This window comes from Dokdonia pacifica, from assembly GCF_900188275.1.
Taxonomy (GTDB): domain Bacteria; phylum Bacteroidota; class Bacteroidia; order Flavobacteriales; family Flavobacteriaceae; genus Dokdonia; species Dokdonia pacifica.
In genome coordinates this window covers 230,686-316,627 of the sequence record NZ_FZNY01000007.1, presented here as the reverse complement: position 1 = coordinate 316,627, position 85,942 = coordinate 230,686, and the positions used below count along the sequence as shown (strand labels likewise).

Annotated in this window: 86 protein-coding genes and 1 pseudogene; 63 read left to right on the top strand and 24 right to left on the bottom strand. The window is 33.3% G+C overall.

Annotation, left to right across the window (positions count from 1 at the left end):
• The 4 genes from CHB80_RS20020 to CHB80_RS20005 all read right to left on the bottom strand — a co-directional run.
• On the bottom strand, window positions 1-1,763 hold a 1,763-nt coding region (locus CHB80_RS20020), incomplete at its 3' end, for a DUF6443 domain-containing protein (protein WP_244905576.1).
• A gap of 17 nt (window positions 1,764-1,780) precedes the next feature.
• Complete coding sequence (locus CHB80_RS20015) at window positions 1,781-5,053, bottom strand: RHS repeat protein (RefSeq protein ID WP_089373292.1); 3,273 nt, start codon at window positions 5,051-5,053, stop codon at window positions 1,781-1,783.
• Between the two features lie 537 nt (window positions 5,054-5,590).
• Window positions 5,591-6,463 (bottom strand): hypothetical protein, encoded by an 873-nt coding sequence (locus CHB80_RS20010; RefSeq protein WP_089373291.1) that lies wholly within the window; start codon window positions 6,461-6,463, stop codon window positions 5,591-5,593.
• 52 nt (window positions 6,464-6,515) lie between these two features.
• The gene (locus CHB80_RS20005; protein WP_089373290.1) at window positions 6,516-6,974 is read right to left on the bottom strand and encodes a hypothetical protein; all 459 of its coding nucleotides are present in this window, start codon (window positions 6,972-6,974) and stop codon (window positions 6,516-6,518) included.
• Window positions 6,975-7,103: 129 nt separating this feature from the next.
• On the opposite strand from CHB80_RS20005, the gene CHB80_RS20000 reads away from it, so the two are divergent.
• Entirely contained in the window at window positions 7,104-7,355 is a 252-nt protein-coding gene (locus tag CHB80_RS20000; RefSeq protein ID WP_089373289.1) for a hypothetical protein, read from the top strand.
• An 83-nt stretch (window positions 7,356-7,438) separates the two neighbouring features.
• On the opposite strand, the gene CHB80_RS19995 is transcribed toward CHB80_RS20000, so the two are convergent.
• The 3 genes from CHB80_RS19995 to CHB80_RS19985 form a co-directional block, all read right to left on the bottom strand.
• Window positions 7,439-8,170 carry a response regulator transcription factor gene (locus CHB80_RS19995; RefSeq protein ID WP_089373288.1) on the bottom strand — a complete coding sequence of 244 codons (732 nt, stop codon included), beginning with the start codon at window positions 8,168-8,170 and terminating at the stop codon, window positions 7,439-7,441.
• 12 nt (window positions 8,171-8,182) lie between these two features.
• On the bottom strand, window positions 8,183-10,138 hold the full coding sequence (locus CHB80_RS19990; RefSeq protein ID WP_089373287.1) for a tetratricopeptide repeat protein: 1,956 nt from the start codon (window positions 10,136-10,138) through the stop codon (window positions 8,183-8,185).
• Window positions 10,139-10,260: 122 nt separating this feature from the next.
• Entirely contained in the window at window positions 10,261-10,479 is a 219-nt protein-coding gene (locus tag CHB80_RS19985; protein WP_143337196.1) for a hypothetical protein, read from the bottom strand.
• Window positions 10,480-10,845: 366 nt separating this feature from the next.
• Here CHB80_RS19985 and CHB80_RS19980 point away from each other — a divergent pair, with 366 nt between their 5' ends.
• The 4 genes from CHB80_RS19980 to CHB80_RS19965 all read left to right on the top strand — a co-directional run bounded on the left by CHB80_RS19980 (window position 10,846) and on the right by CHB80_RS19965 (window position 14,583).
• A complete protein-coding gene (locus CHB80_RS19980; RefSeq protein ID WP_089373285.1) occupies window positions 10,846-11,229 on the top strand; it encodes a hypothetical protein in 384 nt (127 codons plus the stop codon).
• Window positions 11,229-12,797: a pentapeptide repeat-containing protein gene (locus tag CHB80_RS19975; RefSeq protein WP_089373284.1), complete on the top strand. Its 1,569-nt coding sequence runs from the start codon at window positions 11,229-11,231 to the stop codon at window positions 12,795-12,797. Before CHB80_RS19980 ends, CHB80_RS19975 begins: the two co-directional genes overlap by 1 nt.
• Before the next feature lie 137 nt (window positions 12,798-12,934).
• Window positions 12,935-13,852 carry a fatty acid desaturase gene (locus CHB80_RS19970; RefSeq protein ID WP_179218226.1) on the top strand — a complete coding sequence of 306 codons (918 nt, stop codon included), beginning with the start codon at window positions 12,935-12,937 and terminating at the stop codon, window positions 13,850-13,852.
• 11 nt (window positions 13,853-13,863) lie between these two features.
• Window positions 13,864-14,583, top strand: coding sequence for a B3/B4 domain-containing protein (locus CHB80_RS19965; RefSeq protein ID WP_089373282.1), 720 nt, complete (start codon window positions 13,864-13,866; stop codon window positions 14,581-14,583).
• A gap of 143 nt (window positions 14,584-14,726) precedes the next feature.
• Here CHB80_RS19965 and CHB80_RS19960 read toward each other — a convergent pair whose 3' ends face one another.
• The gene (locus tag CHB80_RS19960; RefSeq protein ID WP_089373281.1) at window positions 14,727-15,221 is read right to left on the bottom strand and encodes a hypothetical protein; all 495 of its coding nucleotides are present in this window, start codon (window positions 15,219-15,221) and stop codon (window positions 14,727-14,729) included.
• A 546-nt stretch (window positions 15,222-15,767) separates the two neighbouring features.
• Between CHB80_RS19960 and CHB80_RS19955 the strand changes: the two genes are divergently transcribed.
• From CHB80_RS19955 to CHB80_RS19925, 7 genes are all read left to right on the top strand, one after another.
• Complete coding sequence (locus CHB80_RS19955; protein WP_089373280.1) at window positions 15,768-17,252, top strand: hypothetical protein; 1,485 nt, start codon at window positions 15,768-15,770, stop codon at window positions 17,250-17,252.
• A 232-nt stretch (window positions 17,253-17,484) separates the two neighbouring features.
• On the top strand, window positions 17,485-18,153 hold the full coding sequence (locus CHB80_RS19950; protein ID WP_089373279.1) for a queuosine precursor transporter: 669 nt from the start codon (window positions 17,485-17,487) through the stop codon (window positions 18,151-18,153).
• Window position 18,154: 1 nt separating this feature from the next.
• Entirely contained in the window at window positions 18,155-18,841 is a 687-nt protein-coding gene (locus CHB80_RS19945) for a hypothetical protein (RefSeq protein ID WP_089373278.1), read from the top strand.
• Window positions 18,828-19,349, top strand: a complete 522-nt coding sequence (gene folE, locus CHB80_RS19940) for a GTP cyclohydrolase I (RefSeq protein ID WP_089373277.1) — start codon at window positions 18,828-18,830, stop codon at window positions 19,347-19,349. The genes CHB80_RS19945 and folE overlap by 14 nt, the downstream gene beginning before the upstream one ends.
• Window positions 19,349-20,740, top strand: a complete 1,392-nt coding sequence (locus tag CHB80_RS19935; protein WP_089373276.1) for a hypothetical protein — start codon at window positions 19,349-19,351, stop codon at window positions 20,738-20,740. The genes folE and CHB80_RS19935 overlap by 1 nt, the downstream gene beginning before the upstream one ends.
• A gap of 481 nt (window positions 20,741-21,221) precedes the next feature.
• Complete coding sequence (locus tag CHB80_RS19930; RefSeq protein WP_143337195.1) at window positions 21,222-21,599, top strand: hypothetical protein; 378 nt, start codon at window positions 21,222-21,224, stop codon at window positions 21,597-21,599.
• 63 nt (window positions 21,600-21,662) lie between these two features.
• The gene (locus CHB80_RS19925) at window positions 21,663-22,073 is read left to right on the top strand and encodes a LytTR family transcriptional regulator DNA-binding domain-containing protein (protein WP_089373274.1); all 411 of its coding nucleotides are present in this window, start codon (window positions 21,663-21,665) and stop codon (window positions 22,071-22,073) included.
• A gap of 306 nt (window positions 22,074-22,379) precedes the next feature.
• Here CHB80_RS19925 and CHB80_RS19920 read toward each other — a convergent pair whose 3' ends face one another.
• Entirely contained in the window at window positions 22,380-23,402 is a 1,023-nt protein-coding gene (locus CHB80_RS19920) for a hypothetical protein (RefSeq protein WP_089373273.1), read from the bottom strand.
• A gap of 91 nt (window positions 23,403-23,493) precedes the next feature.
• Window positions 23,494-23,922, bottom strand: coding sequence for a helix-turn-helix domain-containing protein (locus CHB80_RS19915; protein WP_089373272.1), 429 nt, complete (start codon window positions 23,920-23,922; stop codon window positions 23,494-23,496).
• A 2-nt stretch (window positions 23,923-23,924) separates the two neighbouring features.
• On the opposite strand from CHB80_RS19915, the pseudogene CHB80_RS19910 reads away from it, so the two are divergent.
• The 7 genes and pseudogenes from CHB80_RS19910 to CHB80_RS19880 all read left to right on the top strand — a co-directional run.
• Window positions 23,925-24,386: pseudogene (locus CHB80_RS19910) on the top strand (JAB domain-containing protein); the annotation flags it as partial.
• Between the two features lie 85 nt (window positions 24,387-24,471).
• Entirely contained in the window at window positions 24,472-25,686 is a 1,215-nt protein-coding gene (locus CHB80_RS19905) for a polysaccharide deacetylase family protein (protein ID WP_229746913.1), read from the top strand.
• The gene (locus CHB80_RS19900; RefSeq protein ID WP_089373269.1) at window positions 25,679-26,365 is read left to right on the top strand and encodes a YjjG family noncanonical pyrimidine nucleotidase; all 687 of its coding nucleotides are present in this window, start codon (window positions 25,679-25,681) and stop codon (window positions 26,363-26,365) included. The genes CHB80_RS19905 and CHB80_RS19900 overlap by 8 nt, the downstream gene beginning before the upstream one ends.
• 54 nt (window positions 26,366-26,419) lie before the next feature.
• Entirely contained in the window at window positions 26,420-26,980 is a 561-nt protein-coding gene (locus CHB80_RS19895) for a hypothetical protein (RefSeq protein WP_089373268.1), read from the top strand.
• Window positions 26,981-27,008: 28 nt separating this feature from the next.
• On the top strand, window positions 27,009-28,385 hold the full coding sequence (locus tag CHB80_RS19890) for a DUF5723 family protein (protein WP_143337194.1): 1,377 nt from the start codon (window positions 27,009-27,011) through the stop codon (window positions 28,383-28,385).
• A 3-nt stretch (window positions 28,386-28,388) separates the two neighbouring features.
• A complete protein-coding gene (locus CHB80_RS19885) occupies window positions 28,389-29,216 on the top strand; it encodes a hypothetical protein (RefSeq protein ID WP_089373266.1) in 828 nt (275 codons plus the stop codon).
• The gene (locus tag CHB80_RS19880) at window positions 29,216-32,563 is read left to right on the top strand and encodes a VCBS repeat-containing protein (RefSeq protein WP_089373265.1); all 3,348 of its coding nucleotides are present in this window, start codon (window positions 29,216-29,218) and stop codon (window positions 32,561-32,563) included. Before CHB80_RS19885 ends, CHB80_RS19880 begins: the two co-directional genes overlap by 1 nt.
• Before the next feature lie 2 nt (window positions 32,564-32,565).
• Here CHB80_RS19880 and CHB80_RS19875 read toward each other — a convergent pair whose 3' ends face one another.
• Window positions 32,566-33,843, bottom strand: a complete 1,278-nt coding sequence (locus CHB80_RS19875; protein WP_089373264.1) for a replication-associated recombination protein A — start codon at window positions 33,841-33,843, stop codon at window positions 32,566-32,568.
• 86 nt (window positions 33,844-33,929) lie between these two features.
• Here CHB80_RS19875 and CHB80_RS19870 point away from each other — a divergent pair, with 86 nt between their 5' ends.
• On the top strand, window positions 33,930-34,694 hold the full coding sequence (locus CHB80_RS19870; RefSeq protein WP_089373263.1) for a rhomboid family intramembrane serine protease: 765 nt from the start codon (window positions 33,930-33,932) through the stop codon (window positions 34,692-34,694).
• Here the strand turns inward: CHB80_RS19870 and rlmB are convergent.
• From rlmB to CHB80_RS19830, 8 genes are all read right to left on the bottom strand, one after another.
• On the bottom strand, window positions 34,691-35,425 hold the full coding sequence (gene rlmB, locus CHB80_RS19865) for a 23S rRNA (guanosine(2251)-2'-O)-methyltransferase RlmB (protein ID WP_089373298.1): 735 nt from the start codon (window positions 35,423-35,425) through the stop codon (window positions 34,691-34,693). The genes CHB80_RS19870 and rlmB overlap by 4 nt on opposite strands.
• Window positions 35,426-35,616: 191 nt before the next feature.
• Window positions 35,617-36,609 (bottom strand): DcrB/PsbP domain-containing protein, encoded by a 993-nt coding sequence (locus tag CHB80_RS19860; protein WP_089373262.1) that lies wholly within the window; start codon window positions 36,607-36,609, stop codon window positions 35,617-35,619.
• Between the two features lie 25 nt (window positions 36,610-36,634).
• On the bottom strand, window positions 36,635-38,299 hold the full coding sequence (locus tag CHB80_RS19855; protein ID WP_089373261.1) for a SusD/RagB family nutrient-binding outer membrane lipoprotein: 1,665 nt from the start codon (window positions 38,297-38,299) through the stop codon (window positions 36,635-36,637).
• 24 nt (window positions 38,300-38,323) lie between these two features.
• Complete coding sequence (locus CHB80_RS19850) at window positions 38,324-41,569, bottom strand: SusC/RagA family TonB-linked outer membrane protein (RefSeq protein WP_089373260.1); 3,246 nt, start codon at window positions 41,567-41,569, stop codon at window positions 38,324-38,326.
• A 462-nt stretch (window positions 41,570-42,031) separates the two neighbouring features.
• Window positions 42,032-42,880, bottom strand: a complete 849-nt coding sequence (locus CHB80_RS19845; protein ID WP_089373259.1) for a hypothetical protein — start codon at window positions 42,878-42,880, stop codon at window positions 42,032-42,034.
• Window positions 42,881-42,892: 12 nt separating this feature from the next.
• Window positions 42,893-44,371 carry a RagB/SusD family nutrient uptake outer membrane protein gene (locus CHB80_RS19840; protein WP_089373258.1) on the bottom strand — a complete coding sequence of 493 codons (1,479 nt, stop codon included), beginning with the start codon at window positions 44,369-44,371 and terminating at the stop codon, window positions 42,893-42,895.
• Between the two features lie 13 nt (window positions 44,372-44,384).
• Entirely contained in the window at window positions 44,385-47,402 is a 3,018-nt protein-coding gene (locus CHB80_RS19835; RefSeq protein ID WP_229746914.1) for a SusC/RagA family TonB-linked outer membrane protein, read from the bottom strand.
• A 436-nt stretch (window positions 47,403-47,838) separates the two neighbouring features.
• A complete protein-coding gene (locus CHB80_RS19830; RefSeq protein WP_089373256.1) occupies window positions 47,839-49,536 on the bottom strand; it encodes a BamA/TamA family outer membrane protein in 1,698 nt (565 codons plus the stop codon).
• 188 nt (window positions 49,537-49,724) lie between these two features.
• Here CHB80_RS19830 and rpsL point away from each other — a divergent pair, with 188 nt between their 5' ends.
• The 38 genes from rpsL (at window position 49,725) to CHB80_RS19640 (ending at window position 74,251) form a co-directional block, all read left to right on the top strand.
• Complete coding sequence (rpsL, locus tag CHB80_RS19825) at window positions 49,725-50,099, top strand: 30S ribosomal protein S12 (RefSeq protein ID WP_089373255.1); 375 nt, start codon at window positions 49,725-49,727, stop codon at window positions 50,097-50,099.
• A gap of 26 nt (window positions 50,100-50,125) precedes the next feature.
• Window positions 50,126-50,602, top strand: a complete 477-nt coding sequence (gene rpsG / locus CHB80_RS19820; RefSeq protein WP_089373254.1) for a 30S ribosomal protein S7 — start codon at window positions 50,126-50,128, stop codon at window positions 50,600-50,602.
• Window positions 50,603-50,605: 3 nt separating this feature from the next.
• Window positions 50,606-52,729, top strand: coding sequence for an elongation factor G (gene fusA / locus CHB80_RS19815; protein WP_089373253.1), 2,124 nt, complete (start codon window positions 50,606-50,608; stop codon window positions 52,727-52,729).
• A 12-nt stretch (window positions 52,730-52,741) separates the two neighbouring features.
• The gene (rpsJ, locus tag CHB80_RS19810) at window positions 52,742-53,047 is read left to right on the top strand and encodes a 30S ribosomal protein S10 (protein ID WP_013073266.1); all 306 of its coding nucleotides are present in this window, start codon (window positions 52,742-52,744) and stop codon (window positions 53,045-53,047) included.
• 150 nt (window positions 53,048-53,197) lie between these two features.
• A complete protein-coding gene (gene rplC, locus CHB80_RS19805; protein ID WP_089373252.1) occupies window positions 53,198-53,809 on the top strand; it encodes a 50S ribosomal protein L3 in 612 nt (203 codons plus the stop codon).
• On the top strand, window positions 53,809-54,438 hold the full coding sequence (rplD, locus tag CHB80_RS19800; RefSeq protein WP_089373251.1) for a 50S ribosomal protein L4: 630 nt from the start codon (window positions 53,809-53,811) through the stop codon (window positions 54,436-54,438). The genes rplC and rplD overlap by 1 nt, the downstream gene beginning before the upstream one ends.
• A 6-nt stretch (window positions 54,439-54,444) precedes the next feature.
• Window positions 54,445-54,735 carry a 50S ribosomal protein L23 gene (gene rplW / locus CHB80_RS19795; RefSeq protein WP_089373250.1) on the top strand — a complete coding sequence of 97 codons (291 nt, stop codon included), beginning with the start codon at window positions 54,445-54,447 and terminating at the stop codon, window positions 54,733-54,735.
• 9 nt (window positions 54,736-54,744) lie between these two features.
• Entirely contained in the window at window positions 54,745-55,569 is an 825-nt protein-coding gene (gene rplB / locus CHB80_RS19790; RefSeq protein WP_089373249.1) for a 50S ribosomal protein L2, read from the top strand.
• Window positions 55,570-55,575: 6 nt separating this feature from the next.
• A complete protein-coding gene (rpsS, locus tag CHB80_RS19785; protein ID WP_089373248.1) occupies window positions 55,576-55,854 on the top strand; it encodes a 30S ribosomal protein S19 in 279 nt (92 codons plus the stop codon).
• 8 nt (window positions 55,855-55,862) lie between these two features.
• Window positions 55,863-56,273: a 50S ribosomal protein L22 gene (gene rplV, locus CHB80_RS19780; protein WP_089373247.1), complete on the top strand. Its 411-nt coding sequence runs from the start codon at window positions 55,863-55,865 to the stop codon at window positions 56,271-56,273.
• A 5-nt stretch (window positions 56,274-56,278) separates the two neighbouring features.
• On the top strand, window positions 56,279-56,995 hold the full coding sequence (rpsC, locus tag CHB80_RS19775) for a 30S ribosomal protein S3 (RefSeq protein WP_089373246.1): 717 nt from the start codon (window positions 56,279-56,281) through the stop codon (window positions 56,993-56,995).
• A 20-nt stretch (window positions 56,996-57,015) separates the two neighbouring features.
• Window positions 57,016-57,438 (top strand): 50S ribosomal protein L16, encoded by a 423-nt coding sequence (gene rplP / locus CHB80_RS19770; RefSeq protein WP_089373245.1) that lies wholly within the window; start codon window positions 57,016-57,018, stop codon window positions 57,436-57,438.
• An 11-nt stretch (window positions 57,439-57,449) separates the two neighbouring features.
• Entirely contained in the window at window positions 57,450-57,638 is a 189-nt protein-coding gene (rpmC, locus tag CHB80_RS19765; protein WP_089373244.1) for a 50S ribosomal protein L29, read from the top strand.
• Between the two features lie 11 nt (window positions 57,639-57,649).
• The gene (gene rpsQ / locus CHB80_RS19760; RefSeq protein ID WP_089373243.1) at window positions 57,650-57,907 is read left to right on the top strand and encodes a 30S ribosomal protein S17; all 258 of its coding nucleotides are present in this window, start codon (window positions 57,650-57,652) and stop codon (window positions 57,905-57,907) included.
• Window positions 57,907-58,275, top strand: a complete 369-nt coding sequence (gene rplN, locus CHB80_RS19755; RefSeq protein WP_089373242.1) for a 50S ribosomal protein L14 — start codon at window positions 57,907-57,909, stop codon at window positions 58,273-58,275. The genes rpsQ and rplN overlap by 1 nt, the downstream gene beginning before the upstream one ends.
• Window positions 58,276-58,287: 12 nt before the next feature.
• On the top strand, window positions 58,288-58,599 hold the full coding sequence (gene rplX, locus CHB80_RS19750) for a 50S ribosomal protein L24 (protein ID WP_089373241.1): 312 nt from the start codon (window positions 58,288-58,290) through the stop codon (window positions 58,597-58,599).
• A 2-nt stretch (window positions 58,600-58,601) separates the two neighbouring features.
• Window positions 58,602-59,153, top strand: a complete 552-nt coding sequence (gene rplE / locus CHB80_RS19745; protein ID WP_089373240.1) for a 50S ribosomal protein L5 — start codon at window positions 58,602-58,604, stop codon at window positions 59,151-59,153.
• Window positions 59,154-59,155: 2 nt separating this feature from the next.
• Window positions 59,156-59,425 (top strand): 30S ribosomal protein S14, encoded by a 270-nt coding sequence (gene rpsN, locus CHB80_RS19740; RefSeq protein WP_089373239.1) that lies wholly within the window; start codon window positions 59,156-59,158, stop codon window positions 59,423-59,425.
• A gap of 77 nt (window positions 59,426-59,502) precedes the next feature.
• Window positions 59,503-59,901: a 30S ribosomal protein S8 gene (gene rpsH, locus CHB80_RS19735; protein WP_089373238.1), complete on the top strand. Its 399-nt coding sequence runs from the start codon at window positions 59,503-59,505 to the stop codon at window positions 59,899-59,901.
• Window positions 59,902-59,922: 21 nt separating this feature from the next.
• The gene (gene rplF / locus CHB80_RS19730) at window positions 59,923-60,465 is read left to right on the top strand and encodes a 50S ribosomal protein L6 (protein WP_089373237.1); all 543 of its coding nucleotides are present in this window, start codon (window positions 59,923-59,925) and stop codon (window positions 60,463-60,465) included.
• A 10-nt stretch (window positions 60,466-60,475) separates the two neighbouring features.
• On the top strand, window positions 60,476-60,829 hold the full coding sequence (gene rplR, locus CHB80_RS19725) for a 50S ribosomal protein L18 (RefSeq protein ID WP_089373236.1): 354 nt from the start codon (window positions 60,476-60,478) through the stop codon (window positions 60,827-60,829).
• A gap of 7 nt (window positions 60,830-60,836) precedes the next feature.
• A complete protein-coding gene (gene rpsE / locus CHB80_RS19720) occupies window positions 60,837-61,361 on the top strand; it encodes a 30S ribosomal protein S5 (protein ID WP_089373235.1) in 525 nt (174 codons plus the stop codon).
• 11 nt (window positions 61,362-61,372) lie between these two features.
• The gene (gene rpmD / locus CHB80_RS19715; RefSeq protein ID WP_089373234.1) at window positions 61,373-61,552 is read left to right on the top strand and encodes a 50S ribosomal protein L30; all 180 of its coding nucleotides are present in this window, start codon (window positions 61,373-61,375) and stop codon (window positions 61,550-61,552) included.
• 12 nt (window positions 61,553-61,564) lie between these two features.
• The gene (rplO, locus tag CHB80_RS19710; RefSeq protein ID WP_089373233.1) at window positions 61,565-62,017 is read left to right on the top strand and encodes a 50S ribosomal protein L15; all 453 of its coding nucleotides are present in this window, start codon (window positions 61,565-61,567) and stop codon (window positions 62,015-62,017) included.
• A gap of 13 nt (window positions 62,018-62,030) precedes the next feature.
• Window positions 62,031-63,398, top strand: a complete 1,368-nt coding sequence (gene secY, locus CHB80_RS19705) for a preprotein translocase subunit SecY (protein ID WP_089373232.1) — start codon at window positions 62,031-62,033, stop codon at window positions 63,396-63,398.
• Window positions 63,398-63,613, top strand: a complete 216-nt coding sequence (infA, locus tag CHB80_RS19700; protein ID WP_013751343.1) for a translation initiation factor IF-1 — start codon at window positions 63,398-63,400, stop codon at window positions 63,611-63,613. The genes secY and infA overlap by 1 nt, the downstream gene beginning before the upstream one ends.
• Before the next feature lie 18 nt (window positions 63,614-63,631).
• Window positions 63,632-63,748: a type B 50S ribosomal protein L36 gene (gene ykgO / locus CHB80_RS19695; protein ID WP_010519235.1), complete on the top strand. Its 117-nt coding sequence runs from the start codon at window positions 63,632-63,634 to the stop codon at window positions 63,746-63,748.
• Window positions 63,749-63,753: 5 nt separating this feature from the next.
• Window positions 63,754-64,128: a 30S ribosomal protein S13 gene (gene rpsM / locus CHB80_RS19690; protein ID WP_089373231.1), complete on the top strand. Its 375-nt coding sequence runs from the start codon at window positions 63,754-63,756 to the stop codon at window positions 64,126-64,128.
• Between the two features lie 12 nt (window positions 64,129-64,140).
• Entirely contained in the window at window positions 64,141-64,524 is a 384-nt protein-coding gene (gene rpsK / locus CHB80_RS19685; protein WP_089373230.1) for a 30S ribosomal protein S11, read from the top strand.
• 80 nt (window positions 64,525-64,604) lie between these two features.
• Window positions 64,605-65,210 (top strand): 30S ribosomal protein S4, encoded by a 606-nt coding sequence (rpsD, locus tag CHB80_RS19680; protein WP_089373229.1) that lies wholly within the window; start codon window positions 64,605-64,607, stop codon window positions 65,208-65,210.
• A gap of 26 nt (window positions 65,211-65,236) precedes the next feature.
• On the top strand, window positions 65,237-66,229 hold the full coding sequence (locus CHB80_RS19675) for a DNA-directed RNA polymerase subunit alpha (RefSeq protein WP_089373228.1): 993 nt from the start codon (window positions 65,237-65,239) through the stop codon (window positions 66,227-66,229).
• A gap of 45 nt (window positions 66,230-66,274) precedes the next feature.
• Window positions 66,275-66,742, top strand: a complete 468-nt coding sequence (gene rplQ, locus CHB80_RS19670; protein ID WP_089373227.1) for a 50S ribosomal protein L17 — start codon at window positions 66,275-66,277, stop codon at window positions 66,740-66,742.
• A gap of 140 nt (window positions 66,743-66,882) precedes the next feature.
• Entirely contained in the window at window positions 66,883-67,587 is a 705-nt protein-coding gene (locus CHB80_RS19665) for a hypothetical protein (RefSeq protein WP_143337193.1), read from the top strand.
• A 28-nt stretch (window positions 67,588-67,615) separates the two neighbouring features.
• Entirely contained in the window at window positions 67,616-68,317 is a 702-nt protein-coding gene (locus CHB80_RS19660) for a hypothetical protein (RefSeq protein ID WP_143337192.1), read from the top strand.
• A 98-nt stretch (window positions 68,318-68,415) separates the two neighbouring features.
• Window positions 68,416-69,528, top strand: a complete 1,113-nt coding sequence (gene carA / locus CHB80_RS19655; RefSeq protein WP_089373224.1) for a glutamine-hydrolyzing carbamoyl-phosphate synthase small subunit — start codon at window positions 68,416-68,418, stop codon at window positions 69,526-69,528.
• Window positions 69,529-69,651: 123 nt separating this feature from the next.
• Window positions 69,652-70,941 (top strand): phosphopyruvate hydratase, encoded by a 1,290-nt coding sequence (gene eno, locus CHB80_RS19650; RefSeq protein ID WP_089373223.1) that lies wholly within the window; start codon window positions 69,652-69,654, stop codon window positions 70,939-70,941.
• A gap of 900 nt (window positions 70,942-71,841) precedes the next feature.
• Window positions 71,842-73,128 carry a citrate synthase gene (locus CHB80_RS19645; RefSeq protein ID WP_089373222.1) on the top strand — a complete coding sequence of 429 codons (1,287 nt, stop codon included), beginning with the start codon at window positions 71,842-71,844 and terminating at the stop codon, window positions 73,126-73,128.
• Between the two features lie 208 nt (window positions 73,129-73,336).
• Window positions 73,337-74,251 carry a dimethylarginine dimethylaminohydrolase family protein gene (locus CHB80_RS19640; protein WP_089373221.1) on the top strand — a complete coding sequence of 305 codons (915 nt, stop codon included), beginning with the start codon at window positions 73,337-73,339 and terminating at the stop codon, window positions 74,249-74,251.
• Here the strand turns inward: CHB80_RS19640 and CHB80_RS19635 are convergent.
• Window positions 74,248-74,982 carry a carboxypeptidase-like regulatory domain-containing protein gene (locus CHB80_RS19635; protein WP_089373220.1) on the bottom strand — a complete coding sequence of 245 codons (735 nt, stop codon included), beginning with the start codon at window positions 74,980-74,982 and terminating at the stop codon, window positions 74,248-74,250. The genes CHB80_RS19640 and CHB80_RS19635 overlap by 4 nt on opposite strands.
• Window positions 74,983-75,055: 73 nt before the next feature.
• Entirely contained in the window at window positions 75,056-76,246 is a 1,191-nt protein-coding gene (gene purT / locus CHB80_RS19630; protein ID WP_371874989.1) for a formate-dependent phosphoribosylglycinamide formyltransferase, read from the bottom strand.
• A 10-nt stretch (window positions 76,247-76,256) separates the two neighbouring features.
• Here purT and CHB80_RS19625 point away from each other — a divergent pair, with 10 nt between their 5' ends.
• On the top strand, window positions 76,257-78,020 hold the full coding sequence (locus tag CHB80_RS19625; protein ID WP_089373218.1) for a T9SS type A sorting domain-containing protein: 1,764 nt from the start codon (window positions 76,257-76,259) through the stop codon (window positions 78,018-78,020).
• 37 nt (window positions 78,021-78,057) lie between these two features.
• Here the strand turns inward: CHB80_RS19625 and CHB80_RS19620 are convergent, their stop codons facing one another.
• From CHB80_RS19620 to CHB80_RS19610, 3 genes are all read right to left on the bottom strand, one after another.
• A complete protein-coding gene (locus CHB80_RS19620) occupies window positions 78,058-79,842 on the bottom strand; it encodes a DUF885 domain-containing protein (protein ID WP_089373217.1) in 1,785 nt (594 codons plus the stop codon).
• Window positions 79,843-80,007: 165 nt separating this feature from the next.
• Window positions 80,008-81,192 carry a pyridoxal phosphate-dependent aminotransferase gene (locus tag CHB80_RS19615; RefSeq protein ID WP_089373216.1) on the bottom strand — a complete coding sequence of 395 codons (1,185 nt, stop codon included), beginning with the start codon at window positions 81,190-81,192 and terminating at the stop codon, window positions 80,008-80,010.
• 43 nt (window positions 81,193-81,235) lie between these two features.
• Window positions 81,236-82,336: a fatty acid desaturase family protein gene (locus tag CHB80_RS19610; protein WP_089373215.1), complete on the bottom strand. Its 1,101-nt coding sequence runs from the start codon at window positions 82,334-82,336 to the stop codon at window positions 81,236-81,238.
• 192 nt (window positions 82,337-82,528) lie between these two features.
• Between CHB80_RS19610 and rsmG the strand changes: the two genes are divergently transcribed.
• The 4 genes from rsmG to CHB80_RS19590 all read left to right on the top strand — a co-directional run bounded on the left by rsmG (window position 82,529) and on the right by CHB80_RS19590 (window position 85,836).
• Complete coding sequence (gene rsmG, locus CHB80_RS19605; RefSeq protein WP_089373214.1) at window positions 82,529-83,158, top strand: 16S rRNA (guanine(527)-N(7))-methyltransferase RsmG; 630 nt, start codon at window positions 82,529-82,531, stop codon at window positions 83,156-83,158.
• Between the two features lie 162 nt (window positions 83,159-83,320).
• Complete coding sequence (locus tag CHB80_RS19600; protein WP_089373213.1) at window positions 83,321-83,881, top strand: RNA polymerase sigma factor; 561 nt, start codon at window positions 83,321-83,323, stop codon at window positions 83,879-83,881.
• Window positions 83,868-84,716, top strand: a complete 849-nt coding sequence (locus CHB80_RS19595) for a hypothetical protein (RefSeq protein ID WP_089373212.1) — start codon at window positions 83,868-83,870, stop codon at window positions 84,714-84,716. Before CHB80_RS19600 ends, CHB80_RS19595 begins: the two co-directional genes overlap by 14 nt.
• Window positions 84,717-84,792: 76 nt before the next feature.
• Window positions 84,793-85,836 carry a hypothetical protein gene (locus CHB80_RS19590; RefSeq protein ID WP_089373211.1) on the top strand — a complete coding sequence of 348 codons (1,044 nt, stop codon included), beginning with the start codon at window positions 84,793-84,795 and terminating at the stop codon, window positions 85,834-85,836.
• Window positions 85,837-85,942: the final 106 nt, after the last annotated feature.

Genomic DNA, 85,942 nt, shown 5'->3' with positions numbered 1-85,942 from the left:
TTATAAGAAGCACCTCCATCAATTTTCGTAATAATTCCATCTTCTGATATCTCAATACGTCCTGCTGTGATATCTGTATATCCCGATTCAAAGAGTTGCCCTCCCACACGTTTAGATTCTAACTGTCCTAATTCATCATAGGTATTATTTGCTATCAATTGTATAGGTTCTTGATCGATCTGTTGTAAATGATTCACAAGTCTATTTTGATGATCATAGCTAAAGAAATCCTTGGTCACCACTTCTTGATGCCCAGACTTTTGATGAGAAGTTCTACTCTCTAGTACTTTTCCTGTGAAGTCTAAAAGAGATTCTGAAGTATCCTGGGTGTTTAGATATGAATTTAATGTAGCACTAAAAATAGGACGTGCCTTTTCATCATATCCAGTTACTGTGGTAATCCAATGATCTGTTCCTAAGACACGTACTTTTGATACAGTGGGCATTCCTTTTGTATTTGTCGTTACCGCTTGTCCATATACTGTAGTTGGTAAACTATAATTACCTATATCTGCATAGCTGTCATAATAATTTACCGTCAAGATTTCATCTAAAGTTGAGTCAAAAGCAGATGGTATTGCATCAGAGCTGTAATAAATTCCTGTATCAACATTAGCAGTGGTAGACACTTGCTCATATTGCTCCAAATTAGCAGGATCATTTGCTATTATTTGAAAAGTAGCTCTTGAGATATTTGCTCTTTTAATTCCTGTATAAGCTACTCTTCCAAAGGCATCATATTTGATAAAAAGCCATTCAGCCGTTGGGGTTTGTGCTCGTTGATTTGCATCTTGAGTAAGGATCGGCTGATCTAATCTATTGTAAACAATATATTCCCATCCTTTGGCAGGAATTTTCTTTTCAATAAGGCGATCACGATAATCATATTTATATTGGTATCCTAACTTATCTAATACTTCCTGATAGTTGCTAGTTAAATTATTACCACTTACTATTTGCTCACTCGCCTCAGGAGAAAGTACATAGATGAGGTTTCCAAAATCATCATAGATGTAATAGGTGTCGTGTGCTAAATCATCATTATAGGTGCGTTTTAAAACCACTTGCCCACGCTTATTAGTAAACTCTTCCACTGTATGATTTTTTCCAGAGTTTGGAGTCCAATTTTCATCTTTAGTAATGTTTTTATAGAGCTGTCCTGCAGTATAGTACCCTGATAAAGTTAATTGCGGATTTTCAGAATTTCCCCCAGTAAATACTACACTAAAGAAAAGCACTTCATCAGTTGTATTCATTTGATAGTCCAGCTTAATGGTGTGAGTGTCACCTGTAGCATTCATATCCCATGAATTTCCAGGAGCACTTTTCTCTATAGGTCTGTTCAAAAGAGATGTTTCTATTCGAGTTTCTGAATAAGGATTTAAAGTATATTCATATTTCTCAGTATAATAAAAACTCCCAATTTGTGTTTTAAGCGCGTGAGGAGCTGTAATTGTCATTGGATTTGCAATATTTGGTGCTGTAGCATAAGGGAGATACTGCTTCGTTGACCTCCCCAAAGCATCATATTCTCTATGTATTACAATAGTTTGTTTATCTCCTCCTGCTTCTACAGCAATAGATTGTTTAGGTCTTCCAAGACCATCATGGTAGGTAATTGTCTCTATTTTATTTATATCTGCTACAACTCCTGTTTGTGTTGGTACTTGATAGGTGGTTGTTTTAATATAGTTCTCTGTATCTGTTTGCCCGATAAGAAGTATCGGAAGTAATAATGCGATGGCAATTATAAATTTTCTCATTTAGATTTCCGATTTTTTTAGTTATTGATATTATAGTGATATTCATTTTTACTGTAGATATTTCCGTCTTGATCTTTGACCAGTTTTAATCTATTAAGATCATCATACTCGTAATAGGTAGTATACCCATTAGGATCTGTCTGACTTGTAAGTCCAAGTAAAGGATCATAAGTAAATGTTGTAACTAAAGTATTGGGTAGTGATCTTATTGCATTTTCTTGAATGGCAGTAAGTCCTTCGGCACTTAAGTTCACACCACCAACAGCACCTGATACTTCTAAAAAACTAGGAGCATTTTGAATTTGAGCTAAAAGATAGTTTTTAGAGATATCCCATAAAAAAACTGTTTTAGAACTATTCTCCCGTTGAATCTCTACAGCTTTACCTACATGGACATCGTAAGTTGTAAAAAGATCATAGTTTGAAGGTATATGTCCAGCCGATCCTGAATTACTTCCTAATCCTTTATTATATCTATAAGTTGCAATAACATTGCCATTATTATCAAAGTCAAAGAACTGTCCTTTAGTAAGTGTATTATTATTAGTTACTGTTCTACTCACAATAGCACCAAGGCAATGTTTATTCATTAGAGTATTCATGATAGGATCCTCTCCTAAATGATCATTTACATAGGTATAATTAATAAGTGCATGTTCACCATCAGCATCAAAGTTTAAATTATTTGTTTCAATATCAGTTAAGTTTGTTGCATAATATCTTCCTTCAACTTCCTGAGATTGTATTTGAAGATTATCATTATATGTTGAATTAACTATCTGAATACTTGTAGAAAGATTATTCTGATCATCGTAGAAATAGTTTATCTCTTTATTTTGAGCTATAACATTTTTCTTGTTAAAAAAATATGTTGCAGAGTTAGGATTCCCATAGCCTAAAAAAGCTCCTGCGCCATTTCCAGTAGGGGCGTTAGAATTAAAACAAAAATCTCTATCTCCAAGTGTATAAAATTGAACTGTATTTTGAGTGATATTCTCATACGTAACATCTACCGTTCTTACTAATAGGTCCTCTTCTGATGGAGTGTCGGATGGCTTATAATACTCACTACGAATAAGTTGTGCATCTCGTGAATTTTTCATGAACTTCTCTTGGAAGTATTCAATAGATTTCAGAGTTTCATTATCTCCAATACGTTCTGTTGTCACCTTATCATAATAATGCCCATATCGAATAAGTAATGGATTTAATGAAACATTATCAGAGGAAAAAACAGTACGCTCTCCATTATTATATCCTTTAATATTTCCACCAAAAGTGAAACCGTGTAAGCCTTCATAACTATATTTGCTTTGAGTAAGAGTATTTCCATCAGTATCTTTATTTAAGATTTCTTTTACACGTAGCCCTCCACGATAGGCTAGTACTTCGTCCTCATAGGTTACTGGAAAAGTTACATTAATTCCAATGTTAGGGACTGGATAGATTGTATTACCAGTTACTGGATCAACTAAATTTGATGTTTTCACTCTAAGTTCTACAAAATACCAACCTGATTCAAGATTAGGAACGCCTCCTGAAGGTCCTATATATCGATCAGGATCCCAAAATGGTTCTGCATTAATCAAAACAACACCATCGCCAGCCGCAGGATATATATTAAATGATGAACACTCAAAATTGACACTGTTTGGATCAGATGTGTCACAAATATCTGAATATGAACTATAATTCAAACTAGACCCTTCAATCATAAAAAACCTTCTAAAAACAGTATAAATTCCATCTGTATTTTGTGAATCAAAAGATACAGGGGATACAGAAACAGAACTTGTGCCATCAACAGTTGCTATAACAGGTACAGCATTAGGTTCAAGAATAAACTCAGTACTTCCTCCTGTTGGATACTTAATATTTTTAAGTACTCCTCTTTTAAGATAGGATTCATTAAGGCTTCTATCAGCTAAGCTACTCTCATAAGAACTTCCTAAGATGTTTATTATTTCTTGGGCATATGGGATAAGAGTAGAATTGCTTTGCCCATTATAATAGCCATAGATGTCTTTTCCTTTATTTCCAATCTCTGGAAGATTACCAGATTCATATGTAAATTTATAAGGGGGTTTAGTAGATCCATCAAAGCCTATCTCTTGAACTTCATCTAATCGTAATCTTGCATTTCCACTAAAGGAACTGTAAGTAAAGTTAAATGATTTTGTTTTGTTAGTAATTTTATCTTTTATATCTATAGAATTTAACTTCATTTGCCAATCAGCCAAAGAAGTATCTTCTTGATAGTTGAATGTTACCAATACATTATCAGATTCTATTTGGGATATAAGTTTATTCACAGCACTATAACTGATATTAGTGATAGAAGTGGTAGTTTCAAAACCACTACCAGATCCTTGACATCCACATGTAGGGTCTGTTCCTAAAGGACAAAGACGTGCACGAACAATGTTATGTGCAGCTCCATTAATACTGTAATCAACTAAATACTGCTGATAGCTGAAATTAATTTGCTTGTTGTTTTTGGTCACAATACGATCAAGCATCCATCCTGTTAGATTACCCTCAAAACTGTGACTAATATTTGCAGGACCACCAGAGAGAATATTTTTACTATTATATTCTCTCTTATCATTCTCTCCAAAGAAGAACGTATTTCCAGTATCATCAGATATTTTGAAATTAAAAGTATTACCAACACCAGTGGTTGTTTCAATTAATGCCCTTGTTTGATATTCTTCTAGTATAGAACCATCAGTATTAAAGATAAAATTTCCATTTCCTCCAGGAAAGTTGTAATTAAAATCATCAGGGTAATAATCATGAGTATCATCTGATATTGCAATTGTATTTTGAGTATTTACCTCACTTAATGGGTTTTGAGCTACCCAGTCAGGGTCAATATATCCTCTTAAATTAGGATCAAGCCAACCTACTTCATCTTGTTTATCTTTTACTTCTCTAAAGATTCCTCCTCCAGCGCTGAGTGTCCATTTAAGACCTACTACACTAGCTAAATCATCTACTTTCACACCAGAAGCATGGTAAGAAAGTGAAATTGGAATACTTACGCCATCGTCTACAAGATTAAATAGAGGGATATTGATTTGAGGGATACCGGTCGCTGTATTAACAGGTGTATCTCCATAGATAGTAAACGATGCTGCATTAGGTGTGGGAGGTATTGAATTTGCATGATAATCCAGATACTCTGGTGAAAATGCGTTTTCTCCTCCAGGATCATTTTGCGCATGTAATGGGTTGAAAGTTGCTAGAAACAATAGCAAACATACTTGCATAAAAAATCTACGATTCATAAAAATGATGATTAGAAAATTAGAAAAATGGGTGTTTTGATTCAAACCTAACTGATTATCTATTTTGTAAAAAAGATGAATTAGGCTGTGATGCTTTATAATGCGTAAACAAGACGTTTACTTGAGTAAAAGATTGAAGATAATTCCACATACGTATCATAATGTTACTAGTTAGTTTAAGATACGAACATAACTATTCCATATACTAAACATACATAGATTACGAACAGACGTATCTGTTAATTCAATAAAAGGAGTGTGTGGTGCTTAGATATAAAAATGAAATACGATTGGTTAGAAGCGTGATTTCAGTTTTATAACTTTAAATGTATAGAATTAGTACTTACAATTAACATTTTGTTACTGAAAACTAACACAATACACTTGTCAATTTTTCTTAAATCATTGGAATTTAACATGTTTTGTTAAGTTAAATTTTTCTTAATAGAAATATAAAGCTCTTTATACAAATGTTTCTCAAGTAAAATTTTCATTATAACAAAGTGGGTTTAGGTATTGATAAGATATATTTAAATATTAATTACTACAGTCCCCATTTAAGATATCATTTTCAGATGGATTAAAAGCATTGCCTGAAACAATATACATACCACTAATTCCTTGTGAAGTATTTGGGTCACTATCAGCTTCTATCAAAGCGGTAATACCACATAAATCATTCAGCATTGGATTACTACTGATAACCATGTCATCATCATTAGGCAGAGATGCAGAGTTAGGCGCAACTCCTTCATCTATATGGATAAGATTACTGAGACCATCTACATTCTGCAGATTACTGTTATCTATAATACGAACACCTCCGAAAGCTTGAGTAAAAGAGTCCAAGCCATCAATACTCGTTAAGCCATCGTTATTTGCAATATCTAAACCATTAATGACCAATTCCAGTGAATTAAGCCCTTCCAAATTGGTCAGGTTATCATTATCAAAAATTTGAATATTTCCTGTCACTTCTATTAATGAACTCAGTGCATTGATATTCTCTAGTGCTGTGTTTTCACGAATGATTAAAATATCTATTTCAGTAATATTCTGTAGGCCGTTAAGATTAGTCAGGTTAGTAGTATTGCCAATCGCTAATACGCCTACGTCAGTTAAACTACTTAGCGCGCTAATGTCATTAATGTTAGAGTTAGTATTGTTAAGGTCACCGATAAGTAGACTTGGTACAAAATTACATCCAAGATTACCAAAGGCGATAACATCATCTTGTGTTATTAAAATATTACCTGTACTACAACTGAATGTGTTTTGTTGGTCATCATCATTATTAGGGTTTGTGTCTTCCATAGGGTTCTCTCCCATAGGTGTTTCTTCTGAGTCGTCACTGCTACAAGCGATAGTAAAAAGAAAAATGAAGCTAAAGATGTATAATATTTTTTTCATAATAAATTGATTTAAGTTAGAGTGTTCGTATATGTATGGGGATGAAAGGCAATTATAATTTTGTTACAGAACTTGCTATGAATACTATGATTTCAGCACCATTGATATAGTATTTTTTGACGCGTGTCCCTCCCCTCAATTGAATCTTGTCACCACGTTGTAAATCAAATATGAGGTCGCTTTGTTCTTTAGGCAGAAATACATAGTCGCCAACTTGCCCGCCACCAAAGGGAGCATTCTTTGCAGAACCACCTACGGGTATTACTTGAAAGACAACATTACCTTTTGGTACTTTGGTTAAGTCATTGTTGGCTTTACCTGCGCTATAAAATTCAACTTGGGTGATAATATCTGCATCAATGTAATCTTTAGCGTAGGCAGGATTAATGACTTTAGAGTAATTGACTTCTGTGCCAGCAGGAATGGTTGCAGTAGCATTCATTGTACGTGTAGTAATGCAGCTTGTAAGGAATAAGGGAAGAAAGGCAAAAAGGTAGAGTGATTTTTTCATTAGATGTTCATTTTAAGGTTACTAATAAAGCAAACATACTAAAAATTTCATAAATACTGTTTTTTTTATACAGTTACATAGAAATAACAAGCAAGCGTCCTTTGTATTAACTATAAATGACTGTTAATTATGACAAAAAAAGATAAACCTAAAAAACCACTTGACTCACGGATACAGAAGATTGCTGATAAAATCAAACAGCTAAGAAAAGACAGTGGCTATACTGCTGCTGAAACATTTAGTTATGATAAAAAAATTGACAGGATTCTCTATTGGCGAATGGAAAAAGGAACAAACTTTACTATTACAAGCCTGTTACGCATTCTTGATGCACATGAAATGACTTTAGAAGACTTCTTTACTGATTTTACAGATATATAAGAATCTCGGAGAAATGATCTCTAATTATTAGCTTCATGATCTATATTGATCTTGAGAATTACTATATATCATTAAAAATGATGTTATAGTTTTTTGATCAAATTTTCAAAAATTACCTGATAAGCTTTACTTACTGTAATCATATTGTTATAACCATATAATTTAACCGACATTTTTTCTATGAACTCAATCTTATCTATATTAATAGCATAACTTCTATTTACTCTTTGAATTTTAGAGTTGTTAATTCTGTCTAATAGTGTTTGTATACCTTTTGTTATTGTGACCTTTTTTAATTTGTCATTTATAATCAACATTATATCTGAATAAGTATTATCGGCTTTTATATAACTGACTTGGTCTATAGAATATTTCTCATAAACTCCTTGATTATTTTTAATAAAGAAATGATCATTATAATAATTACTATTCTTCACAGCCTTAGGAGAATCAATTACTTGATCTATTACATCTAATAATTGATATTTATTAAAGGGCTTTGAAATAAAGAATTTTGGAAAAGTTGCTTTTGCTCTTTTAAAGGTTATCTTATCTCTCAGTGATGTTAAATAAATGATATACGAACCATATTTCTCAGAAATTATTTTAGCTGTTTCAATTCCATCTAATTTTCCATTTAAATCAATATCCATTATAACGACATCTGCATAGAGCTCTTTATATAAATCTATTGCTTCTTCTCCAGAAGCAGAACTGCCTATTACATTATATCCAATATCCTCTAATATATCTTTAAGATATTCAGATTCCTGATAGTCATCTTCAACAATTAGTATACTAGCAGCAGACTCCATATTTATACACGTTTATTTATACTGTAGACTCAATATTGTTTTTCCAGTTTTGTCATCATATCTAATATTCAATTTGCTATCTATTTTATCAGCTAACGATGATATTATCTTTAAACCACTCCCATTATTAATCAATATTTCAGGAGTCCATTTTACTCCAGAAGTTTCTAGTATAAGTAAAACTTTATATCTAGTTTCTTTTTTAAGATAGGTAGTGAAGGTGTTATTTTTTTTTTCAGAGAATGCATACTTATAGGCATTAGTCATATACTCATTACATATAAGACCAATAATAGAAGCTCTTTCTGCTTCGATTTTAAAAGTATCCATTTGATAATTTATATCCAAATTAATATCTTGATGTTGCCCAATTATAGCCCTAAATAATTCTTGAAGGTAATCTTTTAAATCAACATGAAAAGAGTCTGCTTGTTTTTCCAAAATAGAGTATATTAATAGCTGTGATTGAGTTATTCCCTCGACATCATTCAATATTTCAGAGCTTCCGCTATGTTTCTTTTTTGTTCTATAAATAGAGTGAATAATATTCTTGAGATTATTCCTAGTTCTGTGATTAAATTCTTTGTAAAGTTTTTCTTTTGTTCTTGATGATCTTCTAAGAAGAAATATCGTAAAAAGAACAAGGATTACTACAATAACTAAGAGTATATTAAGTGTGGTTTTTTCTTTAATTTTACGTTGTTGTATTTTTGCTTTTTTTATAGCCTTATTAATCTCTTCCTCTTTAGTATCAGACTCATATCGTATAAGAGCAAAATGATCAGATACATTATTTTTTTCTAACTCTAAACTATCAGCTAATTTATAATATGCTTTTATGAAAGGAGTTTGATCTATAGTTGATGATAGTGATAGAAACTTTAATGAGTTGAGAATGTCTCTGTAATTACCCTGTCGTTTAGAAAGTTCCCTAGCTTTAATTGCATATTCATTTGCAATATTTTCTTGTCCTACTACCTTATAATAATCAGCAATATTTAGAAGACTAACTATCAAACCTGAGATGTCTTTTTCTTTTTCTCTTATAAATAACGCTTCTTCAAGTTTCCTAAGAATCTTGAGATCTTTATCACCTTGTAATAATCTGGCATGTGATAGATTATCTATTATTCGAGCTTTGTCTCTCTGATTATCAATAAAAGTGTCTTCATTGTAGGTTAAGGTGTCTAATGTTTTAATAGCTTTAGCATAGTTTCCCGCCCTCTTATATACTACAGAGATATTATTAAGCGATTGTATGATCAGAATGTTGTCTTTTAATTCTTTTCTAATATTATAGGCTTCATTATGATAAGATAAAGCTTTATTATATTTCATTAATTCATTACTAATAATTCCTATATTATTATAGACAGAAGCTAAATATCTTCGATTAGTAGTATTTGACAGATATGAGAGAGCTTCAGCGCAAACGGATTCACTACCGACGTAATCTCCTCTGTTTTTTTGTATGATTGCCATATTAGCAAGCATTTTTCCAGTAGAAAAAGAATCTCTTAAATGTTTATAAAATTTCGAACCGTTATAAAAGTGATGATATGCACTATCCATGTCATCATTTCTCAAATAAAAATATGCAACATAATTATGCGTAGATGCTCGTAAAGCTGTATCGTTTTTAATCTTTGAAAATGATATTGACTTAGGATAGTATTTAAAAAAAATAGATCTATCACCATACTTATACGACGTCTTGAGTATCTGTTTTAATGACTTTCTAGTTAATGTATCAATATTTACTTTAGTAGATAGTAAATATGCCTTTTCAGCACTTAATACACGTCTTTTTAATTCTAAACTATCAATTTTCGATTGACCTAAATAGTAACTAATGCTATCTGTATGAATTACCGTTGTTGATTTTTGCGTTCTAGTTGTATTATCTCTATAATTAAAACAACTACATATTGTAAATATTAAAAGAATAATTTTTAAATATACTTTCATAAGTTAACAAAGCTACCATATTTTCATTGAATATTTAATAAAACAGAAAGCCTGACAGAATATAAACACCAGACTTTCCATTATTTAGGTTCCTTAATCCTAGTTAATAATTATTATTTTTCTTATTTGTCATCTCCATCCTCTGCATTACCATGATCATCTGCCTGATCTCCTGTCCTCTTAGGTTGTAATTCCTTTTCACAATCCTGTTCAGGTTTTTCCTGGTCTTCTTGATCATCTATTTGATAATTCGTTTCATAAAGTTCTATATTTATTTCATTTGAATCTAAATCATCAGCCTCACAAGAAGTAATTCCTAATACACATAATGTTATCAGCAATATATATACATTTTTTTTCATTTTTTTAGTATTTAAAAACTGGACAAACTGATCCCTGTTCGGAATATGTCCGAATTGAATTATTGATTATGTTTTGAAATACTGAGAGGCTATTTCAACCTGAGAGTGGTATTGAAAAAAGAGTAAAAGCAAAGTTTTGTTTCTGCTCTCAGACAGATACTCTGCCTTACTTTCCCTCTTCTTTTTTGAAGCTTCTAATCTCTATTGCAAATCGAGATTGAACGTTCTTGAAATATTTCTTCTACAAAGAAAAAGATTACGTTTTCTAGAGCTCTGACAGAATTCAGAAAAGTTTTTCGGAGTTTTGTCATACTTTTAGTATATTGATTATCAAACAAATGAATTATGAATAAAGAGAAATTATTTCAAGTCGCATTTGAAAAAGCACAAAACCAAAGTGGATCAGAAAAACCTAATGGTATTGTGAAGTATTTATCAAACAAACTATTGGAGTTAGGTATGAACGGTTATGGAGCTAGCGACAGAACTTTATTGAGATGTTTCAATAAATATATTGATGGAAAAAAAGAACCTGTTAGTCCTAAGACAGAATTATTAAATGCTGTTAGTCAATACATAGGTTTCGATAGTTATGAAGATTTTGTAATTAAAAACAATGTTCAAATAAATGATGATAGTACTATGGAAATGGTAACGAGAATAGTTAATCAAAATGGAGAAAAAAGTATTTATTTAGAAAATAATTCTGCACCTATAAATATCTCATAATGTGCAATTACACTATTCCTGTTAATAATTACAAACCAAATGACTTAATTAAATTTTGCAATTATTATGAATTAATAAACTCTAATACAGAAAAATCGCTAGATATTTTAGATAGCGATGGAAAGTGTATATTTCATAGTAATCACATAAAATGGAAAAGAGAAAACGATTTCTACAGATTCCTCTTTATTCTTATTGAGATTTATCTAATAAAGAAAGAAGAAGTAGATTTAAATGGAGTATGTTTTATTTCAAAAACAGAAAACACTTCAATAAGTTATCTGCAAGATCTTTTTCCTTGTAATCTACACGGTGCTGTTTTTTGGGAAGATATTGATATGCATAATCAAATCATTAGTTATGAAGTAAATCTTGAATATTGTAACTTTAAATCGGATGTTTTTTTTGAGAATTGTACGTTTGAATCTCGTGTTATTTTTTCAAATATAGATTTCCGATGCGAAACTTCTGGCACATTCGAATTCAAAGGTTGTAAATTCAATGCCTCTGTTGATTTTTGTAATAATAGAATACAAGGATCTTTGTCTATTCAAGATTGTCATTTCTTAGAGCAGTTTATATTTTTAGATAATCGATTATTAGATGATGGTTTATTTGAAGTTACTTCTACATTTGAAGACTATACTATATTTGGAAATCTAGATATTACATCTACATTGGTTAATTTCTGTGATTGTCATTTTAATGGTGAAACAGTATTTAGTAATAATAAAATACAACCTGAACAACAGTTCATATTAGGTCCATTAACGGTAAAAAGAACTTTATTATTCTCTGGGAAAGACAACAATAGAATTTTTCACGGCTATACAAGATTTCAAATAGATTTAGAAAGAATTGAAGGTAAAATCACATTTCAAAATGTAAACCTTTCTAATATTGATGAAAAAGATAGACGGGAAATAATACAATTACAATCAACTGGAAAGATAATAATAGAAAGAGGCTGTATAAAGTATCGATTACAAACTCCAGAAAAAAAAATAGATATTAAGGAAAATAACCAAGCTTTAATAGATGAAATCACAAGGACATATTCTAACTTTTTTACGGTACATACTGGTTGGAATTTAGGAGTTGAAGTTGTAGAAAGGAATTCTAATATATTTACTTTTTTTTATTTTTCTGATGAAAATATTTCGGAAGACTTTTTTTTCGACTTGTTAACATCCACAAGTAAAGAATTATTGAGCGGGTTTATAAACTTTGAGAATTATCTAAATAAGTCTAAAGGAAAAAGCTACTTCATTAATGGTTTAAATGGGATTATATCATTGATGACAATTTCATTTAGAGCTTCAATGTTAATAGCCATAGGAGAATGGAAGCAGAAAGATACTAATGCCTTGATCAATTCTATTAATCCGATTGGAAATAGTCTATCTACTGAAGATTTTCATCAAAAATTATCTGAAATCAATGTTCAGCAAAATATTCAAAAATTAATTACTAACAACAAATTAAACTTCATTAATATTCATCAAGTTAATCAAAATGGGGATAAGAGTATTTATATTGAAAAAAATATAAATACTTCAGACACTTAGTAATTATCTTTAGCTTACTCAAAATACATTTGCATTAAAAACTAATTCTTTCACAAAAAGAATTACTTAGCTCGCAAAAATCACGATCTAACTTCACACATTATTAAGTTCATTTATATAATTAAATGGATTTAGTTATGAATAAGCATAGAGATTTAAAGAATAAGGTAAAAGCTATTTATGGTGTTCCGTCTACTTATAAAGGAATAGTTTCTTTAATGAGTAATTGGATAGTTTTAATAACACTAATGATTATAATAGTTTATAGCTCACGTTTAATATTCCCCTTCAATGTATTGTGTTATTTTTTCCTTTCATTCTTAGTTGGATGCGCATTAAGAGGTCTTGATAATTTAACTCATGATGCATCTCATTACAATCTTTTCTCTTCTAAAAAATTACATAACAATTTAGAATGTATTATATGTTTTCCTGTTATGAAAACACTAGAGGGGTATAGAGTATCTCATATGAAACATCATAGAAATTATAGGAAAAACTTAGATGATGATCCTGACACGTTACAATTAAGACGGTGGGGGCTAGAAAATTTTGAAAATAAAAAAAAGAAGCATAAAATATTTAAATTTTATTTTTTGAGACAGGTTACTCTTTTTTATTTTATTGATAATCTAAAACATAGCTTTATCCCTCATTTTTTTAGTAAAAAGTCAATAAAGTCAAGATTAATATTTTGGTTTTTACTTTTTTCAATTATAACTATTTCTTCATCTTGGTATTCTTTTTTACTGGGATATTTAATTCCTTATTTTTTCTGGTTGCCATATATACGTTTTATAGCAGAATCAGCAGAACATACAAATGTTGAACTATCAAAAGAATATTCAAATAGCAGAAATAATATAGGAATATTTCATAGATTTTTTTTACATCCTCATAACGACGGATATCATCAACTACATCATTTAATAGCATCAATACCAGGGTATAATTTAAAAAACGCTCACAATTATTTAATTAAGCATGCTAATATACAGAATGACCTTATTGAGTCAAAATCGCCTATTGAAACGGCGAATCAAATATTTAACTAAATTAAACATATATGAACACTATAAAATTAAAAATAGATAATAAAATTCTTGAGAAATATCCAGATGTTAAAATCGGATATATACTAGTTAGTAATCTTAAAAAGATTAATAATTCACTTTCTTTAAAATCACTAGAAAGTCTTCCAATTCAGGGAATAAATAGATATAATTTAGAGTTGCAAAATTTACCAGACTTTTCTACAATTAGTAAATGGAGAGAAGTATATAGGGATTGCGATGTAAAACCTAAAACATATAAAAGTTCTATTGAATCCTTATTAAGGAGATTTATTCAAGGAAAGTATAATCCCATAATCCCATCAGTAGACTTTTATAATTATATATCTGCAAGATATATATTGTCAGCAGGAGGTTATGACTATACAAAGATCGAAAATTCTTTGACTCTTAGATATGCAAAATCTTCTGATAAGTTTATTCCATTAGGAAATTCAAAAAACATTGAGATTCAAACTTCTCACATAGTCTATGCTGATGAAAATGATAATGATCCTATAGTATGTTGGTTATGGAATCACAAGGATTCTAAAAGAACAATGTTAACTGAAACAGTAGATAAGGCTTTATTTATATTTGATTCTATAGATTTTGAAGGGAATAAACGTTTATTAGATATGATAGATTTCTTCTGTAATTCTATTCAAAAATCAGATGTGAAAATAGAAGCAAAAGGTATCATTGAAAAAAATAAATCTGAGGCTATATTATAATAATTTCTTCTTAACATAAATACAAAAGACCTGATGGTAACATGGCCTCAGGTCTTTTATGTTGATTAACAAAGAATTACTTTGTTTTTGTGTATCTAGTCTAAATATTTCACTTCAGTGTAATCATTTTAATATATTCTTGTTTACTTAGCACAAAATTTATGATTATAAGAATTCTTATAATCATAAATTTGATTACAGATTATACATACTAGAGATTCTTTACCATCTCCATCTTCTGGATTACCATAATCATCTGCCTGATCACCTGTTCGCTTAGGATTAGGTGTATTACTATAGTTTCCCTCAGAATCTAAACTTTGATTACAGACTTTACATATTAAAAGTACTTTATTATCTCCATCTTCTGGATTACCATGATCATCTGCCTGATCACCTGTTCGCTTAGGGTTATGTGTATCACTACTGAATTCATTAATACTATATCCCTCACTACAAGTTTTACACACAGAGAACCCTTCATAGTCATTGCCCTCTGTATTACTTAAATAATCTGATTCAGACCTTATGTTATATGTTTTTTGTTGTTCTTCATAAGAGTTTATTTCTTCAGTTTCACATGAGAAAAATCCAATTATAAGGCTTAATATGAGTATTCTATTTTTAATTTTTTCCATTTTTTTTATTTTAGGAATTGGGCAAACCTTCCCCTTACGGGATTTACCCGAATTGAATTATTATTTGATGTTCTTTGAAAAAGCTTAAGAAGCCATTTCAGTTTGAGAGGAGTTTTTGAAAGAAATAAAAGCAAGGTTTAATCATTCCTCTCACAGATATACATCTTACTTTTATTCTTTCTTTTTGAAGCTTCAAATAATCTCTGGAGATAAAATTGAACGTCCTTAATAAATTTCATAAACAGCGATTATGGCATAAAAATATGTATGCATATTTGCTATAAAAATAGAACGTGACGTAAAGAACCTTAACGAGGATAAGCAGAATATTATAGAGGATAACTACTTTAAAAAATACTCTAACTAATTAGCTTTTTTGATCTTTTTATTTGAATGTTATCAGTCAGAATAGTAGAGTACACTTAAAAAAACAATCTAATCACAAAGTTTTATAGTAAAGAGAATAACAATCTTCATTTATTTACTTATTCACATTTAATAAGCAGTAAGTGAAATTCATTTTAGATAATTTATTTTAAAAAAATTATGGAGAAAGATTGTACAAACGCACTAAATCAAATATCACAAAAAGTAGAAACACTCACGAGATTTGATATAGAAGTATTAAAAGTTGTTAGCTGTAGAAAAAGAAACTCTTTAGGAGAAGTAAATTGGAGTTTTAGACCTATAATATCCATTGAGAAAAAATCTGGTAAAGGAAAAATACCTTACACAGCAATTCCAAAAAATGATTTGGAGGATTTAAATAGTCAGACTACTAAAGATTATGAAAAAGCATTAGAGGATTTACCACAAAAATTAATTAAATGGGATGAATTAAATAAAACAAATGATAAAGAACTAACCCCGCACGATTGTTTTAAAGGTCCTATCACATACGGATATCATTTTCAATGTAGAGATTGTGGTGGTCAGGGTTGGAATCAATGTGGAAATTGTAGGGGTAAAGGCTCAAATACTTGTGACAAATGTAATACTAAAGGTTATATACAATGTTCAAAGTGTATAAATATATGGGGCAATAATACTGGAAAAATAAAAGGGGAAACTTGTCCAACTTGTCAAGGAAGAAAAACTATTACTTGTAATAAATGTCAGGGTCAAGGAAATTTACGATGTAAACGATGTAATGGATCAGGAACAATAAGCTGTCGAAGCTGTGGTAATACAGGTTTTTTTCACGAATTAATGATTTTAACTTGTGTGGTAAACACAGTTTACAAATACATCCCAAATCCAAAAGAGAAAAATAAACAAATCATTCAAGAACTTAACAGACGTAATCTTAAAGATTTACAAAAAATATCCAAAGTACATAGGATAGAATCAAAAATTCACAATAAATCAATCACAAGAAATTATAATTCTAATTGCAGTATAACTGAATTAATAATCAAGATATTAGATAAAAAACTTATTTTCATTGGTTATGGAGAAAATGAAATAATATTTAACTATAATAATATCGTCTCGATATTACTTGAGGCAGATTTAATAGTACTCGAGAGAACTCTCAATCTTTCAAAATATAAGTTATGGGGTACACTAATAGAACTCTCAGATAATGTAGGGCGAGTGCTAGAGTCAGAAATTAATACGATGGCAACAAAATCTTCTCTAATCCAAGATGGAATAATTAATAAAAATTATGCTGATCGTATTAAAACTGCCTTATCTAAATCTTTAAAAAAAATTATTTTTTGCAAACTAGGAACTCCATTATTAACATTATGTCTTTTGTGTCTGTTTATTTTTGCAATTGACTATTTTGTAGATATAAATTTAATATTAGGAATGTGGAAATATACTCTATATATTCTAATTCCTACTTTCACATGGTTTCTTTTTGAAGCAAATGTCAGAAAAAAAGTTAGTAATGAAATAAATGAATCATCTTGTAAGGATATCGACGTGACATATTTATTCAAAAGATATAACACTATGTCTAATTATAGGATAATAGCTTTAATTCCAATAGTTATGCTACTTGTTATTATTCTTTTGCTCTAACAATTTGCTCCTGAAATTCTAAAAATGGTTTTTATTTTAGAAAACTAACTAAAAGAGTTTCTCAATAAAAATAATAAAGTTCACAATTAATATTTATCTCTTCACAATAATTAATTTATAAAGTGAAGTTAATCTTCATTTATTTGGATCAATGATTTCTAATTTGATTTCTAACTTATTCTAACTAAGCAAAATAGTTTTTTGAGGTGTTATTTGCATAAAACAATAAAAAATGAAAAATTATAAATTTTATTCGATTATTACAGGTGTATTTGTTGCCTCATTATTAATTTCAAATATTTTAGATACAAAAGTTTTTATTTTATTTGGTCTAACATTACCCGCTGGAATTATTCTTTTTCCAATAGTTTATTTATTTGGAGATATTTTTACTGAAGTGTATGGATATCATGCATCGAGAAAAGCTATTTGGACAGCCTTTTTCTCTCTTATATTAGCAGTGGTGTTCTTTAAACTTGGAGAAATAATTGAGCCTGCTCCATTTTGGGAGAATCAACAAGCATTTAAAGATATACTAGGCAAAGTTCCTAGAATAGCGCTTGCTTCAATTGTTGCCTTTTTTCTTGGAGAGTTCACTAATTCGTATGTTTTATCTAAAATGAAATTAAAATCTAAAGGTAAATCAATGCCGATACGCTTTATTATATCTACAATATTTGGACAAGCAGTAGACACAAGTGTTTTTATTTTTATAGCATTATTTGGGTTAATGTCTTTTGGTGATTTAATTGAAGTATTTATATCAGCCTGGGCATTTAAAGTTGTTTGGGAAATAATAGCTCTACCAATAACAATACCTGTAGTTAAATGGCTAAAGAAGAAAGAGAATGAAGATCATTTTGACAAAAATGTAGATTATAACCCATTTAAAATATCATAGAATGGAAAGAATAATCCTAAATAAAGACGTGGCAGTTTTTAAAAAAAAATGGTGTAATGAAAATGAAGTTATCATAAACATAATTAATAAAGAATTACGTAACTTTTTTGTTCCTCCAGTATTAGATGTAGGTTACGGTATGGGAGATATTGCTTATTTATGTCTTTCTGATATACCAGTAACAGGAATTGATATTAATTATGCGACTCCTAAAAAGTTTCCATTAGCAGATAAACATTTGAGACTTAAAAAAGATTTCTTTGATTTTACAACACAGAAACAGTACAATACTCTTTTATTATCTCATGTCTTACAATATATAGATAATGACTTAAATAAACTCGAAAGAAAAATTGAAGAAATAAAGGCTCAGACCATAATAATTATAGCTAATAAAAATGATGGAATAATGGGAGAATTAGTTAAATGGGTTACAAAAGTATTCCCAGAGCCTAATCCAGAGGTACGGATATTAAACTTCCCTAAAAAATACTATTTAAAAAAATCTAAATCTTTTTCAGCTCAGTTACAATGCAAAACATTTGAACAACTAGCAGAGCAAGTATCATATTTAATGATAATAGATATTTCAAAAAAATTGAAAGACACAGTGTTTTTTCTAAAAAATCATTTAGAAAAACCAGAATTTACAATAAATCAAGACATTCTAATCTATGAAAGAAAATAATTTAGACAAACTTTTTAGTTTTATAGAAGATCCAATAGTAAGAGAAAAGTTAATTCAATCAGAAGATCGTATTAGAAGGTCATATAACGAACTTTTTTCTGGATACTCATTAACAGCTGACAATGTTTTAAATGATGTTTTAAGAGTAAAGAATTACACAGGTATTATAGAGATTAAAAATATCAACTTTTATAGTTTTTGCGAACATCATTTTGCTCCTTTTTTTGGCACCTGCGACGTCTATTATCAACCTAATGAGATTATCACTGGACTTGGTAAAATTGTCCGACTTGTTAGAGATGTTCATGCTAAGCGCCTTCAAATTCAGGAAATATTTAACAAAGATATTGCAGATGATATCATGCGAGTATTAAACGCAAAAGGAGTTTATGTAGAATCAACTGCAAAGCATTTATGTGTGTGTTCAAGAGGTCCTAGTGATGACACCGCAGAAACAAAGGTTACATATAGTCTTGGTAGTCTAAAAGATTGGTATAAAAATAAATAATGAATAGTTTTGAGGAAATAAATGATTATGATTACTATTTACTTCCTAGAGAAGTTAATACTATGCCATCTGATTATCAAAATGTAATTAATAAGCATTTTGATTTTAAAAAAGACAAGGATGGTAATATTAACAATAAAGATTTAATATTATGCCTCATTGAGACAGTAACATTAAATGATAGTAATGCTATTGGAAAAACATTAGTTAGAGCACAGTTTCAAGGAAGAAGCATAATTGATTATATAGATAAGTATAAGGAAATTGTAAAAAAAATAAAGAAAACACCTGGTTTGGTTGAAGGTATTTCTAAATATAATGAGTGGTATAACCGTAATTCTTATATATTCTTACATGAAAATAAGGATCATAATCATAGTGATAAACGTCCTTCAGATTGGCGAACACCTCCAGAAATAGAAGTGAAAAAAAATGAGGAAAGAAAATTATATGCAGATTTAGAAGAGAAATTAACAGAAGAAGATATACTAAAGTATCTAAATTATTATTCAAAAGTTTTATTGGAAGAACTTGATTTTAGAAATTACCCTAATGTCTGTTTTATTGTAAAACCAATTGCAGTAACAGATGGAGTTGATCATATAGCATTAGGTAATCTTTATATGCATTTTGCTACTAATACTCCAAAATCTAAATATTTTTATACTAGGATTATAAATGATTATATGAGGGTTTGGTATAAAGTTAATGGATTTGAAGTAATAACTGAAATATCAGATTACAACCTTAATTCTATGAAACTTGAGGTTCTTAAATCACAGGTAAATAATAATTTTATACCAGATTTTAAAAATTTAAAAGGTTCAGATAGATTATCAAAACCACTTTCAAAAATCAATTCAAAAACAATAATCGATTTCTATAATGAACTCTATTTAAATATTAAAATTAAAGTTGCTTTTGAAAAAGAGTTATTTGATAAATGTCAAAAAGTAATTACTTTTCTAATTAAACATCAAGATGATTTTATTAAAGATGAAAATGTAAGATGTTTTGATTTAAAAAAAATATCTCCAAAATGTTCTGTAAAAGGCTTAAGAAGTGCAAATCAGAATTTAAAATATTTTGCAGATTTATTAATCTTTAGAGAAATTTATAAGATAGGAATTCTATTATTTAATTTAGAACCTAAAAAATTCCAAAGAGCTCTTAAAGACGGGATTTACTCTATGGTCAATGATAAATATGGCAATTCAGAATATGCTTATTTATGGACTGAAAGGTTCATACCTTTTATACAGAATAGTAATTACGAAAAAAACAAGCATAATATTAAAAATTTAATAGAAGACAGTTTATGTGAAATTGAAAAAGCATATTTGAAAAAATATATGAAAATGAAAAAAAAATCTAAGTTGGAATCTAATTAAATTTTATAATTGTTTCTACAAAAAAACAATCGCATATTTTATAAAAGTTAGGATAAGATATTAAAAGATACATCCTACAGTATATTTAACCCAATGTTTATTCGTAAGCATTGGGTTCTTTGATTTACTGATATTTCGTACCTCTCTATACCGAAAGGACGACAGCCTCTCTGATCTTTAATTCCAAGGCTGCGCTGAGTGAAACAACACTCAAAACATAGGAATTAAAAAACCCAATATCTATTCTCACAGATATTGGGTGAAATTAAAAGGTGTGTGTTTCCTGATTTTCAACCTCCGGAGACACCAATTAATTTTATAAAGATATTCAAAAAAAGAAAATCCAAAGAACATATTACAGTAAATATGGTTTTTTGCAAGTTTCTAAACGATACTTTGTATGATTAGTTGTCACATCTTTTTCGGAAAAATTAACTAAAACTTTTAGAAGAAGATGAAAAAAAGATTCTTTCTCGTAGTTATGGTCTTGATAAGACGGTACTACAAATTGATTTTTAAATCTCCTGTAGTTAATGCTATAAAGAGATTAAGTTTAGGATATGTTAATGGAAATGGAGCATTTCATGTATCTCATGATATGCTTGATCTCAATATTTCTAAATACCTATTAGTAGTTTATTTCATTCTTATGTTAATGACTACGTTCAATATTATTTTTCCTAAAGCCTGTAAGAGTGAACATCATAGTATGTTTAAATATATAAGATGGTGTAATATCGCTATTATAGTTGTTTTAGCTATTACTGATTGTATAGAACAGTGCGCTTTTGTAGAATCATCAATAGTAGAAGTAATATTGGAAATAGCTATTGAAATAGCACATCCAGCCTTTGTTTAAATTAAAACTAATCGATTAAACCTACTATTGTAAATAGGAGGTTTTTATATAAAAAATCATAAAATGAAAAAAATCAACCAGAAAAAAGGGGTTTTCGTATATATAAATTACCTCTTAACAAATGCAAAAAATAAGACAATTGAATATTTAAAAGAAAATCCAAAAGAAACAAGAATACACTTTAAAGATGTACTCTGGATAAGTACTGAAAATATGGCAAAAAATTGGATTAAAATAAAAGCTATAAAGCATGAGAAGCTTTTATATGAAAATCGCAGTATGGTAAACTTTATAAGAATTGCTGGAAAGCAAGAATTTTGTAAAATAGCCAAAAATCTAACGGTGAACCTTTTTCATATAAAAAGGAAATCTAACCTTGCGATCATTGAACTTACAAACGGTGATACATTTAAAGTAAATAGATCATACCGTAGTGAATTAAGAAGTAGGTTGTTAATGATTTGGGAAGAATAAACACTTAACTACAAATACGATGCAGGTTAAAGCAATAATAATTATTATTGCTTTAACCTGCATTTTTTTTGGAATATAAAAAAGCGTTGTGTCGTATTTCAATTTCATATTATAAATGTAACTGAAATACAATCTGATTTTGGTTAGATTAAGTTAGAAAGCTATTGTTTCATGCTTTAATTCTATAATTCCTTTGTATAACAGTCTCTAATCTATTGTTAGCACAAAGTATAATTACTAAAAGGAGGAATATTGTTTTTTTTGGTAGAGTCTTAAATCACTTCCGTTTATAATTTTTAAAAGGATTTAATTTAAGTTTTTCTCTTGAAAGTTTATTTCCCTTTTACTATTTATAATCACTAACGGAGGATCAGTATGTAGTGATGATTCTATTAAATCTTTTGCTCCTTCTATACTATAAGGAAGTCCAAAGGCAACAACTTGTGGTGTTATTTGAGTTTTAACATCATAAATTTTAGACTTTATTGTAGCTAATGATTGCATTGCTGCCTGAATAGTAGTTTCATTAATTCTATCTGGAATTGGAACTGCTGGAGAGATGTTTTCTCCACTTATTCCTAAAGTTTGAATCACTAAAGTACCATTTAATTGATCTTTAGATGCTGCTATCGCAAGCCCATAAAGACTTCCTAAATTTAAACTTAGCGAATCTTTTACTACTGTAACAGAGGCTTGTATTCTTAAACCAACTCCTACATAAACTGGTATTTTGACTTTGTGACTGAAAGACTTTTTTTTAGTATCTACTATGAATCTATATTCTCTTTTTTGAGTACTAACAACTCCATGATTTGTTCTTAATTCTGTTTGCCTATTAATTATTTTCTTACCAATTAAAGTAGTATCTAATTTTGTAAATAATTCCTTCTTAGGATTTGCCTCACCATTATATATTTTCAACCAATCTCTCTTTAAACTATTAGTAGCATAATCATCAATTTGATATTCTTCGTTGTATTCAGCAGGTATAGAAGTTGTAATGTATTTTATATAATCTACAATTACGGTATAACTTTCTCCTGCTTTTGCAACATTAAATGGACCAAAAGCAATTGACCCATTTTGATTAATTTTTCCAATTGCTATTCGAGTAGCCTCATTAGGTAATTGATTAATGATTTGATTCATACTAATTGAATCATTTTGTGTTTTAACAAGAATTTTAATAGGATCTATTGGTTGGTAACCTTTCATAGCTAAGGTTACATCGTTTGCTCTATTATTAATATTATTTACTGTTTGATCTTCTTTAAAAACTCCACATGAACTAAAAAATAAAATCAATAAATAGTATATCCCTTTTTCCATAATAAATTACTTTACCAGAATAATAAATTCAAAATCTGCATAGATTAAAATAATCTAATAGTTTTTAGTTTTAGTACGGTTTCCCGTAATCTTACCGATTTTCTATTAACTCTTTTATCTTTTTATAATAACTAGGATTTACGTCTTCATTCTTTTCTATTTTAGTAATTGAAGAGCTATCGATTTTAAGAGTGTCTGAAATATTTTTCTGTGTAAGCCCATGTATACTTCTATAAATGTAAAGTCTTCCCCAAAGCGTATTTTCATCAACACCAAGCGGTGGCACATACCCCAGCCAGTTAATGATTTTCTTTCGCATCCTAGGAATTAAGTGTTTATGATGATTCTCCCATGTTCCAATAGTAAGTGGATTTACATCTAGTATTTTAGCTAGTTCTACTTTAGATAATCCTCTATCTATACGACGCGCTTTTATATGGTCATAAATAGTATCAAGTGATGTTGGATAGCCTGCTGGATGAGGAATTGTAGTATGTAAGTCTATAGAACAAATGGGCAACGAAACCCATTGGAGAAGCCAAAGCAGTGACTATTGTAGCGGCATTAGAACTTGGAAGACGGAGAAATGATGGGAGTACGCTTTCGCGAAAGCGTATCACCTCTTCTTCTTCGGTTTTTGAAGTATTACAACCTATTATAGGAGACTTATCACACGAAGAGTTTTGGGTAATATACCTTAATAACTCCAATCGAATCCTAGAAAAACAACAATTAAGTAAAGGGGGTATTACAGGTACATTAGTAGATGTGCGATTAGTGCTTAAAACTGCATTGGCATTAAATGCGGTGGGGATTATTTTGGCTCATAATCATCCTTCAGGAACCTTAAAACCCAGTAAATCGGATAAGCAGCTTACTCAAAAATTAAAGGTAGCTGCAGCGAGCTTGGATGTAAAGGTGTTGGATCATATTATTGTAACCGAAAAGGCGTATTTTAGCTTTGCCGATGATGGCTTGCTTTAAATTTCTTTCTTAAATGCTACTGGTCTATACGCATAAAATTACACCTAGAGTCACCTATATATTTAAGCATATATGTACTAGGACTATGGGGATTGCTGTGTCTTTTACCTCTAAGGTGGAAGATTTTGTAGCACACGATGGACCCAAATTATCATATACACATAAGCAGTTAGGTAATGAATTACATATAAGTGCTATTGATCTTCTTTTTGAACAAGGAGTGATGGATGTAGACATCCAATTACAAGATTGGGATGGAGTTCCTTGCTTTTTTGCATCAAAGACTTCTGAAGCAATGCTTCCGTACGATATATTTGGAGCTGCTTTTTATATGTTGAGTAGGTATGAAGAATATTTGCCTCATGTAAAAGATGGATTAGGACGTTTTCCTGCTAGTGAAAGTATTGCCCATAAACATGGATTTTTAGATCGTCCTGTTGTAGATGAGTGGATCTTGCGGTTCAAAAAAATAATCACTGCATCTTTTCCTTCATATGTACTCAAAGAATTGAAATTTGAAACCCACGTTATTGTAGATGTACCGCAAGCATTTGAATTTAGAAAGATCGGTTTTTTAAGGACAGTAGGCGGTTATGGGCGAGATTTTGTAAACTTTCGCTTAAAGCGAAATTTTATACGTACTCAAGTATTACTGGGATTGCGAAAAGACCCATTTGATATATTTAGTTGGTTGGTAAATGTTCAAAAACAATCTTCCTCTCGATTTAAAGTGTTTTTTGAATTAGGAGATTATACAGAGGATAGTAAGAATATCAAATACAGTAAACGAAGTTTTCAATCGCTTATAAAAATGGTGGGAGATTATTCTTGTGTGGGATTATTAATCTCTAAAAGCGCTTCTAAATCTACGGTAGTACTCAAGGAAGAAAAAAAACGGATAGAGCATATCACAAACAGACCTTTAAAACAAACGAGGATTACAGATTATAAAATAACAGTACCCACCAGTTATAGAAATCTTTTAGATCAAGAAGTGCTCGAAGATTATACAATGGGATATCCAGACACTCCTGGTTTTAGAGCAAGTACAAGTATTCCATTTTTGTTTTATGATTTAGATTATGAAATACAAACCCCTCTAGTAATATATCCTTTTTGTATTCATATAAATGCCATTATAGATAAACACAAACAAACCGTAGATAGTGTAAGTTTGAATAAGATTAAAAATGCTGTAAAAAATGTAAATGGGTTATTTATAATAGCATTCTCAAATTCAGATTTTACAAATATATATAGTAAGAAAGTATTCAGAACATTATTAACAGCAGATGAATAAAGAAATAAAAGATGTTTTTTTTGATCTCGATCATACCTTATGGGATTTTGATCGTAATTCCGGATTGGCATTTTCCAAAATATTTGAAAAGAATAGTATAAATATAAATTTAGAAGCATTTTTAGAAGTGTATTCACCTATTAATTTTCAATATTGGAAATGGTATAGAGAAGAACGCGTCACTAAGGCGCAGTTGCGTTATGGGAGATTTAAAAAAACCTTTGACGCGCTTCGTATCAAAGTGACAGATGATACTATTGATAAACTATCTGAAGATTATATCATACATCTCCCCGATCATAATTATTTGTTTGATGGGACCATAGAACTTTTAGATTATTTAAAACAACACTATAAGCTACATATCATTACAAATGGTTTTGAAGAAGTACAATTAAAAAAACTAAAGAACTCAAATATTGACATGTATTTTGATACGGTCACTACGAGTGAAGCAGTGGGGGTTAAAAAACCTAATCCGCGTATTTTTAAAGTAGCCTTACAAGGAGCGAACGCAATTCCAGAAGAAAGTATGATGATAGGCGATACGTATGAGGCAGATATTTTAGGTGCCGAAGGAATGAATATGAAAACAATTTGTTATAATTATCACGATTTAAAAATGCCTGATAAACAAGTGGTTGTGAATCATTTGTTGGAGATACGTAACTATTTGTAGCAATATACTCAGTAATTAAGCGTTTTTGTTTAATACAGTCAACCCCTCCAAATTATGAAATACTTCCTGCGATATGTAAGTGTAGTAACACTTATCACTTCTGTTTTACTATATACGTCTTGTGTAGACGATGTAGATTTTGATCAAACACAAGATATTGTTCTTAGTCCTACGGTAGATGCTTCTTTAATTTTCTTTACGATAGATACATCAGATTTTGAAAGTGTAGATACGCAAGATGCAATAATCACGGTAAGAGATACCACACGTTTAGAATTTCTGAATGATGATTTTATAAGAGAAAATTTAATAGAAGTAACATTAGATTTTCAGGTAGATAATACCTTTGGGCAATCCCTTGTAAATCGTGCTGCTTTTATAAATAATGCTGGAGAAGAACAACTCGTAGTGTTTTTTGATATTATTTCTTCTCCTGATGGCTCTGTACAAAGAACCGAATTTACTCAAGTATTAAGTGAAGAAGATATTCAAGCAATAAGTAATGCAAATCAACTGGCTAATGAAGTGATTCTTACAACAAATGGGGCTTCTATAAATGGAGAGCTGTCACTTCAAAGTAAAGCAATTTATAAACTAGAATTTTCTGATTTATAATAGTATGCGAGCAGTAATTATTATATACATGAGTTTTGTAGTTACACAGGTGTGTGCTCAAAATAAACAGTTACTCTATAATGTAGACGATTTGCCACAAACATTACTTAGTAACCCAGGAGCTTCAATTGCTTTTGAAAAACATATCGGAATCCCATTTTTATCAGGTTTTTCGGTAAGTGCAGGGTCTAGTGGAGTCAGTACATATGATATTTTCCAAGAAGGAGGAGATATCAATACGCGTATACGAGATGCTATTTTTAGGTTAGATAATAAAGATTCATTTGTTGTAAATCAACAATTAGAACTCGTCTCTTTTGGATGGAAAAGTAAATTTACAGAGAATTATTACTCAGCAGGATTGTATCAGGAAACAGATGTAATTGCATATTTTCCTAAAGATATTGCAATTCTTGCGTATGAAGGAAATGCAAATTTTATAGATGTTCCTTTCCAATTTTCAGATATATCTGTTGCTGCAGAAGTTATTTCAGTCTATCACTTTGGAGTTAATAAGGAGATTTCTAAAAAACTTAGAGTGGGAGGTAGGGCAAAACTATATATGAGTATTGTAAATATCAATAGTACAGACAACGAAGGTGTTTTCATAACTAGAAGTACACCCAACGGTCCTAATTTTTTACAACATCAGGTGCAAGGTGCAAATGTAACGGCTAATACTTCAGGATTGCGCTCATTTGTAGATGATAATGCAGGGGCTGGTAAAGCAGTAGGAAGAGCGATACTTAGTAATAACCTTGGAGTAGGATTTGATATAGGGGCAACCTATACAATTGACGATCATTGGACAGCAACAGGAAGTATCATTGATGTAGGAGCTATATTTCATACTAAAGATTTAAAAAATTATAGATTATCTGGAAGTTATGAAACTGATGGAATAGAACTACAATTTCCTGATGTTTTAAATGGAGAAGATTTAACCGATTACTGGCAAAATCTACAAGATGAATTTGAGGAAAATCTTCCTTATGAAGATTCTTTGCAAGCTTCCTATACAACTTGGCGACCCACAAAGTTTAATGCTTCTATAAATAGAGGTTTTGGTACAAATCTTAATGGTGATTGTGATTGTACAAATAGCGGCGTAGACCGATATGCAACCAATGTGGGTGCTCAATTATATGCTATAAAACGTCCAAGAGGATTTCAAGGAGCTGCTACACTGTATGTTGATAGAACCTGGAATCGGTTTTTAAGAACGAAAATGACCTATACCTATGATGCGTTTTCTAATAGAAATATAGGGCTGTTACTTTCCACAAAAATTAACAAATTTAATGTTTATCTTGCAGCAGATAATATATTAGATTATACCAATCTGGCAAAGGCTCAAAGCGCTTCAGTACAGTTTGGTTTTCAGTTAATTTTTGATCCTGAATAAACAATGAAACACCTAGTAATTGCACTACTTTTACTGATACAATTTTCTTCATTTTCACAAAACGTAAATGACTATCAATATGTCATTATACCTGAGAAATATGACTTTGCAAAAAGTATAGACGAATATCAATTAAATTCACTCACACAATTCTTATTTAATAAGTACGGATTTGACTCTTATAGAGCTAGAGATGAAAAGCCATTAGGACTTAAAAATGGAAGTTGTAGTGCATTGTATGCAGATGTAGAAAGCGATTCTAACTTTATTGTTGCTAGATTAAAAGTGATCTTAAAAGATTGTGATGGAAAAGTAATCTTTATCACTGAACAAGGGAAAAGTAAAGATAAAGATTTTAAAAGAGCGTATCATGAAGCTTTACGTAAAGCATTTATTTCTTTAGAAGAATTAAAATATGTATACAATGGTACAACGCATGATAATACAACTACTCAGGTAGAAGAAACTCCTGAAATTAAGGAAGTAACAGAGGTAGAAATAGAAGAAGTAATTCCTCCAAAAGAAGCGACTACTTCGCAAATGGAGGAAGTTGAAAAGGTAGTGGAAGAGGAGATCGTAGAGAAGATGACGAGTCTGGACGGAACTTATCAAAGTGCAGATGGTACTTATAAAATGATTGTCTCTCAGGAAAACTTCATTATCTATGAAGGCTCAAAAAAGATTGGTACTGCTATTACAAATGATAACCTCAACTATGAGGTTCTTACTACTCAATTTAATGGAAAAGGTCGCTTTGAGAATAACAACTTTGTTATAGATCGTATTGTAAAAGGAATAGGTGTTGTACAAATGATTTTTTCTAAAAGCTAATGAAATACTTTTTAACCATAAGTTTAGCACTTCTTTTTTTAGGCTGTGGTCAAGAACAAAAGACTACTACTACAACTACCGTATCAGAAGAAAAAGTAGATAAAACCCAAAACCTATTTGAGCGTATTTCTAGTGCAGAAAGTGGGATTACATTTTCAAATGCACTTAAAGAAAATGTGGGATCTATAGAAAACCTATTTGACTTTGATTATTTCTATAATGGAGCAGGAGTAGGTATTGCCGATATTAATAATGATGGACTACAAGATATCTTTTTTGCAGGTAATCAAGTAGAAAACAAATTATACCTAAATAAAGGAAATCTCCAGTTTGAAGATATTTCTGAACAAGCTGGAATTAATACAGGTAAACAATGGGCAAATGGAGTCACTTTTGCCGATGTAAATAATGATGGATGGTTAGATATATACGTCTCACAAGGAGGCCCTAAGCAAGCAGAAGATCGTAAAAACCTACTGTACATTAATTTAAAAGATAACCGCTTTCGCGAAAGCGCACAAGACTATAATCTCGCAGATTCAGGGATCAGTACACAATCTGTGTTTTTTGATTACGATAATGACGGCGACCTAGATTGTGTGGTTTCTAATGAAAACGAATTTTATGGATTAGATCCACAACGTTTTTTTGCTACAATGAAATTAGGAAATAACCTAGAGAAAAGTAGTGTGCAACTTTATGAAAATACGGGAACATCGTATCGTAAAGTCACAAAGAAAGCAGGATTACTTAAAGCAGCATTTGGATTAGGGATTACGGTAAGTGATATCAATAATGATGGATGGTTGGATATCTATATTGCAAATGATTATTATGTGCCAGATGCAATGTATATCAATAATAAAAACGGAACCTTTACAGATCGTATTAAAGAATACACTAAGCAAGTGTCTTTCTTTGGAATGGGAGTAGATATTGCCGATATCAATAATGATAAACTTCAAGATATTTTTGTGCTAGATATGGCAGCTAGTGACCATGTGCGTTCAAAGACTTTAATGGCAAGTATGGATGTAGATAGATTTTCCATGCTTGTAGATGATTTTGGATTCCAACACCAGTATATGTTTAATTCATTGCAATTAAATATGGGTGGAAATCACTTTAATAATGCTGTACATCAAGCAAAAATGGCAAAAACCGATTGGAGTTGGGCAGGCCTTATCGCCGATTTAGATAACGATTCTCATCGTGATGTATATGTAACCAATGGCTATAGACGATATGCTTTAGATAATGATATTCAGAATCAAGTGCGAGACACTCAAAAAGCTTTTGGAGGTCAAGTACCTATAGACGTAAAGCAAAAGTTGTATGATGCAATGCCTACTGAAAAGCTAAGTAATATCATGTTTCATAACGACGGAAATCTTCATTTTAAAAATAAAGGCTATCAATGGGGGCTAGCTGTAGCTTCTTACTCAAACGGTGGTGCTTATGCCGATTTAGATAACGATGGTGATTTAGAGCTTGTCGTAAATAATATTGATGATGAAGCATTCCTATTTAAAAATACCAGTGTAGAAAAAGAGACAGGAAATTATGTACGCGTTTCTTTGAAAGGGAAAACTTCAGAGACATTTGCTAAAGTTACTATTGCTTATGGAAATCAATCTCAAGTGTATGAATCTAAAAGAGCCAAAGGATATCTTTCTGCTACAGAAAATAGTGCGCATTTTGGATTAGGGGATATCGATGTGATAGACAAGGTGACTGTACAATGGCTTTCTGGTAAAAGTGAAGAACGTACCAATGTAAAAGTAAATACAGCACTCGTGTTTTCTGAAGAAGATGCAACTATTTCAACAGCGCCAGTTTTTATAGTTGATGGTAATGCTGAGTACGCTTTCGCGAAAGCGGAAACAACTTACGGACTCGATTTTACTCATAAAGAGAATAGTTATGATGATTTTGCTAAAGAAGTCTTATTGCCGTATAAGCAATCTACTTTAGGTCCTCATATGACAAAAGGTGATGTGAATGGTGACGGCCTTGAAGATGTTTATATAGGCGGTGCTTCAGGACAGGCAGGACAATTATATTTCCAAACTTCGAGTGGTTTTTCAAAATCTAATCAACCTGCTTTTACTGCTGATGCTATACATGAGGATATGGAATCTATTCTTTTTGATGCCGATGGTGATCAGGACCTAGATCTTATTGTTGTAAGTGGCGGAAACGAATTTGCTTCTAATGCTTCGCAATATAAGAATAGGTATTATCAAAATGATGGAAAAGGAATGTTTACGCAAGCCTCTTTTGATACCGATGACTCAACTGGGTTTATGTCAAGTAAGTCTATTGCTATTATTGATTATGATGCCGATGGGGACTCAGATGTTATTGTGGGGAATAGGATTGAACCTCAACATTTTCCAACGAGCGCGCCTTCTCAGATTTATCAAAATAATGATGGTTCTTTTACTAATGTAACTGCTCAAGTCGCTCCAGGGCTGTTAGACTTTGGTATTGTAAATAAAGTAATTACTACAGATTATGACGCCGATGGTGATGCCGATTTTATGGTAGTAGGCGAGTGGTCTCATATAGGTGTTTTTAAAAATAATGAAGGCCTATTTACAGATGTTTCTGAAGAGGTAGGTCTTGAAAAAGAAAAAGGTTGGTGGTTTACAATCACTGAAACTGATGTAAATAAAGATGGTTTTCCAGATTATATTGTTGGGAATATAGGAGATAATATAAAGTATAAAGCAAGTGTAAAAACACCTTTTAAAGTTTTTGCTTCCGATTTTGATGATAATGGAACGTTTGATTTAGTACTAAGTAATAACTATAACGGAAATTATGTGCCTGCTAGAGGTAAGGAATGTTCCACACAACAAATGCCTTTTATCTCAGAAAAATTTGAAACATACAATGCATTTGCAAATGCTACTTTACAAGACATTTATGGAGAAAAATTAGAAACTGCTTATCAAAAAGAAGTAACTACATTTTCTTCTAAATTATTAATTAATAAAGGAGATGGTACTTTTGTAATTTCAGAATTACCAGCTATAGCTCAAGCTGCACCCGTATTGAGTGTTATATCTAAAGATATTAATGGAGATGGCTTTGATGATGCTATAGTGATAGGTAATATTTATGAAACCGAAGTTGAGACGCCACGTTACGATGCTGGAAATGGAGTGGTGTTATTATCAAATCAAAAAGATGGATATACGGCACTATCTGCTGTACAATCAGGATTGTATGTTGATGGTAATGCTAAGACTCTCCTGAAGGTGACTCATGAAGCGTTAGCTAAAGAAATACTATTGATAGGTGTAAATGATAGCGCCCTTAAAGTATTAACCTTCAAATAAGCTTAATATTCGTATTTGTCATTCCATCGTACTTTAAGAAAATCTCGTAATGCTTTTTCTCTTGATGAAGTACCTGGGTCATATAACTTCGTATTTGTGATTTCTTCGGGTAAAAATTCTTGGTTTACAAAATTACCAGGATAATCATGAGCGTATTTATAATTATCTCCATAGCCTAAATCTTGCATAAGCTTTGTTGGTGCATTGCGTAAATGCAACGGAATACTGAGATCTCCTGTTTCTCTAACGAGTTGTTGCGCTTTTTTTATAGCCATGTAAGAAGCATTGCTTTTGGGAGAGCTTGCAAGATAAGTTACGCATTGGCTTAATATGATTCTTGCTTCTGGATATCCTATTGTATTTACAGCTTGAAAACAATTGGTCGCTACCACCAAAGCGGTTGGATTTGCATTCCCTATATCTTCAGAGGCAGCAATAATGAGTCTACGCGCAATAAACTTCACATCTTCTCCTCCTTCAATCATTCTCGCAAGCCAGTATACAGCTGCATTGGGATCACTCCCTCTTATTGATTTTATAAAAGCAGAAATGATGTCATAGTGCTGTTCACCTGTTTTATCGTATAAAACGGTGTTTTTTTGAATCTTAGACATTACAAGATCATTTGTTACAATCACCTGATCTGCTGTTTCTGTTGTCACGACAAGTTCAAATATGTTTAGTAATTTTCGCGCATCACCACCACTCAGTCTTAATAATGCTTCCGTTTCTTTGAGGGATATTTTTTTCTTTTGAATAATGCTATCTTCTTCTATAGCACGTTTTAGTAGTGCTTCTAGATCTTCTTTGCCAAATGGTTTAAGAATATAAACTTGGCAACGCGACAAAAGGGCAGGAATAACTTCAAAACTTGGGTTTTCGGTTGTAGCTCCTATAAGTGTTACCCATCCTTTTTCGACAGCGCCTAATAAAGAATCTTGTTGCGATTTACTAAAACGGTGTATCTCATCTATAAAGAGAATCGGATTTTTTTGAGTAAATAAACCACCGCTTTGTTTTGCTTTGTCAATGACCTCTCTTACATCTTTTACACCACTATTAATAGCACTTAGCGTATAAAACGGTCGTTTTGATTCATTAGATATAATAGTTGCTAATGTTGTTTTCCCTATTCCAGGAGGTCCCCAAAGAATTAGAGATGGTATCACACCTACATTAAGGGCTTGACGTAATGATCCCTGTTCTCCAACAAGATGTAATTGACTCAAGTAATCTTCCAGTTTTTTGGGTCGTAAACGCTCTGCAAGTGGTGTATTCATATCATAAAAATAGGTATTTTATGAGTCATAGAATGACAATATTACTGGAATGTTATATTTGGCTAATTGTTTGCTTTTAGTAATGTATGCGTTCAAAACCTTCTTCTTTTCAATTTTATAACGGGGTCATATTATACCCAGTTGGTTTTGTGCTACTTATTTGGGTAGTGTATTGGATTGAAATACGTTTTGGTATAAATTTTACTCCGTATGGAGTGAAGCCACAAACAATGCTGGGATTGCGAGGTGTTTTGTTTTCTCCTTTTATACATGGGAGTCTAGCTCATTTATGGCATAACACGGTACCTTTATTTGTATTAAGTACAGCGCTCTTTTATTTTTATCACAAGATAGCTTGGCGTGTATTTTTCTTAATTATCCTTCTAAGTGGTGTTGGTACTTGGCTTATTGGCCGTTCTGCATATCATATAGGGATGAGTGGTGTGATTTATGGACTTGTCTCTTTCTTATTCTTTAAAGGAATAAGAGCAAAACATTTTAGATTAATTGCACTTTCTTTATTGGTTGTCTTTTTATATGGCAGTTTGGTGTGGGGAACGTTACCAATGGATGAAAAGATTTCTTGGGAAGGGCATTTAGCAGGATTTATAGCAGGAGCAATATTAGGTTTTTGCTTTCGCGAAAGCGTGGCTAAGCCGCCAAAATATGAATGGGAATCCATAGATTATAACGAAGAAGATGATCCATTTATGAAGCAATTTGACGAAAATGGAAATTTTATTGAGATAATAGAAGAGATACCTGAGGAAGAAACTATAGATGCTCCGACTATAAATTATATATACAAAGAAGAGAATTCTACATCAGATTCTAATACTAAGGCAGATTAAAGCCTTTGTCTTACAACTTCATATAAAAAAGCACCACAAGCTACAGATACATTTAAAGAAGCAATAGAACCCATTAATGGGAGTTTTGCTTTTTCATCTACAATTTTAAGAACTCCAGATGAAACACCACTATCTTCTCTACCCATGACAATAGCGGTAGGTTGTTTAAAATCTATGTTGTATAATGTGTTTTCTGTTTTTTCTGTGGCTGCAACAACTTTTATATCCGAACCTTGTAGGTAATAAATTGCATCTTTAAGATGATCTACTTTTGCAATAGGAATATTAAAAGCAGCACCAGCAGATGTTTTGATAGCAACAGCATTAAGTGGGGCGCCCCCTTTTTTTGGAATAATAATACCATGAGCTCCTGTACATTCTGCGGTACGTATAATCGCGCCAAAATTTCGAACATCAGAAAGCTGATCTAATAGAATGAATAGTGGGGTAACACCAGATGCTATAGTTTGATTAACGAGCTCTTCAAAATCTTGAAATTTTATAACAGAGATATTGGCTATAGCTCCTTGGTGATTTTGTTGTGTAAGCTTATTTAATTTCTGTATAGGAACGTAGGAGGTTTGTATTCCTTTCTTTTTAATAAGTGTATTTAATTCACTGGTTAGATTATTTGTAAGTCCAGTTTGTAAATATACCTTATCTATTTCCTTTCCGGATTCAATAGCTTCTATTATTGCTCTTGTTCCAAATATTTGAAGATCTTTTTTCATAGAGTTTGTAAAAGTACAAGTTTCTGAGAAATTTACTCTTTTAAAAATAAAAGATGTAGTAATTATTTTTTGATACTCTTTATTAGAATCATGTTTAACTATTACTATATGTTTAAAAAAAAAGATCGCCTGAAATATTATTTCAGGCGATCTCAAATATATCTATAAGATATAAGAGTTATTATGTTCTCTTATTGTCTTGTAAATCTAATAGTTGAAACGTATGGTGCAGAAGGACAAGTTCCTGCTCCTGGATCATCAGTAGTGATAATAAAGCTTAAGTCTATTACACTGTCATCTGCAGCGTCATAAACTCCAAACTGAGTTCCGAAAGAACCAGCAGCCATTGCGCCTCCACAACCTACACCGCCTCCTGGGAATTGGTTAGGGAATATAGTGGCACCACAAACTAGATTAAATACTAAATCTCCAACGAAACCAGCTCCACCATTAAATTCTGGTAAGAATACTACGTCTTCGATAATTCTTTCAGTATCTCCATTTCCAGCTACCATGTTATATGTAGTTTCACTCCAATCAATAGTAGCTCCGAAATCTGGGAATACTCCTTCTTGAATTGATAATGCATAAGTTCCAACAGCAAATGCTGAATCTACTGGACAAGTTACTGTCGCAGTATATTGGAATGGAGAATTAAAGAATCCAGCAGTAATAATACCCCCAGCGTTATTTACAGAAAATACACGTCCATCAGTTAAATTTAAAGAAAGACGAATTGTAAATGTATCCCCTCCAAAAAGTTGATCTCCAGTTACACCTGCACCAGCGTTTAATTCATCAGATGAAATAGCTAGTGTGTGTCTTGGTAAACCAAAAGGAGATGGATCTGTAAATTCAGAAGCATCAATAGTTCTTATAGAGAACTCATTGAAGTTTGCTCCAGTCGTATCTCCATCATCTGGAGAGTTGTCTGAGAATGTAGCAAATACATCAACACTTTGTAATAAAGCTCCTTCTTCTCCATCTTGCTCCTCTATTTGAACAGAGAAACCAGCGTCTAATCCGATAGGAAGTTCATTTGAAATTATTTGGATTGTACGAAGTACAGCTCCAGTTTCAACAGTATCTTGAACAACCACTGTTACATTTTCTTCATCGTCATCACAAGAACCTAGCGTTAATGCTAAGATTCCTATGAAGAAATATTTATATAAGTTTTTCATGTTTAATTTTTCTTTAAATTAAATTTTAGTTTGCTGCAGGGAATCCACCACTAGGTGAAGACGGAGGGTTAGTATCCCAGAATACTTGAACACTCTGATCTGCTTTTTGACTAATATTTGGATTTGCTACAACTTCAGACGTAGCATAAGGGAATGACCTTACAAATCCTCCTGGATTTGGCTCTAAGTTTGGAGGAAGCGTTGTTGGGAAACCTGTTCTTCTGTAGAAGTTATAAGCTTCAGCTCCAGCTCCAAATTGAGAGATCCAGAATTGCTCAGCAAGCAAGTTCATACGATCAGTATCATTAGTAGCATTATCAAATGCCATTACTTGAGCGTCAACAAAAGCAGTGATGTCTCCAGCAGTAGCTTCGAATGATGCATCTCTAGAAGCATCTAAAGCTCCAAATGAAACTACTTTGTTTACAGACTTAGTAATACCATTCTCAATGTGCATAGAAGCAGCACCAGGGTTATTCTGAGCCATAGCAACTTCAGCACGCATGAAATCAACTTGAGATGCAAGTAAGAATGGCTCTATACCTGCTCCTCCTCCTCCTAGACCTAAGCCTACGTTAGAGAAACGATCATCATCAAATAATCCACCTGCAGGGTATACACCAGCAGCAGTTCTGAAGAAGTTATCTGGTGGAGCACCTCCATCATCTCCAGGGTAACGACCCCAGTATCCATTTTCTACGAAACAGAAGATATCACCAAATCCAGCTGCAGCAACGTGTGCAGGTGGTTGTTGAAGAGAACATTGTAATGTTTCTCCATTACCAGCTGGATTACAGCTAGCTCCTGGTGTACAATCAGTTTGTCTGAAATAATAGTAACGAATTCTTGGATCATTTGAGTTTAACATATAATCCATAGTCCAGTTAGACTTGTAGAAACCAGCTCCAGAAGGAGTGTAATCTGCAATAAAATCAGGATGACGTTCATCTGGATTTACTTCATTAGTTCCAAATGTAAATTGGAAATCTTGATCATTAGATTCGATGAAGTTACCTCCAGCAATAATTTGATCAAAAGTAGTATAATCTTGAACAGTCACAGCTGCCTTTAAACGAATCGTATTGATAGCTCTAATCCATAAAGCAGAATCTCCTCCGTAAAATAAATCAGCACCAGTTGTACCAGCTAATAAACCTTCAGCTTCGTCAAGCATAGCTAAAGCAGCAGTATATACTGATTGACCTGAATCTACATTAGGTGCAGGGAATTCATCTGGCTGAACAGCTTCAGATAAAGGGACATCTCCAATAAAATCTACTAATAACATTAAACTATGAGCTAACATTACTTTAGAAGTTCCTTCTTGGAAATTAAGAGAACCATCACCAGCTGCTGCATTTAATTCAGAAATAGTATTAATATTTGGAATCATAGCAGTAGAATAGATTCTATTCCAGTTTGCATTTAATGCATTACCAGTTACTCCAGCAAAATAATCTCTAGAGTTGAATGCATTAATTCTAACTAATCCTGCAGCATTTCCATTGTAGCTAGACATATTAGCTAAGTACCCTATTTGTATAGTGTTAGCCAATAAGTTTGGATCAGCTTGACTAGGGTTAAGTCCATTGGGGTTTTCAGTTTGCTCAAGTTCTATTGTCTCACAAGAGTAAAACATAGCAGAACTAGCAACTGCAACCGCCATTATGAATTTAATTATTTTTTTCATAATTATAATTTTATAAATTTTTAATTAAAATGATGCTTTAACACTTACACCGTAACGCTTAGATGATGGTCCGTTAAGGAAATCAAATCCACGTCCGTTACCTACACCTACACCCGCTACGTTTGGATCAAAGTTTGCTCCGTCTGGTGTGTTGTATGCATCATACCAAAGGTTGAATCCGCTAGCCGTAATGCTGAAAGAACCGAATGGTGTTTTTTCTAAATATTTCTTAGGAACATTATATCCAAAAGAAATTTCTTGAAGTCTAACTACAGATCCATCATATACTTGTAATTCAGATGGTCCGAACAGTATGTTTGAGAAGTAATACTGAGAGTTGTTAATCTGTGTTTGGTTAGGAGTTGAATTTCCAGCAGCATCAACATTTACACCTGGAAGGATGAACGTGTTTTCTCTGTCTTCAGTTTCAACAATTAATCCACGACCAAGAAGTACAGAAATAGTTGATGCATAAATGTCACCTCCTTTAGTGTGGTTAATTTGGAATCCTAAGTTAAAGTTCTTGTATGATAATGTGTTGATAAAGTTCATTACATAATCTGGCTGTGGGTTACCAATGATTGGTTGAATGTTACGACCATCATCTAAAGTAATGTTAGGCTCAGATACATAGTTACCAGCACCGTTTACTACAAAGTTACCGTTAGCATCTCTTAAGATACGATCTCCAACGATTACCCCTAATTGCTCACCTTGAATAGCAGCATTTCCTAAGTTACCGAATCCAGCATATACAATGATATCTTCAGCTTGCTCAGTTACGATTTGCTCAGATTGAGTAAAGTTAATTCTTGAATTCCAGTTGAATCCATTGTTATCACTTTTAAAGATGTCAACACCTAAGTCAACTTCCCATCCATCTCCTTCTACTTTACCAATGTTATCTTGTGTAGCGGTAAATCCAGTTGAAGGTGCTAAGTTTCTATTTACAATTAAGTCTTCAGTTTGACGATCAAAATAAGATACATCTAAACTAACTCTATTTTTCCATAGACGAGCATCGAAACCTACTTCAAATTCGCTAATAAGCTCAGGCTGTAAGTCTGGATTTGCTCTAAAGCTACTAAGTGCATTTGTTGTTAAACCAACTTGTTGCTGGTTAATTCCTTGGTTTACAATTTGAGATACTGGGAATCCTTGAGGGAATCCTGCAGATGTTCCTAAACCAGCTCTTACTTTTAAGTAATTTAATGCATCACTCTTTAAGCCATCAAATGCAGCTGTTGGTAAGAAAGAGATACTAGCACTTGGGTAGAACTGAGAGTTGTTCTCAGTTGGAAGGTTAGAAACCCAGTCATTACGAGCAGAAAGTGTAATGAAAGCAAAGTTGTCATAATCAAAATCAGCTTGAGCTAACACCCCTACAATATTTCTAAAAGTAGTGAATTGTCTTGCAACTTGTTGTCTAAAGTTAAAGTGTCTTTGAACACCAAATACGATCTGATCAGTACTATTTACACCTTGTGCGTCTACTTCTCTAGATCTAGAAGTTGCACCGGCGATAAATGTTAAACCAATTTTTTCACTTAAATCATAATCTCCGCTTATAGCAGCATAGTGATCCCAGATTCTAGTGTTAATATCAAATGTGTTGTACTCTCCACGAATATCATCACGAGCAGCACCTAATACACCACCTCTGTTAATGTAACTTTCGTTTCTTTGGTTGAAGAAATCAACCCCAGCTCTATACTGAAGGCTTAAGTTATCTGATAATTGGTAAGATAAAGTTGAAGTACCAAATACACGGTTTGTTAATTGAGAATCTTGTGCATTTTGAACAATCCAATTTGGGTTGTTAATGTCATTTCCATCACGGTAGTATATACTTCCTCCTGTTTCAGGAATTTCAAATGGAAGGTTTACTAAATCTACGTTACGTGGTGTAAAGAATACATTTGCAAATACAGAGAATCCTGTTGTTCCGTTTCCTAAAGAAGCAGCAACTGGAGGAATAGCGAAATTTGTTCTAGCATAGTTTAAAGATCCAGAGATCGTAAACTTGTTAGATAATTGAGCTCTACCACCAATAGATAAGTTATTTCTTCTTAATCTGTTTCCAGGGATAAATCCTTGATCATCTAAATGACCGTAGTTTACATTATAAGATACTTTTCCATCTTCAGAACTTCCATTTATATTAATAGAAGTGTTAGAAACAGCTCCTGTTCTAAAAAATGCATCTACGTTATTATATGGTCTCCACTCATAACGCTGATCTTGGAATTCATCTTCAAGGATGTTGTTACCTCCTAAGAATCCATCTAAGAAAGCTGAAGAAGAATATGGATGCTCTACAGTTCCATCAGCAGCAATTAATTGCGCTGGGTCATTTAAATATCCATCAACTCCATCAGGGTTGAAAGCAGGACCCCAGTTAGAGAAGAACCATCCAAATGATTGGTCAAATCCTCCACCGTAGGTGTTTTGATAATCTGGTAATGAAGCAATTTCATTAGCAAAATAAGATTGGTTAATTGTAATTTCTGTTTTCTTTGGACCTTGTCCACGAGAAGTTGCAGATTTTGTAGTAATTACAATTACACCATTACGTCCAGCTGTACCATAAAGAGTAGCTGCTGCTAAACCTTTAAGTACGTTAACGCTTTCAATATTGTTTGGATCAAGATCTAAGAAACGAGAAGATCCATTGTTACCGTTTGCAAAGTTTCCATCGGTATTTGTGTCACTACTGAAAGGAACACCATCTACGATGAAAAGTGCTTGGTTACTACCGTTAATAGAGTTGTAACCACGAATTACAACGTTAGTTGCAGATCCTGATGCACCACTCTGAGATGTAATAGCAACCCCAGACGCTTTACCTGAAAGTATACGTCCAACATCACCTTCTGTACGGTTTTCTATTTCTTCAGAAGAAACCTCACTTACAGCATATCCTAACGCTTTCTTCTCACGCTTTATACCCTGAGCTGTTACGATTACTTCATCAAGTTGATTGTCTGAAGCAAGAGTAACATTAATTGTAGTTTGATTACCTACAGTAACCTCTTGAGTTGCGTAACCTACATAGCTAAAAACAAGTACATCATTAGGACTTGCTTGAATAGTATAGTTACCATCAAAATCGGTTTGAGCTCCAGTCTGAGTTCCTTTAACGAGGACACTTGCTCCAGGCAATGGTCCGTTTTCTTCAGAAACTGTTCCGGAAACTGTTGTTTGTGCAAATGAAACTTGCACGACAAACGCTAACAAAAGCGTTAAAATTCCACTAAACTTTGTTTTCATTTTTATAAATTATTTGAATTAGCCAATGTCAAAAATCACAATAAAAAGTTAATTACACAACTATTTACTCCTAAAATTTAGAATTTTTAAATATATCTGAATAATAGGTGAGATGTATTTAAAATTAGAGTTCTAGCTATATGGGAAGCTTTGATCTTTTTATGTTTTAATGATTAAAGTATATAATATGACAGATTTCATTTATTAAATTTTTAACAATAAGTATCGCTTATGGTGTCTTGCCTTGCCTGTTAATTTAGTGTTAATGATTTATTTTACTGACTCTTATGTGTTTTTCATTATTTGTTAGAGATAGGTTATATGGGGGTTGTAGTTTCTTTAATAGATGTTCTTTAAGCTATCATTTATTTGTTATTGTTTTTGTTTCTTGATGGTGTTTTATAAAATTGAAAAAGGCTTTTCTGAACAGAAAAGCCTTTTTATTAAATAATAAAATAATTTTTATTGTTTTGTTAATTCAAATACGACTCTATATGGATCTAGATTACAACCTCCAGCATTGTCTACATTGTCTTGGAATATAATTTGAAACACACTGTCGTCTTCTAAATCAATTGTGGCTTGATCTTCAGGGAAAGATCGAGCTAATAATGCTGCTCCACAACCTACTCCTCCTCCTGGGGCTTGGAGTGGCACCTCAATTTGATCGCCATTAATTGAAAAGTCAAATGGACCGCAAAAGCTTCCTAGTGAAGGCAGGTAACATAAGTCTGTTATTCTGCGATCTTCTAGTGAGAGGAATTCGATATCAATTACTCTTCCTGTTTCGTATGAGCCAGTTGCTCCGAAACCAGGAAAAACGCCTTCCAATACATCTAATTTATACGAACCTGAAAAGGGACCTAATATACCAGATCTTATTGTAAGAGATGATAGTATCTCTGAAGTTGTGTAATTAGGAGAATCTTCAATATCTAAAATTAAATTTTCAGCTAATGCAGGAAAACCTGTAGGATCTGTTATCGTAACAATGAAAGAACCAGAAAACTCATTCGCAGGTATAACTACATTTGTGGTAGATATGCTATAAGAATCAGGATTTAGTGTTGATGCATCATTAATTAGTAGATTAATAGTTCTTGGAGTATCTGATAATTTAGATGCGTTTACAGAAAACATCATCTCTCTAGTTTCTCCGACTTCAATTGATAAATTAGCACTAGATTGACTTAGACTAATTATGGAAGGATCTGAATCTTGGATTCCTGATCCGAATTCAGAGTCATCATCACATGATGTAAATGCGATAATGCTTATTGTTATTAATAGTATATATTTAATTTTTTTCATTTTTCATTTTTTTTAGTACCCAGTATTTTGAGTGTAGTTAGGATTTGCATTTATTTCAGCTATAGGAATAGGAAATTGAAATCTAAAATCACCACTAGGTATTGTTTGTGTTTCTGCAGGTGTTCCTGAACCATCTCTTAAATCCCCAAATGAAGATCGTTGAATAGCCTCTCCTCGTCTTTTTAAGTCAAAAAATCGATGTCCTTCAAATGCTAGTTCTACTCTTCGTTCAAATTGAATAGCATCCTCTAGAGCTTGTCCGGTTTCAGTCCCTGGTGTAAATGGAGTGTATCTCTGAGCTCTTAGTAAGTCTAGTGTAGTTAGAGCAGATCCTTCAAGGCCTAACTCGAATTCAGCTTCAGCTTTGTTTAGTAAAACTTCTGCAGCTCTCATGACTTTTATATCTAGACGTCCATTTACTTGTCCTGCTTCTCCCAGAAACTTGCGGATTCCATTGTGCTCTGCATCTCCATTAGCACTATCAAATTGAATTACATTTTTTCTTGCGTCGTCATCACTAATGCTGTTTAAGAATTCAAAGTCTACAGCATATTCAGATATTGTATTCGTGATTTCTCCAGCTTCTATGCTTCCTTGACTATAAATAACACCTACATTATTGAAGTTTGCTTCTGGTCCTGCTGTATTAACAGAGAGTTCTATAACGATACCATCGTTAGAAGCATCTATATAGATGTTTTCTAAATCATCTTGAGTAGCAAGCGCAGTGGTTACTTCATTTGCGGCATCAATAGCATTTTGATATTGTCCTAAGTATAAATATACTCTAGATAATAACGCAAATACCCCATTACGAGTTAGTCTCCCTTCTGAGTTTGATTCTGAAATCAAAGTGCTAGCAGTAATAAGGTCTTCTAAAATTTCTTCATAATTAGAGCCTATAGACTCTCGTTCTGGAAAAATAGGAGCAGGTTCTTCAAAATTTACATCTCCATCTTCTACCTTAATATACGAAACACCTAGCGCATTAATAGCATCACTCGATTGTGTTGGTATAGGTCCATATATACGAGCTAGATCAAAATGAGCCCAAGCTCTTCCTGCTAATGCTTGTCCTAAAATATTGTCTCTTGTTTCACTAGCTTCTAGTCTGTCTATTTGAGAAACAACAATGTTAGAAATATTTATGGCATTGTAAGCTTGACTAAAGTATAGATTTATTGCACCTCCGGTTGCTGCTGTGTATTCGTAGTCAAAGTATGCTTCATTAGATCTTCGACCAGTAGTTACTAAAATAGCATTATCAGATAAAATATCTGGAATACCTTGTAACGCTGATCCTGGTGCTGAGTAATATCCAAAAAGTTGATTGTACATTCCGTCTACCGCTGTTTGAAATTCTGTAGTACCTTGTAGGAAATCTATAGGATTAACAGAAGTAAATGGTTCTAAATTGTCTATTTCATCACTACAAGAGTATGTCATACTCAATATTAGTGCTGATACTATTGTTAATTTTATTTTTTTCATTTTGTTTTTTTTATTAAAATCCTACTTCTACGCCAAACGTATAAGAACGAGTTTGTGGGTAACTAAATAAATTGAATGCTCCAGCTACAAAACCAGCATTACCAGGTGCAGATGTTTCTGCAGATCCAATACCTACTTCTGGATCTCCTTCAAAACCAGTGACTGTAAGTATGTTTTGTCCGGTTCCGTATATTCTTAATGAGCTTATAAATAGCTTTTCAGTAAATGAGCTAGGCAGGCTATAGGCTACAGTTAATGATCTAAGACGTAAGAAATCGCCTTTTTCAAGGAATCTTGTTGAAGTTTGATCAGCAGTAGCTTGAAACAATGGGCTAGGGAGTACATCTGTGTCGCCAGGTTGTCTCCAGAAATTTAATGCTTCTGTTCTAAGATTGGCATCTATGTTGCCTATAGCAACACCTGCTTGTCGCTGGAAGTTGAGAATATAATTTCCAGTTTGGAATGCCCAATCTGAACGTACACTAAACCCTTTCCAACTAAAATCTGTATAAAAACCTCCTTGAATATCTGGAGCAGGTGATTTGCCTTCTAGTAATGTTTGGAAGTCAGCACTGAAATTGTCAGTGATAGCGTCATTTTGATCAAGGTATAAAGGTGCTCCATTAGCAGGGTTTACGCCAGCATATCTTGGTAAAAAGAATGTGTTTAATTCTTCACCTTCTCTTAGTATGGTATTCCCGTTGATAATATCTGCTCCATCTAATAATGAAACTACTTCATTATTTAGCTGGAATGAAATATTACCACCTACAGAAAATCTGATATTACTATTTCTTACAACATCATAGTTTAAAGAAACTTCTAATCCTTGATTCTCAATTTCTCCTACATTTGTAACTACAGAGTTATCAAGGTCTCCTTGAGTTGAAGAAAGTGGTCTAGGTAATAATAATTCGTCTGAGTTTCTTTGGAAAAAATCTACAACCCCATTTAGACGATTTTTGAAAAGCCCCCATTCTACACCTATATCAAGTGTTCTTTGTGCTTCCCATTGAATGTTAGGATTTCCTAATCCGAAAGGAATTAATGCGGGATTTCCATTAAATGTGCTAAACCCAGCAAGGTTTAAAAATTGGAAATCACCAATAGCTTGATTACCAGCCGTTCCTAAAGAACCTCTTAACTTTAAATTGCTAATAGTAGAATTGTTGGCTAGAAAGTCTTCATTGGTTAAGTTCCATGCTAAACTACCACTCCAAAAGTACCCTTCTTGATTATTTGGCCCAAATCGAGTTGATGTATCACGACGTATACTAGCTGAGGCAACATATTTTCTATTATAATCATATGTTAGAAATAATCCTTGAGAGAATAATCTATTTCTTATTTCATTTGAACCAGCTGTTTGTGCTTCAGTTGCAACATCTTGAAATGGAATATCAGGTGAAGGGAATCCTCTACTTGTAGAAAACTGACTTGTAAAAATACGCTCAACATAATCTAAAAGAAAGTCAGCTTGAAGGTTATGTACTTCATTAAAGGTGTCCTTATAGCTCAATGTATTTGTTACATTGTAGCGTAAATCGATAGATGCATTATCTGTTTGAGTTCCTGGAAAATTCGCATCTCCTACAAACCCTTGAAGAACTCCTCCAGGAAGTGATCTATTGGTTCTATTAAATCTATTAGACGTTGCTCCAACTAAGAAGTTGTTAGAAAATTTGTCAGATAATTTGATGTTAGCACCTAAACTACCTATAATTAAGAAATTTCTATTGTCTTCTGGTTCTGTTTCAAGAGCTCTGGCAATTGGAAAACCTGTTGAAGTTGGATTGAATACATTATCCCCATTTTCATCTGTTTGAATGTTTCCATCTGCATCTCTTAGAAATAATGGTTCATAAGGATTGTAGTCATATAAAGCCCTAAATGGGTTTTGAACATTGTTTCTGTCTCTTGGGAGGTCAGATGTATTACGTGATAAAGATATTTTTGTGTCTACACGTAACCATTCTTTGGCTTGGTACGATGTGTTTAGACGTAATGAGGTTCTTTCAAAACCATCAATACGATCAATAATACCAGTGTTTTTACTATATGCCAAGGATAAGAAATAGTTTAGTTTATCATCTCCTCCAGATATAGAAAGGGAGTTGTTTTGTATAAACCCTTGTCGAAGAAGTTCGTTTTCCCAATCTGTATCTAAGTCAATAAGAGCGGCAAGCTCTTCTGGTGTAGAAGTGGCTCCAGGTAAACTTTGGGCAGCTGCAACACCAAGCTCGGCAAATTGTCTTTCGATATCTAATTTACCTCTTGCGTCTAAAAGATCAAAAGGGTCTGGAATACGTTGGGAAAATCCTATGGAAGAATTGAAATTGATTCTTGCTTCTCCACTTTTTCCTTTCTTAGTTGTAATAAGAACAACCCCATTTGCTCCACGTGAACCATATAAACTTACTGTAGCTGCATCTTTTAAGATAGAGAAACTTTCTATGTCATTTGGATTGATGTTGTTTACGTCATTGGCGTCTATAGGAACCCCATCTACAACATATAATGGAGTGGTAGATGCACTTAATGACCCAATTCCACGTATTTGTACAAATGCAGTTTGACCAGGTCTACCATTAGCTCCAACAACTTGCACACCAGCGGCTTTACCTTGTAGAGCGTTATCTAAACTAGTAGACGGTACTAAGTTTTCTATATCTTTACCAGTAACGGTAGATATAGCAGAGGTAGATAGTTCTTTCGTTCTACTACCAAACCCTACAATAACTACTTCCTCAAGCGTATTATCGGGTTCTAGTGTTACAGTAATTGAAGTTTGATTGCCTACTGGAACTTCTACATTTTTAAATCCTACATAACTTATGACAAGAATGTCTGTGGAATTTACATTGGATAAGGTAAACTTACCATCAAAATCTGTTTGTGTACCATTGGATGTACCCTTTACTAAAACATTTGCGCCTGGTAAAGGGCCTTCAGTTTCTAGGACTGTTCCTGATACTGTTTTTTCTTGTGCAGACGCAGTCTGCACTGCCAACACTAGAAATAGTGTCAGCATTAAGCATAACTTTTTTTTCATTTTCTTTTAAATTACAATTTTTGATAAAAATCACAATAAAAAGTTATTTACACAACTATTTATTGCTAAATATTGAAATTATATGCATTTTAAGTGAATTATCTTTAAAGAAATTGATTTTTTCTTTTTGATAGGTTGTATGCTTAATTGTTGAATTACTGCTTGTTCAGTGGCTGAAAAGCATAAGGAGGTTTAAAAGTGTAGTGTAATTCTTTTTAAGCAGAATTTGCAATTCTTTTTAAAATGCATATCAGGTCAATATTCTTGTTCACGTTGAACATAAAATAGTAAGGAGGTGCTTCCTGATATTTTTCTATTTCATTATCAAGATTGCTATTTAATGGCGGTTTTTAGATAACACCGATAAAGCTTTACTTTTATGTTAATTTTAACATAAAAAAATATAGCTCCTTAATTAAAAGCGTATTGCTAGTTGGAAATGTAGTTTCGTGTTAGAAAAACGAAATGTTTGATTTTCAGCTTTTCCATTGGCGAGATTAATCTTGAAGATACCTGCTTTAGTTCTTAATCCGGCTCCAAGTCCAAAACTTACGAGTTTTTCTTTTTGATCAGTAATTTCATTTTCAAAATATGCTAGATCAATAATACTGTGTACATATATGCTAGAATTTAAAACATATCTGTATTCTGTGTTTAATGTGCTTACGAGATTTGCAAAAATGCTATTTTCTTCAAATCCCCTGATACTAGTGATTCCGCCAAACCTGTATAATTCATTAGTTAAGTATGAGTCAGATAGAAGCACTTGTGTTTTGTTTCGGAGGTAAATCTGATTGGTTTCGTTGAGCTGAAATATATGACTTGTGGTAGCATCAAAATTAACTTGCTCTTCTTTAATTGCGGTAGATGATCTGTTTCCTATTTCACCCTCTAGAATAAATTGTGTCTTGATCGGAAAGAAAAAATCGGATTGTAATTTTGAAAATGTGAAACCTCCAAGTATTCTTTGTTGTGTATAATCTTCTATGATCTCATTATCTGTATTCGTAGATTCAATAAGATCTTCAGATTGTTTTGACTTGTATCCTAATGAAATGGTGCTATTCGCATTTATTTGATAGAATAAGCTAACTTCTTGACTGTTTTCAGAAAATGTACTGTCTTTTCTGAATAATGATAATTGTGTTTCAAGCCCAAGCGGACTTCTGAATAGATATGGTAATGTGGCTTTTACATTTAATTGTGTTTGATCATCACCATCGCTCTTGTAGTTTAAGAGTAATGTTTCGCCATAATTAAGATTATTTGTTAGTATGAGGTCTATGTAACCATCTAATTGTAATCTATTAGTTTCTTCGTTTGTTGCAAAACCAAGAAAACCATCAAAACGATTGTTGACTTTTCTTTCTAGGTAAAAATATAATGTAGTGCTATCTTTTGTAAATAAAACCTGAGGATCTTTTTTTGAGGTGATAAAACTTAGATTGTTTAATCGCTCGTTTTGTTCGAGTAATTCTTTTTGATTAAATACGTTGCCTTCTTTTATTCTTGCATAATGTCTTATGTATCCTTTCGGAACTTTCTTGTAACCATTTATAATGATGCGATCAGCATAGCGATTTACATCCTGTTCTATAGATAGATTTCCGTTAAGTGTATTTGAGTTGTCTTTGGTGATGGATGTTATTTGAAAGCTGGTAAATGGATTTCCGCTATTTGCAACAATGGAGGTTAAATTTTCTAAAACCGCTTTCGCGAAAGCGGTCTCAATAAGAATACTATCGTTTTTTATAGTGAGATTTCCTTTTTTGAGATATGCTTTAATAACCGACTCGCTACCTGTGTATATTCTTATATATTTATAATGCTTGCCTAAACTCATTCTGGATGTATAGGAAGAATCGCTGTCTTTATTTCTTTTTTCTATAATATCTATATACCCTAATTGGGAGAGGTCATTTTTAAGGCTGTCTATGGTTTTGAAAAGGGGTGTGAGTTCTTTGAATGTTTTTTGGTATCCTATACTGTCAATTAATTTTGTTTCAGTAGGAGATTCTCCTTTGATGGTAAGAATTAGCTTTCCTTCTTGAGACAGGCAGTAAGAAGTGTTGTATATATACAAAAGGAAAAAAATATAGATAATGCGTCTCAAATTGAATTTGATTTTTTAATGTAAAACTAACGGTTTTTGTAGGTAAAAAGTGTTTTTAATTTTATTTAATGGAAAAGCAAATTAAAATAAGTGAGTTATTATTTGATTAATCTTAAAATAATTGTACTTTTGCAAGCCCTTAGAAAAGGGTTAGTTAATTTTTAACAAAATTTAGGTAGAAAGAAATTATGCCAACAATTTCACAATTAGTACGAAAAGGAAGAGCCAAAATAACCAAGAAGAGTAAATCGGCTGCTTTAGATTCGTGCCCACAACGTCGCGGCGTATGTACTCGTGTTTACACGACTACACCTAAGAAACCAAACTCGGCTATGCGTAAAGTTGCGCGTGTTCGTTTAACAAATGGTAAAGAGGTGAATGCATACATCGGAGGTGAAGGACACAATCTTCAGGAGCACTCGATAGTATTGGTTAGAGGTGGAAGGGTAAAAGATTTGCCAGGAGTTAGATATCACATTGTACGTGGAGCTTTGGATACCGCAGGTGTTCAGGGAAGACTACAGTCGAGATCTAAATATGGTGCAAAACGCCCTAAAAAGTAAATCATCAACACTTTTAAAGAGAAGAAATGAGAAAAAGACAGGCCAAGAAGAGACCACTTTTACCAGATCCACGCTTTAACGATCAGTTAGTGACTAGATTCGTTAACATGATGATGTGGGATGGAAAAAAATCGGTAGCTTTTAAAGTTTTTTACGATGCAATTGATATCGTAGAAGAGAAGAAAACAGACGAAGAGAAAACAGCATTAGAAATGTGGAAAGATGCATTATCTAATGTGATGCCTCACGTAGAAGTACGTAGTCGTCGAGTAGGAGGGGCAACTTTCCAAATTCCAATGCAAATCCGTCCAGATCGTAAGATCTCAACTGCTATGAAGTGGTTAATTGGATATGCAAGAAAAAGAAATGAAAAATCTATGGCTTCTAAGCTTGCTGCAGAAATATTAGCTGCTGCAAAAGAGGAAGGTGCTGCTGTAAAGAAACGTGTTGATACACACAAGATGGCAGAAGCAAATAAAGCATTCTCACACTTTAGATTCTAAGAAATGGCAAGAAATTTAAAATTCACTAGAAATATTGGTATTGCTGCACACATTGATGCTGGTAAAACTACTACTACTGAGCGTATTCTTTATTATACAGGTGTAAGTCACAAAATTGGAGAGGTGCATGATGGTGCTGCTACAATGGACTGGATGGAGCAAGAGCAAGAGCGTGGTATCACGATTACTTCTGCTGCTACTACTTGTGAGTGGAAATTCCCACTTGAAAATGGACAGTCTACTCCTGAAACTAAAGGATATCATTTTAATATAATTGATACTCCAGGTCACGTTGATTTTACGGTTGAAGTAAACCGTTCATTACGTGTTCTTGATGGGTTAGTATTCTTATTTAGTGCTGTTGATGGTGTTGAGCCACAATCTGAAACTAACTGGAGACTAGCTGATAATTACAAAGTGCCACGTATTGGATTTGTAAATAAAATGGACCGTCAGGGTTCTAATTTCCTTGCTGTATGTCAGCAAGTAAAAGACATGTTGAAGTCTAATGCTGTGCCAATTGTATTGAATATTGGTGATGAGGCAGACTTTAAAGGAATTATCGATCTTGTAAAAAATCGTGCTATTGTATGGCATGATGAAACGCAAGGGTCTACATTTGATATAATCGATATTCCTGAAGATATGAAGGAAGAGGCTAGAAAATATCGTGCGATGCTTATTGAAGAAGTGGCAACTTACGATGAGAATCTTCTTGAGAAATTTATGGAAGATGAAGATTCTATTACTGAAGAAGAAGTGCATGCTGCACTTCGTGCTGCGGTAATGGATATGGCTATAATTCCTATGATTTGTGGATCTGCATTTAAGAATAAAGGAGTTCAATTCCTTCTTGATGCGGTATGTCGTTACTTGCCTTCTCCAACAGATAAGGAAGGTATTGTGGGGATTAATCCTGATACAGAAGAGGAAGAGATTCGTAAGCCAGATGTAAAAGAGCCATTTGCGGCGCTTGCATTTAAGATTGCTACAGATCCATTTGTGGGTCGTTTGGCATTCTTCCGTGCGTATTCAGGTCGTTTAGATGCTGGATCTTACATTTTGAACAACCGTTCAGGAAAGAAAGAACGTATCTCTCGTATATATCAAATGCACTCTAATAAACAAAATGCTATCGAGTATATCGAGGCAGGAGATATTGGAGCTGCGGTTGGATTTAAAGATATTAAAACTGGAGACACTATGTCTTCTGAGAAGCATCCTATTGTTCTTGAATCAATGGACTTCCCAGATCCGGTAATTGGTATCGCAGTAGAGCCTAAAACAAAAGCTGACGTAGATAAGCTAGGTATGGCGCTTGCTAAGCTTTCTGAAGAAGATCCAACATTCCAAGTTAAAACTGATGAGGCTTCAGGACAGACTATTATATCTGGAATGGGTGAGCTTCACTTAGATATTATTGTAGATCGTCTTAAGCGTGAGTTTAAGGTAGAGGTAAATCAAGGACAACCTCAGGTTGAGTATAAAGAAGCGATTACGCAAAAAGCAGATCATCGTGAAGTTTACAAGAAGCAATCAGGAGGTCGTGGTAAATTTGCTGATATCGTATTTACTCTTGAGCCAGCTGAAGAAGGAAAAGTAGGTCTTGAATTTGTTTCTACAATTAAAGGTGGTAACGTTCCTAAGGAATTTATCCCTTCTATTGAAAAAGGATTCAAAATGGCAATGGTTAACGGTCCTCTAGCTGGATACGAGGTAGATGCTATGAAGGTAACATTAACAGATGGATCTTACCATGATGTGGATTCTGATCAGTTATCTTTCGAACTTGCTGCGAAATTAGGATTTAAGAATGCTGCAAAAGCTGCAAAAGCAGTTATTATGGAGCCTATTATGAAGCTTGAGGTAATTACTCCTGAAGAAAATATGGGTGATATTGTAGGTGATCTTAACCGTCGTCGTGGACAAGTGAGTGATATGGGTGATCGTGCTGGGGCAAAAACTGTAAAGGCTACTGTGCCACTTTCAGAAATGTTTGGATATGTAACTACATTAAGAACATTATCTTCTGGACGTGCTACATCTACAATGGAATTTTCTCACTATGCAGAAACTCCTTCTAATATATCAGAAGAGGTGATTGCAGCATCTAAAGGAACAAATTAATTTACTAAGGATATGAGTCAAAAAATAAGAATCAAATTAAAGTCTTACGACCACAACTTAGTAGATAAGTCTGCTGAGAAAATCGTAAAGACAGTAAAAACAACTGGAGCTGTAGTAACTGGGCCAATTCCACTTCCTACGCATAAGAAAATTTTTACAGTACTACGTTCTCCACACGTAAACAAGAAATCTCGTGAGCAGTTTGAGCTTAGCTCTTACAAGCGTTTGCTTGATATCTATAGTTCTTCTTCAAAAACGATTGACGCGTTAATGAAGTTAGAATTGCCTAGTGGAGTTGAAGTAGAGATAAAAGTGTGATAGATTGAGTGCGCTTTCGCGAAAGCGTACTCATCACTATAAAATGTCCTGAGCTGCGTGCGAGGGAAAAACGGAGAAAATACATTCAGGGTTGAAGGTATTTGACCCTGTTTTTTTTGAATAGAATTTTAATAATTAATATAAATAAATATGTCTGGGTTAATCGGAAAAAAAGTAGGTATGACCAGCATCTTTGACGAAAATGGGAAAAACATTCCATGTACAGTCTTAGAGGTAGGTCCCTGCGTAGTTACCCAAGTCAGAACCAAAGAAACTGACGGGTATGAAGCCCTTCAACTTGGTTTCGATGACGCAAAAAAGGCAAACAAAGCTGCTAGCGGTCACGCTAAAAAAGCAGGTACGGTTGCAAAACGCAAAGTTGTCGAGTTTCAAGGATTTGAAGGAGAATTTAAATTAGGAGATGCAATCACTGTAGATCACTTTGAAGAAGGTGAATTTGTAGATGTAGCTGGAACTTCAAAAGGTAAAGGTTTTCAAGGGGTTGTTAAGCGTCACGGCTTTGCTGGGGTTGGACAAGCAACTCACGGTCAACATAACCGTTTAAGAGCTCCAGGTTCTATTGGTGCTGCTTCTTATCCTGCACGTGTATTCAAAGGAATGCGTATGGCAGGTCGTATGGGAGGTGATCAAGTGAAAGTTCAAAATTTAAGAGTTTTAAAAGTAGTAGCAGATAAGAATCTACTTGTTGTGAAAGGATGTGTTCCTGGTCACAAAAACGCTTATGTAACCATTCAGAAATAATGAAAGTAGCAGTTGTAGATATTAAAGGAAAAGAAACAGGGAGAGAGGCAAACCTTTCTGATGCTGTTTTTGCTATTGAGCCTAATAATCATGCTGTATACTTAGATGTTAAGCAATATCTTGCTAATCAACGTCAAGGAACTCATAAGGCAAAAGAGAGAGCTGAAATTTCAGGATCTACTCGTAAGATCAAAAAACAAAAAGGAACTGGTACGGCTCGTGCGGGTAGTATCAAGTCTGGTGTTTTTAAAGGAGGAGGAAGAATGTTTGGTCCTAGACCAAGAAACTATTCCTTCAAACTTAATAAAGGAATGAAAAGATTAGCACGTCGTTCTGCACTTTCTTTAAAGGCAAATGATAAAGCAATCACAGTCGTAGAAGACTTTAATTTTGAGTCTCCAAAGACAAAAGATTTTATTAATGTGCTTAAGGCTTTAGGGCTTGAGAATAAAAAATCTTTGATAGTGTTGGGAGAGTCAAATAATAATGTATATTTGTCGTCACGCAATTTAAAGAGCTCTGAAGTTATAACTAGCTCAGAATTAAGTACTTACAAGATTATGAATGCAAATAATGTTGTATTACTTGAAGGTTCTTTAGAAGGTATTGAGACTAACTTAGCTAAATAAGACGTCATGAGTATTTTAATAAAACCTGTTATTACGGAAAAAGCTACGATGGATAGTGAGGTTAATAATCGCTATACTTTCGAAGTAAGTATGAGAACAAATAAGGTTGAAATTAAAAAAGCAGTTGAGTCTGCTTATGGCGTTTCAGTTGAAAAAGTTCGAACAATGAATATCCGTCCAGATCGCAAATCTCGTTACACGAAATCTGGGATGATTACTGGTAAAACAAATGCTATTAAAAAAGCAATTGTACAGTTGGCGGAAGGTGATACAATAGATTTTTATAACAACATTTAATTTCTTAAAATGTCAGTAAGAAAACTAAAACCTATCACTCCGGGGCAGCGATTTAGAGTTGTAAATGGTTTCGACCAGATCACAACTGATAAGCCTGAAAAGAGCCTTTTGGCTCCAAGAAAACGCTCGGGAGGTAGAAACAACACGGGAAAAATGACGATTCGCCAAGTAGGTGGTGGTCATAAAAGAAGGTACCGTATTATTGATTTTAAACGTAACAAGGAAGGAATTCCTGCTACAGTTGCATCAATTGAATATGATCCAAACAGAACTGCGTTTATCGCATTGCTTAACTATCAAGATGGTGAAAAGCGTTATGTGATTGCTCAGAATGGTCTTCAAGTAGGTCAAAATATCGTTTCGGGAGCAAATGTTGCTCCAGAAATTGGTAATGCAATGCCACTTTCAGATATTCCATTAGGAACAATTATTTCTTGTATCGAATTACGTCCGGGACAAGGGGCTGTTATGGCTCGTAGTGCTGGTGCTTTTGCACAGTTAATGGCGCGTGATGGTAAATTCGCTACGGTTAAATTGCCTTCAGGAGAAACAAGACTAGTTCTTGTTACTTGTATGGCAACAGTTGGAGCTGTTTCCAATAGCGATCATCAGTTATTGGTATCTGGTAAAGCTGGTAGAAGCCGTTGGTTAGGAAGAAGACCTCGTGTACGTCCAGTAGTGATGAACCCTGTAGATCACCCAATGGGAGGTGGTGAAGGTAAATCATCTGGAGGTCACCCTCGTAATAGAAATGGAGTTCCTGCAAAAGGATACAGAACACGTTCTAAGACGAAAGCGAGTAATAAATATATTGTAGAACGTAGAAAGAAATAATAAGATATGGCACGTTCATTAAAAAAAGGACCTTACGTTCACTATAAGTTAGAAAAGAAAGTAGCTGCAAATGTTGAAGCTAACAAAAAGACTGTAATTAAAACATGGTCTAGAGCTTCAATGATTACTCCAGATTTTGTGGGGCAAACAATTGCAGTACATAATGGTCGCCAATTTGTTCCTGTATATGTTACAGAAAATATGGTGGGTCATAAATTAGGAGAATTTTCACCTACACGTTCTTACAGAGGACATGCTGGTGCAAAAAATAAAGGTAAAAAATAATTGAAGTCATGGGAGTTCGTAAAAGAGAATCAGCAGAGGCACGTAAAGCTGCTAATAAGCAAGTAGCTTTCGCTAAATTGAATAACTGCCCGACTTCACCTAGAAAAATGCGCCTAGTAGCAGATATGGTACGTGGAGCAAAGGTGGAGAGAGCACTTCAGTTATTAAAATTTAGTAATAAAGAAGCATCTCGCAAGGTTGAGAAATTAGTTCTTTCTGCAATTGCAAATTGGGAAGCAAAGAACGAAGACGCAAGTATTGAGGATGCAGATCTTTTTATTAAAGAGATCAAAGTGGATAGTGGAGCAATGTTAAAAAGATTGCGCCCAGCACCACAAGGTCGTGCACACAGAATAAGAAAACGCAGCAATCACGTTACAGTTGTGCTTGGTGCAAACGATAACACACAAAGCAATTAATTTAGATGGGACAGAAGACAAATCCAATCGGAAATCGCCTAGGAATTATCAGAGGATGGGAATCTAACTGGTACGGAGGTAACGACTACGGTGATAAACTTGCCGAAGACGATAAGATTAGACGTTATATTCACGCTCGTTTAAGTAAAGCTAGTGTGTCACGTGTAATTATTGAGCGTACGCTTAAACTTGTAACCGTTACTATCACTACTGCTAGACCTGGTATTATTATCGGAAAAGGTGGTCAAGAGGTAGACAAGTTAAAAGAAGAGCTTAAGAAAATTACTGAAAAAGAAGTACAAATTAATATCCATGAGATCAAACGCCCAGAACTTGATGCGTTCTTGGTAGGGTCTAGTGTTGCTCGTCAGATTGAAAGTCGTATCTCTTTCCGTCGTGCGATAAAAATGGCAATTGCGGCTGCAATGCGTATGAACGCTGAGGGTATTAAAATCCAAATTTCTGGACGTTTGAATGGTGCTGAAATGGCACGTTCAGAGTCTTATAAAGATGGACGTATTCCTTTATCAACATTTAGAGCCGATATAGACTATGCTTTAGTGGAAGCTCATACTACTTACGGTAGACTGGGTATTAAAGTGTGGATTATGAAAGGTGAAGTATATGGCAAAAGAGAACTTTCTCCATTAGTTGGTTTACAGAAAAAATCAGGTAAAGGTGGTTCGGGTAAAGATAACCGCGGATCTCGCCGTAGAAAGTAATTTTTTAAAAGAACAAGAAAATGTTACAGCCTAAAAAAACAAAATTTCGTAAGCAGCAGAAGGGTCGTATGAAAGGTCTCTCTCAAAGAGGGCATACACTTTCAAACGGAACTTTTGGAATTAAGTCAACAGACTCTAATTTTATTACTGCTAGACAGATAGAAGCAGCTCGTATTGCAGCAACACGTTACATGAAAAGGGAAGGTCAATTATGGATCAAAATATTCCCGGATAAGCCTATTACTAAGAAGCCTCTTGAGGTACGTATGGGTAAAGGTAAAGGTGCTGTTGAGTATTGGGCAGCTGTCGTAAAACCAGGACGTATATTATTTGAAGTAGGTGGAGTGCCTGAGCCAGTGGCTAAAGAAGCACTTAGACTTGCAGCTCAAAAACTTCCTGTGAGAACAAAGTATATTGTAGCTAGAGACTTTTCAGCTGAATAAATTATAAGATAATGAAACAATCAGAAGTAAAAGGATTATCTGTAGCAGAATTACAAGAAGAACTTGGAAAAGCTAAAAGATCTTATGCAGATCTAAAAATGGCACATACAATTTCTCCATTAGACAATCCTATTCAATTGCGTGCTTTAAGACGTACTGTCGCAAGAATAGCAACTGAATTAACTAAAAGAGAACAATAACGCTGCTTAAGATGGAAAAAAGAAATTTAAGAAAAGAGCGTATTGGTGTTGTAACCAGTAATAAGATGCAAAAATCAATTGTTGTATCTGAGGTTAAAAAAGTAAAACACCCTATGTATGGAAAATTCGTTTTAAAAACGAAAAAATACGTAGCACACGACGAAACAAATGACTGCAACGAAGGAGATACTGTTAGGATTATGGAAACTCGTCCTATGAGTAAATCAAAATGTTGGAGATTAGTAGAAATCATTGAAAGAGCTAAGTAATGTTACAGCAAGAATCAAGATTAAAAGTAGCAGATAACACAGGAGCAAAAGAAGTTTTGACTATCCGTGTGTTGGGAGGTACTAAGAGAAGATATGCTTCTGTAGGAGATAAAATTGTTGTATCTGTAAAAGATGCAACTCCTAACGGTCAAGTAAAAAAAGGAGCCGTTTCTACAGCAGTAGTTGTGCGTACTAAGAAAGAAGTGCGTCGTCCAGATGGATCATACATTCGTTTTGACGATAATGCTTGTGTTCTTTTAAACGCTCAAGGTGAAATGCGTGGAACTCGTGTTTTTGGACCAGTAGCGAGAGAACTTCGTGATAAGCAATTCATGAAGATTGTATCATTAGCACCCGAAGTGCTTTAATACATTAAGAAGATGACAAAACTTAAAATAAAATCAGGAGATACTGTTCGTGTTACTGCTGGAGCCCAAAAAGGGAAAGAAGGTAAGGTTGTGAAGGTATTTGTAGATAAAAATAAAGTTATCGTTGAGGGTGTAAACATGGTTAAAAAACATGAAAAGCCTAGCGCTGCAAATCCTCAAGGTGGTATTAAAGAAAAAGAAGCACCTCTTCAAATTTCAAATGTGTCTTTAATAGACAGTAATGGTAAAGCTACTCGTGTAGGTTACCGTATGGAAGGAGATAAGAAGGTTCGTTTCGCAAAAACAACAAACGAAATCATATAGTCATGGGATATGTACCAAGATTAAAACAAGAGTTTAAAGACCGTATAACGGCTTCTCTTACAGAAGAATTTGGCTATAAGAATGTAATGCAAGTTCCTAAACTTAATAAGATCGTTGTGTCTAGAGGTATTGGAGCTGCTGTTGCAGATAAGAAATTAGTTGAGAATACAGTAGAAGAGCTTACTCTAATTACTGGACAAAGAGCTGTTTCTACAATTTCTAAGAAAGACGTTGCTTCATTTAAGTTACGTAAAGGAATGCCAATTGGAGCAAAAGTAACTTTACGTGGTGAGCGTATGTATGAATTTCTTGATAGATTGATTACATCTGCATTACCTCGCGTAAGAGACTTTGGAGGAATTAATGCTACAGGGTTTGATGGTAGAGGTAATTACAGTATGGGAATTACTGAGCAAATTATCTTTCCAGAAATCAATATCGATAGAATTAAGAAAATTGAAGGTATGAACATTACTTTTGAAACTTCTGCTACTACCGATAAAGAAGCAAAATCATTGTTAACAGAACTAGGTTTACCTTTCAAAAAGAATTAATTATGGCTAAAGAATCAATGAAAGCCCGTGAGGTGAAAAGAGCAAAAACGGTTGCTAAATATGCTGAAAAACGTAAAGCTTTGAAAGAAGCTGGAGATTATGAAGCATTACAAAAGCTACCTAAAAATGCATCACCTGTACGCATGCACAACCGTTGTAAGTTAACAGGTCGTCCAAAGGGATATATGAGACAATTTGGTATTTCTCGTGTTACATTTAGAGAAATGGCAAATCAAGGTTTGATCCCAGGAGTTAAGAAAGCTAGCTGGTAAAAAAAGTATAAACTGGTGGAAGGTTTTGCTTTCGCGAAAGCATATAAAGTAAAAAACCCCCTCCGAAACATAAATAAATGAACACAGATCCAATTGCAGATTTTCTAACTAGAATTAGAAATGCAGCTGCAGCAAATCACAGAGTCGTTGAGATTCCTGCATCTAACCTTAAGAAGGAGATGACAAAAATCTTATTCGATCAAGGTTACATATTAAGTTACAAATTTGAGGAAGGTAAATCTCAAGATACTATCAAAATTGCTTTGAAGTATGACGGTTTTACTAAAGAATCTGTAATTAGAGATATACAAAGAATAAGTAAACCTGGTTTACGTAAATACGCTTCATCTTCAGATATACCTCGTGTATTGAATGGTTTAGGTATTGCTATTGTTTCTACTTCTAAGGGAGTTATGACAGGAAAGCAAGCTCAACAAGCTAATGTAGGTGGCGAAGTACTTTGTTACGTTTACTAACCCAGTTAAAAAGACAAAGAAATGTCAAGAATAGGTAAAAGTCCAATTACAATTCCAGATGGTGTTACTTTAAATGTAGCTGAAGGTGTTGTAACCGTAAAAGGAAAATTAGGTGAACTTACACAAGAGTTTTCAGACATTACTATTAAAGTAGAAGATGGAACTGTAACTCTTGAAAGACCTTCTGATAAGAAAGATGTTAGAGCAAAGCACGGTTTATATCGTTCTCTTATATTTAACATGATCGAAGGTGTATCAAAAGGATGGACCAAAGAGTTAGAACTTATAGGAGTAGGATATCGTGCAAGTAATCAAGGGCAAAAGTTAGATTTAGCTGTTGGTTTCTCTCACAATATAGTTTTTGAAATCGCTCCAGAGGTGAAAGTGGAAACTGTATCTGAAAAAGGTAAAAATCCAATTGTGAAATTAACATCTCATGATAAACAATTAGTAGGGCAGGTAGCGGCAAAAATACGTGCCTTCCGTAAGCCAGAACCTTATAAAGGAAAAGGTATTAAGTTTGTTGGTGAGATCATTAGAAGAAAAGCAGGTAAATCTGCATAATACATAGATTATGGCATTATCAAAAAGTGAAAAAAGAAATAGAATTCATTTAAGAATTCGTAAGACTATTTCTGGAACTGCAGAGCGCCCTAGACTCTGTGTATTTAGAAGTAATAAAGAGATTTATGCTCAGATAATTGATGATTTATCTGGTAAAACATTAGGTGCTGCTTCTTCTAGAGATAAAGGAATTGTTGCAGGATCTAATAAATCTGAAACAGCAAAACTTGTAGGAAAAGCTATTGCTGAGCAAGCTGTAAAATCAGGAGTTGAATCTGTTATATTTGACAGAGGAGGTTACCTGTATCATGGAAGAGTAAAACAACTAGCAGAAGGCGCTCGTGAAGGCGGACTTAAATTCTAAATAAATTATGTACCAGAATTATAAAAACGTAGAGTTAGTTAAACCTAGTGGTTTAGAACTTAAAGATCGCTTAGTAGGAGTACAACGTGTTACTAAGGTGACAAAAGGGGGTAGAGCCTTTGGTTTTTCTGCTATTGTTGTTGTAGGTGATGAGAATGGTGTTGTTGGTCAAGGATTAGGAAAATCTAAAGAAGTAGCTTCTGCTATTGCAAAAGCAGTAGAAGATGCAAAGAAAAATTTAGTTCGTATTCCTTTAAATAAAAAGACAATTCCTCACGAACAAAAAGGAAAGTACGGAGGTGCAAGAGTTTTATTGATGCCTGCTGCTGCCGGTACAGGAGTAATTGCCGGTGGTGCTATTAGAGCTGTATTGGAATCTGTAGGGATACATGATGTATTATCTAAGAACCAAGGATCATCAAATCCTCATAATGTTGTTAAAGCTACATTTGATGCATTACTTCAATTGAGAAGTGCAGAAACTGTTGCAAAACAAAGAGGAATTTCGTTAGACAAAGTTTTTAAAGGATAAACCAAGTAGTTATGGCAAAGATTAAAGTAACAAAGATCCGTAGTGCGATTAATCGCCCTGTTGATCAGAAAAGAACCCTAGAGGCTCTTGGATTAAGAAAGATGGGCCAAGTTAAGGAGCATGAAAATACTCCAAATATACTTGGTATGATAAATAAAGTAAGTCATTTGGTTTCTGTTGAAGAAGCATAAATATTAGTATAGATGAATTTAAGTAACTTACAACCTGCAAAAGGTTCAGTTAAGAAAAACGATAGCCGTAAAGGACGTGGCCAGGCAACTGGTAACGGAGGTACTGCTGGTCGTGGTCATAAAGGAGCAAAATCTCGTTCTGGTTATTCTAAGAAACTTGGTTTTGAAGGAGGTCAAATGCCTTTACAAAGACGTGTTCCTAAGTACGGTTTTAAAAATGTTAATCGTAAAGAGTATGCCGGTGTTAATATAGATACGCTTCAAGAATATGTGGATGCGGGTCGTATTAAAGACGAAGTAACTCTAGATGTATTAATAGAAAATCGTCTTGTTGGTAAAAATGACTTAGTAAAAATATTAGGTAGAGGAGAACTTAAGGCTAAGCTTAAAGTAACTGCTCACAAGTTTACAGCATCAGCAAAACAAGCTGTTGAAGCTGCTGGAGGTGAAGCTGTAACTTTATAATCGATATAAGAGGATGAAATTTATAGATACAATAAAAAATATTTGGAAGATTGACGAGCTTAAGAATCGCATTTTGCTTACGTTAACTCTTCTCCTCGTTTATCGTTTTGGTGCTCAAGTAGTATTACCAGGAATTGATGCTTCTCAATTAGCAGGATTAAGAGGTACTGTAGGTGAAAATAATCTTTTAAGCCTTTTAAGTGCTTTTACTGGTGGAGCTTTTTCGAATGCTTCTGTATTTGCACTTGGTATTATGCCTTATATATCTGCATCTATTGTAGTACAGTTAATGGGAATAGCAATTCCTTATTTACAAAAACTACAAAAAGAAGGAGAGAGTGGAAGACGTAAAATTAACCAGATAACAAGATGGTTAACTATTGCTATTTGTTTATTACAAGCACCTGGATATATAACTGCACTACCGTCTCTTTCGGGAGCATCAGGTATTGGTGAACTTTTAGCTGCAGGATTTAATCCAACTACTTTTTATGTGTCTTCAGTGATGATACTTGTAACTGGTTGTGTTTTTGCAATGTGGTTAGGGGAAAAAATTACTGATAAAGGTATAGGTAATGGTATATCACTATTAATTATGGTTGGTATTATCGCTAGCTTACCTGTTTCATTTGCTCAAAACTTGACTTCTAGACTTGAAGCTGGTGGTGGAGGGCCAATATTAATACTTGTTGAAGTAGCACTTTGGTTTGTTATCATTCTATTGTCTGTTCTTTTAGTAATGGCTGTTCGTCAAATTCCAGTATCATATGCAAGACGTACTGCTAGTGGAGCATACGAAAAGAATGTTTTTGGAAGTAGACAATATATACCTCTTAAGTTAAATGCATCTGGAGTAATGCCAATAATATTTGCACAAGCTATTATGTTTGTTCCAGGATTAATTGGAGGGGCAAGCTTCTTAGCTGATACTGCTACTGGGCAATGGTTACAACAAGAGTTTGGTGGAAATATATTTGGTTTCTGGTATAATCTTGTATTTGGATTGTTAATTATCGTATTTACATATTTCTATACTGCTATCACAGTTCCTACAAATAAAATGGCTGATGATTTAAAGCGTAGCGGAGGATTTATAGCTGGAATTCGTCCAGGTAGTGAAACGGCAGAATATCTTGATAAGATAATGTCGCAAATTACATTACCAGGATCTATATTCTTAGCTCTCATTGCAATCTTCCCAGCGGTAGCTCATAAGCTAATAGGTATTCAACAAGGGTGGGCTCTATTTTATGGAGGTACATCTTTATTGATTATGGTGGGTGTAGCGATAGATACGATGCAACAAGTAAATTCATACCTGCTTAATAGACATTATGATGGTCTTATGAAATCAGGTAAAAACCGTAAAGCAGTAGCATAATGGCAAAACAAGCAGCTATAGAACAAGACGGGTCAATTATAGAAGCATTGTCTAATGCAATGTTTAGAGTTGAATTAGAAAATGGCCACGTAGTGACTGCGCACATATCAGGTAAGATGCGTATGCACTATATTAAATTATTACCTGGAGATAAAGTAAAATTAGAAATGAGCCCTTATGATTTGTCAAAGGCTCGTATAACATACCGTTATTAACGGGAAAATAAGCTTGATATGAAAGTAAGAGCGTCTATTAAAAAAAGAAGTGCCGATTGCAAGATTGTACGTCGCAAAGGCAGATTATACGTAATTAATAAAAAGAACCCTAGGTTTAAACAAAGACAAGGTTAAGAATTATGGCTAGAATTGCAGGGATAGACATCCCAAAACATAAGAGAGGTGTAATTGCGCTAACATACATCTTTGGAATCGGTAGAAGTAGAGCTCAAGAAATTTTGGCTACTGCTAATGTATCAGAAGATAAAAAAGTTTCTGATTGGAATGATGACGAAATAGGTCGAATTCGTGATGCAGTAGGAAACTACACTATCGAAGGAGAATTACGTAGTGAGGTTTCATTAAACATTAAACGTTTAATGGATATCGGATGCTACAGAGGTATTCGTCATCGTACAGGACTTCCTTTAAGAGGTCAGCGTACAAAGAATAACTCTCGTACAAGAAAAGGAAAGCGTAAAACTGTTGCAAACAAGAAGAAAGCAACTAAATAATAACTTGTAGTAATGGCAAAGCAAAGTACAAAAAAACGTAAAGTTGTTGTAGAGTCTGTAGGTGAAGCACACATCTCAGCTTCTTTTAATAATTTGATTATTTCATTAACAAATAAAAAAGGAGATGTGATTTCTTGGTCATCTGCTGGTAAAATGGGCTTTAGAGGTTCTAAAAAGAACACTCCATATGCTGCTCAGACTGCTGCAGAAGACTGCGCTAAGGTTGCTCATGAAGCAGGTTTACGTAAAGTAAAAGTATATGTGAAAGGACCAGGTAATGGACGTGAGTCTGCTATCAGATCTATTCATAATAGTGGGATAGAAGTTACTGAAATTATTGATGTAACTCCAGCTCCACATAATGGGTGTCGTCCTCCAAAAAGACGTCGCGTTTAATTTTAATTTAATATCTAGAGGGAATATGGTTTGCGAAGGATTGACCTTAATTCCTAACCCCCTCAAAAAAACAATTTTTAATGGCAAGATATACTGGTCCTAAGACTAAAATTGCTCGTAAGTTTAGTGAAGCAATTTTTGGAGAAGATAAATCTTTTGAAAAAAGAAATTATCCTCCAGGACAGCACGGAAACAACAGAAGAAGAGGAAAGAAATCTGAGTACGCTGTTCAATTACAAGAAAAACAAAAAGCAAAGTATACATATGGTATACTAGAGCGTCAATTTAGAAATCTATATGCTAAAGCAAATAGATCTAATGGAATTACAGGTGAAGTTTTACTTCAACTTTGTGAGCAACGTTTAGACAATGTAGTTTTTAGAATGGGGATCTCTCCATCTAGAAGTGGAGCACGTCAATTAGTTTCTCATCGCCATATTACTGTAAACGGTGGTATTGTAAATATCCCGTCTTACCAAGTTAAGCCTGGTGATGTTGTAGCGGTTCGCGAAAAGTCAAAATCATTAGAAGTAATTGAAAACTCATTATCTAATGCTAGTCATGTGTATGAGTGGATATCATGGAATAATGATAAGAAAGAAGGTACATTTGTAGCTGTTCCTCAGCGTCTTCAAATACCTGAAAATATCAATGAACAATTCATCGTCGAATTGTACTCTAAGTAAAATTAACTAAAGCTAGAAAACACGATATGGCAATATTAAATTTCCAAAAGCCTGATAAAGTCATTATGATTGACTCTACTGATTTTGAAGGTAAATTTGAGTTTAGACCTCTAGAGCCAGGTTATGGTTTAACCGTAGGAAACGCTTTAAGACGTGTATTACTTTCTTCTTTAGAAGGTTTTGCAATCACTTCTGTACGTATAGAAGGCGTAGATCATGAGTTTTCTACGATCGCTGGAGTAGTTGAAGATGTAACTGAGATTATTCTTAATTTAAAACAAGTTCGTTTTAAAAGACAAATTGAAGAAATAGATAACGAAACTGTTACTATATCTCTTTCAGGAATAGATCAGCTTACTGCTGGAGATTTCCAAAAATTTATTTCAGGTTTTCAGGTGCTAAACCCTGACCTTGTTATCGCAAATATGGATAAGAAAGTTTCTATTAACATGGAAATTACCATAGAAAAAGGTAGAGGTTATGTTCCTGCAGAGGAAAACAAAAAATCTAATGCACCTTTAGGTACTATATTCACAGACTCTATTTATACACCTATTAGAAATGTAAAATATAGTATAGAAAATTACCGTGTAGAACAAAAAACGGATTATGAGAAATTAATCTTTGAAATTATTACAGACGGTTCTATTCATCCAAAAGAAGCACTTACTGAGGCTGCTAAAACACTGATACATCACTTCATGTTATTTTCAGATGAACGTATCACATTAGAGGCAGACGAAATTGCTCAAACTGAAACTTATGATGAAGAGTCACTTCACATGAGACAGTTATTAAAGACAAAGCTTATAGATATGGACCTTTCGGTACGTGCTCTAAACTGTCTTAAAGCAGCAGAAGTAGATACATTAGGAGATCTAGTTTCTTTCAATAAAAATGATCTTATGAAGTTTAGAAACTTTGGTAAGAAATCATTGACAGAACTAGAAGAACTTGTAAATGTAAAAGGGCTTAATTTTGGTATGGATTTATCAAAATATAAATTAGATAAAGATTAATTACGATTTGTACGCTTTCGCGAAAGCGAATAAAGAATAACAACAATGAGACACGGAAAGAAAATTAATCACTTAGGAAGAAAAACAGCACATAGAAAGTCAATGTTGGCTAATATGGCTTGTTCCCTAATTGAGCATAAAAGAATAAATACAACAGTTGCTAAAGCAAAAGCTCTTAAGCAATTTGTTGAGCCTTTAGTTACAAAATCTAAAGAAGATACAACACACAACAGACGTATTGTTTTTTCTCGTTTACGTCAAAAAGATGCCGTAACAGAACTTTTTAGAGAAGTAGCTGTAAAAGTTGGAGATCGTCCAGGAGGATATACTCGTATTATTAAACTAGGTAATCGTCTTGGGGATAATGCTGATATGGCAATGATAGAACTTGTTGATTATAATGAGATTTATAATGCTGGAAAACCTGCTAAAAAGAAATCTACTCGTCGTGGTAGATCTAAGAAAACTGAGGTGGCTCCAGTGACAGAAACAACTTCTAACGAGGAAGAATAGATCGGTAAACCTGTTACAAAAAGGTTAAATAGTATCGGGATTTACCGCAAGGTGAGTCCCTTTTTTTATTTTTACACTATTAAGTTGAATTTGGCAAACTATTTGACTGAGATGAAATATAATTTAGAAATACATAAACTATGAAAAAATTAATGATTGTTTTAGTATCCTTAATGTTTACGATGGGATACGGATATGCACAAGCTGTAGATGCAAATAATAATGCATTAAACGCACTTGCAACATATGGACCTGATGGCGCAAATATTGGAGCATCTAGTATTGTGCGTAATCCACCAAGACCTATAGAAGGGACGGTATACTTATTTGATACATGGTATAATAATACACTTATTGTAACAACTACTCAAGAAAAACCTATTAGACTTAATAGTAATATTAATTTTAATGCAAAACGTAATGTTTTTGAATCAAAAATAGATAAGGAAACTATTTTTACTTTTAATTTTACAAACATTGAAAAAATTGTAATAAACAATAGAGTTTTCAAAAATATTTACTCTCCTGTAGATGGTAGTTATAGAGTATTTGAAGTTATAGCTGAAACTGATGACTTTGAAATTTATAAGAATTACACTATAGATATCAGAGAAGGTAATCCTAACCCTTTACTAGCTCGCGCAAATGATAAATATATCATGAGAGATAGCTACTATGTTAAGAAAGGAAAGTCTTTCAAAAGACTTAAGCTTAAAAAATCTGAAATCCTTAAGGCAGCAGGTTCTAAATCTTCAGTGGTTGAGCAATATGCTAAAGACAATAACCTTAATTTCAAAAACGAAAGAGATTTACAAAAGATCGTTAGCTATTACAGAACATTATAATAACAGCACTCTCTAAAAATAAATTGATATGAAAAAGATAATTTTTTTAGTGCTAGTTATGACAGGTTTTGTTTCGTTTTCACAAGGAGACGATGCTGGAGGAGATACTTTTAGAAATACGCTTAGTTTAGGTCAGGTTACTAATGATCAACCTGCAAGCCCTACTTTTGCGATATCTTATATTGCTCCTACTAATATAGAAGGTTCCAAGTATTTATACGATGATTGGAAAAATGTAGGCGTTTTAGAAACCGCAAAAAATAAAAAATACAGAATTGGTAACCTCAATTATGATGTTCAAAAAGATGTATTTGTTTCTAAAATAAGTAAAGATTCAGTACATGAATTTAATACCGTAAACTTTAAAAAGATTGTTATTAATAACAAGAATTTTAAAGTAGTGCATAAGAATGATGAAAATGGTAGCATTTTTATGGAGATAGTAGGTGAGAGTGAAGAGTTGTCGTTACTTAAAGATTATAAACTAACTGTAAGAGGAGGTGTTTTTTCGCCTACTACAGGTCAAGGTAATGATGAGTATGTGATATCCTATAAATACTATTTAGAAAGAAATGGTTCAATTACTCCTATAAAATTAAAAAAAGCAGAGTTGCTTAAGGTCTTTGGCTCTAAGTCAGAAGAGATTAAGTCCTTTGCAAAAAAGAACAAACTGTCTTTTAAGAAAGATAAAGATGTGAAAAGATTATTTTTGCATTACAATAATTTATAATAGATATTAACATTTTAAAAAAGAGCTTTGATAAAAAGCTCTTTTTTTTTGCCTTAGTATTTTAAGCTATATAATATATTTGCACAAATTATAATCATATGAAATATCAATCTCGACGTCCAGCACTTATTTTACTAGCAGATGGAACTATCTTCCATGGAAAATCTGTTGGTGATGTAGAAGGTACATCTTTTGGGGAAGTTTGCTTTAATACTGGAATGACAGGGTATCAAGAGATTTTCACAGATCCTTCTTATTTTGGACAACTCATGGTTACTACAAATGCACATATAGGAAACTATGGAGCTACAGATGAAGAAACAGAATCTGAAGGAGTTAAAATATCAGGTCTTATTTGTAGAAATTTTAGTTACACCTATTCTAGGAAGGATGCTCAAGAATCCTTAGAAGAGTTTCTAGCTACTAATAATTTATTTGCAATATCTGAAGTCGATACAAGAGCATTAGTATCTTATATAAGAGACAACGGTGCTATGAATGCAGTTATCTCTACAGATGTGGATAATATAGATGCTCTTAAAGAAAAACTTGCTGAAGTTCCAAGTATGAATGGTTTGGAACTTGCATCAAAGGTATCTACAAAAGAGCCTTATTATTTTGGTGAAGAAAATTCTGAAATAAAAATTGCTGCTTTAGATATTGGAATTAAACGTAATATTTTACGTAATCTTTCAAAAAGAGGAGCATATATAAAAGTATTCCCATATAACACTTCTTATAAAGAGATGCAAGAATGGAATGCAGATGGGTATTTTTTATCTAATGGGCCAGGAGATCCAGAGCCTTTAGATAGCGCAATTCAGGTGGCCAAAGATATAATAGCAGATGATCAACCATTATTTGGAATATGTTTAGGGCATCAAGTTATTGCATTAGCAAATGGTATTTCTACGTATAAAATGCATAATGGACATAGAGGAATAAATCACCCTGTAAAAAACTTAATTACGGGTAAAGGAGAAATTACTTCTCAAAACCATGGATTTGCTATTAATCGTGAAGAAACTGAGGCAAATCAGAATGTAGAGATTACGCATGTGCATTTGAATGATCATACTGTTGCAGGAATTAGAATTAAAGATAAGAATTGTTTCTCTGTACAGTATCACCCAGAAGCTAGTCCAGGACCTAATGATGCTACGTATCTTTTTGATCAGTTTATAGAAAATATCAAAAAAGTAAAAGCATAAATTGTAACTGTCGTAGTTGAATTTTTAGATAACAGTTTTGCGAAAACGTTATCGCGACTATTGACCAATTTTTCAGGTTGTAAAGGTGACAAATTGTATCTTTCGACCATCAAATAAAATACTATGAGTATAATAATAGACATTCACGCAAGACAAATTTTTGATTCTAGAGGAAACCCTACAGTAGAGGTAGATGTATATACAGAAAATGGAGTGATGGGACGAGCAGCAGTTCCTTCTGGAGCTTCTACTGGAGAACATGAGGCAGTGGAGCTAAGAGATGGTGGAGATGCTTATATGGGTAAAGGAGTGCAGGAAGCGGTAAGTAATGTAAACACAATTATTGCTGCTGAATTATTAGGGACATCAGTTTTTGAACAAAACTTGATAGACCAAATGATGATAGATATTGATGGAACACCTAATAAATCTAAATTAGGAGCAAATGCTATTTTAGGAGTTTCTTTGGCTTGTGCAAAAGCAGCAGCAGCTGAGTTAAATTTACCATTATATAGATATATAGGTGGGGTGAGCGCAAATACGTTACCAGTGCCTATGATGAATATTATTAATGGAGGGTCTCATAGTGATGCCCCTATTGCTTTCCAAGAATTTATGGTGATGCCAGTAAAAGCAAAGAACTTTACGGAAGCAATGAAAATGGGAACTGAGATTTTTCATAACCTTAAAAAAGTATTACACGATCGTAATTTAAGTACGGCTGTTGGTGACGAAGGAGGATTCGCACCTGCATTAGATGGTACTGAAGATGCATTAGACTCTATAAAACTTGCTGTCGAAAAAGCAGGATATTCGTGGGGAGATGAAATCATGATTGCTTTAGATTGTGCAGCAGCCGAGTTTTATGTAGATGGAAAATATGACTACACAAAATTTGAAGGTGATTCAGGAGTGATTCGTACAAGCGAAGAGCAAGCTGATTATTTAGTGTCATTAGCAGAGAATTATCCAATAATATCTATAGAAGATGGAATGGATGAGAATGATTGGGATGGTTGGAAATACCTTACCGATAAAGCAGGAGGTAAAGTTCAGCTAGTAGGTGATGATCTTTTTGTAACTAATGTTGATCGTTTATCTAGAGGGATTGAAAACGGAATTGCAAATTCAATTCTTATTAAGGTAAATCAAATAGGAACCTTAACAGAAACAATTGCAGCTGTAAATATGGCTCATAATGCAGGCTATACATCTGTAATGTCGCATAGATCGGGTGAAACAGAAGACAATACTATTGCAGATTTAGCTGTAGCGCTTAATACGGGTCAAATTAAAACAGGGTCTGCTTCAAGATCAGATAGAATGGCTAAGTATAATCAATTACTTCGTATTGAAGAACAACTATCTGAAGTAGCTTATTTTCCAGGTGAAAATGCTTTTAAATTAAAATAATAGTCAAAACTGAAGAATTTAAAGCCTCCCAATCGGGAGGCTTTTTTATGTTAAATTATCGCTAAAAGACATATTTAATAGATTAAATACAAATTTATTGGCAATTGTATTACTATTTTTTGAGCATTATCAAAAACAATTATAAAATAAATTAAAACATAAGTATTTAATATTCAAATATTTATATTAAATATTAACATATGTAAGAATTATCTTTCTTTTTATTTTTGTTGCTTGTGTACTTTTTATATACTTTTATCATCCAAATCTATTAGAACTTAAAAGATCACCTATTTAGTTTGATATAATAGTTTACTATTATTTTAAAGTTATAACAAAACTAACTTCATCTTTTAAATTCTTAACTCAACGATTGTATTGCACGTTAGTGAATAAACAAGCAAAATGATTTTAAGTTGGGTAAAGAGCGGGAGATGATGCTTCAACGCTGAGTAACTCGCTCTTTTTAAGAATTATTTTTTGGTATATAAAAACACCAAAATTTAGGTTTGAAGTTGGGTAAAGAGCTTATGCTATGGTATAAGCTCTTTTTTATTTTATCTATTTCTTCTATAAAAGGGAAAAATTGGTGGTCAATTTTAGAAACTATTTATCTGTTTTTTAACAAATATGAGGATTGGGTACGCTTTCGCGAAAGCGTATAAGAAATTATAAATTATTTTTGTTACTTATAAAAAAGCTGTTCTTATCCTAGTCATACTAATAGATTGCAGAGTATTTTTTATTTTAATTAATGACTTATAAATACTTTTAATTGATAATTTAAGTTTTTTTTATATGCTTTACTGTAGGGAAATATTAAAAAAACCGACTGTTTTTTTGTAAATTAGCAATCCTTCTAAACAAAGGAATAATCACCTTAAATTTTTCAAAAAAAGAATGGCAGATAAAGCAACGCTAACCATAGGCGATCAATCATATGATTTTCCTATTATAACAGGCACAGAAAACGAAAAAGCAATTGATATAAAAACGCTTAGAGGAGTAACAGGCGGCGTCACTACAATAGATCCTGGATATAAAAATACGGGTTCTTGTGAAAGTGGTATTACTTTTTTAGATGGAGAAAAAGGAATTTTGCGCTACAGAGGATACTCTATAGAAGCTTTAGCAGAAAAAGCAGACTTTTTAGAAGTAGCATACTTACTAATTTTTGGAGAACTTCCTTCAAAAGTACAATTAGATAAATTTCATAATGATATAAAAGCAGAATCTCATGTAGATGAGGATATGAAGAAAATCCTAGATGGTTTTCCTAAGTCGGCTCATCCTATGGGTGTGCTGAGTGCTTTAACATCAGCGCTTATTGCTTTTAACCCTACTTCTGTAAATGTAGACTCAGAAGAAGAGATGTATACAACTATTGTAAAGTTATTGGCAAAATTCCCAGTACTAGCATCTTGGGCTTTACGCAAGAAGAAGAGTCAGCCATTAGATTATGGAGATAATAGTTTAGGGTATGTTGCAAACCTTCATAAGATGATGTTCTCAAAAGCTAATGAAGAGTATAAAGCTGATCAGTCAGTTATAGATGCACTTGATAAATTATTAATTCTACATGCAGACCATGAGCAAAATTGTTCTACCTCAACAGTACGTATAGTAGGATCTGCTCATGCGGGATTATTTGCATCTATCTCAGCGGGTATTTCAGCATTATGGGGACCACTACACGGAGGAGCTAATCAAGCAGTAATAGAAATGCTTGAGGCAATTAAAGAAGATGGAGGGGATACTAAAAAGTATATGGCAAAAGCAAAAGATAAACAAGATCCTTTCCGTTTAATGGGCTTTGGTCACAGAGTATATAAAAACTTTGATCCGCGAGCAAAAATCATAAAAGTTGCAGCAGATGATGTTTTAAATATGTTAGGAATAGAAGATCCAGTATTAGATATAGCTAAAGGATTAGAAAAAGAAGCATTAGAAGATCAATATTTTGTAGATCGTAAATTATATCCTAATGTAGATTTCTACTCAGGTATTATATATAGAGCTCTCGGAATTCCAGTAGAGATGTTTACAGTAATGTTTGCACTTGGACGTTTGCCTGGATGGATTGCACAATGGAAAGAAATGCGTGAGCGTAAAGAACCTATCGGTCGTCCGCGTCAGATTTATACAGGAGAAAATTTTAGAGAGTTTGCACCTGTATCAGAAAGATAATAATAACTCTTTATACAATATTAAAAATAGTAAGCTAGATAGCTTGCTATTTTTTTTTGATTGTTTATTATGCTTTCGCGAAAATTAACTTAAAAAGCTTTTTAGTTATTTTATAATTAGACGCTATCAAATAATAATGCTGTAAATTATCTCGAGGTGTTTGCTCTTATTTTTTGTGTTCAAACATCGAGATTAGTATCTTAGTCCTATGCTTAAATTACATGTTAATGATGAAACTTCACGTTTGCGTGCAGTTATTTTAGGAACTGCAGAAAGCTGTGGACCTACCCCAAAAATTGAGGATGCTTACGATCCAAAAAGCGCACAACATATTAAAGATGGAACGTATCCTTTAGAAAAGGATATGGTAAAAGAAATGGATGCTGTTGCTGCTGTTTTTGAAAAATACGATGTTCAAGTTTTTAGACCAGAAGTATTAAAAGATTATAATCAGATTTTTTCTAGAGATATCGGTTTTGTTATTGATGATAAGTTTATCAAGGCTAATATTCTTCCCGATCGTGAGCGGGAGATAGATGCAATACAGTATGTTATAGATCAAATGCCGGCAACACATGTATTTCGGTTGCCAGAAGATGCTCATGTAGAAGGAGGTGATGTAATGCCATGGGGGGATTTTATTTTTGTCGGAACTTATACTGGAGAAGATTATCCTGATTTTATAACGGCAAGAACTAATAAAGAAGCAGTACATTATCTAGCTGAATTATTTCCTAAGAAAAAAGTAGTTTCTTTTGAGCTTAGAAAACACAATACAGATCCAAAAGAAAATGCACTTCACTTAGATTGTTGTTTTCAACCAGTAGGTACTGATAAAGCAATTATTCATAAAAATGGTTTTCTTAAAGAAGAAGAATATGAATGGTTAGTTGCCTTATTTGGGAAAGAAAATGTTTTTGAGATATCTAAAGATGAAATGTATAATATGAATAGTAATATTTTTAGTATTGCTCCCGACGTTGTAATTTCAGAAAAGAATTTTACCCGATTAAATAATTGGTTAAGATCTCATAATATTACTGTAGAAGAAGTGCCTTATGCAGAGATAGCAAAACAAGAAGGTTTATTGCGTTGTAGCACTCTTCCTTTAGTAAGAGATTAGGGCATAACAAAAGAAATTCCAGTTGTTGTATTTGGATTTAGATTGGGAAATATAAAGGCTCCATTATTAGGATCATTATATTCATTGCTAAGCAAAGATTCACCATATGCTTTTATATGTATTGTAGCCCCAGAAATAAATCCTAATTCTTCAAATTCTTCGTAAGTGTATTGCCTAAAAAACGGAGTGAATTCAGATTGCAATACAGGTGTGAAGTACTCAAAAGTTTGATTGCTTGCTTCACTGCCTATGTTAAAAAATATTCGCACATAGCGTATGTTTGTTGTATGAGAAGGAGGTGAAGTGTTTAATGATAGTGTGATGCCAGTGTCTGTTTCGAAGAGTTGTAATGAGCTAATTTCTGTAGTAGATTTTTTTCCTAATGTTTCAAATGCTTCAAGATTGGTTTCTTCATTAATATGTACAATGTCTCCTCTTTTAAATGTTCCAAAGCCCTCTTTTTCAAAACGTAAATCATAACGCCCGTGTGGTAGATCATCAAACCTATAACTACCATTAGTGTCAGTAAGTACAGAAATAACTGGATCGGTTCCTTCTATGGTTACTCTCATATCTTCATTTGGATAAAAACCACCTCTTGATGTAAATAGTTTTACGGTACCTGTTATTGAGCCAGTTTCAATGATGTTTTCTTCTTCTTTTTCATTAGAGCAAGAAAATAATAATAATGGGATAATAAGGTAGCTGATGTAACGTATATGTGCTTTCATAGGAATCTGCAATTACTTAAAGATACAAAATAATTATATCTCTATAAGTTATGGATGCCTATGTGTACTGCGTTTATTTCAATACACGCACTTTAGAAGCTAGTTCTTTTGCTCTTTTAGTGACGTTAGTAATGTCACCTTCTTTTGAATCATAGGTAACTACAACTCCCATACGTCTATATGGTCTTGAAGTTGGCTTACCAAATAATCTAAAATCAGACTTTTTTGCATTGGCTATTGTCGAGATACCTTCAAATGTGGGATTGTCAGAATGATCACTTGCTAAAATTACGGCACTTGCTCCTATGCGTTCTTGTGTGATTTCGGCTATAGGAAGTCCTAAAACAGCACGTAAATGTAATTCAAACTCATTGAAGTTTTGAGTATTTCCAAGGGTGACCATCCCTGTGTCGTGTGGTCTTGGAGAGAGTTCTGAAAAATAAACGCCATCATCTGATATGAAAAATTCAACACCCCAGATACCAGCACCTCCTAAAGCATCGGTTACTTTTTTAGCCATTTCTTGTGCTGTTTGTAGATGTTCAGATTGCATAGTGGCAGGTTGCCAACTTTCTTGATAATCTCCTCTTTCTTGCCTGTGTCCTATAGGAGGGCAAAATAATGTTGCTCCCTCTCGTTGTGTGACAGTAAGAAGTGTGATCTCATAATTGAAATTTACAAACCCTTCAACGATAACCTCTGCAACATCACCACGGGATCCTTCTTGAGAATACTCCCATGCTTTTTGAATATCAGCTTCCGTTTTAATAGTAGATTGTCCTTTACCGCTAGAAGACATTAATGGTTTTACAACACAAGGCATTCCTATTTCTGTAACAGCATCTGACAATTCTTTCGCGGAAGCGGCATATCTATAATTAGCTGTTTTTAATCCTAAATCTTTTGCAGCAAGATCACGAATAGATTTACGATTCATGGTGTAATTTGCAGCTTTTGCACTTGGAATTACTGTATATCCTTGCTCTTCATAGTTATAAAAACGCTCTGTACGTATGGCTTCAATTTCTGGAACAATATAATCAGGTTGATGTTTTGCAACAAGAGCATCTAAAGCATCTCCATCTAGCATATTGATAACTTCAGCACTATGCGCAACCTGCATTGCAGGTGCATTTGCATAACTATCTACCGCAATAACAGTTTGTCCTAAACGTTGTGCGGCAATTACAAATTCTTTACCAAGTTCTCCAGAACCTAAAAGGAGGATTTTAGCCATATTATTGTGTATATTTAACTTATTGATATTAAGCCTTATGAAATTAAAACTACTCTTGCTATTTATGTGCTGTATCCAATTGGGATATAGTCAGACTGCTAAAATACAATTTATCCATAATGCTCCTGATGTTTCTATAGAAGAAGTTGATGTATATATTGATGATAATTTGGTAGTAGATAATCTTACATTTAAAACGGGATCTGCTTTTTTAGATATTCCATTTAATGGAGACATGACTCAGATTGTGATCACAAATCCTACAGATGTAAACGATGTATTACTATCTAGTGAGTATACACTTGTTGATCAAGAGAATTATTATGTGGTTTTAAATGGAATATATAATCCTGAAGGATATGAAGATGCTGAACCTTTTGATGTTTCTATATATGAAGGGGCGAGATTGGAAGCAGAAGAAGTTGATCAAGGGGTAGATCTTGATGTGATGGTCCAACATGGTGCTTTAGGATTTGATAATACACTAATTGTAGAAGGTTGTCAAATTTTAGCGGCACCTATTTCGTTTGGAAATTCAGTCTCTTTTTCTGAATATTCTGGGTATTCTCCTTGGGTGAGTAATGATGATATTTATTGTGTAGTACGCGAGTCTTACACCATCCCGCAATTTTTTTACTTTCCGTATAATTTTCCTCTTGTCACAGATGATTTAGGATTAGAAGGGCAAGCAATTATTATGCTATTGACAGGGTTTAGATATCCCGAAAATAATAATGATGGGGAACCTTTAAATGCTTGGTACCTTCCTGTAGAAGGAGGAGACTTTGTGTTACTAAGTGAAGAAGAAACTGCAAATATTCAATTTATCCATAACGCTCCAGATACTTCTGTAGAAGAGGTTGATGTATATGCAAATGGAATGTTGGTGGCAGATGATTTAAGTTTTAAAACAGGAACACCCTTTTTAAACATATTGTTAGATCAAGGTGTAGCTCTTATAACAGTAAGAGATAGCGATACAAATGACTTACTGTTTAATGATTTTTTTGGATTTGTAGATGAAGAAAATTATTACCTAGTCATTGACGGTATTTTTGATACAGATGCTTATGAAGATGTAGAGCCTTTTGAGATGCATTTATATGCTGGGGCACAACTAGAAGCCTCTAACCCAGACTCTGGATTAGATTTAGATATTTTAGTACATAACGGCGCCATTGGCTTTGATCATACATTAGATGTACAAGGGACCCAGGTATTAGCCTTTCCATTAGAGATGGGTAGATTACTTTCGTTTTCCGATTATTCTGATGAGGTTGATGGGAATCCTTATTCTATGTGGGAAAGTCAATCAGATATTAGTATTGAAATTGGTGATTACGGCGGGAATATAGGAGGTAATTTACTCTCTGCGTTTAGTTTTGATTTTAATTTTCCTCTTTTTACTGAAGATTTAGGACTAGAAAATGAAGCAATCCTTATGCTGCTTTCTGGTTTTGAAGATCCTGTTGCAAATAATGATGGGCAACCTTTTGATGTTTTTTACTTAACTCCAGAGGGCGGTGAGTTTAGGTCAGCTACACTAGGTGTAGATGATGTTGCCTTGCAAGCTATATCTATATATCCCAACCCAGCTCAAAATTTAATCACAATACAAACGTCTTCTCCATATGCAAAGGGAGTTTTATATGATGTATTGGGAAGAGTAGTTATTGATAATATAGAAGTTCAGCGTGAAGCGGTAATTAATGTTAGTGCTTTTGAGTCGGGCATTTATTTTCTTAAACTCACAGATCAAAATAATAATGCGTCTACAGTGAGACGCATTATTAAACAGTAATTATGTAGGTTGTATACGCTTTCGCGAAAGCGTACCCTTATTTTTTACTCGCAATCCATTTGTCAATTTTAGCTTCCAAAAGCGCAAGAGGGATACATCCCGTTTCTAATACTTCTTTGTGGAATTCTCTAATATCAAATGCATCACCAAGGGCTTCTGTAGCTTTGGCTCTGAGTTCGCGTATTTTTAACTGACCAATTTTATAAGATAATGCTTGGCCTGGGTTTGCCATATAACGTTCAATTTCTGAAGTGATACCTGCTTCGCTTTCTGCTTCATTATCTAAGCAGTAGGCGATTGCCTTTTCTCTACTCCATCCTTTAGTATGAATTCCAGTATCTACGACAAGTCTTACTGCACGATGCATTTCTGCTCCTAACATTCCAAAAAGTTGATAAGGATCTGTATATAGCCCTAATTCAGACCCTAAAGACTCTGTGTATAATGCCCATCCTTCTCCGTAAGCACTGTACCAAAGTGTTTTTCTAAATTGAGGAAGTTCTGTGCTTTCTTGGGTAAGCGAAATCTGGAAATGATGACCAGGAATTGCTTCGTGTAAAAATAAAGACTCATCTGAATATACATTGTACTTAGAGGCATCAGGAATAGGTGTGTAAAATATACCTGGACGTGTACCATCTAATGACCCTGGATTGTACTCTGCACTCGCAGATTTTTCTCTAAAAGCTTCTGTGCGACGTACCTCAAAAGGCGTTTTAGGTTGAAGACTAAAGAGCTCATCTACTTTTGGTTTCATTGTAGCGTGCATTTTATTAAAGTTTGCAATTACCTCTTCAGGTGTAGTGAAAGGCATTAGTTCCTTACTGTTACGTACATAGTCAAAAAAGGCTTTAAGATCTCCTTTAAAACCTACTTGCTTTTTAATTTTTTCCATTTCTGATCGAATACGAGCAACTTCACTTAATCCTAAATTATGTATCTCATCAGCACTCATGGTAGTGGTTGTGAAATATTTGATGGCAAAGTCGTAATAATTAGATCCGTTTGGAAGATCGCTAAATCCAGAGGATTCACGCCCTGCATCCATGTATTCATTTTTCATGAAGTTAGCCATTTTTGTATATGCAGGAATGATTTTATCTTGAATCATAGTAGTATATTCTGATGTGATCGCTTTTTGATCTTCTTCAGAAATGCTTTCAGGAAAATTAGTAACAGGCTTATAAAATAAATGTGTCGTTACATCTGGTTTTGCAAGCGATTCCATTTGTGGAATTACTTTTTTGATCAACGATTTTGGAAGAACATATCCTTCTTCCATTCCTTGACGCATATTTTTTTCAGCACTTTCTAGCCAAACCAAGTATTGATCTACTCTTTTTTGCCAGTTTCTATAGTCTTCTGCAGTTTTAAATGGTTGAGCACTTGCACCACTTGCTAATTGGCCAAACATTAAATGTGGAGACCACATTTGATCAATAGGCATTAAGTCTTTTTTATAACTCAATAATTCAAGATTTACATCACAGTCCCATTGTAATACAGCTTTACTTAACTGTTCGCTAGGTGTTAATGCTTCGTCTGGATAATTAGAAAGTTGTGCTTTATAAGAAGTGTAGTAGTCTTTAAACTTTGTTTTATATGCTGCCGATAATACGTCTGGAAACTGATCGTTATATCTATTGTCTCCAGCCATTGTAGCGCTTAGAGGGTTTAATTTAAGGCCTTCTTCATAATAATTGTCAAGAAAATCTCCAAAGGCAATTGTTGTTGTTTCTTCTTTTGAAGTTTCTGCTGTTGTATCATTTTTACAACTAATGCATAGTAATAGGATGCAGCTTGCTAAGAATAAATTTTTCATAATTTCTAGGGTGTCATCTGTAAATACATATGAATTTACGATGATTGTATATTTATATTAAGAGTCTTTAAAGATACAGATTAGAGAATAAAAAAACCTTCTTATTACTAAAAGAAGGTTTTCATTTTTATATGTTATATACGCTTTCGCGAAAGCGTATTTAGCTTAAGAAACAGCATCCTTAATTCGTTTGATGGCTTCTTTTATTTGATCTGAACTCGCGGCATAGGATATTCTAATGGAGTTTGGATTTCCAAATGCATCACCAGTTACCGTAGCGACATTTGCATATTCTAATAAGTACATCGCAAAGTCTGAAGCATTTTGAATAGTAACACCATTGAATGTTTTTCCAAAAAATGCAGTAACATCTGGAAACACATAAAATGCACCATCGGGTTCATTGCACGTAAAGCCTTCTATATCATTAAGAAGTCCAAGGATAAGTGTGCGTCTATTTTTAAACTCATCTATCATGTATTGAACCTTGCTTGGATCTGCTTCTAATGCAGTAATTACAGCACGTTGTGCAATACAATTAGCACCACTTGTGATTTGTCCTTGCATTTTATTACAAGCTCTAGCGATTTCTTTAGGAGCTCCAATATATCCGATACGCCATCCCGTCATAGCAAAAGCTTTAGAGACACCATTTACGGTAACTGTACGGTCATACATGTCAGGAAATTGAGCCATGCTTGCATGACCTCCTACATAATTAATGTGTTCGTAAATTTCATCACTAACCACCGTTATTTGCGGGTGCTTTACGAGTACATCTGCAAGTGCGCGTAACTCTTCTTTGCTATATACAGATCCAGAAGGATTACATGGAGAGCTGTACCATAACATTTTTGTTTTTGGAGTAATAGCAGCTTCCAGTTGTTCTGGAGTCATTTTAAAATCAGTTTCTATAGAAGTTTTAACTTCTACAGGAACGCCTTCGGCTATTTTTACAATATCGCTATAACTTACCCAGTAAGGGCACGGTAAAATTACCTCATCACCTGGGTTTAATACAACTAAAGCAACATTTGCTAAAGATTGTTTTGCACCTGTTGAAACTACTATTTGAGCTGGATCATATATAAGGTTATTATCACGTTTGAATTTTGTGATAATCGCACTTTTTAGCTCTCCATAACCATCAACAGGGGTATATGAATTGTAATTGTCATTGATAGCTTGTATGGCAGCGTCTTTAATAAAGTCTGGAGTGTTAAAATCAGGTTCTCCAAGGCTTAAGCCTATGATGTCTTTTCCTTCGCTACGAAGCTCTCTTGCTTTTGCAGCCATGGCAAGCGTGGCAGATGTTGCCATGCTCATAACGCGATTAGAAAGTGTGCTCATTTATAATAATATGATGGATTGGATAATAGTTATTTGCTTTTATTTAAGCAGTCACTTTTACAGGTTGCATTCCCATTTCACGTAAGTGGCGGAAATGTGCCATAATAGCTTTACGTGTCGTTTCGTACTCAAAATATGGTAAATTGAATTCCTTAGCAGTCTCTTTTACAATCTTACTAATTTTAGTATAATGTACATGACTTACATGTGGGAATATATGATGCTCAACTTGATGATTTAAACCACCAGAAAACCAATTCATAATACGGTTTTTAGTAGAGAAATTTACCGTAGTAAATAACTGATGTATAGCCCAAGTATTTTTCATAGTACCAGTTTCGTCTGGTAATGGCATATGTGCTTCTTCTACCATATGCGCTAATTGGAATATCAAACTTAAAATCACTCCAGCTGTATAATGCATAATGAAAAACCCTAATAATACTTTCCACCATACGATGTCAGAAACAGCTAGCGGGATTACAATCCACATACCTATATAAATAAGCTTTGTAATCACTAATGTGCTCCATTGTTTCGTAGGGCTCTGTAATTTACCATATGATAGTTTGCGTTTAAGATACCTCTTCATTTGCATGATATCTGCAGTAATGACCCAATTTATAGTAAGAAGTCCATATAGAATAAATGAATAGTAATGTTGGAATTTATGATGTTTGTGCCATTCTCCGTGTTTTGAGAATCTTAAAACTCGTCCAGCTTCCATATCTTCATCATGCCCATGTATATTTGTGTATGTGTGATGTAGTACATTATGTTGTACTTGCCAGTTATATACATTACCAGCAAGAATATATATACTACTTCCCATAAGTTTATTAACCCATTTCTTACTTGAGAAAGAGCCGTGGTTTCCATCATGCATGACATTCATTCCTACACCTGCCATTCCAATACCCATAACAACAGTTAAGAGTAACTGGACCCATCCAGGCATATCAAGTGTTAGGAATAAGAAATAAGGAGTGAGATACATAGCAAACATGACAATTGCTTTACCGTATAATTTCCAGTTTCCTGTTCGCTTTATATTATTGTCTTTAAAGTAAGTATTGACGCGTTTGTTTAGTGTTCTAAAGAATTTAGCAGAATCTACGCGTGAAAATTTAATAGTGGTTTCCATATAATAATAAATAGTACCTTTTTAGTTTTATACTTTTTTAAGGTAAATTATAATAGTTTTAAGGGGGTAGCTTTATGAAAAGCGGAAACTCAAAACGTATCCTACAAAAATAACGATATATTCCAGAATCATACCTGTCTTCTATAAAAATTAACGTGTAATTTAGGTACTTTTGTGAAAGAATTTTACCTTATGGATATCATTAAAAAATACTTTCCAGATCTTACTGAAGAGCAAATAGAGCAGTTTACAAAGCTTAAAGATTTGTATAAAGACTGGAATCTGAAAATAAATGTAGTAAGTAGAAAAGATATTGATGAGATTTATTTACGTCATGTGCTTCACTCTCTAGGGATTGCAAAAGTGATGAAGTTTCAGAAGGGAGCTCATGTGTTGGATGTAGGAACTGGTGGAGGTTTTCCAGGCGTTCCTTTGGCAATATTATTCCCTGAAACTCAATTTCATCTTGTAGATAGTATTGGTAAAAAAATTAAAGTAGTAGATGAGGTAGTTGCTGGGTTAGGAATTACAAATATTAAAACTACAAATGATCGTGTTGAAAATGTCCCTGGACAATATGATTTTATTGTGAGTAGAGCTGTCGCTCAGATGGAAACTTTTGTTCGTTGGGTGCGAGGTCATATTAAAAAGAAAAATACCCACGAACTTAAAAATGGGATTCTTTATTTAAAAGGAGGAGACTTAACCGAAGAGCTTGCAAAATTTTCAAGTGCTCAAATTTATAATCTTACAGATTATTATGAAGAAGACTTTTTTGAAACAAAAAAGGTAGTATATCTACCCATGAAGTATAAAGGTTGATTTTTTTATTTCTTTTTTTATTTCTTTTTTTTGTTGAATAATATTATTGAAAATCAGATAGTTAAGTGATTTATTAAAAATAAAACTACTTTTTTTTACTAATCAGGCAACCTTTTTAAAAAACGTTGCGTCTATGTAAATAGAAACCATCTTTTAGAATTGATGAAAGTCATACAATTTACAAACGAGAAACAACTCATTAAAAAAGCGATGAAGCAAGATCGATCTGCGCAACGTCGTTTATATGAATTGCATTCGCCAAAAATGCTAAGCGTTTGTAGGTATTATATAAAGGATATTCATCAAGCGGAAGAAGCAATGTGTAATGGATTTTTAAAAGTATTTACGCATTTACAGAGTTATAAACATGAAGGGAGTTTTGAAGGGTGGATTCGAAGAATTATGGTGAGGGAGAGTATTTCTTATTTGCGCACTGTCAAAAAACTGTATTTCTCTGAAGATGGAGATTTTGAAACAGGAGATAGTGTAAATAATATAAAAAGTGAGTTGGATGTGTCGCATATACAGCAACTCATAGATGAATTGCCGGAAGGATACCGTGTTGTTTTTGTAATGTATGCAATAGAAGGATATAAACATCAGGAAATTGCAAAATCATTGGGGATCTCGGAAAGCACTTCAAAATCACAATTATTTAAAGCACGTAAGCTATTACAATCTAAGTTAAACGCACAAAATAAATTAAGTTATGGCACCGATTAAGCTAGAAGATAATATGAAGGAGCGTTTAGAAGAGCGTACTATAGAGCCTACAATGGCTGCTTGGGATAAAATCTCTTCAAAACTTGATGTAGAACAAGGGACGAAAAAAAATAGACGCCTATTATGGATGTCTATAGCAGCAAGTTTTGTTGGAGGAGCTTTGATTGCATTGTTTGTCTTTCAAAATATGGATACGATGGATACATCACCAGAAATAGTAAATACTGATACTGATAATGAGTCATTATTCTTAGATCCAACAGAAGAAACTGTAAAAGATCAGGAGATTAAAAATCAAAATTTGCAGCAACTAGAAGAGGCAGTTGTACAAGAAACAAGCACTTCAACTCAAGAATTAGAAGCTGAAAAACAAAAAGATAAAACGAAGAGTGTAAGTAAGCAAAATATAAAAACTGCTTCCTCAGGAATAAATGAGAGAACTGCTATTGCCCAAAATGATAAAGAGACCACTAGTGTAAATCAAGAGACTGCAATTGTATCTGTTCAAAAACAGAAATCTCAAAATGCTGTCGCTTTAAAAGACCCAAAAGATCTTGAGAAAATAATAATTCAAAATACAGAAGAAACAGTTGCTCAAGTAGAAAATAAAGAATCTGCTACAGATGCAGAAATTGAAACACTCCTTAAGAATGCACAAAGAGACATTATAAGTAAACAAATATTCAATCAAAATACGAACACAGTAGATGCAAATGCCTTACTTCTAGACGTAGAAGCAGAGGTGGCACCAACATCTTTTAGGAATAAAATATTCGAAGTGATAGCCGAAGGATATGAAAAAGCAAAAGATGCAGTCGTTAATAGAAACAATTAGAATAATTAATTCATCAACAAGTTTTTTAAAAAGCCTTAATCACGCATAATTTTAAAAAACATAATTCACTACCATTATGAAAAAAATAATAGTATTCGTCCTAGTGACGACCATGGGTTTCTTTGCCCAAAATGTACAAGCCCAGAAGGTGGAAATGGAAACTTCTGAGGAGAAAATAGAAGTCTTAAAAGCTAGAAAAGATGAGGTTGTCGAGCTTGAGAAGAAAGCGCTGAAACGCGAAGTGAGAGCAATCATGAATCGTCTGGATAAAGGAGAGATTACTGAGGAGAAAGCTGAAGAACTTAAAAAAGAAGTTGCAGAAAAACGCGCTTTAAATATAGAAAACCGAATAGCTGTTTTAGATAATCAAATTGCTCTTTTAGAACGTAATGGTGTATGGGTTGCTGATGTTGCTAGTGACAGTAAAGTTGTAAATAAAATAATTAATAGAAGGAAAAATAGAAAACCAGAGCACTATAGACGCACACGTTCTGATTTTGTTTTTGCGTTTGGATTAAACAATACGCTTGCAGACGGAAGATCTTTAGATGATTCTCCATATAGAATAGGAGGGAGTCGTTTTGCAGAATTAGGATGGGCTTGGACTACTCGTGTTTTTGAAGATAGTGGCTGGCTACGCGTTAAATATGGATTTTCATTCCAATTTAATGGGTTAAAACTTGAAAATGATCAATTTTTTGTAAGAGATGGAGATATGACTGTACTGCAAGAATTTGATAGAAGTTTAGATAAGAGTAAATTAAGAATTGATAACCTAGTATTCCCAGTTCATTTTGAATTTGGCCCTTCAAGACGAAAAGAAAAAGGGGATGATGTAAGTTTTTCAACGCATAACAAATTTAAAATTGGGTTAGGAGGATATGCAGGTTTTAATATTGGAACCGTACAAAAATTAAAATTTGATAATGATGAGGGCGATAAAGTGAAGCAGAAAAGCCGTGGAGGTCTGAATACAAATAATCTTGTATATGGTTTGAGCGGTTATTTAGGATATGATAATATAGGAATATATGTGAAATATGACCTTAATCCGGTCTTTAAAGATAATTTGGTAGATGAGCGAAATATATCGTTAGGTCTTCGATTTGATTTGGATTAAGCACTAAGAAGCTACTTTGTTTTATTAGTGAAACTCAATCTTGTGAAGTCAGGATGACGTTCACAAGATTGTAAGTTGAACTAACCCCGCTGAATAGCGGGGTCTT

Bases quoted from the DNA above. Each gene is read 5' to 3' on its own strand.
- CHB80_RS20015 (WP_089373292.1), bottom strand. From the start codon at position 5,053: ATGAATCGTAGATTTTTTATGCAAGTATGTTTGCTATTGTTTCTAGCA.
- CHB80_RS20010 (WP_089373291.1), bottom strand. From the start codon at position 6,463: ATGAAAAAAATATTATACATCTTTAGCTTCATTTTTCTTTTTACTATC.
- CHB80_RS20005 (WP_089373290.1), bottom strand. From the start codon at position 6,974: ATGAAAAAATCACTCTACCTTTTTGCCTTTCTTCCCTTATTCCTTACA.
- CHB80_RS20000 (WP_089373289.1), top strand. From the start codon at position 7,104: ATGACAAAAAAAGATAAACCTAAAAAACCACTTGACTCACGGATACAG.
- CHB80_RS19995 (WP_089373288.1), bottom strand. From the start codon at position 8,170: ATGGAGTCTGCTGCTAGTATACTAATTGTTGAAGATGACTATCAGGAA.
- CHB80_RS19990 (WP_089373287.1), bottom strand. From the start codon at position 10,138: ATGAAAGTATATTTAAAAATTATTCTTTTAATATTTACAATATGTAGT.
- CHB80_RS19980 (WP_089373285.1), top strand. From the start codon at position 10,846: ATGAATAAAGAGAAATTATTTCAAGTCGCATTTGAAAAAGCACAAAAC.
- CHB80_RS19975 (WP_089373284.1), top strand. From the start codon at position 11,229: ATGTGCAATTACACTATTCCTGTTAATAATTACAAACCAAATGACTTA.
- CHB80_RS19970 (WP_179218226.1), top strand. From the start codon at position 12,935: ATGAATAAGCATAGAGATTTAAAGAATAAGGTAAAAGCTATTTATGGT.
- CHB80_RS19965 (WP_089373282.1), top strand. From the start codon at position 13,864: ATGAACACTATAAAATTAAAAATAGATAATAAAATTCTTGAGAAATAT.
- CHB80_RS19960 (WP_089373281.1), bottom strand. From the start codon at position 15,221: ATGGAAAAAATTAAAAATAGAATACTCATATTAAGCCTTATAATTGGA.
- CHB80_RS19955 (WP_089373280.1), top strand. From the start codon at position 15,768: ATGGAGAAAGATTGTACAAACGCACTAAATCAAATATCACAAAAAGTA.
- CHB80_RS19950 (WP_089373279.1), top strand. From the start codon at position 17,485: ATGAAAAATTATAAATTTTATTCGATTATTACAGGTGTATTTGTTGCC.
- CHB80_RS19945 (WP_089373278.1), top strand. From the start codon at position 18,155: ATGGAAAGAATAATCCTAAATAAAGACGTGGCAGTTTTTAAAAAAAAA.
- folE (WP_089373277.1), top strand. From the start codon at position 18,828: ATGAAAGAAAATAATTTAGACAAACTTTTTAGTTTTATAGAAGATCCA.
- CHB80_RS19935 (WP_089373276.1), top strand. From the start codon at position 19,349: ATGAATAGTTTTGAGGAAATAAATGATTATGATTACTATTTACTTCCT.
- CHB80_RS19930 (WP_143337195.1), top strand. From the start codon at position 21,222: ATGGTCTTGATAAGACGGTACTACAAATTGATTTTTAAATCTCCTGTA.
- CHB80_RS19925 (WP_089373274.1), top strand. From the start codon at position 21,663: ATGAAAAAAATCAACCAGAAAAAAGGGGTTTTCGTATATATAAATTAC.
- CHB80_RS19920 (WP_089373273.1), bottom strand. From the start codon at position 23,402: ATGGAAAAAGGGATATACTATTTATTGATTTTATTTTTTAGTTCATGT.
- CHB80_RS19905 (WP_229746913.1), top strand. From the start codon at position 24,472: ATGGGGATTGCTGTGTCTTTTACCTCTAAGGTGGAAGATTTTGTAGCA.
- CHB80_RS19900 (WP_089373269.1), top strand. From the start codon at position 25,679: ATGAATAAAGAAATAAAAGATGTTTTTTTTGATCTCGATCATACCTTA.
- CHB80_RS19895 (WP_089373268.1), top strand. From the start codon at position 26,420: ATGAAATACTTCCTGCGATATGTAAGTGTAGTAACACTTATCACTTCT.
- CHB80_RS19890 (WP_143337194.1), top strand. From the start codon at position 27,009: ATGAGTTTTGTAGTTACACAGGTGTGTGCTCAAAATAAACAGTTACTC.
- CHB80_RS19885 (WP_089373266.1), top strand. From the start codon at position 28,389: ATGAAACACCTAGTAATTGCACTACTTTTACTGATACAATTTTCTTCA.
- CHB80_RS19880 (WP_089373265.1), top strand. From the start codon at position 29,216: ATGAAATACTTTTTAACCATAAGTTTAGCACTTCTTTTTTTAGGCTGT.
- CHB80_RS19875 (WP_089373264.1), bottom strand. From the start codon at position 33,843: ATGAATACACCACTTGCAGAGCGTTTACGACCCAAAAAACTGGAAGAT.
- CHB80_RS19870 (WP_089373263.1), top strand. From the start codon at position 33,930: ATGCGTTCAAAACCTTCTTCTTTTCAATTTTATAACGGGGTCATATTA.
- rlmB (WP_089373298.1), bottom strand. From the start codon at position 35,425: ATGAAAAAAGATCTTCAAATATTTGGAACAAGAGCAATAATAGAAGCT.
- CHB80_RS19860 (WP_089373262.1), bottom strand. From the start codon at position 36,609: ATGAAAAACTTATATAAATATTTCTTCATAGGAATCTTAGCATTAACG.
- CHB80_RS19855 (WP_089373261.1), bottom strand. From the start codon at position 38,299: ATGAAAAAAATAATTAAATTCATAATGGCGGTTGCAGTTGCTAGTTCT.
- CHB80_RS19850 (WP_089373260.1), bottom strand. From the start codon at position 41,569: ATGAAAACAAAGTTTAGTGGAATTTTAACGCTTTTGTTAGCGTTTGTC.
- CHB80_RS19845 (WP_089373259.1), bottom strand. From the start codon at position 42,880: ATGAAAAAAATTAAATATATACTATTAATAACAATAAGCATTATCGCA.
- CHB80_RS19840 (WP_089373258.1), bottom strand. From the start codon at position 44,371: ATGAAAAAAATAAAATTAACAATAGTATCAGCACTAATATTGAGTATG.
- CHB80_RS19835 (WP_229746914.1), bottom strand. From the start codon at position 47,402: ATGCTGACACTATTTCTAGTGTTGGCAGTGCAGACTGCGTCTGCACAA.
- rpsL (WP_089373255.1), top strand. From the start codon at position 49,725: ATGCCAACAATTTCACAATTAGTACGAAAAGGAAGAGCCAAAATAACC.
- rpsG (WP_089373254.1), top strand. From the start codon at position 50,126: ATGAGAAAAAGACAGGCCAAGAAGAGACCACTTTTACCAGATCCACGC.
- fusA (WP_089373253.1), top strand. From the start codon at position 50,606: ATGGCAAGAAATTTAAAATTCACTAGAAATATTGGTATTGCTGCACAC.
- rpsJ (WP_013073266.1), top strand. From the start codon at position 52,742: ATGAGTCAAAAAATAAGAATCAAATTAAAGTCTTACGACCACAACTTA.
- rplC (WP_089373252.1), top strand. From the start codon at position 53,198: ATGTCTGGGTTAATCGGAAAAAAAGTAGGTATGACCAGCATCTTTGAC.
- rplD (WP_089373251.1), top strand. From the start codon at position 53,809: ATGAAAGTAGCAGTTGTAGATATTAAAGGAAAAGAAACAGGGAGAGAG.
- rplW (WP_089373250.1), top strand. From the start codon at position 54,445: ATGAGTATTTTAATAAAACCTGTTATTACGGAAAAAGCTACGATGGAT.
- rplB (WP_089373249.1), top strand. From the start codon at position 54,745: ATGTCAGTAAGAAAACTAAAACCTATCACTCCGGGGCAGCGATTTAGA.
- rpsS (WP_089373248.1), top strand. From the start codon at position 55,576: ATGGCACGTTCATTAAAAAAAGGACCTTACGTTCACTATAAGTTAGAA.
- rplV (WP_089373247.1), top strand. From the start codon at position 55,863: ATGGGAGTTCGTAAAAGAGAATCAGCAGAGGCACGTAAAGCTGCTAAT.
- rpsC (WP_089373246.1), top strand. From the start codon at position 56,279: ATGGGACAGAAGACAAATCCAATCGGAAATCGCCTAGGAATTATCAGA.
- rplP (WP_089373245.1), top strand. From the start codon at position 57,016: ATGTTACAGCCTAAAAAAACAAAATTTCGTAAGCAGCAGAAGGGTCGT.
- rpmC (WP_089373244.1), top strand. From the start codon at position 57,450: ATGAAACAATCAGAAGTAAAAGGATTATCTGTAGCAGAATTACAAGAA.
- rpsQ (WP_089373243.1), top strand. From the start codon at position 57,650: ATGGAAAAAAGAAATTTAAGAAAAGAGCGTATTGGTGTTGTAACCAGT.
- rplN (WP_089373242.1), top strand. From the start codon at position 57,907: ATGTTACAGCAAGAATCAAGATTAAAAGTAGCAGATAACACAGGAGCA.
- rplX (WP_089373241.1), top strand. From the start codon at position 58,288: ATGACAAAACTTAAAATAAAATCAGGAGATACTGTTCGTGTTACTGCT.
- rplE (WP_089373240.1), top strand. From the start codon at position 58,602: ATGGGATATGTACCAAGATTAAAACAAGAGTTTAAAGACCGTATAACG.
- rpsN (WP_089373239.1), top strand. From the start codon at position 59,156: ATGGCTAAAGAATCAATGAAAGCCCGTGAGGTGAAAAGAGCAAAAACG.
- rpsH (WP_089373238.1), top strand. From the start codon at position 59,503: ATGAACACAGATCCAATTGCAGATTTTCTAACTAGAATTAGAAATGCA.
- rplF (WP_089373237.1), top strand. From the start codon at position 59,923: ATGTCAAGAATAGGTAAAAGTCCAATTACAATTCCAGATGGTGTTACT.
- rplR (WP_089373236.1), top strand. From the start codon at position 60,476: ATGGCATTATCAAAAAGTGAAAAAAGAAATAGAATTCATTTAAGAATT.
- rpsE (WP_089373235.1), top strand. From the start codon at position 60,837: ATGTACCAGAATTATAAAAACGTAGAGTTAGTTAAACCTAGTGGTTTA.
- rpmD (WP_089373234.1), top strand. From the start codon at position 61,373: ATGGCAAAGATTAAAGTAACAAAGATCCGTAGTGCGATTAATCGCCCT.
- rplO (WP_089373233.1), top strand. From the start codon at position 61,565: ATGAATTTAAGTAACTTACAACCTGCAAAAGGTTCAGTTAAGAAAAAC.
- secY (WP_089373232.1), top strand. From the start codon at position 62,031: ATGAAATTTATAGATACAATAAAAAATATTTGGAAGATTGACGAGCTT.
- infA (WP_013751343.1), top strand. From the start codon at position 63,398: ATGGCAAAACAAGCAGCTATAGAACAAGACGGGTCAATTATAGAAGCA.
- ykgO (WP_010519235.1), top strand. From the start codon at position 63,632: ATGAAAGTAAGAGCGTCTATTAAAAAAAGAAGTGCCGATTGCAAGATT.
- rpsM (WP_089373231.1), top strand. From the start codon at position 63,754: ATGGCTAGAATTGCAGGGATAGACATCCCAAAACATAAGAGAGGTGTA.
- rpsK (WP_089373230.1), top strand. From the start codon at position 64,141: ATGGCAAAGCAAAGTACAAAAAAACGTAAAGTTGTTGTAGAGTCTGTA.
- rpsD (WP_089373229.1), top strand. From the start codon at position 64,605: ATGGCAAGATATACTGGTCCTAAGACTAAAATTGCTCGTAAGTTTAGT.
- CHB80_RS19675 (WP_089373228.1), top strand. From the start codon at position 65,237: ATGGCAATATTAAATTTCCAAAAGCCTGATAAAGTCATTATGATTGAC.
- rplQ (WP_089373227.1), top strand. From the start codon at position 66,275: ATGAGACACGGAAAGAAAATTAATCACTTAGGAAGAAAAACAGCACAT.
- CHB80_RS19665 (WP_143337193.1), top strand. From the start codon at position 66,883: ATGAAAAAATTAATGATTGTTTTAGTATCCTTAATGTTTACGATGGGA.
- CHB80_RS19660 (WP_143337192.1), top strand. From the start codon at position 67,616: ATGAAAAAGATAATTTTTTTAGTGCTAGTTATGACAGGTTTTGTTTCG.
- carA (WP_089373224.1), top strand. From the start codon at position 68,416: ATGAAATATCAATCTCGACGTCCAGCACTTATTTTACTAGCAGATGGA.
- eno (WP_089373223.1), top strand. From the start codon at position 69,652: ATGAGTATAATAATAGACATTCACGCAAGACAAATTTTTGATTCTAGA.
- CHB80_RS19645 (WP_089373222.1), top strand. From the start codon at position 71,842: ATGGCAGATAAAGCAACGCTAACCATAGGCGATCAATCATATGATTTT.
- CHB80_RS19640 (WP_089373221.1), top strand. From the start codon at position 73,337: ATGCTTAAATTACATGTTAATGATGAAACTTCACGTTTGCGTGCAGTT.
- CHB80_RS19635 (WP_089373220.1), bottom strand. From the start codon at position 74,982: ATGAAAGCACATATACGTTACATCAGCTACCTTATTATCCCATTATTA.
- CHB80_RS19625 (WP_089373218.1), top strand. From the start codon at position 76,257: ATGAAATTAAAACTACTCTTGCTATTTATGTGCTGTATCCAATTGGGA.
- CHB80_RS19620 (WP_089373217.1), bottom strand. From the start codon at position 79,842: ATGAAAAATTTATTCTTAGCAAGCTGCATCCTATTACTATGCATTAGT.
- CHB80_RS19615 (WP_089373216.1), bottom strand. From the start codon at position 81,192: ATGAGCACACTTTCTAATCGCGTTATGAGCATGGCAACATCTGCCACG.
- CHB80_RS19610 (WP_089373215.1), bottom strand. From the start codon at position 82,336: ATGGAAACCACTATTAAATTTTCACGCGTAGATTCTGCTAAATTCTTT.
- rsmG (WP_089373214.1), top strand. From the start codon at position 82,529: ATGGATATCATTAAAAAATACTTTCCAGATCTTACTGAAGAGCAAATA.
- CHB80_RS19600 (WP_089373213.1), top strand. From the start codon at position 83,321: ATGAAAGTCATACAATTTACAAACGAGAAACAACTCATTAAAAAAGCG.
- CHB80_RS19595 (WP_089373212.1), top strand. From the start codon at position 83,868: ATGGCACCGATTAAGCTAGAAGATAATATGAAGGAGCGTTTAGAAGAG.
- CHB80_RS19590 (WP_089373211.1), top strand. From the start codon at position 84,793: ATGAAAAAAATAATAGTATTCGTCCTAGTGACGACCATGGGTTTCTTT.